The organism is Pseudoalteromonas sp. AS84, assembly GCF_038900255.1.
Taxonomy (GTDB): domain Bacteria; phylum Pseudomonadota; class Gammaproteobacteria; order Enterobacterales; family Alteromonadaceae; genus Pseudoalteromonas.
Genome location: NZ_JBBMQY010000012.1, coordinates 1 through 115,343, shown reverse-complemented (window position 1 = coordinate 115,343; position 115,343 = coordinate 1). Strand labels below are relative to the sequence as shown.

At 39.0% G+C, this 115,343-nt stretch carries 97 protein-coding genes, 2 tRNA genes and 1 other RNA gene (1 of these 100 running past the window's edge); 60 read left to right on the top strand and 40 right to left on the bottom strand.

Annotation, left to right across the window (positions count from 1 at the left end):
- The 8 genes from pspA to WNY79_RS13390 all read left to right on the top strand — a co-directional run.
- Positions 1-69, top strand: partial view of a phage shock protein PspA gene (gene pspA / locus WNY79_RS13425; protein WP_342876096.1) — the end only. Its footprint begins 591 nt before the window's first position; the window shows 69 of its 660 coding nt (coding positions 592-660); its start codon lies beyond the left edge, outside the window; the stop codon is at positions 67-69.
- A 67-nt stretch (positions 70-136) separates the two neighbouring features.
- On the top strand, positions 137-370 hold the full coding sequence (gene pspB, locus WNY79_RS13420) for an envelope stress response membrane protein PspB (protein ID WP_076924465.1): 234 nt from the start codon (positions 137-139) through the stop codon (positions 368-370).
- Positions 367-768, top strand: coding sequence for an envelope stress response membrane protein PspC (pspC, locus tag WNY79_RS13415; protein ID WP_024596503.1), 402 nt, complete (start codon positions 367-369; stop codon positions 766-768). Before pspB ends, pspC begins: the two co-directional genes overlap by 4 nt.
- A gap of 63 nt (positions 769-831) precedes the next feature.
- Positions 832-2,250 (top strand): YcjX family protein, encoded by a 1,419-nt coding sequence (locus tag WNY79_RS13410; protein ID WP_342876095.1) that lies wholly within the window; start codon positions 832-834, stop codon positions 2,248-2,250.
- Positions 2,247-3,272, top strand: coding sequence for a TIGR01620 family protein (locus WNY79_RS13405; RefSeq protein ID WP_342876094.1), 1,026 nt, complete (start codon positions 2,247-2,249; stop codon positions 3,270-3,272). The genes WNY79_RS13410 and WNY79_RS13405 overlap by 4 nt, the downstream gene beginning before the upstream one ends.
- 149 nt (positions 3,273-3,421) lie before the next feature.
- Positions 3,422-4,603 (top strand): methionine gamma-lyase, encoded by a 1,182-nt coding sequence (megL, locus tag WNY79_RS13400; protein WP_342876093.1) that lies wholly within the window; start codon positions 3,422-3,424, stop codon positions 4,601-4,603.
- 237 nt (positions 4,604-4,840) lie between these two features.
- Positions 4,841-5,638, top strand: a complete 798-nt coding sequence (gene phhA, locus WNY79_RS13395; protein WP_342876092.1) for a phenylalanine 4-monooxygenase — start codon at positions 4,841-4,843, stop codon at positions 5,636-5,638.
- A gap of 37 nt (positions 5,639-5,675) precedes the next feature.
- Complete coding sequence (locus WNY79_RS13390; RefSeq protein ID WP_002958326.1) at positions 5,676-6,020, top strand: 4a-hydroxytetrahydrobiopterin dehydratase; 345 nt, start codon at positions 5,676-5,678, stop codon at positions 6,018-6,020.
- A 61-nt stretch (positions 6,021-6,081) separates the two neighbouring features.
- On the opposite strand, the gene WNY79_RS13385 is transcribed toward WNY79_RS13390, so the two are convergent.
- From WNY79_RS13385 to map, 8 genes are all read right to left on the bottom strand, one after another.
- Positions 6,082-6,519: a hypothetical protein gene (locus WNY79_RS13385; RefSeq protein ID WP_342876091.1), complete on the bottom strand. Its 438-nt coding sequence runs from the start codon at positions 6,517-6,519 to the stop codon at positions 6,082-6,084.
- A gap of 8 nt (positions 6,520-6,527) precedes the next feature.
- Positions 6,528-8,888 carry an ABC transporter permease gene (locus WNY79_RS13380; protein WP_342876090.1) on the bottom strand — a complete coding sequence of 787 codons (2,361 nt, stop codon included), beginning with the start codon at positions 8,886-8,888 and terminating at the stop codon, positions 6,528-6,530.
- Positions 8,888-9,568 carry an ABC transporter ATP-binding protein gene (locus WNY79_RS13375; protein WP_342876089.1) on the bottom strand — a complete coding sequence of 227 codons (681 nt, stop codon included), beginning with the start codon at positions 9,566-9,568 and terminating at the stop codon, positions 8,888-8,890. Before WNY79_RS13375 ends, WNY79_RS13380 begins: the two co-directional genes overlap by 1 nt.
- Entirely contained in the window at positions 9,565-10,806 is a 1,242-nt protein-coding gene (locus tag WNY79_RS13370; RefSeq protein ID WP_294120230.1) for an HlyD family efflux transporter periplasmic adaptor subunit, read from the bottom strand. Before WNY79_RS13370 ends, WNY79_RS13375 begins: the two co-directional genes overlap by 4 nt.
- Before the next feature lie 394 nt (positions 10,807-11,200).
- On the bottom strand, positions 11,201-12,052 hold the full coding sequence (locus tag WNY79_RS13365; RefSeq protein ID WP_342876088.1) for a DUF2971 domain-containing protein: 852 nt from the start codon (positions 12,050-12,052) through the stop codon (positions 11,201-11,203).
- Between the two features lie 177 nt (positions 12,053-12,229).
- Positions 12,230-13,057: a 2,3,4,5-tetrahydropyridine-2,6-dicarboxylate N-succinyltransferase gene (gene dapD, locus WNY79_RS13360; protein ID WP_002958324.1), complete on the bottom strand. Its 828-nt coding sequence runs from the start codon at positions 13,055-13,057 to the stop codon at positions 12,230-12,232.
- 9 nt (positions 13,058-13,066) lie between these two features.
- On the bottom strand, positions 13,067-15,685 hold the full coding sequence (gene glnD / locus WNY79_RS13355) for a [protein-PII] uridylyltransferase (RefSeq protein ID WP_342876087.1): 2,619 nt from the start codon (positions 15,683-15,685) through the stop codon (positions 13,067-13,069).
- Positions 15,686-15,715: 30 nt separating this feature from the next.
- Positions 15,716-16,501, bottom strand: a complete 786-nt coding sequence (gene map / locus WNY79_RS13350; protein ID WP_024599056.1) for a type I methionyl aminopeptidase — start codon at positions 16,499-16,501, stop codon at positions 15,716-15,718.
- A gap of 271 nt (positions 16,502-16,772) precedes the next feature.
- Here map and rpsB point away from each other — a divergent pair, with 271 nt between their 5' ends.
- From rpsB to WNY79_RS13280, 14 genes are all read left to right on the top strand, one after another.
- The gene (gene rpsB / locus WNY79_RS13345; protein ID WP_024599057.1) at positions 16,773-17,501 is read left to right on the top strand and encodes a 30S ribosomal protein S2; all 729 of its coding nucleotides are present in this window, start codon (positions 16,773-16,775) and stop codon (positions 17,499-17,501) included.
- A 103-nt stretch (positions 17,502-17,604) separates the two neighbouring features.
- Positions 17,605-18,456: a translation elongation factor Ts gene (tsf, locus tag WNY79_RS13340; RefSeq protein ID WP_008168613.1), complete on the top strand. Its 852-nt coding sequence runs from the start codon at positions 17,605-17,607 to the stop codon at positions 18,454-18,456.
- Positions 18,457-18,613: 157 nt separating this feature from the next.
- Complete coding sequence (gene pyrH / locus WNY79_RS13335; protein WP_024596498.1) at positions 18,614-19,363, top strand: UMP kinase; 750 nt, start codon at positions 18,614-18,616, stop codon at positions 19,361-19,363.
- Positions 19,364-19,376: 13 nt separating this feature from the next.
- Positions 19,377-19,934, top strand: coding sequence for a ribosome recycling factor (frr, locus tag WNY79_RS13330; protein ID WP_024599058.1), 558 nt, complete (start codon positions 19,377-19,379; stop codon positions 19,932-19,934).
- Positions 19,935-19,992: 58 nt separating this feature from the next.
- Complete coding sequence (locus WNY79_RS13325; RefSeq protein WP_342876086.1) at positions 19,993-20,772, top strand: isoprenyl transferase; 780 nt, start codon at positions 19,993-19,995, stop codon at positions 20,770-20,772.
- 19 nt (positions 20,773-20,791) lie between these two features.
- The gene (locus WNY79_RS13320; RefSeq protein WP_076924457.1) at positions 20,792-21,658 is read left to right on the top strand and encodes a phosphatidate cytidylyltransferase; all 867 of its coding nucleotides are present in this window, start codon (positions 20,792-20,794) and stop codon (positions 21,656-21,658) included.
- Positions 21,655-22,860, top strand: coding sequence for a 1-deoxy-D-xylulose-5-phosphate reductoisomerase (gene ispC, locus WNY79_RS13315; protein ID WP_170071879.1), 1,206 nt, complete (start codon positions 21,655-21,657; stop codon positions 22,858-22,860). Before WNY79_RS13320 ends, ispC begins: the two co-directional genes overlap by 4 nt.
- A gap of 1 nt (position 22,861) precedes the next feature.
- Positions 22,862-24,214 (top strand): sigma E protease regulator RseP, encoded by a 1,353-nt coding sequence (gene rseP / locus WNY79_RS13310; RefSeq protein ID WP_342876085.1) that lies wholly within the window; start codon positions 22,862-22,864, stop codon positions 24,212-24,214.
- A gap of 96 nt (positions 24,215-24,310) precedes the next feature.
- Entirely contained in the window at positions 24,311-26,782 is a 2,472-nt protein-coding gene (bamA, locus tag WNY79_RS13305) for an outer membrane protein assembly factor BamA (protein ID WP_024599063.1), read from the top strand.
- A gap of 11 nt (positions 26,783-26,793) precedes the next feature.
- Positions 26,794-27,312, top strand: a complete 519-nt coding sequence (locus tag WNY79_RS13300) for an OmpH family outer membrane protein (RefSeq protein ID WP_007580993.1) — start codon at positions 26,794-26,796, stop codon at positions 27,310-27,312.
- A gap of 7 nt (positions 27,313-27,319) precedes the next feature.
- Positions 27,320-28,342, top strand: a complete 1,023-nt coding sequence (lpxD, locus tag WNY79_RS13295) for a UDP-3-O-(3-hydroxymyristoyl)glucosamine N-acyltransferase (protein WP_076924455.1) — start codon at positions 27,320-27,322, stop codon at positions 28,340-28,342.
- Between the two features lie 26 nt (positions 28,343-28,368).
- Complete coding sequence (fabZ, locus tag WNY79_RS13290) at positions 28,369-28,821, top strand: 3-hydroxyacyl-ACP dehydratase FabZ (protein WP_024599065.1); 453 nt, start codon at positions 28,369-28,371, stop codon at positions 28,819-28,821.
- 2 nt (positions 28,822-28,823) lie between these two features.
- On the top strand, positions 28,824-29,594 hold the full coding sequence (gene lpxA / locus WNY79_RS13285) for an acyl-ACP--UDP-N-acetylglucosamine O-acyltransferase (RefSeq protein ID WP_182674384.1): 771 nt from the start codon (positions 28,824-28,826) through the stop codon (positions 29,592-29,594).
- A 148-nt stretch (positions 29,595-29,742) separates the two neighbouring features.
- Positions 29,743-30,135: a septal ring lytic transglycosylase RlpA family protein gene (locus WNY79_RS13280; RefSeq protein ID WP_342876084.1), complete on the top strand. Its 393-nt coding sequence runs from the start codon at positions 29,743-29,745 to the stop codon at positions 30,133-30,135.
- Here WNY79_RS13280 and cydC read toward each other — a convergent pair.
- The 5 genes from cydC to WNY79_RS13255 are packed head-to-tail and all read right to left on the bottom strand — an operon-like array spanning position 30,118 to position 36,535.
- On the bottom strand, positions 30,118-31,863 hold the full coding sequence (gene cydC, locus WNY79_RS13275) for a thiol reductant ABC exporter subunit CydC (RefSeq protein ID WP_342876083.1): 1,746 nt from the start codon (positions 31,861-31,863) through the stop codon (positions 30,118-30,120). The genes WNY79_RS13280 and cydC overlap by 18 nt on opposite strands.
- Positions 31,856-33,649: a thiol reductant ABC exporter subunit CydD gene (gene cydD, locus WNY79_RS13270; protein WP_342876082.1), complete on the bottom strand. Its 1,794-nt coding sequence runs from the start codon at positions 33,647-33,649 to the stop codon at positions 31,856-31,858. The genes cydC and cydD overlap by 8 nt, the downstream gene beginning before the upstream one ends.
- Positions 33,639-33,803 (bottom strand): cytochrome bd-I oxidase subunit CydX, encoded by a 165-nt coding sequence (cydX, locus tag WNY79_RS13265; protein WP_002958303.1) that lies wholly within the window; start codon positions 33,801-33,803, stop codon positions 33,639-33,641. Before cydX ends, cydD begins: the two co-directional genes overlap by 11 nt.
- A 12-nt stretch (positions 33,804-33,815) precedes the next feature.
- Positions 33,816-34,955, bottom strand: a complete 1,140-nt coding sequence (cydB, locus tag WNY79_RS13260; protein WP_342876081.1) for a cytochrome d ubiquinol oxidase subunit II — start codon at positions 34,953-34,955, stop codon at positions 33,816-33,818.
- Positions 34,952-36,535: a cytochrome ubiquinol oxidase subunit I gene (locus WNY79_RS13255; RefSeq protein ID WP_076924450.1), complete on the bottom strand. Its 1,584-nt coding sequence runs from the start codon at positions 36,533-36,535 to the stop codon at positions 34,952-34,954. Before WNY79_RS13255 ends, cydB begins: the two co-directional genes overlap by 4 nt.
- 301 nt (positions 36,536-36,836) lie before the next feature.
- Here WNY79_RS13255 and lpxB point away from each other — a divergent pair, with 301 nt between their 5' ends.
- The 6 genes from lpxB (at position 36,837) to WNY79_RS13225 (ending at position 44,783) form a co-directional block, all read left to right on the top strand.
- The gene (gene lpxB / locus WNY79_RS13250) at positions 36,837-37,994 is read left to right on the top strand and encodes a lipid-A-disaccharide synthase (RefSeq protein ID WP_342876080.1); all 1,158 of its coding nucleotides are present in this window, start codon (positions 36,837-36,839) and stop codon (positions 37,992-37,994) included.
- Positions 37,984-38,586, top strand: coding sequence for a ribonuclease HII (rnhB, locus tag WNY79_RS13245; RefSeq protein ID WP_294120171.1), 603 nt, complete (start codon positions 37,984-37,986; stop codon positions 38,584-38,586). Before lpxB ends, rnhB begins: the two co-directional genes overlap by 11 nt.
- Before the next feature lie 2 nt (positions 38,587-38,588).
- On the top strand, positions 38,589-42,080 hold the full coding sequence (gene dnaE / locus WNY79_RS13240) for a DNA polymerase III subunit alpha (RefSeq protein ID WP_342876079.1): 3,492 nt from the start codon (positions 38,589-38,591) through the stop codon (positions 42,078-42,080).
- Between the two features lie 16 nt (positions 42,081-42,096).
- Positions 42,097-43,053, top strand: coding sequence for an acetyl-CoA carboxylase carboxyl transferase subunit alpha (accA, locus tag WNY79_RS13235; protein WP_024599973.1), 957 nt, complete (start codon positions 42,097-42,099; stop codon positions 43,051-43,053).
- 83 nt (positions 43,054-43,136) lie between these two features.
- Positions 43,137-44,441: a tRNA lysidine(34) synthetase TilS gene (gene tilS / locus WNY79_RS13230; RefSeq protein ID WP_342876078.1), complete on the top strand. Its 1,305-nt coding sequence runs from the start codon at positions 43,137-43,139 to the stop codon at positions 44,439-44,441.
- Positions 44,442-44,783: a hypothetical protein gene (locus WNY79_RS13225; RefSeq protein WP_294120164.1), complete on the top strand. Its 342-nt coding sequence runs from the start codon at positions 44,442-44,444 to the stop codon at positions 44,781-44,783.
- 73 nt (positions 44,784-44,856) lie between these two features.
- On the opposite strand, the gene WNY79_RS13220 is transcribed toward WNY79_RS13225, so the two are convergent.
- A complete protein-coding gene (locus tag WNY79_RS13220; RefSeq protein WP_024599976.1) occupies positions 44,857-45,753 on the bottom strand; it encodes a GGDEF domain-containing protein in 897 nt (298 codons plus the stop codon).
- Between the two features lie 133 nt (positions 45,754-45,886).
- On the opposite strand from WNY79_RS13220, the gene WNY79_RS13215 reads away from it, so the two are divergent.
- Positions 45,887-47,860, top strand: coding sequence for a monovalent cation:proton antiporter-2 (CPA2) family protein (locus WNY79_RS13215; protein ID WP_076924444.1), 1,974 nt, complete (start codon positions 45,887-45,889; stop codon positions 47,858-47,860).
- A 15-nt stretch (positions 47,861-47,875) separates the two neighbouring features.
- Here the strand turns inward: WNY79_RS13215 and WNY79_RS13210 are convergent, their stop codons facing one another.
- Positions 47,876-49,021, bottom strand: coding sequence for a patatin-like phospholipase family protein (locus WNY79_RS13210; protein WP_024599802.1), 1,146 nt, complete (start codon positions 49,019-49,021; stop codon positions 47,876-47,878).
- A gap of 219 nt (positions 49,022-49,240) precedes the next feature.
- On the opposite strand from WNY79_RS13210, the gene WNY79_RS13205 reads away from it, so the two are divergent.
- The 6 genes from WNY79_RS13205 to WNY79_RS13180 all read left to right on the top strand — a co-directional run bounded on the left by WNY79_RS13205 (position 49,241) and on the right by WNY79_RS13180 (position 57,025).
- Positions 49,241-50,116, top strand: coding sequence for a DUF3014 domain-containing protein (locus WNY79_RS13205; RefSeq protein WP_342876077.1), 876 nt, complete (start codon positions 49,241-49,243; stop codon positions 50,114-50,116).
- Between the two features lie 139 nt (positions 50,117-50,255).
- Positions 50,256-50,352, top strand: an RNA gene (gene ffs / locus WNY79_RS13200) — signal recognition particle sRNA small type.
- A gap of 166 nt (positions 50,353-50,518) precedes the next feature.
- Positions 50,519-51,640 carry a hypothetical protein gene (locus WNY79_RS13195; protein ID WP_342876076.1) on the top strand — a complete coding sequence of 374 codons (1,122 nt, stop codon included), beginning with the start codon at positions 50,519-50,521 and terminating at the stop codon, positions 51,638-51,640.
- Positions 51,641-51,667: 27 nt separating this feature from the next.
- On the top strand, positions 51,668-54,196 hold the full coding sequence (locus WNY79_RS13190; protein WP_342876075.1) for a hypothetical protein: 2,529 nt from the start codon (positions 51,668-51,670) through the stop codon (positions 54,194-54,196).
- Positions 54,186-55,106, top strand: coding sequence for a hypothetical protein (locus tag WNY79_RS13185; protein WP_342876074.1), 921 nt, complete (start codon positions 54,186-54,188; stop codon positions 55,104-55,106). Before WNY79_RS13190 ends, WNY79_RS13185 begins: the two co-directional genes overlap by 11 nt.
- 392 nt (positions 55,107-55,498) lie before the next feature.
- Positions 55,499-57,025 carry an acetyl-CoA hydrolase/transferase family protein gene (locus tag WNY79_RS13180; RefSeq protein ID WP_342876073.1) on the top strand — a complete coding sequence of 509 codons (1,527 nt, stop codon included), beginning with the start codon at positions 55,499-55,501 and terminating at the stop codon, positions 57,023-57,025.
- Positions 57,026-57,168: 143 nt separating this feature from the next.
- Here WNY79_RS13180 and WNY79_RS13175 read toward each other — a convergent pair whose 3' ends face one another.
- Both WNY79_RS13175 and zigA read right to left on the bottom strand, forming a co-directional pair.
- Complete coding sequence (locus WNY79_RS13175; RefSeq protein ID WP_342876072.1) at positions 57,169-57,858, bottom strand: DUF1826 domain-containing protein; 690 nt, start codon at positions 57,856-57,858, stop codon at positions 57,169-57,171.
- Positions 57,858-59,057, bottom strand: coding sequence for a zinc metallochaperone GTPase ZigA (gene zigA / locus WNY79_RS13170; protein WP_342876071.1), 1,200 nt, complete (start codon positions 59,055-59,057; stop codon positions 57,858-57,860). Before zigA ends, WNY79_RS13175 begins: the two co-directional genes overlap by 1 nt.
- 234 nt (positions 59,058-59,291) lie before the next feature.
- Between zigA and WNY79_RS13165 the strand changes: the two genes are divergently transcribed.
- A complete protein-coding gene (locus WNY79_RS13165; RefSeq protein ID WP_342876070.1) occupies positions 59,292-61,427 on the top strand; it encodes a TonB-dependent siderophore receptor in 2,136 nt (711 codons plus the stop codon).
- A 34-nt stretch (positions 61,428-61,461) separates the two neighbouring features.
- On the opposite strand, the gene WNY79_RS13160 is transcribed toward WNY79_RS13165, so the two are convergent.
- The 5 genes from WNY79_RS13160 to WNY79_RS13140 all read right to left on the bottom strand — a co-directional run bounded on the left by WNY79_RS13160 (position 61,462) and on the right by WNY79_RS13140 (position 66,542).
- The gene (locus tag WNY79_RS13160) at positions 61,462-62,556 is read right to left on the bottom strand and encodes a mechanosensitive ion channel family protein (RefSeq protein ID WP_182194069.1); all 1,095 of its coding nucleotides are present in this window, start codon (positions 62,554-62,556) and stop codon (positions 61,462-61,464) included.
- 96 nt (positions 62,557-62,652) lie between these two features.
- Entirely contained in the window at positions 62,653-63,054 is a 402-nt protein-coding gene (locus WNY79_RS13155; RefSeq protein WP_165721623.1) for a DUF6691 family protein, read from the bottom strand.
- A 3-nt stretch (positions 63,055-63,057) separates the two neighbouring features.
- A complete protein-coding gene (locus WNY79_RS13150) occupies positions 63,058-63,471 on the bottom strand; it encodes a YeeE/YedE thiosulfate transporter family protein (protein WP_182194073.1) in 414 nt (137 codons plus the stop codon).
- Between the two features lie 2 nt (positions 63,472-63,473).
- Positions 63,474-64,733 (bottom strand): outer membrane protein transport protein, encoded by a 1,260-nt coding sequence (locus WNY79_RS13145; RefSeq protein WP_294116018.1) that lies wholly within the window; start codon positions 64,731-64,733, stop codon positions 63,474-63,476.
- 384 nt (positions 64,734-65,117) lie between these two features.
- Positions 65,118-66,542 (bottom strand): sugar porter family MFS transporter, encoded by a 1,425-nt coding sequence (locus WNY79_RS13140; RefSeq protein ID WP_342876069.1) that lies wholly within the window; start codon positions 66,540-66,542, stop codon positions 65,118-65,120.
- Between the two features lie 330 nt (positions 66,543-66,872).
- On the opposite strand from WNY79_RS13140, the gene WNY79_RS13135 reads away from it, so the two are divergent.
- Together WNY79_RS13135 and WNY79_RS13130 are read left to right on the top strand one after the other, a co-directional pair.
- Positions 66,873-67,115 (top strand): hypothetical protein, encoded by a 243-nt coding sequence (locus WNY79_RS13135; protein ID WP_024599791.1) that lies wholly within the window; start codon positions 66,873-66,875, stop codon positions 67,113-67,115.
- 497 nt (positions 67,116-67,612) lie between these two features.
- Positions 67,613-68,002: a hypothetical protein gene (locus WNY79_RS13130; RefSeq protein ID WP_024599790.1), complete on the top strand. Its 390-nt coding sequence runs from the start codon at positions 67,613-67,615 to the stop codon at positions 68,000-68,002.
- Positions 68,003-68,060: 58 nt separating this feature from the next.
- On the opposite strand, the gene WNY79_RS13125 is transcribed toward WNY79_RS13130, so the two are convergent.
- Positions 68,061-68,555 (bottom strand): dual specificity protein phosphatase family protein, encoded by a 495-nt coding sequence (locus tag WNY79_RS13125; protein WP_342876068.1) that lies wholly within the window; start codon positions 68,553-68,555, stop codon positions 68,061-68,063.
- A gap of 90 nt (positions 68,556-68,645) precedes the next feature.
- On the opposite strand from WNY79_RS13125, the gene WNY79_RS13120 reads away from it, so the two are divergent.
- Positions 68,646-70,844, top strand: coding sequence for an exonuclease domain-containing protein (locus WNY79_RS13120; RefSeq protein WP_342876067.1), 2,199 nt, complete (start codon positions 68,646-68,648; stop codon positions 70,842-70,844).
- Positions 70,845-70,887: 43 nt separating this feature from the next.
- Here the strand turns inward: WNY79_RS13120 and WNY79_RS13115 are convergent, their stop codons facing one another.
- A complete protein-coding gene (locus WNY79_RS13115; protein ID WP_342876066.1) occupies positions 70,888-71,772 on the bottom strand; it encodes a DMT family transporter in 885 nt (294 codons plus the stop codon).
- Positions 71,773-71,877: 105 nt separating this feature from the next.
- Between WNY79_RS13115 and WNY79_RS13110 the strand changes: the two genes are divergently transcribed.
- Positions 71,878-72,399: a sel1 repeat family protein gene (locus WNY79_RS13110; protein WP_342876065.1), complete on the top strand. Its 522-nt coding sequence runs from the start codon at positions 71,878-71,880 to the stop codon at positions 72,397-72,399.
- A 2-nt stretch (positions 72,400-72,401) separates the two neighbouring features.
- On the opposite strand, the gene WNY79_RS13105 is transcribed toward WNY79_RS13110, so the two are convergent.
- From WNY79_RS13105 to dinG, 6 genes are read right to left on the bottom strand one after another with little or no spacing between them, the layout of a single operon-like run.
- The gene (locus tag WNY79_RS13105) at positions 72,402-72,554 is read right to left on the bottom strand and encodes a DUF2496 domain-containing protein (RefSeq protein ID WP_076915774.1); all 153 of its coding nucleotides are present in this window, start codon (positions 72,552-72,554) and stop codon (positions 72,402-72,404) included.
- Positions 72,538-72,819, bottom strand: a complete 282-nt coding sequence (locus WNY79_RS13100) for a late competence development ComFB family protein (protein WP_024599785.1) — start codon at positions 72,817-72,819, stop codon at positions 72,538-72,540. The genes WNY79_RS13105 and WNY79_RS13100 overlap by 17 nt, the downstream gene beginning before the upstream one ends.
- Positions 72,820-72,870: 51 nt before the next feature.
- Complete coding sequence (locus WNY79_RS13095; protein ID WP_342876064.1) at positions 72,871-73,764, bottom strand: histone deacetylase; 894 nt, start codon at positions 73,762-73,764, stop codon at positions 72,871-72,873.
- Positions 73,765-73,777: 13 nt separating this feature from the next.
- Entirely contained in the window at positions 73,778-74,386 is a 609-nt protein-coding gene (locus WNY79_RS13090) for a primosomal replication protein (protein WP_342876063.1), read from the bottom strand.
- 1 nt (position 74,387) lies between these two features.
- On the bottom strand, positions 74,388-75,164 hold the full coding sequence (locus WNY79_RS13085; RefSeq protein WP_024599782.1) for a TSUP family transporter: 777 nt from the start codon (positions 75,162-75,164) through the stop codon (positions 74,388-74,390).
- The gene (dinG, locus tag WNY79_RS13080) at positions 75,164-77,239 is read right to left on the bottom strand and encodes an ATP-dependent DNA helicase DinG (protein WP_007584036.1); all 2,076 of its coding nucleotides are present in this window, start codon (positions 77,237-77,239) and stop codon (positions 75,164-75,166) included. Before dinG ends, WNY79_RS13085 begins: the two co-directional genes overlap by 1 nt.
- A 193-nt stretch (positions 77,240-77,432) precedes the next feature.
- Here dinG and WNY79_RS13075 point away from each other — a divergent pair, with 193 nt between their 5' ends.
- The 7 genes from WNY79_RS13075 (at position 77,433) to WNY79_RS13045 (ending at position 93,732) form a co-directional block, all read left to right on the top strand.
- Entirely contained in the window at positions 77,433-79,775 is a 2,343-nt protein-coding gene (locus tag WNY79_RS13075; RefSeq protein WP_342876062.1) for a DNA polymerase II, read from the top strand.
- A gap of 241 nt (positions 79,776-80,016) precedes the next feature.
- Positions 80,017-82,905: a TonB-dependent receptor gene (locus WNY79_RS13070; RefSeq protein WP_342876061.1), complete on the top strand. Its 2,889-nt coding sequence runs from the start codon at positions 80,017-80,019 to the stop codon at positions 82,903-82,905.
- Between the two features lie 67 nt (positions 82,906-82,972).
- Positions 82,973-83,215 (top strand): hypothetical protein, encoded by a 243-nt coding sequence (locus WNY79_RS13065; protein ID WP_024593662.1) that lies wholly within the window; start codon positions 82,973-82,975, stop codon positions 83,213-83,215.
- 1,540 nt (positions 83,216-84,755) lie between these two features.
- The gene (locus WNY79_RS13060) at positions 84,756-87,641 is read left to right on the top strand and encodes a TonB-dependent receptor (RefSeq protein ID WP_165721643.1); all 2,886 of its coding nucleotides are present in this window, start codon (positions 84,756-84,758) and stop codon (positions 87,639-87,641) included.
- A gap of 928 nt (positions 87,642-88,569) precedes the next feature.
- Positions 88,570-91,386 (top strand): TonB-dependent receptor, encoded by a 2,817-nt coding sequence (locus WNY79_RS13055; RefSeq protein ID WP_342876060.1) that lies wholly within the window; start codon positions 88,570-88,572, stop codon positions 91,384-91,386.
- Positions 91,387-91,553: 167 nt separating this feature from the next.
- A complete protein-coding gene (locus tag WNY79_RS13050; RefSeq protein WP_007586043.1) occupies positions 91,554-91,856 on the top strand; it encodes an H-NS histone family protein in 303 nt (100 codons plus the stop codon).
- A 124-nt stretch (positions 91,857-91,980) separates the two neighbouring features.
- Positions 91,981-93,732, top strand: coding sequence for a DEAD/DEAH box helicase (locus WNY79_RS13045; protein WP_076924413.1), 1,752 nt, complete (start codon positions 91,981-91,983; stop codon positions 93,730-93,732).
- Between the two features lie 35 nt (positions 93,733-93,767).
- On the opposite strand, the gene WNY79_RS13040 is transcribed toward WNY79_RS13045, so the two are convergent.
- Positions 93,768-94,103, bottom strand: coding sequence for a ribonuclease E inhibitor RraB (locus WNY79_RS13040; RefSeq protein WP_024599771.1), 336 nt, complete (start codon positions 94,101-94,103; stop codon positions 93,768-93,770).
- Positions 94,104-94,320: 217 nt separating this feature from the next.
- Here WNY79_RS13040 and WNY79_RS13035 point away from each other — a divergent pair, with 217 nt between their 5' ends.
- From WNY79_RS13035 to WNY79_RS13025, 3 genes are read left to right on the top strand one after another with little or no spacing between them, the layout of a single operon-like run.
- Positions 94,321-96,048, top strand: coding sequence for an autotransporter assembly complex family protein (locus WNY79_RS13035; RefSeq protein ID WP_342876059.1), 1,728 nt, complete (start codon positions 94,321-94,323; stop codon positions 96,046-96,048).
- On the top strand, positions 96,048-99,737 hold the full coding sequence (locus WNY79_RS13030) for a translocation/assembly module TamB domain-containing protein (RefSeq protein WP_342876058.1): 3,690 nt from the start codon (positions 96,048-96,050) through the stop codon (positions 99,735-99,737). The genes WNY79_RS13035 and WNY79_RS13030 overlap by 1 nt, the downstream gene beginning before the upstream one ends.
- A 32-nt stretch (positions 99,738-99,769) precedes the next feature.
- Positions 99,770-100,675: a peptidylprolyl isomerase gene (locus tag WNY79_RS13025; protein WP_342876057.1), complete on the top strand. Its 906-nt coding sequence runs from the start codon at positions 99,770-99,772 to the stop codon at positions 100,673-100,675.
- Between the two features lie 518 nt (positions 100,676-101,193).
- Here WNY79_RS13025 and queF read toward each other — a convergent pair.
- On the bottom strand, positions 101,194-102,039 hold the full coding sequence (gene queF, locus WNY79_RS13020; protein WP_342876056.1) for an NADPH-dependent 7-cyano-7-deazaguanine reductase QueF: 846 nt from the start codon (positions 102,037-102,039) through the stop codon (positions 101,194-101,196).
- A gap of 59 nt (positions 102,040-102,098) precedes the next feature.
- Between queF and syd the strand changes: the two genes are divergently transcribed.
- Positions 102,099-102,638, top strand: a complete 540-nt coding sequence (syd, locus tag WNY79_RS13015; RefSeq protein ID WP_342876055.1) for a SecY-interacting protein — start codon at positions 102,099-102,101, stop codon at positions 102,636-102,638.
- Positions 102,639-102,703: 65 nt separating this feature from the next.
- Here syd and WNY79_RS13010 read toward each other — a convergent pair whose 3' ends face one another.
- From WNY79_RS13010 to WNY79_RS13000, 3 genes are all read right to left on the bottom strand, one after another.
- Positions 102,704-103,477 (bottom strand): Zn-ribbon-containing protein, encoded by a 774-nt coding sequence (locus tag WNY79_RS13010; RefSeq protein ID WP_197185624.1) that lies wholly within the window; start codon positions 103,475-103,477, stop codon positions 102,704-102,706.
- A 13-nt stretch (positions 103,478-103,490) separates the two neighbouring features.
- Positions 103,491-103,757, bottom strand: coding sequence for a hypothetical protein (locus WNY79_RS13005; protein WP_007378199.1), 267 nt, complete (start codon positions 103,755-103,757; stop codon positions 103,491-103,493).
- Between the two features lie 96 nt (positions 103,758-103,853).
- On the bottom strand, positions 103,854-104,090 hold the full coding sequence (locus tag WNY79_RS13000) for a DUF2789 domain-containing protein (RefSeq protein WP_024599764.1): 237 nt from the start codon (positions 104,088-104,090) through the stop codon (positions 103,854-103,856).
- A gap of 315 nt (positions 104,091-104,405) precedes the next feature.
- On the opposite strand from WNY79_RS13000, the gene WNY79_RS12995 reads away from it, so the two are divergent.
- Positions 104,406-105,059: a GNAT family N-acetyltransferase gene (locus WNY79_RS12995; protein ID WP_170071921.1), complete on the top strand. Its 654-nt coding sequence runs from the start codon at positions 104,406-104,408 to the stop codon at positions 105,057-105,059.
- A gap of 849 nt (positions 105,060-105,908) precedes the next feature.
- On the opposite strand, the gene WNY79_RS12990 is transcribed toward WNY79_RS12995, so the two are convergent.
- Both WNY79_RS12990 and WNY79_RS12985 read right to left on the bottom strand, forming a co-directional pair.
- A complete protein-coding gene (locus tag WNY79_RS12990) occupies positions 105,909-106,208 on the bottom strand; it encodes a DUF3301 domain-containing protein (protein ID WP_002963032.1) in 300 nt (99 codons plus the stop codon).
- Positions 106,209-107,237: a DUF3549 family protein gene (locus WNY79_RS12985; protein ID WP_342876054.1), complete on the bottom strand. Its 1,029-nt coding sequence runs from the start codon at positions 107,235-107,237 to the stop codon at positions 106,209-106,211.
- A 104-nt stretch (positions 107,238-107,341) separates the two neighbouring features.
- On the opposite strand from WNY79_RS12985, the gene WNY79_RS12980 reads away from it, so the two are divergent.
- The 3 genes from WNY79_RS12980 to WNY79_RS12970 are packed head-to-tail and all read left to right on the top strand — an operon-like array spanning position 107,342 to position 108,868.
- Entirely contained in the window at positions 107,342-107,662 is a 321-nt protein-coding gene (locus WNY79_RS12980) for a YqcC family protein (RefSeq protein WP_342876053.1), read from the top strand.
- The gene (truC, locus tag WNY79_RS12975; protein ID WP_342876052.1) at positions 107,655-108,419 is read left to right on the top strand and encodes a tRNA pseudouridine(65) synthase TruC; all 765 of its coding nucleotides are present in this window, start codon (positions 107,655-107,657) and stop codon (positions 108,417-108,419) included. The genes WNY79_RS12980 and truC overlap by 8 nt, the downstream gene beginning before the upstream one ends.
- Positions 108,419-108,868, top strand: a complete 450-nt coding sequence (locus WNY79_RS12970; RefSeq protein WP_170071924.1) for a flavodoxin — start codon at positions 108,419-108,421, stop codon at positions 108,866-108,868. Before truC ends, WNY79_RS12970 begins: the two co-directional genes overlap by 1 nt.
- Before the next feature lie 68 nt (positions 108,869-108,936).
- On the opposite strand, the gene WNY79_RS12965 is transcribed toward WNY79_RS12970, so the two are convergent.
- Both WNY79_RS12965 and gloB read right to left on the bottom strand, forming a co-directional pair.
- Positions 108,937-110,517 carry a LysM peptidoglycan-binding domain-containing protein gene (locus WNY79_RS12965; protein ID WP_342876051.1) on the bottom strand — a complete coding sequence of 527 codons (1,581 nt, stop codon included), beginning with the start codon at positions 110,515-110,517 and terminating at the stop codon, positions 108,937-108,939.
- A gap of 155 nt (positions 110,518-110,672) precedes the next feature.
- Positions 110,673-111,446: a hydroxyacylglutathione hydrolase gene (gene gloB, locus WNY79_RS12960; protein WP_342876050.1), complete on the bottom strand. Its 774-nt coding sequence runs from the start codon at positions 111,444-111,446 to the stop codon at positions 110,673-110,675.
- A 53-nt stretch (positions 111,447-111,499) separates the two neighbouring features.
- Here gloB and WNY79_RS12955 point away from each other — a divergent pair, with 53 nt between their 5' ends.
- Positions 111,500-112,285, top strand: coding sequence for a class I SAM-dependent methyltransferase (locus WNY79_RS12955; protein ID WP_024599756.1), 786 nt, complete (start codon positions 111,500-111,502; stop codon positions 112,283-112,285).
- A gap of 153 nt (positions 112,286-112,438) precedes the next feature.
- Here the strand turns inward: WNY79_RS12955 and rnhA are convergent, their stop codons facing one another.
- On the bottom strand, positions 112,439-112,903 hold the full coding sequence (gene rnhA / locus WNY79_RS12950) for a ribonuclease HI (protein WP_170071927.1): 465 nt from the start codon (positions 112,901-112,903) through the stop codon (positions 112,439-112,441).
- A gap of 68 nt (positions 112,904-112,971) precedes the next feature.
- On the opposite strand from rnhA, the gene dnaQ reads away from it, so the two are divergent.
- The 4 genes from dnaQ (at position 112,972) to WNY79_RS12930 (ending at position 115,343) form a co-directional block, all read left to right on the top strand.
- Positions 112,972-113,685 carry a DNA polymerase III subunit epsilon gene (gene dnaQ / locus WNY79_RS12945; protein WP_076924405.1) on the top strand — a complete coding sequence of 238 codons (714 nt, stop codon included), beginning with the start codon at positions 112,972-112,974 and terminating at the stop codon, positions 113,683-113,685.
- Positions 113,686-113,694: 9 nt separating this feature from the next.
- Positions 113,695-115,065 carry a TIGR03503 family protein gene (locus WNY79_RS12940; protein WP_342876049.1) on the top strand — a complete coding sequence of 457 codons (1,371 nt, stop codon included), beginning with the start codon at positions 113,695-113,697 and terminating at the stop codon, positions 115,063-115,065.
- 97 nt (positions 115,066-115,162) lie between these two features.
- A tRNA-Asp gene (locus WNY79_RS12935) sits at positions 115,163-115,239 on the top strand.
- 27 nt (positions 115,240-115,266) lie between these two features.
- Positions 115,267-115,343 (top strand) — tRNA-Asp (locus WNY79_RS12930).

The following is a 115,343-nucleotide window of genomic DNA, read 5'->3' as shown; positions in this document are numbered from 1 at the left end:
AATCTACAAAAAAATGAAAAGATAGATGATGAGCTAGCCGAACTTAAAAAGAAGCTAGCTGATAAATAACTTATAAAGGGGTACTTAAAGTGCCCCACTGCTTAAAAACATCAAAACGGATTGTCAGGAGAGGATTATGTTTGATTCAGAGGTAATAATTGTTCCATTTGTTATGTTTATGATTTTTGTTGCCCCGCTGTGGTTAATTTTACACTACCGTAGCAAAAAACAAGTAAGCCAAGGTTTAAGTGAACACGAACATCGCCAGTTACTTGAGCTTGCACATAAAGCCGAAAAAATGGCAGACAGAGTTGAAACACTTGAAGCATTACTTGATCAAGAGTCACCACAATGGAGACGCAAAGTATGAGTGCCAAACGCGAATTATTAAGAGACCCACAACGCGGTAAAATAGCTGGAGTATGTGCGGGATTAAGTGACTACTTTAATATGGAGTTATGGTTAGTTCGCATTATATTTGTTAGTGCGGTACTGCTAACGGGTGGCCCATTATTTGTGGTAGCGTATATTGCAGCCTGGTTTATTTTAGATAAAAAAGAGCCCGCAACAGCGCAAACAAAAAGCTCAACTAAAACAGACGATCCGCTAGAAGTAAAATTTAAAGTATGGCAAAAGGGCGAGCCACCGCGCCGCGCATTGCAAGATTTAAAAGAGCGTTTAACGCGTGTAGATACTCGCCTTCAAGATATGGAGCGCCATGTAACTTCAAGCGAGTTTACGGTGAGCCGTGAAATTAACAAACTTTAAAGGATTTAATAGCACCTTATTTGCAACGTGATAAATTACGGCAAATTAGGTGCAAGACACTTTATGAGCCAATCATTTGCAAAAAAGACCTTTAAAAGCATTAAAGGCAAAGCACAAAAAGCCCTTCATCGCAGTTTAGACCAACACGTAAAACTTGCCGTAACTGGCCTAAGTGGTAGTGGTAAAACAGCCTTTATTACCGCGCTTGTTAAACACTTAACAACCCAAGCGGACGATAAAAACTTACCTTTTTTTGATGTAATGCGCGAGCACCGCCATGTGGCCACTAAAGTTGTGCCGCAAGAGGCGTTAAAAGTTCCTACGTTTAATTATACGCGCGCGCTAAATTCATTATTACCCAGCGATGGGATGCCTACATGGCCTGCATCAACTGAGCGGATTAATACGCTGCGCTTGGCAATAAAGTATCAAAGCAACGCAGGGCTGCGCGGCCACTTTTCGCCGCAATCAACGCTTTATTTAGATATTATTGACTACCCGGGTGAATGGCTCCTTGATTTACCTATGCTTGAGCAAAGCTATTCTCAATGGTGCGAGCAGCAATATCCGTTATTAACTCAGCCTTCGCGCGTAAATACATCAAGTGATTTTCTAGCAGCCGTTGAGCAACTTGATTTAAATGCACCTGTAGATGAAAACGCACTGGCTCATATTGCTCAGCTTTATCAAAGCATGTTAGTAGGGCTTAAAAAAGACACCAAACTTGCCATGCTGCAACCTGGGCGTATGCTTATGCCTGGCGACTTACAAGGCGCGCCATTGTTATTGTTTTTTCCGGTATCGGGTGAAATAAATAGTGACGATGTCGTTGCGGGTTCTAATTTAGCGCATTTAATTAAGCGCTTTAACGCCTATATAAAAGAAGTTGTAAAACCATTTTATAATGAGCATTTTAGGCACTTTGATCGCCAAATCGTACTTGTAGATGTACTTAGTGCGCTAAACGAAGGGCACGAAACACTCCAAGAGCAAAGCAGTGTAATAAACCAATTACTCGCACACTTTAACTATGGTGAATCGGGCTTTTTTAAACGTTTATTTAAGCCCAACATAGACAAAATATTATTTGCAGCTAATAAGTCAGATCATATAAGTGCTAAGCACCATAAAGATTTAGCACTGCTACTTGATTCGCTCGTGCATGAGCAAAGCAATCATTTAAAGTTTGATGGTGTAAAAATAGAAACCATGGCTATGTCGTCAATTACAGCAACGCAGCCGCGCCAAATTGCCGACAAAGGCCAAACGCTTGACTGCATTTACGGTAAACCATTACACGAGCCTGATTGGCTTACGTATTTACCGCCGCAACCTCCCTCGCGGATGCTTAATAAAAGTGAGTGGCCAGCACAGGGATTTGAGTTTTTATCGTTTTCTCCAATACCGAGCCCCGATAAACAACTAAAACATATTCGATTAGATCATGTCATGCAGTACCTGCTAGGAGACAAATTAACATGAGTGAGTCAAACCAACCATTTCAAGCAGGGCGTCGCATAGATACGCAAAGCATTGAGCAAAACGAACCCGTTTTAGCACCTGCAAAAATTATTCAGCACGGACAAAGTGATTACGAAGAACTTGAAGATGAAGCACTAGAGCCCGAAATAGATCTAGAACCTGTGTACAAAAAGTCAAAGTGGCAAACGCTTAAAGGTGTTTTTGCTATTAGTTTTATAGTACTGGTGCTTTTAGAGTTTGCATACTCGTTAGTATTTGCTTTCGAGCAATCAATTATTTTAGGCAGCGTTTATTTAACCGCGGTTGTAAGTGGCGTGCTGCTAATAGGGCGCTTATTGTGGCGAGAGTACCGAATGCTGCGCAGTTTAAAGCGAAACCAATTGCACCGAGTTGAAGCCGACAGGCTTTTAAACAGCGAGCAAGTAGGCGGTGCATTACCTTGGCTTGAAAAGCTCAATAAACACCAGGAGCTTGATAACTTTGAAACCTTTAAAAACCAAGTAGCGATGCATCACAGCGACAAAGAAATAATGACGCTGTACGCTAACAGTTTATTAATAACCCAAGACACCAAAGCTAAAAAGCTTATAAATCGTTTTGCGACTGAATCCGCACTGCTAGTTGCCCTAAGCCCACTTGCACTGGTGGATATGATGGCCGTGCTTTGGCGCGGTACTAAGTTAATAGAACAAATTGGTAAAATTTATGGCATTGGTTTTGGCTACGCGAGCCGTATAAAGTTATACCGCATGCTAATAAGGCAAGTAATGTTTGTAGGCAGTGCTGAGCTTGTATCTGACCTTGCTGCAACTGCACTAAGTGCTGAGCTACTAGGTAAACTTTCGGGTCGGGCTGCGCAGGGCGTAAGCGCCGGTATTTTTACAGCGCGTATTGGTTATAAAGCAATGGAGCTTAGCCGCCCATTACCAAGGCTTGAAAACAAGCGCAGCTTGTTAAAAGGCACTGTGCAAAGCATCGCAGGTAAAATTATGAGCCGTAAAAAGGCGGAACCAACACAGTAAAAAGTAGTGGCAATATTTGTGTACAAACATGAGCTGCACGGTTTTTACACAAATAGCCATCTGAGCATCCGGCATGCTTGCTGTTTGTAAGCGCATACGTTTTGATTGTTGAATCGCAAAAAACATAATAATCAAAAAATGAGCCTACAATGAGCAAGCATCATATAAACACCCAGTGTATTCACGGACCACAAAAAGCAAACGACCCGCACGGCGCACTTACTTCTCCTTTGTATCAAACCTCTACCTTTCATTTTGAAAACGCCGCACAAGGTGCTGCGCGTTTTGCAGGCGACGAACCTGGCTATATTTATACGCGCTTAGGAAACCCTACAACCACAGAGCTTGAGCAAAAAGTTGCTCAACTAGAGAGTTGTGAAGCAGCTGCTGCAACCGCAACAGGTATGGGGGCTGTATCTGCCTCAGTACTGAGCTTTTTATCGCAGGGGGATCACCTCGTTGCCTCAAGTGCTTTGTATGGCTGTACCTTTGCGTTTTTCTCGCACATGTTGCCGCGCTGGGGAATTGAAGTCACATTTGTTGATATGACCAACGAGGACGAGCTACGCGATGCCATCAAACCTAATTCAAAAATGATATTTGTAGAAACGCCAATCAACCCCACTATGGCGGTTATTGATTTGGCACTCATTGGCGCAGTTGCTAAAGAGCACAACTTAATTAGTGTGGTCGACAACACCTTTTTAACGCCGCTACTGCAATCACCAAAAAAATACGGTATCGACATTATAATGCACAGTGCGACCAAGTATTTAAATGGTCACGGAGACGTAGTCGCCGGTATTGTATGTGGATCGCTTGAGCACATAACACACATTAAAATGACCGTACTAAAAGACATTGGTGCAACCATAAGCCCGCACGATGCATGGCTAATTAATCGAGGCCTAAAAACACTCGCCATTAGAATAGAACGCCATTGTCAGAGTGCACAAACAATAGCGCAATATCTAGAAGCGCACCCACAAGTAAGTACCGTATATTACCCAGGGCTTAAATCGCACCCAGGTCATAAGTTTATTGGCAACCAAATGAAAGCCGCTGGTGGTGTTATTGCATTTGAAATAAAAGGCACGCTACAAGATGGCGCACAATTTATTGATAGTATGAAACTTTGTACACTTGCAGTAAGCCTCGGCGACGCTGAAACACTGATTCAGCATCCTGCATCTATGACTCACTCGCCTTATACGCCAGAGGAGCGAGCCGCCGCTGGAATAAGTGATGGGCTGATCAGACTCTCGGTTGGGCTTGAAGATGTTAACGACATTATTAGTGATTTAGACCAAGCTTTTACTAAAATTGGTTAGGTGTATTTAATTATGTACACATAAAAATAAGCTGCAGGCCTTTATTTAAAGGTCCGTAATTTTAATGTGCCACAGGTGTAATTTTAACTTTACGATCCAGGTGATCGCGACAAATACTGATGTTAGCCTATCTATTAAACTTTTCTTCACTTTTGCATAGTATGGGGTCATTCGATATTCAATAGGTTTGAGTATCACACTGACACCGATTTAGGGCTCACACCCAAGAAGGTACTTATGGCTAAAGCAAGTAAATACACATCCAAAACACCAGACGAAAATGGTGTTATACACTGGAGTGATGAAGAAAATAAAATTTGGTCTGAGCTTGTAGCGCGTCAACTTGAGTGCATTAAAGGCAAAGCCTGCAACGAGTACATGCAAGGGTTAAAAAAGATTAACCTGCCGCACGATCGTATTCCGCAGTTAAGCGAACTAAACGAAGTGTTACTAGCCACTACCGGTTGGCAAGTAGCGCCAGTACCTGCGCTTATCGACTTTAATGAGTTTTTTAGATTACTAGCAAACAAGCAGTTTCCGGTAGCTACATTTATTCGTAGCCGCGAAGAATTTGACTACCTACAAGAGCCAGATATTTTTCATGAAATATTTGGCCATTGCGCCATGCTAACTAACCCTGACTTTGCTGAGTTTACGCACAAGTACGGGCAATTAGGTTACGCAGCGCAGAAAAAGGACCGTGTATACCTTGCGCGTATATACTGGTTTACAGTTGAATTTGGTTTAATGCAAACCGAAGACGGCCTGCGTATTTACGGCGGCGGTATTTTATCAAGCCCAGGTGAAACTCAGTACGTATACTCAAACACGCCAGAAATCAGCCCAATGAATGTGCTTGATGTACTGCGTACGCCGTACCGTATTGATATTATGCAGCCACAGTACTACACCATAAATTCGATTCATGATCTGTTTGATATATCGCAAATGGATATTATGACTTTGGTTGAGCGAGCTAAAGAGCTTGGCTTGCACGACCCAAAATTTCCACCAAAAGAAAAATTAGCCAGTTAAACATTAATGCTAAAAAAGCTAAAAGTAAGGATTTAGAATGTCTTCATTAAGTGCACAAAAATGCGAAGCCTGTCATGTAGATGCGCCAAAAGTATCTGACGAAGAGCTTGCACAATTAATTACTAAAATCCCAGACTGGGTACCAGAAGTACGCGACGGCATTATGCAGCTTGAGCGTGTTTATAAATTTAAAAACTTTAAGCAAGCTATCGCGTTTACTAACAAAGTAGGCGACATGGCAGAAGACGAAGGCCATCACCCAGGTTTATTAACCGAGTGGGGCAAAGTAACGGTTACATGGTGGAGCCATTCAATTAAAGGCCTACACAAAAACGATTTTATTTGCGCAGCTAAAACAGACGACGTATTTAACGCGCTGTAAACTTTTTAAAGGTTTAACCTTCGCAACAAAAAGCCCGCTAAAGTTATTTAGCGGGCTTTTTTTATATACCGTTGTCACTGGAAATTATAGAAATTGAATGAACCTTTAGCTGCTTATCTGAAAACTTACTTTTAAGCATGTCGATGGTTTTTTCTTGTTGCCTACAAGGCGGACAGGGGCCGATATCTTCATCTATTGAGGTGTAAAACAACGTATGCTTTTGCTGGGTAAAATCGGGCAATGTTGTTAATAGCTGCTCTAGATTACTTTTAATTAAATCAGAATCAGGATGGCTTTGTTTATTTTTAAAAATGGATAAAATATTTGGTAAATATTTATCAGAGTAATGCATCAACTCACCTTTGCTGTTAAACAAAAACATTTGCGGTGCGGTATTATTAATGGGCGATTTAACCATTTGGTAATGAGAGAAACTGTAATTCTCAGCGTATGTATTTCCGCCATATATAAGTAGTGTAGCTAGTAGTAATTTGTACATGCGTATCCTTAAGTTAAGTTATTCCACGAATTGTTAAGTGTTTTTTTAATCTCTATAGCAATAATACATATAACCGTTAACAAAATGACTAAATGCACTGTAAGTATCGTGTTTAGGTCAAAAACGGATTGTTGAAATAAAAAAGTTTGTAGTTTTTCATGTTGGGTGAAAAATAGCGCAATAATAACTATGTGGGTTATCACAAATGCAGTGAAAAAGAGCTTTAAAAATAAATAGCATATTTGGTAGCTGCGAGCGCCCATAGCACGCCTTAACGCAAGCTCTGTGGATGATTTAGCCGTAAGTTGTTTAATACTGCTGTAGTTGTATAAAAACGCAGAGAGTAGAAGAATTGAGGAGCACACAACGGTAATTATAAGTAATGCATTTCTAGGGGCTTGCTCATTTTTTACTAAAGACGAAAGGGGGGTAAGTGATAAATCGTTAAAGTTTACACTTAATGCTTTTATTGCCGTTTGGAGTTCATTTTCAACTTGTGTGATGGGCGCATGAGTTCTAATTATAATTGTTTCAAAACCTGTCAGGGCACTTATTACATTATATACAGTTGGCTGAACCGGTGTGTCGGCTCCTTCATTATAAATATCATTAACAACGCCAACTACTTTATGTTTTACTTTTCCAGTATCGAATTGGGCTAATAAGTAAGCTTGGCTTAGTTCTGTGCCTGCAAAGTATTGATCCCATAAAGCGCTGTTAACGACAATGTTTTGGTACTGTTGCCATTGCACGCTTTGCCCAGAGATAAGCTTAGCGCCAATAGTTTTAAAGTAATGCGGGCTCACTCTATGGCTTGCGGTACTGGCGCTTTTACCCGAACTGATAGCTTGTCCGGTAACGGTATACCATGCACTAAACCCACTGCGATCTGATAGTGGCGGGGCAGAGCTAAGCGATACTTCTTCAATAATAGGCAGTGAATTTAATTGCTGAATTAATTGTTGAGCAGAGTTGTCTGCATTAAAGGCCTCGCTAGGTGATTGTGGAAAACTAAAGCTGGCAATTAGAATATTATCTGCATTAAAACCCATACTTTTATTATTTAAATTAATCTGGCTGTAAATAACCAAACTACTAATGTAAACACTTGTAATAGCAAGGCTAGTAAGTAATGAAAGCAATGAGAACACTTGTACTTTTTCACTTGTTGTTGCACTTTGGCCGCGTCCGATACTGCTGTGTACCCACCTTCGTTGAAAATAACTAAGCGCCGATAAAAACGTAATAATAGCAATGTAGAATACCGCCAGCGTAAATAATGAAAAATAGCTGTTTAGCTGGTTCAGGCTTGGTAATAAAATTGCGCTGATGCGGTCGCTCAGTGGATACAAAGCGCACATTACAATAATAAGTAACAGGCTTGTGAGTACAGTATCAATAACTTGCTGTACAAAAATATGTTTATTATTGGCTCCACATAATTTGCGTATAGTTTCTTCTTGTTGCTTTTTAATTGACTCTGCACAGTAAAATGCACAAAAGGCAATAAAGCTAAATAAGAGCAAAATATAATAAAGTAACTGCAATAAGTTTAGGCGCTTTATTATTTTATTAAAGTGAGTAGGGTTAACGCCAATACCATCACTAAACTTAAGTTTTGTGTTATCAAATATAAACATTTCGTTTTGTAAGTGCTTATTTAGAAAGCTTAAAAAGAGTGTTTTATTTTTAATGCTTCCTAAAATATACGTAAATGTATCTGGGGTCAGGCTACTTTCTTGAGGCAAAATACGTTTGAGTTGCGAGTAAGGAATAACAAGTTTAGGTTCATAAGCACGTTTAAAGCTTTTAAACTCTTTTGGCATTACAGCGACAATGTTTATGCTTTTATGGTTAACAACAAGTTGTTTGCCAATAATATCAGAGGCACCTTTAAAATGAGTATGCCAAAACGAATAGCTAATAGCGGCACTTAGTGCACTACCTTGTTTTGGGAAATCTAATTGATTAAAGCTGCCTAAGGCAGGAATGATACCTAATTGCTTATAACCCCCCGATATAAAGCTTACCTTAACAGGCTCATTACCATGATTAACCGAAAGCTTTAATGATAAATCAATAGAACGCTCAAAAACGCCGACTAAATCTTGGTGCAATACGGTTATTTCATCAAAAATGTATTCATCAACGGGTAAGTCATTTTGAGTATCACTTAAGTAAACTTGTTTAATGTTGTGGATGTTATTTATTGCCGTGTAATCGGCTGACAAAAACTGACTATGAATATTACTTATATTTAAAATTAAACATAAAGGAATACTCAGCAACAAGCAGCTAAGCCATAATTTAGTATTTTGCTTAGCATATTTTAGCCAGTTAAAGGTCAGATCAATAATTAAGTTCAGCATCAAAAACCTTGCGTACTAAGCTGTCCGTCTTGAATATACAAACGCGTTTTTGCTGTTTTAGCATGGTTTTCATCATGTGTTATTAAGCAAATTGTTTTGCCTTCGTCGTTTAGCTTATTGAGTAACTGATATATTTGTTCGCTATTACTCGAATCTAAATTACCAGTTGGCTCATCGGCTAAAATAACAGAGGGCTCATTTATCAATGCTCTAGCAATAGCAACTCTTTGTTGTTGGCCGCCTGACAATTGGCTTGGTTTTCTATCAATAAACTCCAGCATATTTACTTTATTAAGCGCAGCTTCTACTTTTTTTTGATAATCCTTTCTTAATACCGACTTGTTGTAACTGAGTGGCAAAGCCACATTATCAAATACGCTTAAATGATTTAATAAATTAAAGTTTTGAAATATAAAACCAAGTTCTCTGTTTTTAATAGCTGCAATAGAGTCGGGTGTTAAGTCCGCTGTGTTAGTGCCTAAAATAGTGTATTGCCCTTGGCTAGGTAAGTTTAGTAAGCCTAAAATAGAAAGTAAGGTACTTTTACCACTGCCAGAAGTACCGGTTATTGCAATATAGTCACCACTGTTTATTTTAAAACTTACAGCTTTGAGGGTATTAATATTGGTATTAGGGTATTGATAAAAAACATTATTAAACTCTATTAACGGATAACTCATTTAAAAGCACCTATTAAATCAAAGTTATTTTTAGTGGCGTAATCAGCAGGCAGTAATAATACATAATTACTCTGTAGCGTTTCATTAAAGCTCAAGGTGTCTTGCTCAGTCGTTTTATAATTTATATTAGTAAGAATAGCTTTACTCGATGGTGTTATTTCGTAGACCTTCCATTTGCTGTAGTTATCAAAATCATTCGGTTTTTTAATATTTTGTACTACTAAAGATTGCTCCAAATAAATATGAGCTTCTATTGCTTGGCTGCTTCTAAGCCATGATGGTGGAGGAGCGTTTAATACTAAAAATACATTAATAGCGCCATTTCTTATTACTGTATCAATATAATCAACCTTAGCTGCAATTGTGCCACTGGGGGTAACTATATCTGCTTTTTGGTCTATTTTTAATTGAGTAGATGAATACTGAGGGACTTGTATTTTAGCCAGTAAGTTGTCGGTCTCTATTAGCTCAAACAGCGATTGCCCTTGTGTAACCGCTTGACCTAATTTAGCTAAGTTTTGGCTTACGGTACCGTCAAAGTTTGCTGTGAGTGTTAGTTGCTCTTGACGCCTTTGTAAATAGCTAAGTTTGTTTTTTGCGATGTTTACTTTGTTATTAAGCGCAATTAATTGCTGATCAAATGCCTCTTTAAATAGACTGAGTTCATCATTTTTGGCATTAACTTCAAGTTCACTTTGCTTGTAAAGCATTTCGCTTTGTTTAAAGCGAATTGCAGAAATAATACCTTGTTCCATTAAAACTTTATTCGCATTTAATTCAAGCGATTGCTGCTGCAATGCCATTTTAGCTTTTGATAAGTCGACTTTAATTTGCGAGAGCTTAATTGCTAAATTGCTTTTATCAATAGCCACTTGAGATTCTAAATTAAGCTGCTCATAACTCGCATTATGTATATCTTGCTCCAATTCGTAGTTAGTCAGCTTTGCTAATACTTGGCCTTTTTTTATAGCTTGCCCTTCACGAATTGTAAGTGTGTTGATATTGCCTTTTAGCGGCGCAGACAAAAGCTCTCTTTGTGTAGGCTCTATTGTACCAATTCCTTTTAATACATTGGGTAATGATACTTGAGAGACTAATATTGGCTTTAAATAACGTTCAGGAATATCATTTGAGAAAAGTAGTATCTTAATTAAATAACCCAAAGCCAATAACAACAATAAAGCCGCAATAGCGATAGGGTATCTACTTTTTTGTTTAACGATTAAATACTCTTCCATTAGTACAACCTACTTGTGCTTTTGTTATTTTAAAATGAGGTAAACGCTGTTTTAGTTAGGGTTTTTACTTTCCTTAAGTAAAGGGTGTGAGGGTAAGCTAGCTGAGTAATAATTTTTAGCTGGCAGCTAATGGTTTGATTTATCACCAACTCCGTTCCCAAAACACATTCAGTTATATCACCACTAAGTTAACTATGTAAATTTTATTTTAATAGAGTTTAGTGGGAGAAAGGTTTGATTATCTTGTTTGTTGATAAGGTGGGGCAGAGGAATGGTTACGTTGCTACACAAAAGCACTTATTTTTATAAGTGCTTTTAGATTGCTAACAATGAGCAGTAGCACGGGATTAATTTTATCGACGTAGGGAGGGTTGAGTGAAACGAAACCCAACTGTTATCTGAAAGTTGCCTTTGAACTTAAAACTTTAGGCCTATATGGGTTAGTATCAGCTCCTAACTCGTAGAGTTTTTTATTAAAAAATAAATTGTCTAACATATTATTGAAGATAGGGTCTTCAGTTGTAAATTTACAGCATGGTCCGAGTATAACTGTATCAATTATATTTATTGGAAAGCTTACTTCAAGATAACTTTTAATAAAGCCATTGGAATTGATAAATTCTACATTTTGAGGTGGTGGTAGTTTTTCAATTAAAGAAACTAATCTAACTTCATCTTCGTCTTTAAAAGCCTCATTTTTACCTGTTGTTATAAATGCGATAAAGTCATTAAGAAAGTTACGTCTAACCTCAAATTCACGTTTATCACTATCAAAAGTAGAGGCTAATTTTAATAAGTTTTGTGCTTCTGTGTTTAATTGTTCTTGTTTGTAAACGCAATCCCCAGCAATGCGGTAAGTACTGTTTAGGCAGTGTCGTAATGCTGATAAATTGACACTAAAACATATTCCTGTACCGTTATCTGCATATCCCCGCCACTGGCTTAAAGAATCTGGGTTTTTACTAAAGCTCATTATATGTATATAGTGATTTTCAATATGTTTTTTGAAAAACTTAATATTTTCGATGCCTTTATTAAATCCTTCATTTGAAATATTTAATTTTTTCATTAACTCAGGTTTTTGTTTTTCTAAATTTAAAAGAAGATTAATATTATGATCTATCTCTGTATAGTCATTCATTGCTCTTGCGTCGCCAAACCGGAAGGTTCTGCTATTCGCAATAGACATAAAAGCATCCAAAGATGTGTAGTGATAGACTAGCTCGTTACTTTCTTCAGTACCCATATGAACAACTCTCCATTTAAACCGATTCAAACTTTAGAGATATAATAATAGAAAACGTACAGATAACAAAAAAAGCTCCAAACCCAAAGGGCTTAGAGCTTTTTATATACAATTAAAGTTTAGCTAAAACAACTTCAACGTATCGTTGGGTTTCGTTTCACTCAACCCAATCGACTATTACTCATCAATTGAGCGTAGTAGGGCGTTTATACCTACTTTTTCACGTGTTTGCTTATCTACTTTTTTTACGATGATTGCAGCATAAAGGCTGTGAGTGCCATCTTTTGACGGCAGTGCACCTGGTACAACTACTGCGCCTGCAGGTACGCGGCCGTAATGAATTTCGCCAGTTTCGCGGTCATAAATACGGGTACTTTGGCTGATGTAAACACCCATTGAAATAACTGCGCCTTCTTCAACAATTACGCCTTCAACAATTTCAGAACGAGCGCCAATAAAGCAGTTGTCTTCAATGATGGTTGGGTTAGCTTGTAGAGGCTCTAAAACGCCGCCTATGCCTACGCCACCTGATAAATGTACGTTCTTACCAATTTGTGCACACGAGCCTACAGTCGCCCATGTATCAACCATGGTGCCATCGTCAACGTATGCGCCAATATTTACATAAGATGGCATAAGTACAACATTTTTACCTACAAAGCTGCCTTTACGTGCTACAGCGTTTGGTACTACGCGCATACCGCCTTGCTGAAACTGCTCTGGGGTGTAGTCGCTAAATTTAAGCGGTACTTTGTCGTAAAACTGGTTTACGCCGTCGTTCATTGGTTGGTTGTCGCGAATACGAAACGACAGTAACACTGCTTTTTTAAGCCACTGGTGTACAACCCATTCACCTGATATTTTTTCAGCAACGCGTGCTGCGCCGCTATCAAGTAAATCAAGTGCGTCGATAATAGCTTGTTTTACGTCGCTTGATACTGTGCTTGGGCTAATGCTATCGCGGTTGTCCCATGCGTTTTCGATCATCGTTTTTAAATCTGACATGTGTGTCCTCTATTCTGTTTCGGCGTTGAATTTTTTACGTAATGCCTGATGAATTTTTGCTTGCTCTTCATCAGTCAGCGCTTGGTATTCGTTATTAGATACGACAAAGAAATCCTCGGCACGTTCACCTACCGTTGTTATACGGGCAGCGTGAATGTGTAGTAAATGCGCTTGGAAAACTTCGGCTATTTTGGTTAGTAAACCTTGTATATCGACGGCTTGAATTTCTATTAAACTGCGGTCTTTGCGTGCATGTGGGCGCAACACAATTTTAGGTTTAATATTAAAATCTTTAAAACGTTGAGAGCGGCTCTTTTTAAAGCGAATCTTTTTACGTGGATCGTTCAGTGCTTGCTCAAGCCCGCGTTTAATTGATTGTGCTCGACCACTTGCAATAGGGTCACCACTCACTTCAAGTATTACAAAGCTAAACAAAACGTAACCGTCTTTAGTGGTCAGTACTTGCGCATGTTGTATTTGTGCTTTTTTAGAGCCAATTACACTTACTAATCGGGCAAACAGTGGGCCAGAGTAGGGGCTGTATACAAATACTTGTGTGCCACCATGCATAGCTTTGTTAGAGACAATAACACTTGGCTGGCTTAAGTCTGTGCTACTTAATAAATGCTCACTTTGCCATGATATTTGCTGTTCGCTAAAGGCGGTAAAGTAGTTAGCTTTAAAGCGGCTCCAAATTAAATCAATTTTTTCCTCGGCATAACCCAGATTTATTAAGCGTTGTTTAGCTTGGTGCTTTTTATCGCGAATTTGGTCGCGTTGATCCATTGGGTTTTCGAGCCCTAGACGCAAAGCGCGTTGCGTGTGTAAGTATAGCTCACGCAGTAGGGTGTTTTTCCAATCGTTCCACAAGTTGTCGTTGGTTGCACGTATGTCGGCAACGGTTAAACAATATAAGTAGTCGAGTTGGCGCTCTGTTTTAACGCGCGTAGCGAAGTCTTTTATTACAGCAGGGTCGTTAATATCTTTACGCTGTGCGGTAACCGACATAAGTAAATGGTTACTAACAAGCCATGCTATTAGTTTTCCATCTGATGACGCAAAACCATGTAATTTAGCAAATGCTATTGCATCAACAGCGCCAAGTTCCGAGTGGTCACCACCTCGGCCTTTAGCAATGTCGTGAAATATACCGGCTAAATAAAGTAGCTCTGGTTTGTCCATTCGAGTGACTATTTCACTACAAATAGGAAACTCGCTAATGCCTGTTTTATCAAAATATTCGTAAATATTTTTGATTAATTTGTGGGTGTGCTCATCTACGGTGTAAGCGTGAAACAAATCAAACTGCATTTGCCCAAATATATTACGCCACTGCGGTAAGTACGCGGCAAGCATGCCGTGCTTGTGCATTAACGTAAATGCGCGGCCCATGCCGTTAGGGTGTTTTACAAGGCGTAAAAAGGCTTCACGACAGGCTGCATAATCTTGTAAGTCACCCAATAAACGACGGCGCACTTGGCGAATAGTACGAATAGTACTTGGGTAAATATGCGTTATTGCTGGGTTATCGGCTATGTGCTCAAACAATACAAAGAGTTGGTCACGTCTAAAAAATACCGACGGATCTTTTACGCGTATTTGATGACCTACTTGCTCAAAGTTTCTGTCGAGTTCTATTGCTACCACAGCACTACTTTCGGGCATTATACTTTGCTCAAAGTATGAAAGTAGCATTTGGTTAAGTTCGCGCACGCGGCTCATTATTCTAAACAAGCGCTTCATCATACGCTCAACAGAGGCTTTGCCGTCGCTACCAAAACCTAAAATTTCGGCGGCTAGCGGTTGATGATCAAACAATAAGCGGTTTTCCGCTCGACCTGCAGCTAAATGCAGTGCAAAGCGAATGTTCCATAGGTTTTCTAGGCACTCAGAAAGCTCTTGAAATTCTTCGTGAGTTAAGTATCCGTGGCTTATTAATTCTTGCAGGGTTTCGGTTCTAAAGTGCTTTTTTGCCACCCAAATAATGGTTTGTAAGTCGCGCAGACCACCTGGGTTTTCTTTAATGTTTGGCTCAAGATTATACGCGGTGCCGTGGCACTTTCTGTGGCGTAAATTTTGTTCTTGAACTTTGGCAGTAAAAAATTCGCCTGAGCGCCATACTGGCGTTTCAAGAATATGCATTTTGAGTTTTTCAAACTCAATGTGGTTACCAAAAATAAGGCGACTTTCGAGCAAGCTGGTGGCAAAAGTAACGTCTTCACGTTTTTGCTCAATGGCTTGTTCTATCGTGCGCACGCTGTGACCAATCTCTAAGTTGAGATCCCATAGCATGGTAACAAACTGGCCTATTTTTTCGCATATTTCTTCGCTTGGCGGTTTAGTTACAAGCAATAAAAAGTCGATGTCGGAGTAGGGGTGTAGCTCGCCACGTCCGTACCCGCCCACAGCTATTAATGCTAAATCAGGTTCGCGTGCTAAGTCGTAAACATGAAAAAGCTTAATGAGTAGGCGGTCAATAAACTCAGCCCGGGCATTAATTAAATTCCCAACCGGTTGTTTAGAAAATTCGTTATGTAACCATTTATAAAAATAGCTAGAACAATCGCGATAATCACTAAGTTGCTCAGCATCGCTAAGCAACTTTTTTACTTTGTTGGGTAATGCCACGTGGGCTGGCTCCTAATTTCTTATTTATTATTAGTGTTCTATGATCCTGTCGATTGTATCATCTGATCGTAGCGTTAAAATTTCAACACCATTTTCAGTCACTAATAATGTGTGTTCCCACTGTGCAGACAAACTACGGTCGCGTGTAACTACTGTCCACTCATCTTTAAGAAGCTTACATTGGCGTTTACCCGCATTAACCATAGGTTCAATAGTTAAACACATACCTGCTTTTAAGGCTTCGCCAGTACCTGCTTTACCGTAATGCATTATTTGTGGTTCTTCATGAAATCCTGCGCCAATACCGTGGCCGCAATACTCACGTACAATTGAGTAATTAAAGCTCTCTGCATATTTTTGAATTGCTTCACCAATATCACCTAAACGCACACCTGGTTTTACCATTTTAATAGCAAGGTATAGGCTTTCTTGTGTTACTTCTGCAAGACGTTTAGCTTGAATATTTGGCGTACCAACGTGGAACATTTTAGATGTATCGCCGTGGTAACCATCTTTAATGACCGTTACGTCAATATTAACGCTGTCACCTTCTTTTAATGCTTTGTCATTTGGAATTCCGTGACAAATAACATGATTAACTGACGTACAAACTGATTTTGGAAAGCCATGATAATTTAACGGAGCAGGGATTGCTTGTTGCACATTAACAATATAATCATGGCAAAGTGTATTTAGCTCATCGGTGGTAACACCTGGCACTACATGAGGGCCGATCATTTCAAGTACATCGGCCGCTAAGCGCCCAGCTACACGCATTTTCTCTATTTCTTCAGGGGTCTTGATAATAGCGCTCATTGAGGCTCCAAAGTTGAGTTTTTAACATTTATCGCCGAACAAATTTTGCACGCGACGTTGAGTATTTAATTTTAATATGGTATAAAGCGCGCCGTCTTTTTACAAATAAATTCTTAAATGATTTTTTGTATTTAAGGCAAACACAATTTTATTTTAACACACACACGTATCGTCACATACACTTGGGTGCATTTGAAGTTTAATTACTTCGGTGTTGGTGCTATGGGATATGTGGAGGCCTAACCCTAAACAACTATAGAGGATCTATAAAATGGCAAACGTTTCAATGCGCGATATGCTTCAAGCTGGTGTTCACTTTGGTCACCAAGCACGTTACTGGAACCCTAAGATGAAGCCTTTCATCTTCGGCACACGTAACCGTGTACATATCATCAACCTTGAGCAAACTGTACCAATGTTCAACGACGCACTTAAGTTTTTATCAAGTGCTGCAGCAAACAAAGGTAAAGTTCTTTTCGTTGGTACTAAGCGCGCAGCAAGCGACGCAGTTAAATCAGCTGCTTTAGAAAGCGACCAGTTCTTCGTAAATCACCGTTGGTTAGGTGGTATGTTGACTAACTGGAAAACTGTACGTCAATCAATCAAGCGTCTTAAAGACCTTGAAGCACAAAGCCAAGACGGAACTTTCGAGAAGTTAACTAAGAAAGAAACGTTAATGCTTAACCGCGAAATGGAAAAGCTTGAAAAGAGCCTTGGTGGTATCAAAAACATGGGCGGTCTTCCAGACGCGCTTTTCGTTATCGATGCTGACCACGAGCACATTGCTATCCGTGAAGCAAACAACCTAGGTATTCCTGTTGTTGCAATCGTTGATACTAACTCTAACCCAGACGGTGTTGATTACATCGTTCCAGGTAATGATGATGCTATCCGTGCTGTAAGCCTTTACACTAGCGCTGTTGCAGCTGCTATTACTGAAGGTCGCGAGAATAACATCGTTGCTCAAGCTGAGAAAGACGATTTCGTTGAAGCTGAGTAATTAGCTGTCATCAAGTCTTCATCTTTTTAAGGTGAAGACTTGCTATTCTTGTCGAGCGGGTAACCCGCTTATCTAACCTGATTTCAGATTTGAGGATTTACTAATGGCTGTAACTACTGCCCTAGTTAAAGAATTACGCGAGCGCACAGGCGCTGGCATGATGGATTGTAAAAAAGCGTTAACTGAGACTGATGGCGACATCGAGTTAGCGATTGAAAACATGCGTAAAAGTGGCGCTGCTAAAGCTGCTAAAAAAGCAGGTAACATTGCTGCTGAAGGTACTATCATCATCAAGCAAAACGCTGGTGTTGCAGTGCTAGTAGAAGTTAACTGTCAAACAGATTTCGTTGCAAAAGACGTAAGCTTCTTAGCATTTGCTAATAAAGTTGCTGACGCTGCAATTGCTGACACTATCTCTATCGAAGACTTACAAGCTAAGTTTGAAGAAGACCGTGTTGAGCTAGTTACTAAAATTGGCGAAAACATCAATGTACGTCGTTTACAGTACGTAACTGGTGAAAACCTAGTTGAGTACCGTCATGGCGATCGTATCGGTGTTGTTGTTGCAGGTGTTGCTGATGAAGAAACACTTAAGCACGTTGCAATGCACGTTGCTGCATCTAGCCCTGAATACCTAACACCTTCAGATGTACCTGCTGACGTTGTTGAAAAAGAAAAGCAAGTACAAATCGAAATCGCGATGAATGAAGGCAAGCCTGCTGAAATCGCTGAGAAGATGGTTGTTGGCCGTATGAAAAAATTCACTGGTGAGGTTTCTCTTACTGGTCAAGCTTTCATCATGGAGCCTAAAAAATCTGTTGGCGATATTCTTAAAGAGAAAAACGCAACAGTTACTAGCTTCGTACGTGTAGAAGTTGGTGAAGGTATCGAGAAGAAAGAAGAAGATTTTGCTGCTGAAGTTGCTGCTCAAATCGCTGCTGCTAAAGCTAAGTAAGATTACTATTTGTGAAGCAAAAGGAAATTAGATGCAATTAAAGTACTATTTGGTTTTGCTTCGCAGCTAGAAATTCTTTAAAATAACCGCGCTTTTATGTTTAACATAAGCGCGGTTATTTTTTATCCATAATTCAATAAAAGTTGGCCCCAATACTATGACTATCAATCGCAAACCTATTTTTAGACGTGTTCTTCTCAAATTAAGTGGTGAAGCTTTAATGGGAGACGAAGGCTTCGGCATTGACCCTAAAGTTTTAGACCGTATGGCACAAGAAATTAAAGAGCTAGTTGAGCTCGACGTAGAAGTGGGTTTAGTTATTGGTGGAGGTAACTTTTTACGCGGTGGGTCACTTGCAGAAGCAGGTATGAATCGCGTAGTGGGCGATCACATGGGTATGCTTGCAACGGTTATGAACGGCCTTGCAATGCGTGATGCGCTACACCGTGCATTTGTAAATTGTCGTTTGATGTCGGCTATTCCGCTTAATGGTGTATGTGACGCTTATAACTGGGCTGAAGCAATTAGTTTATTGAAAACTGGCCGCGTTGTTATTTTTGCAGCGGGTACTGGTAATCCATTTTTTACTACCGATTCTGCAGCATGTTTACGCGGTATCGAAATTGAAGCAGATACAGTAATTAAAGCGACTAAAGTTGATGGCGTATACAGTGATGATCCTGTTAAAAACCCAGAAGCAACGCTTTACAGCCATTTAAGCTACAATGAAATCATTGAAAAAGAATTAAAAGTTATGGATTTAGCGGCATTTACTTTAGCCCGCGATCACAATATGCCATTGAGCGTATTTAACATGAATAAATCAGGCGCGCTAAAACGCGTAATTATGGGTGAAGAAGAAGGAACACTTATTTCTTCACAAGCCTCAGATGAAATAATCAAATAATTAGGATTACACCGTGATTAACGATATTCAAAAAGACGCGCAAGCGCGCATGCAAAAAAGTGTAACAGCACTAGGTAGCCAATTATCTAAAATTCGTACTGGCCGTGCACATCCTGCAATTTTAGATGGCATTATGGTATCGTACTACGGAGCACCAACGCCTTTAAACCAAGTTGCTAATGTAACAATTGAAGATTCTCGTACACTGGCTATTGGTGTATTTGATAAGTCTTTAGCGCAAGCTGTTGAAAAAGCAATTATGGCGTCTGATTTAGGTTTAAACCCTATGTCGGCAGGAACTGTTATTCGTGTACCACTTCCTCCACTTACAGAAGAACGTCGTAAAGACCTAATCAAAATTGTACGCGCTGAAGTTGAAGGCGGTCGTGTTGCTATTCGTAACATTCGTCGTGATGCTAATGGCGATGTAAAGGGTTTATTAAAAGATAAAGACATATCTGAAGATGAAGCGCGTCAATCAGATGATGCGATTCAAAAGCTTACTGATAAGTTTATTAAAGAAATGGATACTTTATTAGCTGCTAAAGAAACAGAATTGATGGAAATCTAAGCAACTAAAATTATTAGTTTTGAAACGCCGTCTAGGGTATACTAGGCGGCGTTTTTTTATGGAATACTCGATATTTATGGTTCTAGATGCTGACACAATTTCACAGCAATGTTTACCCAAACATGTTGCTATCATCATGGATGGGAACGGACGTTGGGCGCAAGCTAGAAATAGACCTCGTGTGTATGGGCATAAAAAAGGCGTAGACGCAGTTCGTCAATCTGTTCAGTTTTGTACTAAATTAGGGATACAATCGTTAACCTTATTTGCTTTTAGTAGTGAAAACTGGCGCCGCCCTGAAGACGAAGTAAACACTTTAATGGAGCTTTTCTTATTTGTTTTAACAAAGGAAGTTAAAAAGCTTCATAAAAACAATGTAAAACTGACCATTATTGGAGACTTATCACGATTTTCTGAAGGATTATGTAGCAAGGTAGACGCTGCGCATAAGCTGACTGAAAATAACACCGGGCTGTGTTTAAATGTTGCAGCCAATTATGGTGGTCGTTGGGATGTTGCCAATGCGGCTAAACAACTTGCTTTGCAAGTTGCGCAGGGCACACTCAACGCAGAAGATATTACAGAAGAGCGCTTAGCACAGCATATGAGCATGGCAGATCAGGCAGAACCTGATTTGCTTATTCGCACTGGTGGCGATGTTCGTATTAGTAATTTTTTACTATGGCAAGTTGCTTATGCAGAACTTTACTTTACCGAGACACTTTGGCCTGATTTTAATGAAGCAGCATTTGCTGAGGCCATTGCGTGTTACGTTGCCAGAGAGCGACGTTTTGGTTGTACGGGCGAACAAATAAAACAATTACTCGCTCAAACCTAAATAGAATAAGGGTCACATTTTGTTAAAACAACGAATTTTAACCTCACTTGTGCTTGCACCATCAGCATTGGCTTTGGTTTTTTATACACCGCTTACGTTATTTAGTTACTTTGCTGGTGCAATCGTATTATTAGGCGCATGGGAATGGTCAGCATTTATGGGCTTATGTAACAAGCTCAAACGTGGCGCCTTTGTTGTGTTGATTGCAGCCTTACTTGGCCTGCTTAATTTACATTGGCCTATTGAATCATTATGGGAAAATGGCAAGCTAGTAGGTGATGCAAATTATTTATTTACGCTTTCGTTTGCTTGGTGGATTGTTGCTAGTTATCTAATTTGGCGCTACCCAGAAATGGCTAAAGCGTGGAATGAAGGCTTAGTTATGCGCGGCATTGCAGGTTTATTAACGCTTGTACCGTTATGGCTTGCACTAAATACATTACGTAGCGCGCAGTACCTTGAATCAACTCATTTTGGTTCAGTTCTAATTTTAGTCGTACTTGGTATTGTATGGAGCGCCGATGTGGGTGCTTACTTTACAGGTAAGAGTTTTGGTAAACATAAATTAATGCCTAAAGTAAGCCCTAATAAAACAATTGAAGGGTTAGCAGGCGGTGTAGTTGCTTCTATTATTTTTGTATTAGCATTTTGCCACTTTACCGATGTTGATTTAGTTGTATGGCCTGTGTACGCGATAATGACAGCATTTATTGCTTTGTTTTCTGCGGTAGGTGATTTACTGGAAAGTATGTTTAAACGCGAAGCTGGTTTGAAAGATAGCGGTCGATGCTTACCAGGGCACGGCGGTATTTTAGATAGAATTGACAGCCTAACGGCTGCTGCTCCAATGTTTGTTATGTGCTATGCGTGGACTCTTAGTTTATGAGCCAAAAGCAATTGCTGGTTATTTTAGGCGCAACAGGCTCAATTGGTTTAAGTACACTTGATGTTGTATCGCGCAATAAAGAGTTATTTGATGTTTTTGTTTTGGCAGCAGGACAAAATGCAAAAAAAATGGCGGAGTTGTGTATTGAACATGAACCGCTTTATGCAATTATGGCCAACCAGCAGGCCGCAGAGCAGTTATCTGCTTATTTAGCTAATACCCAGTGCCAAACTCTTGTTATGCACGGTGAGCAAGCAATGAGCGATTTATGCGCTCACCCTGATGTTGACATTGTAATGTCGGCAATTGTAGGTGCAGCGGGTTTACTGCCAACATTAAGTGCTGTTGAAGCAGGTAAAAAAGTACTGCTTGCTAATAAAGAATCTTTAGTTATGTCAGGTCAGTTGTTTATTGACAAAGTTAAACAACATAAAGCCACTTTGCTGCCAATAGACAGCGAACATAATGCAATTTTTCAATGCCTACCTTCTTCGTTACAAAATGCCAAAGGCGATCAAAAACTACAGCAACATGGCGTAAGTAAAATTTTGCTTACCGGCTCTGGTGGGCCATTTTTAACGCGCGACATAAACACATTAAAAGATGTAACTATAAGTGAAGCCGTAGCGCACCCTAATTGGTCGATGGGTCAAAAAATATCAGTAGATTCCGCAACTATGATGAATAAAGGCTTAGAGTTTATTGAAGCTAAGTGGTTATTCAATTGTGATGCGAGTGATATTGATGTGGTTATTCATCCGCAAAGTATTATTCATTCAATGGTGCAGTACCATGATGGCTCTATTTTAGCGCAAATGGGCAACCCCGATATGCGTACACCTATTGCACACGCGCTTGCATATCCTGAGCGAATTAATGCGGGTGTTAAACCGTTAAACTTCTCTGATATTTGTGATTTTTCGTTTACTAAACCTGATTTTTCTCGTTACCCAAATTTACAATTAGCGATTGATGCGTGTAGTGCAGGGCAGGGCGCAACAACAACGGTTAACGCAGCAAATGAAATAGCTGTGGGCGCGTTCTTAAACGGTAAAATTGGTTTTACCGATATATACAAAATAAATGCACAGACGCTAGAAGCTGCAACTTACACCAATGTGCAAAGCCTAGATGAAATTTTAGAGTGTGATAAATTAGCGCGTATTAGCGCTTCAGAATTTATAACAAAAGTGGCGCATTAATATGTTTGATTTTTTTTGGAATCTTGGCTCGTTTATTTTAGCGCTTGGTATTTTAGTGGCCATACATGAATATGGCCATTTTTGGGTTGCACGAAAAATGGGCGTTAAAGTGCTGCGTTTTTCAATTGGTTTTGGTAAGCCACTGTTAAAATGGCATGACAAATATAATACCGAATACGTGATTGCCGCTATTCCATTAGGCGGATATGTAAAAATGCTTGATGAGCGAGTTGATGACGTACCAGCAAATCAACGTCACTTGTCGTTTAACGCTAAATCTGTACAAGCCCGTATTGCTATTGTTGCTGCGGGACCAATGGCTAACTTTTTGTTTGCCATTTTTGCTCTTGCGGTGATGTATATGGTAGGTGTGCAGTCGGTAAAGCCAGTTGTTGGCAGCATAACCGAAGGCAGTCGCGCAGAGCAGGCAGGCATTATGCCTTCTCAACATATTATAAAAATTGGTGATGATGACATAACGACATGGCAAGATGCCACGTTTGCGCTTATGTCTAACTTAGGCGAAGAAAGCGTTGAAGTTATTGTTCGTGATAAAAACCTGCAACCACGTGTTAAAACGCTTAATTTAGAGGAGTGGAAGCTTGATCAGCGAGACGTACCACCACTAAGTTCGTTGGGTATTGTGCCATTTAGACCTCAGGCAACTTTAACAATAGCCGCCGTAACTAAAGACTCAGCCGCAGAACACGCTAATTTACAAGTTAACGACACAATTTTAGCTGTAAACGGTGAAACAATAAGCAATTGGCAGCAATTAGTTAATCTTATTACGCAATCAGCTAACAAATCTTTACAATTTAGTGTAAAAAGACAAGATACTATACAAGCCATTACAGTTACCCCTAAAGGGCGCATAGATAATAACGGTATTGAGCAAGGCTTTTTAGGTGTTGCTCCTGTTGTTCAGCAATGGCCTGATGGTTATGTAGAGACTAGACATTACGGCCCGCTCGATAGTATCGTGCGAGGCACAAAAGAAACGTGGCGCTTAATTACTCTCAGTTTTGATATGATTGGTAATTTAATTACAGGCCAGGTTTCGGTTAAAAATTTAAGTGGTCCTGTGGGCATTGCAGTCGGCGCTGGAACTAGCGTAAGCTATGGGTTAGTGGCCTTTTTAAGCTTTCTAGCTTTAATAAGCGTTAACTTGGGTGTATTTAATTTATTACCCTTACCAGTGCTTGATGGCGGACACTTAATGTATTACATAATTGAACTTTTTCGTAAAAAGCCGGTCTCTGAAAAGACACAAGAGTTTGGTTTTAAAGTGGGTGCCTTGTTGCTCATTTTTCTAACATGTTTCGCTTTGTTCAATGATGTATCGCGTTTGTAGTTACAGCGTGGCAAATTACTAATTAGAACACGATTGTAAAGCACCACTAGTAAGGTGTTATGCGGTAATACAGTTGTAAAGGATAAAGATAATAAAATGGCTATAAAAAAACATTTGGCAATAACAAGTTTATTGGGTGCAAGTTTTGCAGCCCTAGGCCAAAACTCCTTTATTGTTGAAGACCTAAAAGTTGAAGGTTTGCAGCGCGTAGCACTTGGTGCAGCGCTAACACATATTCCTATTAACGTAGGCGATAATGTTGATGACTATACGATTTCAAAAACAATAAAGTCACTTTATCGTTCAGGGCACTTTGATAACATAAAAGCACTTCGTGATGGCAACAACGTTATTTTTAAAGTAACGGAACGTCCTACCATCAGCTTTATTGAGTTTGAAGGCAATAAAGACATTAAAGACGAGCAGCTTAATGAGTCTCTTGATCAGCAAGATATTCGCCAAGGTGAACCACTTGATAAAACCGTTATCGATAGTATCGAAAAAGGCTTAGTTGAGTTTTTCCACAGTATTGGTAAATACAACGCTAAAGTAGACATCAGTATTACTAAGCTGCCACGTAACCGCGTTAAACTTAAGTTAGAGTTTGATGAAGGTGATGCTGCTTCTATCCGCCAAATTAACTTAGTGGGTAATGAACTTTTTTCTAATGAAGAGCTTCTTAAACTTGCTGAATCGCAGCAAGATTTACCTTGGTGGCAGTTTATGGGTAGCGACCGCTACCAAAAGCAAACCATTGAAGGCGATTTAGAAAAAATTCGTAGTTATTATTTAGACCGTGGTTACCTACGTTTTAATATCGACTCAACGCAAGTTTCAGTGAGTCCTGAACGTGAATCAGTTTACGTTACAGCTAACTTAACTGAGGGCGTAAAATATAAAGTTAAAGGTTTTGACTTTATTGGTGACTTGCTTGGTCGTGAAGACTTAATTAAAAGTGTTATCCCCCTTAGAGCGGGTGAGCTTTATAACGGCTCTGTAGTTACTTCATCTGAAGAGTTTATTAAAAGCTACTTAGCACGTTTTGGTTATGCTAATGCTGAAGTTCGTACAATTCCAGAAATTGACGACGAAAACCAAGAAGTGCAATTAACACTATCGGTTAATCCAGGTAAGCGTGTATACGTTCGTCGTATTATTGTTGGCGGTAACCAAAATACGGCTGATGAAGTACTTCGTCGTGAAATGACACAACTTGAAGGCGCATGGTTATCTAATCAAAACCTTGAGCGTTCAAAACTGCAAATTCAACGCCTACCTTACATGGAAACTGTTGATTTTAACGTAGTGCCTGTACCGGGTGTGGATGACCAAGTTGACGTAGACTTTACTGTAAAAGAGCAATCAGCAGGTAGCTTTAATGCTGGTCTTGCTTATGGCTCTTACTTAGGTCTGCAGTTTAATATTGGTGTAACAGAATCTAACTTTTTAGGCACAGGTAACCAAATTGGTTTAAACCTTAATACGTCTACAGGTTCTGAAAGCTTAAGCTTATCGTACACAGACCCGTACTTTACGCCAGATGGTGTATCGCAAGGCAGTAGTATCTTTTACAGAAACTACGATGCAAGTAAATTTAGTCTTGTTGAATATAAATCGAAAAGTTATGGTTTAGGCACAAATATTGGTTTTCCAATTGATGCTGTAAATCGTGTTAACTTTGGCGCTCGTTGGATTAAAGAAGAGCTTTCGGATATTGCAGAGTACGAGCAAACGCGTGTACTTCGTGAAACATTCTTAGATCCAGATAACCCAGATGCAGGCTTTGACTTTACTAAGTATGAGCTGAGTGTTGGTTGGTCGCGTATTACCGTTAACCGTGGTTTATTCCCAACAGCGGGTTCGCGTCAAACTCTAAACTTAACAGCAACAACGCCTAACTCAGATCTTCAGTACTTTAAACTGAATTACGATTCGCGTTTTTACTGGCCTATATCAAATGATCACCGTTGGGTATTCTCAACGCGTGCAGCACTTGGTTATGGTAATGGTTATGGTTCTACAAATGGGTATGAGCAAACACTTCCATTCCAAGAGTACTTCCGTATAACTGAAATGGAACTTCGTGGCTTTGACCGTAATACAATATTACCACGTGCTGTATCACGTATACCGCAGTCTATTCCGGGTACGCCAGGTGCAGACGGTACTACAACCGGTAGCATTGGTGGCGCATCAGAATTTGATATTCTAGTGCCACAAGGCCGTATTGGTGGTAATGCTAAAGCAGTGGCAGGTATGGAGCTAATTGTTCCTACGCCATTCTTAGATGAAGAAAATACCAGCTCTGTACGTACTAGCTTCTTTGTTGATGCTGCAAACGTATGGGATACTGAGTTTAACGTAGACCGCTATCAAAACTTAGGCGTTGATGAACGTGCTAAGTTAGATGACTATTCAGACCCAATGCGCTTTAGGGTTTCAACCGGTCTTTCATTACAATGGATCTCTCCAATGGGTCCAATGCTGATCAGTTTTGCGTATCCATTGCAAAAAGAAGAAGATGACGATACGAAAACCATCAGCTTTAACATTAGTAACACTTTCTAAAGGAGTTTTTTGTGAAAAAATTATTTAAATCAACAGCTGTAGCAGTTTTAGCAACTTTAATGATGGGTACTTCTGTGAATGCATTTGCACACAAAGTAGGTATTGTTGATATGCAGGAAATCTACAAGCAAATTCCTCAAATGGCTAAAATTGAACAGTCTTTACAAACTGAGTTTGCTGAACGTCGTCAAGAGCTTGAAAAGTTACAAGGCGATATTCGTTTTGAAGCTGAAAAATTTAAACGTGAAAGTACCACTATGAGCCAAGCTCAAAAAGATACGTTACGTGAAAAAATTCAAGGCATGCAAAAAAATCTTGCTGAACAGGGTCGCCCTTTAGAGCAAGAAATCAAAGCGCGTCAAAACCAAGAGCTTGCAAAAGTTCAAGGTGTAATCATCAAAACAATTGAAGAGATTGCTAAAGACGGCGACTTCGACGAAGTTAAAGTAAAAGACACTACTATTTACTTTAACCCTAAAGAAGTGACTGATCTTTCATCTAAAGTTGTAGCCGCTGTTAGTAAGAAATAATCACTCTATGCAAAATTATACGCTTTCGCAAATTGCGGAACTTCTAGGCGCCGAACTTCAGGGTGATGGCGCTTTAGAAATAAAAAAAATAGCGACACTTGCAAATGCCCATTCTGGGCATATTGCATTTTTAGCGAACTCAAAATATCGCTCGCAACTTGAGACTACTCAAGCCAGCGCTGTAATAGTAAGCCAAGCTGATGCAGAGTACTTTAGTGGTAGCAAAGTTATTGTTGCTAATCCGTATGTAAGTTACGCAAAATTAGCGCAATTTATGGATACTACACCACGCTCAGCCTCGACGGGTATTCATCCAAGTGCAACTGTTCATTCAACAGCGATTGTTAGTGATAGCGCCGCTATTGGTGCTAACGCAGTCATTGAAGCTGATGCAGTGATAGGTGACAACGCGCAAATTGGTCCGAACAGTTTTATCGGGGAACGTGTTAAAATAGGTTCAGGCACTAAGCTTTGGCCTAGTGTGACTATTTATCACGATGTTGAAATTGGTTCAGATTGTTTGTTTCAAGCAAATAGTGTTGTAGGTAGTGATGGATTTGGCTATGCAAATGAGCGCGGGCAGTGGGTTAAAATACCTCAGCTTGGTTCAGTGATCATAGGCAACAAAGTTGAAATTGGTGCTAGTACGACAATTGATCGTGGTGCACTGGACAATACCATCATTCATAGCAATGTTATTATCGATAATCAGTGTCAAATAGCGCACAACGTTGAAGTTAATTCAGGCACCGCAATTGCGGGCTGCACTGTTCTTGCAGGAAGCGTTACCATTGGCAAGAACTGTCAAATTGGTGGCATGGTTGCAATTAATGGTCACATGTCTGTATGTGATGGTGTTATAATTACCGGCATGAGTATGGTGACAAAATCAATCACCGAACCAGGTATTTACTCATCTGGTATGCCCCATACAACAAACAAAGAATGGCGTAAAACTATTGCTCACTTGCGTAACCTTTCAGATATGAAGTCTCGTCTTAAAGCGCTTGAAGCATTGGCTAAGTCATAATATTGAACACTAATAAGGATGCTATTTTGGCAAACGAATTAAATAGCCTTGATATTCAAGAAATTTTAGCTTTATTACCGCATCGTTACCCGATGCTACTAATTGATCGTGTTATCGATTTTACTCCAGGTAAATCTTTACATGCTATTAAAAATGTTTCTATAAACGAACCTATTTTCACTGGGCACTTTCCAAACCAGCCTATCTTTCCGGGTGTGTTAATTTTAGAAGCGATGGCACAAGCAACGGGTTTATTGGGTTTTAAAACGGTTGAAAATCGCAGCGAAAATGAGCTTTATTTGTTTGCAGCTGTTGATAATGCGCGCTTTAAGCAACCCGTAATACCAGGCGATACAATGCATCTTCATGTTGAGTTTTTAAAAGAACGTCGCAACATTTGGAAGTTTTCTGCAGAAGCAAAAGTCGACGGCAAAGTAGTATGTAGTGCCGAAATTATGTGTGCTAGAAGAGAGTTTTAATAGTGATCCATTCTACAGCAATAATCGAACCTGGCGCTAAACTAGGCAACAATGTCTCAGTTGGTCCGTATAGTTATATTGGCAATGATGTTGTTATCGGTGATAACTGTATTATTGAGTCTCACGTTGTTGTTAAAGGGCCGTCAACTATTGGCTCTGGCAATCATATTTTTCAATTTGCGTCTGTAGGCGAAGCCTGCCAAGACAAAAAATACAATAACGAGCCAACTACATTGATCATGGGTGATAACAACGTTATCCGTGAATGTGCCACAATTCACCGTGGAACGATTCAAGACCAAGGCGTTACTAAAATTGGTAGTAATAATTTGTTTATGGCTTATACCCACGTTGCACATGACGCGGTAATTGGCGATAACGTAATTTTTGCTAACAACGCAAGTGTAGCCGGCCATGTACATGTTGGTGACTGGGTTATCCTTGGTGGTAATTCGGGTGTTCATCAGTTTTGTAAAATTGGTGCACATGCCTTTATTGGTATGTATTCTGGTGTTAACAAAGATGTACCACCATTTGTTACTACCATTGGTATGCCTGCAGGTCCTGCAGCTATCAATAAAGAAGGCATGAAGCGTCGTGGTTTCGAAAGTGATGAAATTATGGCTGTACGCCGTGCATACAAAGCATTTTATCGTAAAAGCTTAGGTGCAGAAGAAGCTATTGAGTCGCTTAGTGAGGATGCCGCAAAGTATCCTGCTGTGAAATTGATGGTCGACTTTGTTAAAAGCTCAGAGCGCGGTATCGTAAGATAATTCGCGAGTTTTGCTATAAGCATTTAAAAAACCACCCTAGATGATAAATCGAAGGTGGTTTTTTATTGCCCATGGTTAGACCCAATTCAGTTAATACTCAGCGAACTCAAGTTAGTATGCATCTAATTTGTATAATAAAAGTCATCCTATGCGTTTACCTAAGTTAGTTGTCACTCTTTTTATTACTTCAGCTTTAGCCGCTTGTAGTAGCCAGCCTATTGTTAAATCATCTACTGGGGAAATCACACAAGTTGGGAAAGCATCTTTTTATGCTGATAAATACCACGGGAGAACAACTGCCAACGGAGAGCGCTTTAGCCAACAAGCTGCAACGGCTGCCCATTTAGAATTCGATTTTGGTACTAAAGTAATTGTTACCAACCTAGCTAATAATAAATCAGTCACAGTAAGAATAAATGACAGAGGCCCGTATGTGCGAGGTCGTATTATTGATTTATCAAAAAGTATGTTTAAAAAGATAGCCGACCCTAAAGTCGGCGTTATAGACGTGTCTGTAGAGGCATTAAAACCGGGTAGTTAGTCCTACATAATCTGGATAAGCGCTACTGAGCTCTTTGTGAGAGCCTTGTGCCACTACTTTACCGTCTTCTAGCCATACAACATTATCCATTTGAGTAAGAAGAGCCGGATCGTGCGTAATTGTGAGTACACTCGCGTTATTCATAACATGCATGATTGCTTGCATTACCCCTTGCTTAGATTGATTATCGAGACCTTCTGTTGGTTCATCAAGGACTAAAATAGCAGGGTTTTTAAGTAATGCTTGCGCGATGGCTATACGCCTAGATTGGCCCTGCGATACGTTACGTCCGCCAGTGCCTAATCGTGTTTTTAAGCCTTCTTTTAGTTCATTAAACCATGGGCTTAATTGCGCTAACGTTAGCGCTTCAATCATTTGCTCTTTAGTGGCACTCGGCGCGGCATAACGCAAATTTTCACTCAGTGTGCCATCAAAAATATGATGCTGCTGAGCGAGTATATTTATTACGTTTGCGCGTATATCGCTATTTAATGAATGTAAATTAACAACACTATTTTGATTATTTAGAGTGATGCTCCCTTGTTGCAAAGGCCATAAACCAGTAAGTAAATTTACAAGCGTGGTTTTACCGCTGCCGCTTCTACCGACAATCGCTACTTTTTGCTGAGGCATCAGCTCAAAGCTAACATCAGTTAGTGCTATTTGTTCACCATATTGATAGCTGATATTAATAAGTGCCAATGTGTTATTTTGCGGACTAAATTTTTCATCAACGTCTACATGTGTATCTTTAACTTGTGAGTTAGCTGCTTTATCCTCAAGCGAAAATAATCGCTCTGCTGCTTTTAATACACTAGGAAGCTCTATAAACGCGTTAGGTAGTAGCAATACGCTTTCAAAACTTGCCAGTACAAATAGACTTAACATAGCAAGTTCTACATTTACCATACTGTTGGCGTAAACCAGCGGGACAATGGTAGCTATGCTAGCAAGCATGGCTAATTGAACAACCAACAAGCTCAACCCATCTGAGTTTGCCAGTGCTTTGTGGCGAATAAATAATTGCTGATTATACTGCTCACTTAATTCGTCGCACTTATTAAGCTGCTGCGAACGGGCTTGATAAATACTAAGCTCTCTAAGCCCTGTGAGTGTATCTGAAAGCTCAGAGCGAAGTTGTGCACTAAGTTGTGTTTCTTTATGGCTGTTTTTAGTGAGCTTTGCGCTGAGTAGGGCAGGTATAACCACACCAATAAGTATAATACCAGTAAAGCAAATAAGGGCGACGTTGCCATTATAGGCCGACATAAACAACATGATGATTGGCACACTCAAAAGAGCGACCAGCATAGGCAGTAAAACGTTTAAATAAAACTTGTCGAGTGCGTCTACATCGTTTTGTAATCGGTTAACTAAATCGGCGCTGCGGCTCATTGCTAAATCAACGTTGTTAAGCTTACTTAACGTTGCAAATACATTGGTACGTATTTCACTTAGTAATAAAAACGTGGCGTTATGAGTGACCAAACGTTCTCCATAGCGCGATGCAGTTCGTACGATTGCTAAAAACCGAATCGTACCTGCTGGAGTAAAGTAGTTCATTTGCACGCCCGCAATACCTGCAGCCGCCATTGATGCTAAAAACCAGCCAGATATAGCCAATAAACCCACATTAGCTAATACCGTAATCGTCGCTAAAAATGTGCCTAGTAGCATTGCTTTGTAATGAGGAGCACAAAGCTTTAATAAGCGAATAAAATTATGCATGCGCCACCCCTTCCTTAGCCGTTTTTAATAAGTTAGCAAATACACCATTTTGCGCTGCAAGTTTCTCAAAGTGACCTTGCTCAGCTATCTTTCCATCGTGCATAACAATTATATTACTAGCGTGTTTAACGGTATTTAATCGATGAGCAATGACTAATACTAAGTTGTTTTTAGCGTATTCATTAATAGCATCTTGAATAAGCTGCTCTGTTTGGCTATCAAGGTGGGCTGTAGGCTCATCAAGCACTAAGACTGGTGCTTGCTTTATAAATGCGCGAGCCAGTGCGATGCGTTGCTTTTGTCCGCCAGAAAGCCCCTCTCCTTGCTCACCTATCTGGGTGTTAAAACCATCGGGTAGGGTATTTATAAATTTAAGCACGCCAGCTTGGTTTGCTGCATGTTCAAGCTCTTGTTGAGTGGCATTCGGTTTGGCCAATTTAATGTTGGCAGCAATGGTGTCGTAAAACAGCGTCGCTTTTTGTGGTATCCATGCAATGTTATTTTGCAGGTAAGTAATATCGGTTGTGCTTAAACTCTGCTCATTAATAGATAGGTGGTTTATCACCTCAGGATGAAACCCTAATAGGCAATCAAACAACGTACTTTTACCTGAGCCACTACTGCCCACAACTGCAATTAAGCCTTTATTTGGCAGTGTTAAATTTATATTTTTAATGCCTTCGTTACTATCTGGGTATATAAAATTAAGGTCGGTAATATTTATGGAGTTAATTGCATTTAAAGTTAAATTGTTTTCAGGCGTGCTTGTAGTCACTGACGCATTTTCGTCACTTGGCAGTGGTGCATTTAAAATCGCAACCATATCGGCCGCTGCACTAATGCCTTGTAAGCGTGCATGGTAATGGCTACCCAGTTGGCGCAGTGGTAAATAAAATTCAGGCGCTAAAAGTAGCACCACAAAGCCAGTGGCAAAATCAAGAGTGCCAAAAAACAGTCTAAAACCAATAATTACGGCAACGAGTGCTACGCTAATGGTTGCTAAAAACTCAAGTGCAAATGATGATAAAAACGCGATTTTTAAAACATCGAGTGTAGCGTGTCTAAAATCATCTGAAATTTTAGCTATTTGTTTCAGCTCGGTACGTGTTGCATTAAATAGCTTGAGTTGAGTTAAACCTTGTACGCGGTCAAAAAAGTAATTGCCTAGCACGGCAAGTTGCTTCCAGCGTTTTTGGTTTAAAGCTTCGGCTTTTGAGCCTACCAAAATCATGAAAAAAGGAATGAGCGGGGCGGTTAATAAAAATATCAGCCCAGCTTTATAATCTGTCGGAAAAATAACAACCAATATTGCCAGCGGAATAAGCGCGCTGTAAGCAGCACCGGGTAGATATTTAGCATAATAGTCGTGGAGTGCTTCTACGCCATTATGCAGGGTATTTAATGTAGCGCCTTGGCCGTGTTGTTCTATATAGCTTGGCCCAAGTAAGCTGAGCTTATTTAGAAGTGTTTGGCGCATAGCCGATTTTATTTTAAGTGCAGCATATGCACTCAAGCGTTCGCTTAATGCTAAAAACACCGCGCGCAATAAAATAATGCCTGCTAAGGGCCATAGTAAGTGAGTAACTTGGGCTAAATTATTACCTTCAAACATTACATTGTGAATAGTTTGCGCAAGTAAATAAGCACCCGCAATCATTAGTAATGCGTTAAAAGTACCCAGTGCAATGCTTAACTTTAACCACACTGCAGCGGGTTTACTTTGACGCTTTAAAAAAGCGCGCAGTGATTGCTGCTGCGCGCGATCTGGTCGGGGGTTAGTCGTCATCTTTTGTGTTGTTAGCATCGTTTAATAAATCGTGCATGGCTTGTTCATCATCAGCAATGCTGTTTTTATTTTGATGAAATTCGTACCACATTACATTTATTACACCTAAGGTACAGGCCAAAAGTACACCTAAAATCCAAGCGAAATACCACATAGTTTAGTCTCCTTAGTAGCTACCGTGAGTGTTGTTTTCAATTTCTTCAACCGTTACTCTGCGCCACATTTTAACGTAACACCAAGTGGTATAAGCTAAAATAAGTGGAACAAAAATACACACTGCAACAAACATTACATTGAGCGTTTTATGGCTCGATACCGCATCCCAAATTGTTAAGCTAATATTAGGGTTATTACTTGATGGCATAATAAATGGGAACAGTGAAACACCGGCTGTCATAATCACGCCAATTAACATTAAGCTTGTTGAAATAAGTCCAAGTGCTGGCTTATTTAATTTAGAAAACACAAGTGCACTTAATGCCATTGCAAAGGCTAAAATAGGGAAGATCATTGTCCACGGACGATCGCTGTAATTACTTAACCAAGCACCTTGCGCTGTAGTGACTACTTTAGCTAAAGGGTCTGCATGACTTTGCGTATCAGCCATTGATACAATTTGGTAACCCGTTAAATTAGCAACCCAAAAGCCAGCTGCTGCAAATAACACAATAAATACAATTAGTGAATAACGCCCATATTGACCCGAACGCTCAGCTACTGCATCGGCTGTACGAAGTTGTAACCACATACCTGCATGAGCAACCAACATAGTAATACTAACTAAGCCAGCAAGTAATCCGAATGGGTTTAGTAAGCCAAAGAATGAGCCTTGGTAGCTAACACGCATTAGGTTATCAATATTAAACGGTACGCCTAAAAATAAATTACCAAATGCAACGCCAAAAACGAGAGCTGGAATTGCGCTGCCTGCAAGCAAGCCCCAATCCCAGTTGTTGCGCCAGCGTTTTGAGTCTACTTTACTGCGGTAATCAAACCCAAGTGGTCTAAAAAACAAAGCAAATAGTACTAGCATCATGGCAAAGTAAAAGCCCGAAAACGCGGCAGCATAAACCATAGGCCACGCTGCAAATAACGCGCCGCCTGCAGTTATAAACCATACTTGGTTACCATCCCAGTGCGGGCCAATGGTATTAATTACCGTACGTCGCTCTGAGTCAGTTTTACCAACTAGGCGAAGCAACATAGCAACGCCCATATCCATTCCATCGGTAATAGCAAAACCAATAAGCAGCACACCAATGATCAACCACCAAAGCATTTTTAATGTTTCATAATCAAAAATCATGATTGCTCTCCTTTAGTTTGCTCAGCTTTGTTTGGTAATTCAAAATGGTATTTACCAGTATGTAGAGAGCTTGGTCCTTGCTTAACAAAGCGAATCATCAACCAACCTTCAACTATGGCTAAACCAGTGTAGAAAACAATAAACCCAGTTAAGCTAATTAAAATATCGTTTACTGTCAGTGACGACGTCGCTAAAAAAGTCGGCAGTATTTCAGATATTGCCCAAGGTTGACGGCCATACTCAGCAACTATCCAGCCAAATTCAATAGCTATCCAAGGTAGCGGAATGCTCAATACTGCAGCCCATAACAACCAGCGCTTTTGCTCAATAACGCGATGTGCGTTGTAGTAAAATGCCAATATAAATACACCAAGCATGGCTACACCACAGGCAACCATAATCCTAAATGACCAGAACATAGGGCCTACTTTAGGGAATGAGTCTTTAACGGCTTTTTGAATGTGCTCTTCGGTAGCATCTACAACATCAGGTGTGTAGCGCTTAAGTAACAAGCCATAGCCTAAATCGTCTTTGATAGAATTAAACTTGGCAATATTTTCTGGTGTATCTTCGCCGTTTCTGAGCTTTGTAAGGTATTCATAAGCAATCATACCGTTGCGAATACGTACTTCGTGTTGTTTTTCTAGGTCGTTAATACCCGTTACTTGCTCATCAAGTGAACGCGTAGCAATTAATCCCAGTGCATAAGGTATTTTAACCGCAGCATGTGTTACTTGCTCTTCTGAATCAGGAAAACCAAATGCGGTAAACGCAGCCGGAGCTTCTTCTGTGTGCCACTCAGCTTCAATTGTTGCAAGTTTTACTTTTTGAACTTCACCTACCTCGTAGCCTGATTCGTCACCGAGTAAAATTACACATAAAATTGACGCTAAACCAAAGCCCGATGCGACCGAAAAAGAGCGTTTAGCAAACGCTAAATCACGGCCTTTTAATATGTACCAACTGCTTATGCCCAATACAAACATAGAAGCAGCTACATAGCCTGCCGATACAGTATGAATAAACTTAACTTGTGCTACAGGGTTAAATACAAGCTCTGCAAAGCTTGTCATTTCCATGCGCATGGTTTGATAGTTGAATTCAGCACCTACTGGGTTTTGCATCCAGCCGTTGGCAATTAAAATCCACAGCGCCGACATATTGGTACCAATAGCCATTAAAAAGGTTGCACCTAAATGTTGGCGTTTAGAGAGTCTATCCCAGCCTAAAAAGAACATACCTACAAAAGTCGATTCTAAAAAGAATGCCATTAAACCTTCAATAGCAAGGGGAGCCCCAAAAACATCACCCACGTAATGCGAGTAATAAGACCAGTTAGTACCAAACTCAAACTCCATGGTAAGGCCTGTCGCCACACCAATTGCAAAGTTAATACCAAACAATTTTCCCCAAAACTTAGTCATGTCACGATAAATTTCGCGACCGGTCATAACATAAACCGATTCCATAATAACTAAAATCCAGGTCATACCTATAGTTAGCGGTACGAATAAGAAATGAAAGAGAGCGGTAACAGCAAACTGTAATCGCGATAGATCCACAAAGGTTTCATCTATCATTATTGGCTCCTTGAGAGTGACGGATTAACAGGACAATATTTAATTGGCAAAGTTAATATTTAATGAACTTTCAGTAATTACTGAAAGTTTGTAATATTATTTACGTTTGTGCAATTTTTGTCAATATGTATATTAGTAAAACTTAATATATATTTTATATGCTACATCAGTATTAAAAACAAACAATACAATAAATTAAATTTAATGATAAAAAACCAGTTATTTAAAGCGTTTAACCAAACAGTAAAACACGGTAAACTAATACTCATGAACGCCTGGTTTACTTGTGAAATAAAATCAAATGAATAAAGATAAAAAACAACTACGAATTGGTATTGTGGCAGGTGAACTGTCGGGCGATATTTTAGGCGAAGGCTTAATTAAAGCCCTTAAAAAGCACTTCCCGGATGCTATTTTTGAAGGTATAGCCGGGCCTAAAATGCAAGCGCAAGGCTGTAAAACACTTTACGACATGGATGAGCTTTCGGTAATGGGACTTGTTGAGGTACTTGGTCGTTTGCCGCGTTTGCTTAAAATACGTAAACAACTCGTGCAGCATTTTGTAGATAATCCACCTGATGTATTTATAGGTATAGACGCACCCGACTTTAACTTACGTGTAGAAAAACCACTTAAAGATGCGGGCATTAAAACCGTACAGTATGTAAGTCCGTCTGTTTGGGCGTGGCGCGAAAAGCGTATTCATACAATTAGTGCAGCGACTAACTTAGTGTTGGCGTTATTACCATTCGAAAAAGAATTTTATGATAAACACCAAGTGCCATGTACATTTGTAGGGCATACTTTGGCTGACGATATAGCGCTTGAGCACGACGATAGTAAAGCACGTGCAGAACTCGGCTTAAGCCTTGATGACAAAGTACTGGCGTTGCTACCTGGTAGTAGAGGCTCTGAAGTTGGCTTACTAAGTGAAACTTACATTAAAACAGCCGCGCAGTTGCAAGCTAAAAACCCAAATCTTAAAGTTGTGGTGCCACTGGTTAACGAAAAACGCAAAGCGCAGTTTACTGATATATTAAATGCTACCGCGCCAAACCTTAATGTTAACCTGCTTGATGGACAATCAAAATTAGCTATGCAAGCTGCTGATGCTATTTTATTAGCGTCGGGCACCGCAACACTTGAAGGCATGCTTTATAAAAAGCCAATGGTAGTGGGCTATAAAATAAAGCCTTTAAGCTATTGGATTTTTAAAACCTTATTTACGTTTAATATTAAGTACTTTTCGCTGCCTAATTTATTAGCCGACGAAGAGCTAGTACCTGAGTTTTTACAAAGTGAGTGTAATGTGGCTAATTTAACAAATGCGCTTACTCCTATGCTTAATACAGATAACATTGAACTAAAAGCACGCTTTTTAGCTATTCACGAAAAAATTAGATTAAATGCCAGCGAACAAGCAGCCAATGCTGTGGCGGAGTTAATAAATGCAAATTGATAGACCCAACGTAGCCTTAATTGCCGGTGTAGACGAAGTAGGGCGCGGCCCACTTGTTGGCGACGTAGTCACTGCCGCCGTTATTTTAGATCCCACTAAACCTATTGCAGGCTTAGCAGATTCTAAAAAATTAACAGATAAAAAACGCCAAGCACTCGCGATTGAAATAAAAGAAAATGCATTGTGTTACGCCTATGGTCGCTGCAATCCGACAGAGATTGATGAATTAAATATTCTGCACGCAACGATGCTTGCCATGACCCGCGCAGTAGAGGCGTTAAGCACACAACCTGAATTTGTATTTATAGATGGTAATCGTTTGCCTAAATTAGCAATGCCAGCGCAAGCCGTTGTTAAAGGCGATAGCTTGGTAGCTGAAATATCAGCCGCGTCTATTTTAGCTAAAGTAGCGCGTGATGATGAAATGATTGAACTTGATAAACGCCACCCAGAATATGGCTTTGCAGGGCACAAAGGATATCCGACTAAAGCGCATTTTGCGGCGCTTGAACAGTACGGCGCGATTGACGAGCATCGTAAAAGCTTTAAGCCTGTGCAACGTGTATTGGCGCAAGCCAATGGCGAGGGTTAAGCATGGCTGCTCCTGATTTTGTCCATTTAAGGGTTCATTCTGACTTCTCGATGGTTGACGGCCTCGCTAAAACAAAGCCGATAGTCGCTAAAGCGCAAGAGCTGCAAATGCCTGCGATTGCGATTACCGATCAAATGAACTTTTGTGGCTTAGTGCGCTTTTATGGCGCCACGCATAACGCCGGTATTAAGCCTATTGTGGGGGCAGATTTTTGGGTTCGTAGTCCTGAATTTCCTGACGAGCCAAGCCGCTTAACCATATTAGCCAAAGACAACGACGGCTATAAAAATATTACCTTGTTAATATCTAAAGCGTATCAGCGTGGGCATGTGTTTCATCGGCCAGTGATTGACCGAGAATGGCTGGTGGAACATAAAACGGGCTTAATTATTCTCTCTGGCGCTAAAGACGGTGACTTAGGTAAAGCGTTATTAAAAAATAACCCAAGTGTCATTGAATCGGTAGTTAGTTTTTACAAGCAGCATTTTAGCGATAACTACTACCTTGAGCTTGTTCGCACCAATCGACCGCTTGAAGAAGACTACTTACACATGGCGGTAGAGCTTGCTACCAAAGAGCAGTTACCTGTTGTAGCCACCAACGAAGTAGTGTTTTTAAAGCCAGAAAACTTTGAAGCGCACGAAATTCGCGTTGCTATTTTTGACGGCTACACGCTGGATGATAAACGCCGCCCTAAACGTTTCTCTGAAGAACAATACCTAAAAACATCAGAGCAAATGGCAGAGCTGTTTAGCGACATTCCAGAGGCTTTACAAAACACGGTAGAGATAGCTAAGCGTTGTAATGTAACTGTTCAGCTAGGGACTTACTTTTTACCTGATTACCCAACTGGCTCACTTAAGATTGATGAGTTTTTAGTTAAAGTGTCACAAGATGGTCTTGAAGAGCGATTACAGTTTTTATTCCCCGATGAAGAAGAGCGAAAAGTAAAACGTGTTGAATACGACGAGCGACTTGATATAGAACTTGGCGTAATTAACCAAATGGGATTCCCAGGTTACTTCTTAATCGTAATGGAGTTTATTCAGTGGAGTAAAGATAACAATATTCCTGTTGGACCTGGTCGTGGTTCAGGTGCGGGTTCGTTAGTTGCGTACGCACTTAAAATTACCGATTTGGATCCACTTGAATTCGACTTGCTTTTTGAGCGATTTTTGAATCCAGAACGTGTATCAATGCCCGATTTCGACGTCGATTTCTGTATGGATAGACGTGACGAGGTAATTGATCACGTGTCGGCTTTGTATGGTCGAAACGCCGTATCGCAAATTATTACCTTTGGTACTATGGCTGCAAAAGCGGTAATACGCGATGTAGGGCGAGTGCTTGGGCATCCTTATGGGTTTGTTGATCGTATTTCAAAAATGATTCCAGGCGATCCTGGGATGACGCTTGCTAAAGCGTTTGATATAGAACCACGCTTGCAAGAAGCCTACGATGGCGACAACGAAGTAAAAGATTTAATCGACATGTGTCGCATCCTTGAAGGGTGTACACGTAACGCGGGTAAACATGCGGGTGGCGTAGTAATATCGCCAACCACTATTACCGACTTTGCCGCGCTTTATTGCGATGACGAAGGTAAGTTTCCGGTCACACAGTTTGATAAAAATGACGTAGAAACGGCAGGCTTAGTTAAGTTCGATTTCTTGGGTTTACGTACACTGACTATATTGCAGTGGGCGGTCGATATGACCAATGTGCGCATGGAGCGCCAAGGTAAAGACCCTGTCGATATAAACACTATTCCACTGGATGATAAAAAAAGTATTGAGTTACTACTTCGCGCTGAGACTACCGCTGTATTCCAGCTAGAGTCGCGCGGTATGAAAGACTTAGTACGCCGACTTAAACCCGACTGCTTTGAAGATATGATTGCACTTGTGGCCTTGTTCCGACCAGGTCCGCTGCAATCAGGTATGGTAGATAACTTTATCGACCGAAAATTGGGCCGAGAAGAAATCTCATACCCAGATGCGCAATATCAGCACGAAAGCTTAAAACCAATACTTGATCCAACGTACGGTATTATCTTGTATCAAGAGCAAGTAATGCAAATTGCGCAAGTACTAGCAGGCTACACGCTAGGTGGCGCCGACATGCTGCGTCGTGCAATGGGTAAGAAAAAACCCGAAGAAATGGCAAAGCAGCGTTCAACGTTTGAAGATGGCGCAAGAAATAACGGCATTGACGGCGAGCTCGCGATAAAAATCTTCGACTTGGTAGAAAAATTCGCTGGTTACGGCTTTAATAAATCTCACTCAGCGGCATATGCACTCGTTTCGTATCAAACGCTGTGGATGAAAACGCATCATCCTGCAGAGTTTATGGCTGCGGTAATGTCGGCTGATATGGATAACACCGACAAAATCGTTATTTTGGTGGATGAATGTGAAAACATGAAGCTCACCTTATTGCCGCCAGATGTGAATGCAGGTGAGTTTAAGTTTACAGTAAACTTGCAAGGCGAGATTGTTTACGGCATTGGCGCGATAAAAGGTGTGGGTGAAGCACCGGTTGATGCAATATTAGAAGCACGTGCGAAAGGTGGCCCATTTAAAGATTTATTTGATTTTTGTGCCCGAGTTGATTTAAAACGCTTAAATAAACGTGTCACTGAAAAATTAATTTACTCAGGTGCACTAGATAATTTAGGGCCAGAAAAAACCCAATCTGGACGTGCTACATTACTGGCCAGTTTAAAAGATGCAATGCGTGCAGCTGATCAACACAACAAAGCTGAGCTATTAGGGCAAAGTGATTTGTTTGGTTTATTAGCCACCGAGCCTGACGAAGTTGAGCAAGCCTTTATTAAGGCCACAGGACTCACCGATAACGAATGGTTAGATGGTGAAAAAGAAACGCTAGGTCTTTATTTAACTGGGCATCCAATAAATCAGTACCGACGTGAGCTTAGGCATTATACCAGCGGAAAAATAGTTGATTTACAGCCAACTAACCGTGATGTATTTGCAACGGCCGCAGGTTTAGTGATTGCTTCAAGGGTATTAATTAATAAAAAAGGAAATCGTTGGGCCTTAGTAACTTTAGATGACAAGAGTGCACGGATTGATGTACGCTTGTATTCAGACGAGTTTGAAAAGTACCAAGATATGCTCCAAGTTAACAATATCTTGGTAATATCTGGACAGGTCAGCTTTGATAACTTCTCCGGTGGTATTACAATGACCGCCAGAGAAATAAACACCATTGCTCAAGCGCGTGAAAAACGTATTAAAGCGATTAAAATGACGCTGAACATGGTGCAAGTCGAGGCAGGTTTCTTCGATAAATTACAAAAAGTACTCGAACCCTATAAAATGGGAACGTGTCCGATCAAGGTTTATTACCAACGTCCAGATGCGTTGGCTCAATTAACTCTTGGGATCGAATGGTGTGTTACGCCAAGTGACGACTTAATACATAAGTTATCATTAATGGCAGCGCAAGATGTAGAACTAGAATTTAACTAATTAGGTAGTTTAGAGCATGAGCCTCAATTATCTTGATTTTGAGCTTCCAATTGCAGAATTAGAAGCAAAAATTGAAGAATTACAAAATATAAGCCGCGCTGGCGAATTAGACCTTGAGTTAGAAGAGGAAGTCAGCAAACTAAAAGAAAAAAGTGCCAAACAAAAACAGGAGATTTTTTCTAATTTAGGCGCTTGGCAAGTATCACAGTTAGCACGTCATCCGTTGCGTCCTTACACTCGAGATTATATCGAGCGCATTTTCACGGAATTTGACGAGTTTGCTGGCGATCGTACTTTTGCTAACGATCCGGCTATTTTAGGTGGCGTTGCGCGTTTAGATGGCGAACCAGTAATGGTTATTGGCCAACAAAAAGGCCGTGACACTGCTGAAAAAATTAAACGCAACTTTGGTATGCCAAAGCCAGAAGGTTACCGTAAAGCATTACGCTTAATGGAAATGGCTGAGCGTTTTAAAATGCCAATCATGACTTTTATCGACACACCGGGTGCATACCCAGGCGTTGGCGCTGAAGAGCGTGGTCAATCTGAAGCAATCGCACGTAACTTAAAAGTAATGGCGACACTTAAAGTGCCGACAATATGTACGGTTATAGGCGAAGGGGGTTCAGGTGGTGCATTAGCGATTGGTGTTGGCGACAGAGTTAACATGTTGCAATACAGCACTTATTCTGTAATTTCGCCTGAAGGTTGTGCGTCAATTCTTTGGAAAAGCGCCGACAAAGCACCACTTGCAGCAGAAGCTATGGGTGTAACCGCAGAGCGCGTGAAAGAACTAGATTTAATCAGTAATTTAATTGATGAACCTCTAGGTGGAGCGCACCGCAATTACGATGGTATGGCACGTAACTTAAAAGAACGCCTAAAACGTGACTTAGCTGATCTTCAAGCGCTTACGCTTGAAGAAATGCTTGACCAACGTTACAAACGTTTAATGTCGTTTGGTTATTGCTAAACGCATTAAATGTTAAAAAAAAGCCGCTTATGCGGCTTTTTTGCTTTAAAATGTTCAGAGTTTTTATATTAAAGTGCGCCCATATGCATACATCAGCAATTTATCAGCAATTAAAAAAATCACTAAATAGCTATATTGAGCAAGGCAACACTGCTTTTACAGTGGCGCTCTCTGGTGGCGTTGATTCTGTGGTGTTGTTGCATTTAATGCGCACTTTAAAAGCAGATAACCCTGCAATTAATGTCTCGGCTATTTATGTTCACCATGGCTTGAGCCAGTATGCTGATGACTGGCAACGCTTTTGCAAAAACGTATGTATTGAGCTTAGTGTGCCTTTTGAAGCTGCGAAAGTTGTCATTGATCAGCAGTCGCGCACAAGTCTTGAAGCCCAAGCACGCGACGCCCGTTATAAAGCACTTGATGAACTAAGCCCACAAAGCAGCATTATTTTACTGGGCCAACACTTAAACGACCAAGTAGAAACGTTTTTACTGCGCTTAAAGCGTGGCTCAGGTTTAAAAGGGCTTGGTGCTATGCACCAAGCGCGTTTGCTGCAAAGTGGCCGTGTATGTTTTCGGCCATTGTTGAACGTTAAGCGAAGCGATATAGAAGCGTTTGCAGCGCAGTTCGGTATTAACCACATAACCGATGACTCTAATACAGATGAAAGTTTTGATCGTAACTTTTTACGCTCAAAAATAGTGCCTGTGTTAGCTGAGCGCTTTAATGGGTTTGAGCAATGCACTGCAAGAAGCATTGAGCTACTACAGCAACAACAAACTCTACTTGATGAATACACACAGCTTGATTTAAATAAGTGTGTTAACGAGCATCAAGCACTGTGCATTAGCCAAATAAGCGAATACAGCGCAGCGCGTATTGCAAATATAGTACGTGCGTGGCTTGCATTATTTACTCAAGTGATGCCATCACAAAAGCAACTTGAGCAAATTATTAATCAAGCAATGTGCGCAAAAAACGACGCACAAATGCGTATCGACTTGCTAGATGGGCAAATACGCCGGCATCAAGGTTATTTGTATTTTGTAACACCACGTGAAGTATTAACAGATACAGAGCTGAATCATTCAGAACTAAAACTTGCTGATGGGCGTTTATTAATTAAAAGGGCTGGTAGCGGTGTAAGACCTCCACACGCTAATGAGCAAGTAATAGTGCGCTTTAATTGCAATAGTGCGCGTATAAAACCACTTAAAAAGCCTGGTAGTAATACAGTTAAGCATTGGTTTAAAGATGCAAAAATAGCACCTTGGCTTCGCGCCAGCGTACCGCTTATTTTCTATAATGATGAATTAGTGCAAGTGGTTGGTTATTTTATAAGTGCTAAGCATGTTGATGAAAATGGTATTTTTTGGGAGTGTAAATAAATGAGTAAACAGCCGCATGTTGGTTTGTCGTTAGTGACTAAAGCGCCAATGGGTATGCTGATAACGGCCGTAATAGCTATTATCGCTAATGTTTTACTTGAGTTAAATATAGTTACGTTAGGTTATGCAGTTGCGGGTGGAGTTGTATCTTCAGTGCTTTTATTAGCTTATTGGTTAGGTAAAGGTGGATTGTTTTTTATTTTAGGCGTGAGCCTGCCACTGCTTTTAGTGTTATTTACACCGCTTGCTACAATTACCGCATTACTTAATTTAATTAGCGGATTCTTTTTCGGCTTTTGTGCTGCTTTGTTTATTTATAAATTGGTAAGTGTAAAACCTTAGGGGTGAAATTTTAGCAATAAAAAAGCCTAGCGGGGGAAGCTAGGCTTTTTTATTCAATTAGTTTAAGCAAATATTAGTAGGCTTTTGCGCAGTTTCTGCCAGATGCTTTTGCTTTGTATAAGCCTTTATCTGCTCGAGCAAATATTTCAGTTTCGCTGTCTTGGCTGTTAGCTAAAGTAAAACCAATACTGGTTGTTACTTTGTACTTAGACATTAATGGCGATTTTCTTACTAAGCACATTATGCGTTCAGCAATCACTTTATTAGTGGTAAACTCAGGGTCTTCAATAAGTAAAGCAAACTCATCACCACCAAATCTAAACACTGAGTCAGTGCCACGTATGCTGCTACACAGTACTTTTGAAAATTCTTTAAGTGTATCGTCACCAATTTTATGACCAAAGTTATCGTTAACTTGTTTAAAGTTATCCAGATCAAGTAGCATTAAACTAAATGGACGCTGATAACGACGGCAGTTTTCAAGTTTTTGCAGTAAAAAGTCATTAAATTGACTACGGTTGTTTAAACCGGTTAATGCATCTTTTGTAGCAAGCTTTAATACTCTGCTATACATCATTGCATTGCGAAGTGGATAAACCAGCGCAGTATGTAAAATATTTAATTTTTTCTCAATTGCTTGGCCAAGCGGAAACTTACTAAAGTAAATTAGTTGCCCTAAGTGTTCATTACCGATCGCTAAATCAAAAATATAGGGAGTACTATTTGTGTCACTTTCTGATGTTTGTGTAGTTCCTAATGTTGATTGAAACTGTAAACCAGAAAAATTTAACAATTGTTTTGTAAATTTTGCGTATATAGCTAAAACATCCTCAATCACTAAGCTTGTTTGTAGCTCTGTAACGAGTTTATGTGTTTCTGTTATTTCGTTTGTTGGTGAATGTTCAGCCGAAAACGGCAAAAAATCACCGCGACCTGACACACGTTGCGTCAAAATATGGACGTTTTCCATTAAATTCTCCCCCGAGGGTGTTACTTTGCAATAACTAAGCTATTTTTGTGCCATATTTTAAAATTGCCTGAAAAACATATGGTTGCTATATTTACTTACAAGCTACTAGTTTAATTTAAGCGCGAGGCTGCATTTGCAAAGTATTAATGCTCAAATTTTTGGCTTATTAGTAGCGGCAGTGCTTTTTGTGTGGTTTTTTAAACGCATTGGCTTGCCGCCTATTTTAGCGTACCTAGCAACTGGGGTTTTAGCCGGTAGCCATGGTATTGGTTGGTTAGCACAATCTCATGAAATAGAGTTTGTAGCAGAGCTTGGTATTGTCTTTTTGTTATTTAGTTTGGGGTTAGAGTTTTCTATCTCGCGGTTAATGGCAATGCGAAACCTAGTATTTGGACTGGGATCTCTGCAAGTAGGCATAACCAGCTTACTCTTCATTATTATCTTATATTGTTTAGACTTTTCTCTACTCACCAGCTTTACTATTGGCACAATTATGGCGCTTTCTTCAACTGCGGTGGTTGTTAAGCTATTAAAAGAGACGGGTGAGCTTAATCAGCGACGAGGGCAGTTAGCCGTTGGTGTGCTGCTTTTTCAAGATATTGCTGTTGTTCCTCTATTAATAATACTTCCCTTATTTGCATCAAGCGACTCACAAAGTATTGGCTGGGCTTTAGCCTTTGCCCTAAGTAAAGGTGCATTTGTATGTGTGCTCCTTTGGGCAATTGGTAAATGGGTATTGCCCATAGTATTTAAAGAAATAGCGCAAGTACGAACCGATGAATTGTTTGTACTTACGACTATATTAGTAGCGTTATTTGCGGGCTTTTTAACGTATATGTTTGGCTTGTCTATGGCATTGGGCGCATTTTTAGCGGGAATGATGTTAGGTGAGAGCCATTATAGGCATCAGTTAGAGGCCGACATACGTCCATTTCGCGATATATTAATGGGGCTGTTTTTTGTAACTGTGGGTATGCAGCTAGATATTTTATTTGTACTGGCGCACATAGTAATAATTATTGGCGCATTGCTTGGGTTACTCATATTAAAAATTACAGTAGTAGCACTTAGTGCGCGGCTAATGCATGAACGAAACCAAGATTCACTCGCCTGTGGCATTATGTTGTGGCAAATGGGAGAGTTTGGTTTTGTACTTATCGCACTTGCTGGCCAGCATCAGTTATTAAACTCAGAGCAAGCTTCATTTTTAATTGCATTGGGTGTGCTTTCAATGGCATTTACACCATTTTTGATTGATAAAACGCCATTCATTTTAAATCGTTTAGGCATACTCGATCGCCCAAGTTTAGCGCTGGAGAGTGAGCCACAAAGTAGTACACTTTATAGCGATCATGTTGTTATTTGTGGTTTTTCGCGTGTTGGACAAACTATAGCGCGTTTTTTAAAGCCCGAAGCAATAGACTACGTTGCCATCGAAAGTAACCCAATACTTGTACAAGAAGGCAAAGCGGCTGGCGAGCCTGTAATATTTGGTTATGTTAAGCAAAAAGATATTTTAAAATGCGCAGGAGTAGAGCGAGCTCGGTTGGTGATTATTACTTTTACTGAGTTTGATCACGCGCAAGTTGTTATTGATGCCATAAAGCAAATAGCACCTAACGTTAAAATACTTATTAGGACTCGTGACGACAGCCAGCTCGATTATTTAAAAGCGCTAGGTGTAACCGAAGTGGTGCCCGAGTCGTTAGAGGCGAGCTTAATGCTCGTTTCGCATGTGTTGTCTATGTCGGGCGTACCCATGACACGTATTGTTCGCCGAGTAAGTAAAGAGCGACGTAATCGTTATCCATTAATGCAAAGTTTTTACGCAGGGTATTTTAAAGATAGCGAAGATGCCTCAACCGACCGATTAGAATATTTACACGTTGTAGCATTGCCCAAGCAAGCTTATGCCGTGAGTAAAACAATTGAAGATCTAAATTTAGAAAAGCGGCGAGTACTCGTAAAAGCACTTCGCAGAGAAGGGTCCGAAATAGACACGCCATCAGCGCAAACAACCTTGTTACCTAACGACGTTTTAGTACTACAAGGTAAACCAAGGCGTGTTGAGCGGGTAGAGCACTACCTGCTCGACGGGATAGAATAATGTGCTTGTTTGGACTTAATCTAACTCTAAAAACTCACGCATTTTAGGCAGCTGCGCCATGCCATCTTCATAGCCAATTTGCATTAAATGTTGGGTATAGCGTTTTTCAAACAATAGGTAACTGGTCAAACTCGATTGCGAATGTTTTTTAACACCGATCGTACGCAGTAATACTTTAATCGCCCACGGCATATCGTCGTAATACTGCGCGGCAATGGCGTTAAAGTTTTGCGAAGGGTTAATAACAAAGGTATCAATTTGCTTAAGTTCTTGATGTTTATCACGAGCGGGGAGTAATCCTAAAGTGCGGTTAACGCGTTCCAGTCGCTCTAAATCCGACTGCATAGTGTCGGTAAATACGCTATCGAGTAAATGCCCTGCAACAGCTGATAAGCCAGGGTAATGCGGCGAATAACCCGGTGGGTGAAGCTCTTTAGGCTGGTCGACCCCAATAATAAATATTTTTTCAGCACCTAAATGAATCGATGGACTCAAGGGAGAAAGCTGATGTATAGAGCCATCACCAAAGTAATGGTTATAAATATTTACACTTGGAAATACCATAGGAATGGCACTCGACGCCATTAAATGCTCAACGTTAATACGCGTGGCTTGGCCTTCGCGTTTAGCGCGTTGCCATGGTGTCTGTGTATTTGATTGAAAAAACGCAACAGAGTCGCCCGTCGTATAACTAGAAGCTGTAATAGACAGCGCATCTAAATAATTACGGTGTAAGTTACGCTCTATCCGGTGCAAGTCTAAAATTTCATTGAGCAAACCACGTAGAGGGCGATTATTTAGCAAACTCGCTGGTGGGTGATTAATATGCTCTGACTGAAAGCTAGTTAAAATATTACGCGCAATATGACCAAATACGCTTAAGAAGTCACTTTTATAAACCATCGAGGTCGAAAAGTTTTTCCAAACTGATTCAAGTTTTCGTACAGCTAAATGTGCACAAGAGGCGTAACATGCTAAAGCCGCAGAGTTAATAGCCCCAGCAGAAGTGCCATTTATTACTCTAAACGGCAATGGAGCAGTACGAGGCATACTATGAGCTAGCGCTTTAAGTACACCCACTTGATAAGCAGCTCGTGCGCCACCGCCCGTTAATAATAGGGCTATTTTTGGTTTTTCTGGATCGACTTGCTTGATTTTCATATTGGTGTTTAAACTGTTCAACGTCTTTACTTTATTTATTAACTGTAAGTCTTTAAGCTAGAAGAATCAAAGGATAACTGAGTAATAGTAAGTACAGTAAGCTTATGTTTATATTTGTAAGCTAAAATAGTTATGTATTTATAGTTACTACTCATAATGAATTTTTTCCATTCAGAGTACTCTGAGTGATAACGCACTTTTAATTTTTATGGAGTTTGTATGTCAGATAAACCAGAAGCGTCAGATGTTCAAAAACGTCCGCCTAATAACAATTTTCTTTTCGCCGTTATTATTTTAATAATAGTTGTGTGCGCAGCCGCGTTTGTACTATTAAAGCCAAGTGATGAGCCACAAACACGCACAGAGGTAGAGCAAGCGCCAAAAGAGCAACCAATGATGGAGCTTAAACCTGAAAACGATCCCGTAGTTGACGCACCATCAGTTATGCCAGAAAAGCCAGCAGAGCTTGAAGTGCCAGCACAAAGCCCAAGTGAGCCGGTGCCTGAAGTAAAACCATTACCAACGCTTAACGAAAGTGATGCGGTTGTTGTTGCAAAAATCGACGAATACCTAAGCGACTCAGTAATGAGCTTAATGGTAACCGACGATGTAATTCGCCGTGGTGTTGTATTTGTAGATAACCTAGCTAAAGGTAAAGTAGCTAAAAAGCACACGCCTGTTGTACAGCCAGAAGAGAAATTTAGCGTAAATGAAGGTGACATCCTAACGATTAACCCTAACAGCTACGAGCGTTACACACCGTACGTAAAAATATTTACTAGTATGAGTGCAGCGCAAGCCGTTCGTATGTACGAAGAGTACAAGCCACTTATTAATAATGCATACAGTGAAATTGGCTACGGCGATGATGAGTTTAATCAAACGCTAACCGATGCAATCGATTTATTACTTGATACGCCAGAGCCAGAAGGTGATTTGCCGTTACTACGTGATTCAGTAACGTACCAGTATGCGTTTTCGGAGTGGGAGCAATTACCTGCGGCACAAAAACAGCTTTTACGTATGGGTCCAGAAAACATGAAAAAAGTAAAAGCAGCACTTCGTAATATAAAAGCGCAGTTAGAGAACAATTAATACGCACTAAAACAGCTAAATGCACCGCGATTGTATATGAAGTATGCAATCGCACTTTCTTTTTAGATTATCCCTTGAATAACAGAGCAAAAGTAGAGATAATCCTTCCCGCGCCAACCAAGGCCCTCAATGGTAGTCTTATTGGTCCTCTCGCAACACTAGCAGGCGAACCTGGTCAGGCCCGGAAGGGAGCAGCCACAGTTTGTGACGTGTGTGCCGAGATGTGGCTGGTAAGACTGCCACCCAAATTCCTCATTTGGGTGTTATAGATAAATTTAATCAAACATTCTTCGTAAATATATTCTTTTTTAAATAAAGCTATTAAAGCTTGCTTATCCATATTCTGATCTTTAAATTAGCTATCTTAAGTATGATCATTTAAATGGAATTAAAGCTTAATTTATGTCTACAGTTTCTAAAGTCTTTTTACCTGACGGGGGTAAAAGCTATACCTCCAATGAAGTTCTATCTATAGATGAAGCTGCTCTATTTAAGCTTAGGCGCTTCCTAAGAGAGCCTGAAGGGCTTGGTAGTATATTATGTGCTACATGTTTTCAGCCTTTAATACTTGCTGGAACTCCATCACAAAAACATCATTTCAAACACCCTATTGGTTCAGAAGATTGCCCTGTGAAAAGCACAACAAGCCTCACCGATAGTGAACTAAAGGCAATTAGTTACAATGGAATAAAAGAAAGTAAAAAACATAAAGACTATAAAGCGACTATATCAAATTTGCTTAAAAGCGAAGTTGAGTATGAAAATATTCAAGTAGAACAAACTTATCGAGAGCAATTTCAGACGGGACTAGCTAAAGCATGGCGAAGACCAGATATAAGTTTTTACTCTAACACGCACAACATGGATATAGCTATTGAGTTAGTGTTAGACCAAGTACCACTAGATGTTATTGTTGCGAGAGATCGATTTTTTAAAGAACAAGGCGCTACAGTCCTTTGGCTATTTCTACAAGACAAAAACAACTTCACCCGAAAAGACATATTTTATAACTCTAACGAAAACCTTTACGTATTTGACCTTGAATCAAAAATCACTAGCCGAGATCAAAGCAAGCTGTTTTTTAAGTGTTTTTATACACAATACGGAATCGATGATTTAGGCTTTCAGGTACAAGTTGTCAGTTCAGAGCAATCAAAATTAGTGAGTTTGAACGACTTACACTTTAACGAGAACAACCTTACCTATTTCGATGTTCAGCAGTCAAAAATTGATGCAAAAAACGAGGCCGATCAGATATATAGGCAGCGCCAGCAAGAGAACGATGATTATAGAAAAAGGTTAGATGAAAAAAGGCAAAATAGACTAAGTGGTAACTCTGCTTACGCATCCGTAGCTGATAAATATATACAGCCAAGAGTTATTCAAGAAGGTTTAATTGCTGAGCTAAATGCGAAATGTAAAAAACTGAAATGCCACTGTGGAAATGAAGATATGACACAGTTTAGAAGTAAAGCCTGTTTTGTTTATTGTAATTTATGTGGTTTAGAGGTCGGCTATGATTAAACATCTTCTATTGAGTAGTGTTGGTTCATGATTATTGAATTGAAGCAGAGATTTTCTCAATATAAATTTTTTTGGAAAATTCAAAGACGGTATAGATTAATAAAATTCGAAGTTGCTAAGCGGTATTATCAGTTAAGGGAGTTCGCAGTAAAAGTTTCAAGCATGCGAGCTTTCATTTTTAACATGTTTAAAAATTCATTACCGTACTTTGTATTACCTATGCTAATTGCATTCTTAACGCAAGCTATGGAAGAACCCCTAAGGCCATGGTTTGTCAATAAGGGGTGGGTAGTTTTAAGAGATACGGACTACTCAACATTAGTGGCAACGGTAACAAGTATCAGTGGTCTTTTTATAGGTTTATATTATACCGCTATTACTAGTATTAGTGGCGCTATATACTCAAAATTACCTCAGAGCTTACGTCAGTTATTATTCAATGAAAGCCTTGGTAAAAATTATCTTAAATATTTAGTATTTTTTACATTTTTAGGAATACTTTTTTTAACTCAATATGTTTTAGGGTATAGAGTTAATCCTTTAAATGTGCCGATTATTACAATTTTAGCGGGTTTTGCTGTATTTGCGTTCTATCAGCTTGGGGTGAGGGTTTTATCGCTTTTTGAGCCTACAAAGCTTTCAAATGAAATATTTATAAATATACATAAGTCTGTAAAAAACGTACTTCCAGGAAATAAAAATTGGAAAGTAGGAGAGTTCCAAAAACACGAAAGGAATATCGTTCAATATTGGTTAGAATCAATAGATGCATTAGCGGAATTATCAACTACAGAAAAGCACCTATCAGGTAAAGTTTTTCTAAAGTTTGTGAATGAAATTACGCATTTTTTATGTTGGTATGAGTACAACAAGGACAAAATACCTAGAAGTAGTGAGTGGTTCAAGTCAAAACTGGAACATCCAAATTGGTATAAAAGCACAGACACTGTAACTACATTAGCTTTTCAATTTAGTCATACACTGCAACCAACTATGGTTCGTGATTATAGGTGGTTAGAAAATGAGCTCTCAAAAGTTTTACTTTCTTGTTTAGAGACAAACTTAAATGCTGATAAGTATGAATTCGCGGATGGTACATTAACAAATATAAAAACTTACGTTGAGACCATATCAAAGAAAGGTGATATTACATGGGCGCTAAGTGTCATTGAGCTTACAGCTAATATCGTAGCAAAACATATTAATGTTATTTGTAAAAAAAGCTCTGATCAAAACGAAAACTTAACAGGTATTTGTGATGCCGTAGCAGCGCTACCAACGAACTGCTTTCTAGCCTTTAAGCAAGGTTTAGATCAAAGGCATGGTTCAAGAATAAAAGATTTTGTTAAAAAAAGGGAGTGGAGAAGAAGTAATTTTATTTATGAAATTCCATTATCTGAAAATACCATAAAAAAACTTGAGTGGTTATCAGAGAGATTAATGTTTGAATATCAAATAGAAAAAAAATACATAACACCTGATTGGTATATTTTAGATGAAGTATGCCGAGAGGAAGAACTATCTTTTACTAAAAATTTAGATCTAATCACTAATGAGGTTGGTAAGCTTTATAAAGGCTGGGTAGGGAACTTAATTGCAGCAAAACGATTCTGGCTTGCTTCAACCTGCATAATACGTGAAAAAGAGTTTTGGTCCAAGTTTAGCTATCAACGCCCTGAACTGGATGAATATTTAAACTCCCTATTGGCTCATAAAAATGATGAAAACCAATGGAGCGATTTCGATCTGAATATTATATTCGGTATTGTGGAGGGGAGGTTAACCACTATCCAAGACATAAATGAAGTAGTATTAAAGGGGTTGCTGCCATATAACCGCCCAGTTAATTTTCCTGATTATCATGGTCTTTTACTTCACTCTTTAGGTGAAAGTGTATTTCAAGCATTAATTAATAATGAGACTGAAAAAGCTGAAAAGCAGTATAGAACCTATTTTTGGGTTAGTTTTTATAAATTTTCTGAATTAATTTCAGAAAAATATAAGCATGCATGGCAGTCAGAAAACCAATTAAGGATTGCATCCACAGCATTAATTGATTTGTTTGATTTGACTGGATATGGCTTAGTCCTTAGTAAATTTAATAAAAATAAAAGATTAGAACTTTTCATTGGAAGGGTCTGGGAACACTATTTTAACGAGGACCTTGGTCGTTTTGGGCAAGTACTTGCAACAGTAAATTACTTTGATAGTTTCCACGGACTAGGTAATAGGTGGGATCATAGATTTAATTGGAAAAATACAATAAATCTTAAATTGAGTAGTGAAATTGAAACTAAGGAAATATCAATAAGTACACGTTACTTTCATACAGAACAGATAAAACTTCATGATGATCCAGTTGTTAGATTATTTGCTTGTAAACCTAGAGATTTTAACCGTGAAGGAGTTGATTTTTTTGCTACTGAGGTCATCGTTCCAAAGTTAGGGGCTGAAGGTGAACGATTAGTAAATATTAGGCGTGATTTAACAAACGATATTTTACGAGAAAAAGAAAAATATAGCACGTATATAAAAGGTCTATCTGATGCAGAATAATAAAAAATCACAAAGCCCTAAATTTTTACCCAGAATTATCGCTAATAACAATGAACATGACTTTCGAAGGTCTCCTCAAGTGCATATCTTTAGAGAAGAGTTGCATACTGCTTTGCTTCCTTACGGTGGTAGGTCGAACTCTTACTCTAATTTTCATACCGAGTTATCTGGCAATGACATTGATAAAGCAAAGTGTCTTTTAAATAGCATAACAGGATCTGACGCAACTGAGGTTAATCAAATTATATGTGAGGTTATAAATACCTTAGGTAATGTACTTTCATATTCGGGAGTTGTGAGGTACGAAATAGTTGAATCAGATGGCTACTGTTTAAGTCATATCCCAGAACAATCGTTTTATGACCTCAAATATCTCTTTGTACAAGTTGTGCCAAAGGAGCAGCAAAAAAATAACAATAAAAAATTTATTTTTAATAGGGCTAAATATGTATGGACATTAACTTTACCTGAGAAGGTCTGTCATTGGAAAAGTTATAGAAAGATATTAAAGGGGTTAGCTCAAAATACAAATACTACTCCGCCTTGCGTAGACAATGCTGACTTAATTCAAAATTCTATTGGTTTTAATTTTGAAAGTTATAACAGGGAAACTACAAAATATATTTATAAAATTATTAACTGTATTGGGGGTAACCAAAGGGACTCAAGAACTGGATTTGCCACTGAGTTTTACATTGTAAATAGGGAGTTAAAGTTCAATCTAAGTAAAATCCTCATTAGAGAACATATTATCGATGAGTTGAACTCACTTTTTATAAGATTGAACCTAGATTCACAAATTGTTATTTCCGGTTTACCAACTAGTTTATGTATCAAAGAATTGATAAGCGATATAAGATCCGGCAAAGTTGGTCTTAATAAAGCTCTCTCAACTATCAATATCTATTAGACATAGATTAGGATGGTAACTTTATGCCATTATACGCTTCAATTTTATGCCAAGTTACACTTCACTTACGGCGCTGTAGCCCAGTAAAAACGTATGTTCTTATGTCAACTTATGCTTCAAACAACATTGGGTGTTTAAATTAATAATCTTAATTCTTCAAAAAACATTTCATCTCATAAAATAATGCAATTAATTTATGGATTACAGTACAAGTTATTGTTTTATTTTTGTTGAAAGTATTAATAATAACCACGTATTAATGTTAACAAGTCGTAAGGTTGTTTCTCTTTTTAGCATATTGCTTATCCCCACTTCGTAAATGCGACTTAAGTCTAGATTGTTTAGTACGAAGTTAGGATTAGAATAATGTGAAATTTAGAAAGGGGCTCAAAATGAACTTGGAACGTATTCGCAATAGTAATCTACACAATAAAGTTATGTCTGCTGAGCAGGCTAGTCTGTTTATTAAAGATGGAATGACTGTAGGGATGAGTGGCTTCACTCGTGCCGGAGAAGCTAAAGCAGTACCCAGAGCGTTAATTGAGCAAGTCAAAAAAAATCCAATAAAAATAAATTTAATGACTGGCGCATCTTTAGGTAATGATTTAGATAAACTACTTACCGAAGCGGGCATTTTAGCGCGTCGTATGCCTTTTCAAGTAGATAGCACTTTACGTAAAGCGATTAATAATGGCGAAGTTATGTTTATTGATCAGCATTTATCTGAAACGGTTGAGCATTTACGTAACCATCAATTAACCATGCCTGATGTAGCTGTTATTGAAGCAGTCGCCATTACCGAAGAAGGGCATATTGTGCCAACTACATCGGTAGGTAATTCAGCGAGTTTTGCTATTTTTGCTAAAGAAGTCATCGTTGAAATTAATATGCTGCATAACCCTAATCTTGAAGGTTTGCACGATATATACATTCCTTCGTATCGTCCTACTCGCCAACCAATGCCGTTAGTTAAAGTAGATGACCGTATTGGTAGCACTGCTATTCCTATCGATCCTGCAAAAATTGTTGGTATTGTTTTTACTAACCAAAGCGACTCGTTTTCTACCGTTACCGACCCTGATGAAGATACCGCATCTATTGCGCGCCATTTGGTTAACTTTTTTAAAGACGAAGTGGCTCAAAATAAATTGCCAGCTAATTTAGGTCCGCTGCAAGCAGGCATTGGTAACATTGCTAATGCAGTGATGATGGGGCTACTCGACTCTGACTTTAAAGACCTAACAATGTACTCTGAGGTACTACAAGATTCGACGTTTGACCTAATTGACGCAGGTAAGATGAGCTTTGCATCGGGCAGCTCAATTGTTTTGTCAGAGCGTTGTAACGCACAAGTATTTAATAATTTAGAAAAATACAAAGATAAACTAGTATTACGCCCTCAAGAAATTTCGAACCACCCTGAAATAGTGCGCCGTTTAGGTATTATTGCCATTAATACTGCACTTGAGTTTGATATGTACGGCAATGTAAATTCAACACATGTGTGTGGTACACGAATGATGAATGGTATTGGCGGCTCGGGTGATTTTGCTCGTAATGCTCATTTAGCAATATTTGTGACTAAGTCGATTGCTAAAAATGGTGCTATTTCAAGCGTTGTGCCCATGGCGAGCCATGTTGATCATAATGAGCACGATGTTGATATTTTAGTAACCGAGCAAGGCTTAGCTGATTTACGTGGCTTAGCACCGCGTGAGCGTGCTGTACAAGTTATTAAGCATTGTGTGCACCCAGATTATCGCGAAGCAATGTTAGACTATTACGAGCGCGCTTGTGAGCGTGGCGGGCATACGCCTCATTTACTTGAAGAAGCGTTTAGCTGGCATATTCGCTTAGAGCAAGAAGGCAGCATGAAAAAAGTATCCGCAGCAGATATTTCAATGCCGTTATCTGCTTAAGGTCTATTTTAGCTAACAGATAGATGCTTTGATTAACGCTCCTTTATGGAGCGTTTTTTGTATTAGCCTTGAGTGTTAAAAAGGGTTGGCCAATTATTGAAAAGAGACGCCATTACATTAGGTATATTATTAATTTAAACGCATTAAATAAAATCCAGGGTAAGTAATAAGCGTTGCTCGTTTGCAGCCACTGGTGGCGAGCGATGTACAAGCCCTGCACCCTCGTTGTCATCCCAGTATTCTCCTTTAAGCAGTGCCACATCACCTTGTTGTAGTTGATTAATATGACTTAAGTTTTCAAATAAACCAGACTCTTCATCTGGTTTACCTAAATTACCCGTACCTAGCTTTGAGCGGTTTACATCGCTGTGATTTAACCACTGCGTAGCAACGCCTTGGTAGGTAGTAACTAACCGGCACGGAATTTTGTCTACATGAAAACGCGGACACATGGGTTTATCTAATATTTTCAGCCTTAACCCAGCGCGCTTTAAATCAAACAGGCAGCAAAACATTTCAACAAGTAAGGCAATGTCTTCACAAAGTGTATTAACTTCATCACGATTATTATCTTCTGCCTTAAGCGCAGTTATTAACTGATCAAAAGCGTCATTGGGCGATACAGCAAGTTCTATTGGCTTTAACGCGCTGGTGGCAATGAGTGCATTAACTGCTTTTGTTAATGTTTGCTCAAGGTCTCTTTTCCAAATAACAATGTTAGTGTCTTGGTTATAAATTTGCGGAAGTATATTAGCGTTAGTGCTTTGAGCTGCTTTACGTAATAGCTGCATTGTAGCTGGCGTAGAGTGAGTTAAAGGGGCAAGTGCGTTCATTATTCTTCCTCCCAAATAGGAAACGGGTCGTTATAGGTTCTCCAAAAGTCTTTACCTTTAAGTACGGCATCTTCCGGGAGAAGGCAGTCATCAAGCGCTTTAATCATGGCTTTTTTATCTAACGACTGACCAATAAAAACAAGCTCTTGGCGCATATCACCAAAGGGCTCTACCCATTTACTGTTTATATCAGCAAGTAGTTCGGGCTCTGTGGGCCAGTCTTTTTTAGGTATTGCTTTATAAAACATACCTGCAAACCCGTAATGAGCTATACCGCCAGCTTGGCTCCACTGCGCGCAAAATAAAGGGCGCGTTGCTAACCAAAAATAACCTTTAGAACGAATGAGCTTGCCAAATTGCTCGGTATTGTGCAAAAATTTATAAAACTTTTCTGGGTCAAATGGGCGGCGCGCAGTGTAATTAAAGCTGCTAATACCATACTCTTCGGTTTCGGGAATATGTTCACCACGCATTTCTTTAAGCCAACCCGGTGCTTGTTGGGCACGTTCAAAATTAAACAAACCGGTGTTTAGCACTTCGTTAATATTAATATGGCCGTTTGAAATAGGAATAATGTTAGCTTGAGTATTGAGCGTATTTAAAATGGCAGTGAGTCTATTTAATTCATCGTTTGTAATTAAATCAGTTTTACTTATTAAAATTACGTCGGCAAATTCAACTTGATCAACAAGTAGGTCGGCTACACTGCGATCATCGTCTTCACCAAGTGATTCGCCCGTTTGTTGTAGATCGTTTGCTTGCTCGTAATCGTTTAAGAAGTTGACTGCATCAACCACCGTTACCATTGTATCAAGAGTGGCAACATCACCCAGCGAATTACCGTTTTCATCGGCAAAGGTAAATGTTTCGGCCACTGGGAGGGGCTCAGATATACCCGTTGATTCAATAACGAGATAATCAAAACGACCTTCTTTGGCCAGTTTTCCTACTTCAATCAGCAAGTCTTCACGTAAGGTGCAGCAAATGCAGCCGTTACTCATTTCAACTAGCTTTTCATCGCTGTGACTTAGCGATACACCACTTTTAATTGTTGCAGCATCTATATTTATATCGCTCATATCGTTAACTATAACGGCAACTTTTTTACCTTGTCTATTATTAAGGATATGACTAAGTACGGTTGTTTTACCGGCTCCTAAAAAGCCTGATAACACTGTGACGGGCAGTTTATTTATCATTTAGAGAACTTACTAATTTGCAACTTTCGGTATGTTATATTATATCAATTTAATATTCTAGTTATGCTGTTTATTTTATTAATCACCGCTTGATTAATTCGTAAGTAAACCCCTGTTTTAGGTGCTTTTAATTCTAATATTAAGGAGTGTTAAACTTTTATTTCCGTTGATTATAATAATGATAAGAGTTATCATTTGGCTTCTTAGCTACCTACACTTCTCTCAGGAACTATCATGTTTAACCCTAATTACTTGGCATTAAGTATTTTCGTGTCTTTATCTGCTTTTTCTCAAATGACATTTGCCAAGCAAAACGACGAAATTGAAACAATTGAAGTAACAGGTCGTGCTCAGCAATTTTACCTAGAAACTGAGAGTAAAATTGGTACTAAAACTAATTTAGATCTTATTAAACTTCCGCAATCGGCTCAGGTTTTAACAGAGCAACTTATAATTGACCAAGCGGCTCGTGACATTACCGACTTATACCGCTCAATTGCTGGCGTAAGTGAATATAGCTACTCAGGCGTAACTTTTCGTGGTTTTAGAGATGATGCCAATGTATTTTACGATGGTGTACGCGGCGACCCGTACTCAGGCTTTGGTGTACCGCAGTTATTTAATGTTGAACGTGTTGAAGTATTAAAAGGCCCAGCCTCAGCTTTATATGGCGGTGGCGAACCTGGTGGAATGATTAATTACGTAACCAAAAAACCAAGCTACTTAGAAAAGCGCGAATTAAAGCTCACCTTGGGTAACTACAACACGCGTGGCGCATCACTCGATATGACCGGTGGTTTAAGCGATACAATGGCTTATAGATTGGGTGGTTTTTATGAAGAGCAAGACAGCTTTCGTAACAATGCAGACTCAAAAAACACCGAGCTAACAGGCGGATTGTTATTTGATTTGAGTGATTCAACAACGCTTACAACAAGTATTGATTACATAAAACAAGACTTAGGTGGCAATCGCTTACGTGGAGTACCGGTAGATGATAATGGCAACTTTCTGGTAGACCCTTCGTATAACGCGAACGAATCATTTGACTATCAAGATATGGAAGCTTTGGTGCTTCAAGCTGAGTTAAATCATAGTTTTTCTGATGACTTCTCTGTTAGCTCTACTGTGCGATACCTTGATAATGAGCGCGACCAAGCGTATCACGAGTCGCAAAATTGGGTTGACGTAAATGGTGATGGCGTTGCTAATATAGATGATGAAACTATAAGACGAGAATACCGCAAACAGTTTCGAGCAAACGAAGAAATAAGCTTAACAACTGATTTTGTATATAACATTGAGCAAGGTAATTTAGAGCATCAATTTTTATTTGGTGGCGATTACCATGTGGTAGAAACGCAGTACGATTACTTGCGTGCCCGATATGAGGCTGATGGTGTAGCAAACTTAAATATTTATACACTTAATTACGGTGAAACAGACCCTAGCACCTATAACTTAACCGATTTAGATCGTGATGGTGTAGATACCGATCGCTTTGGTGTATACGCTCAAGATGTTATAAGTATTGGCGAACAATGGACCGTAATTGCAGGCTTACGCTACGATTACTTTAAAGAATTAAATAAGGAAACAGGCTTTAGCTATTCTGACAACGGTGTAACTCCTCGCGTTGCAGTAACGTACCAGCCAATAGAAAACACCTCTGTTTACATAAACTACTCTGAAAGCTTTAATCCTACATCGTCGGGCGATCAGGAAGATGTGGTAGGCGAGGGCAACTTAGACCCAGAAACAGGTAAGCAAACCGAGCTGGGTATGAAAAACCGATGGTTTGACGGCAAAATAATGAGTACATTTGCTGTTTATCAAATTAATAAAGAAAACGTGGTAATGAGCAACCCTGACGATACGGGCGCGGGTGATGGTATTGCCGCACTTTTAAATATAGGTGAAGTTGAAAGCCGTGGATTTGAAACAACTTTAGTAGGCGATTTATCCGAGCATTGGACAATAACGGCTAACTACGCATACAACGATACGCAAGTAGTAGACGGCGTAACGGGTGATACGCTTTCAGATACATTTGGTGATGGCTCGCGCTTTGCTAATGCGCCGCGCCATCAGGCGGGTTTATGGTCACGCTTTGGGCTCGATTCGATTAATTCTTCTATTGCGTTTGGCGCTAATTATGTGAGTGAGCAAGTAAGCTCCGATGGTCAAAAAGTAAAACCGTTTACCGTATTTGATATGAGCTGGACGAGTCGCTTTGATGACGTATTACTAAGTGTAAATATTAACAACCTGTTTGATAAGGAATATGCTGTAAGCGGATTTAGCCAGCGTAACGGTCACTTTCCGGGTAGCCCGCGTGAAATTGTTGGGCAAATAACCTACAAGTTTTAATACTTATTAGCGCGAGTGTCTCTCGCGCTTTGTTTTAAGTATCGCCTTGCACCTTTTTATCACTATTAAATTTAGCGGATTCTTGTGTAGTGTTAATAGCCGTAATAGGGAAGGGAATTACAATGCCTTCTTTTTTATAGCGTTTATGCAGGGCTTTTATAAAAGCAGATTTAACCCAAAAGCGATTAAAGTATTCTTTTGCGCGCAGCATAACCGTAAAGTTAATACTTGATCTGTCAAAGGTATGAAAAACCACAAAGGTATTGTAATCATCAACGCCCCATTCGTGTGAAATAAGTATTTCACGAGCCACTTCAAGTGTTACTTGCTCAACAAATTCTAAATCCGAATCGTAATGCACGCTTATATCTACAGGGACGCTTAGCTCTCTTTCAGGATAAAAGTAATTAATAATACGCGATTTAGATAATTGGCTATTAGGTATAATAATCATATTATTAGGTAGCATTTTAACCCATGTAGAGCGCCAGCCTATGTGATCTACAAAGCCTTGTTCTTTTGATTCCAGCTCAATAAAATCGCCCACTCTTATGGGTTTATCTATCACTAGCTGCACGCCAGAAAAAAAGTTTTCGAGGGTAGGTTGTAAAGCAAGGGCAACAGCCAGTGATGTAATACCTAACGAGGCAATAATGGGTGTAATAGAAATACCTAACGTGCCCATTAATACTAGTATTCCGACGGATGATAATGTAACGCGTATCACGCCTTTAATTATGCTTTTTGAATTAAAAACAACGGCAGATTGTTTACCATAGTAATTAATAGTGCCAATAATAAAGCGGTCTAAAAACATAATAAGTGCCAGTAGAGCTAGTACAATATTAATGCTATTAAAAGGAATTTGTTGAGAAATAGAAGTACTAATAATGAAGGTGTCGTGCTCTAAAATGGTGAGTAGCACAATAATTGTGCACAGTGTTAGCGGTTTAGATATTGACTCTATTAGTAAAGTATCGAATATAAACTTGGTTTTTGAAGTCCATTTTTTTAGCCAGTACATTACAAAAAAGCGAATTAAAAACAGTAGTATAGCTATAAGTAAGAGAGATGAAATCGCGCTTAACCAGGGGGTGCTGTTGGAAAATTCCAGCGCTTTATTTAGCATAACTTAAACCTGTTCAATATAGTTTTATATATATTGCAGCAAGTTATGTACCTTTGTTTGGAAAAGTAGCTGCCGAGTTTTAGTCGGCAGCAAATATTATACTTTTTTAGCTAACCACATACCGCCTAAGACGGCTGCAAAAAATAACAAAAATTCCATTTTAAGAGATACCAATTGAACCAAGCCAGGGCCTGGGCAAATGCCACTTAAACCCCAGCCTAAACCAAAAAATACTGAGCCGATAATTAAGCGCGCATCAATATTTTTTAAATTACTTAAATTAAATGTTCCTGAAATAAGTGGTTTCTCTTTTTTTGCAACCCATAACCATGTAAGCATCATTATTAGCATGGCAACAGCCATCACTATAATTAAGCTTCCATCCCATTGGTTTCCATAGGTAAGAAAGTTAATCACTTTAGCAGGGTTTGTCATCCCGCTAATAATAAGCCCTAAGCCAAATATAAAGCCTATAACAACCATCATAATTGCTTTCATTATTTATCCTACAAGGTTTGCTGTAATGAAGGCAACAAGCATAAATGTACATGTTGCAACCCAAGAGCGAGCAGAAAAGCGCGACATGCCGCACACGCCATGGCCACTTGTGCACCCGTTAGCTAAAGTTGTACCAGCGCCAACTAAAAGCCCTGCAACAACAATAAGCCAAGGCGGTAATTGCAATTCGCCTTCTAATAAAGAAGGGGCAAATACTCTTACCGCTATACCTGCCAACAACAACCCTAAAATAAAGTATAATTGCCAACGAGAGTCTGAATTTGCTTTAGCAAATACAGACTTAACAATGCCTGATATGCCCGCAATTTTTCCGTATAAAACCAGTAATAACGTACACGCTATACCTATTAATGCACCGCCTATTGCAGCCGATACTGGGGTGAATTCTGTTATCATTTTTAAATTTCCCAAACAATAGAAACGCCTAAACCGGTTTGTTTCATTTCGATTGATAATTGTTGATTAGGCGCTAAATAGTTAGCACCCGTTACTTTTTTTGCTGGCGAATAAAAAGCCATAGCGTTTAATTGTACCTTGTTGGTAAAAGAATGGCTAAAGCCAGTTGTAAAATGCCACTCTTGAACGCCCGGCGCTAAAATATTTAATATAACTTGAGAAGAAGGAATCGGTTGCTCGGTGTAAGACACCCCAAAACGAATTTTTTGTTGCGATGTACGCTGCCATTGATAGCCAAGCTTATAAATAGTCATATCGTTCCAGCCGAACCCAGCTCCTGCATCAGCCCCTAAAGGCGCTGACATCAAGTTATTAACTGGATTTGCAATACTTTTTACTTCGCTGTAATTTATTTTTTGCCAATCAAATACAACCTGATTACTTGGGGTAAGCTTATAGGCAGCACCAAGTTGAAACGAACTTGGCAGATCAAATCCTCCTTGCTCTGCAAACAAACCTTTATAGCTATCAAACTCTTGCATAGACACGGATGAGCGGTAACTTGCCCCCCAGCTTAATGACGAATTTATATCTTGGCTAATACCCAGTTGTATACCTAGGCCTGTACTTGTATCGGTGCCATTATTTGTAAGCGCTTCTGGTGATTGCGAAAAAGGAGCAAAGCTTCCAAGCCCTTGTGCTTCAAACTGTTGCACCACGTAAATAGGGGATACACCAAGGCGTGTTTGTTCATTCAACTTATAGCTTACTGTTGGGCTAATAAAGAGTTGTTTTAAATCAACGCCTGCCGTACCAGCGTAAAAAGTCCCCTCAGTAGAGGATTCTGCGCCGTACTCGGTATTCATACCGCCGTTGCCATACACTAATAAACCAATATTTACTTTTCCATTTAATTGATGGCCAATAGCAAACTCTGGAATTGCAAATACGGTGTTGTCGCTTTTTTGTGTTTTTGCTTCAAGATAAAATGCGCCAGGGTAAAAAGTATCTACTTTTGATGCAGTATATTTTCGTTCAGGTGAAAAAAGCTCTAAGCCCAGAGATAGCTCTGTTCCGTTAGGTAAAAAGGTTGCTGGATTATTAGCGCCAGACATTAACTCTTCTGACAGCGCTACACCTGCGCCAGCCATGCCTTTGTGGGTCATGCCATAGCCGTGAGTAAAATAACCATTAGTAGCAAATGCACTGAACGAACCTAACGCGCACGTTAAAGCTAAGCCTGAAATTAACTGTTTTTTCATTTTAGTAAATACATAAAGTTGGAATGGGCGGACAATAGCTAATTTTTGATATTCTAAAAAGGAATTTAAATAGATTAGTTATAATAAAAGGTAATACGGCAATGGTTATAAAGTTTAAATAAATGAGCGTAGATTGCTATTCAGCCTTAGCTTAAGTTAAAAGATTCACTAACGTATTGAGCTATAATGATATTTAAGTATGCAATCGGTAGCTATACACTTTGGTATTAAAAGTTTGCTGGTAAAGCAGCGTTTGCGTATCAATAGCAGTTTAAAATATATTTATTAATTAACGTTTAGCTCATCTAAACAATCATTCTTAAATAGCACTACTGTAGGTAAAGGCAAAGCGGCGATTACGATTAATATCACCGCTTTTAAAAATCACATAGATTCAAGCGTTTTACCGCGTGTTTCTTTAATGTATTTAACAACAAAAAATATACTTATAAGTGCCGATAACGCATAAAAGCCATAAGCGCCGGCAAGGCCAATGTTAGCCAGCATAATAGGGAAGGTCATGGTAATTGCAAAGTTAGCAATCCATTGTGCGCTTGCTGCAACAGCAAGGGCTGCACCACGAATGCGGTTATTAAACATTTCGCCTAATAATACCCATACAATTGGGCCCCAACTTAAGCCAAAAAATACCACAAATAAGTTAGCCATAATAAGTGCAAAAGTACCCATGTTATCGCTAAGGGCTAGCTTGCCTGCTTCATCAAGGCCTGCGCTACCAAATATATAGGTAAGTGCGCTTAAGCTAATAAACATACCAATACTACCTACAAGCAGCAGTGGTTTACGGCCAACTTTATCAACGAGGGCAATGGCAATAAAGGTCGATACAATATTAGTGGTGCCCGCTAATACATTTATAAATAACGATTGCGACTCATCAAACCCAGCGGCTTGCCAAAGCTCAGAGCCGTAATAAAACACCACATTAATACCCACAAATTGCTGAAATACACTCAGGGCAACACCCACCCAAACAATTGGGTGTACTTTTTTACTGCCATCAATAAATAAATCACGAATACTTGGCTTTGTATCGCTATGCAATGAGCGTTTAACATCGCTTATTTGCGCATCAACATTGTCGTTCGAAATTTTACTAAATACCGTTTTGGCATCGGCTACTTTACCTTGCGCCACTAAATAACGAGGCGACTCAGGAATAAACAACACACCCACTAAAAACAATATTGCAGGCACAAGCTCAGCCCAAAACATCCAGCGCCAAGCGGCTGTATCAAGCATTAAAATATTTTGCGCGCTGCCTGCTGCATCAGCTATTAAATAGTTACTTAAAAACGCAGCAAATAAACCCAGTACAATAGCGAGTTGTTGTAGTGTAGCTAAACGACCACGAAGTGCTGGTGGTGCAACTTCTGCAATGTAAGCTGGCGCTAATACCGATGCAGCACCAATACCTAAGCCACCAAATAAACGATAAAAAATAAACTCAGCAGAGCTTTCGCTAATGCCTGAGCCAAACGCACTAATGGCAAAAATAATCGCGGTGATGATCATAATTGCACGGCGGCCAAATTTATCAGCCAGCGGCCCCGCAGCAAGTGCACCTAGGGCACAGCCAAGTAACACAGACGCTACGTTAAAGCCCGTAGCCACACTGCTAGAATTAAACGCATTACCGAGTGCCGACACCGTGCCGTTAATAACGCCCGAGTCAAAACCAAATAAAAAGCCACCAATAGCAGCCACGGCAGAGATAAAAATTACGTAAAAAAGAGAGGTGTTTTCAGCTGTGTTGGCTGAGTGGGAAGGCGGTGTGTGCGTTGTCATTATATGCCCTGAAAGTTAAATTAAATATAAAAGAGCATAATATCGTAAAGCGCTATGGCTGAATACATTTGTGCAGGTATAACGAGTTTGGCGAGTATAAAGTGAGCCATTTTTAAAGGTTTTAGTTTAAGTAACCGCCTTTTAAATAACACAGGCTGAATTTCTGCAATTACATAATCTGTTCGAAATTAAGTAATTGTTTACAGTTGGCTATTTGGTGGATAAGGTAAATGCATTGAATATAGGAACATTTGTCGGTTTATAAAACGACGAAGGTCGTCGATTAAGTTGTTGTGTTTACTTCAAGCTCAGAGTGTTAATGGAATATTTATGCCAATAAAAAAATGGATTGTTCAATACGCTATAGCTCTACCAATTATTTTTTCTCTGCTGACTGGCGTTCAATACTTAAAAGGCAGAAGTCTAGAATACTCTATTGAATTCGGTATTTTGTGGGCCTTAGTATCGGTAACCATTTTTGCTATTAGGCGTTTCTACAATTATCGCAAAAATATTAATTGTGCTGTATGTAATGATATACCTAATAACAATCAAGATTCTGGTGGTAGGTAAACATAACAAGTAATAGTTGGCTACGTTTCGCTTCGCTACACAGTTTAGCCAACCATTACTTAGCCTGTTGTCTAAGCGTTAGTTTTCAAATAATCTTACGGAGTCAATTTTGAGGTTCTTTTGTCTTATTTTAATCATGTTCGCATCTGGATATGCAAGTATTTATGGGATTACTGGTGCTGAAGAAGGAATAAGAGTCGGCAACTCCTTTGATTGCAATATTATCCATCCGGGCTTGTATATAACAATCATTGAACCAATATAGTGAAAAATCAATTCCTATAGAAACTATTGGTAAAATTTCTCCCTCTCGCTTAAACCAAACGATAAAGTTTGGGACTTCCGAAAATATGCATATGCTAAAGAACGCTGGGAAGTATGAGAAGGGCTTGTAAAAAATTGAAAACTAACAAGTCAAGTCATCGGAAAAACACTCGCTGGCTGAGCCAAAGCGCTCGCGTTTCCAGCTGATTGAGACGTTATAAACACGGATGGATATGAGAGCGCTTTATCTACTTTTAATTTTAGTTTCTATAAATGTAAGTGCTGATGCTTACTTTCCCAGCTGCTTTGAGTCCTCTACTTTTGAGAAATATGGGAAAAAGTTATTTATTACACCAGATGATTTGTTAAACCATCCTAATTGGGACTTAGGTGATGGCGAACCACCAATATCAATTGGTAATGCAACAGAAAAAGTTATGTCATTTCTTCGTGATAAATACAGTGTTGAAGACGTGATATTTGCATTTGTTCACCTAAAGAGCCAAGTTTGTTTAATAGATCAGAAAATGCAAATAGTTTGGTTTTACGTTTTCGCTGCTGACTCACCAATTAGTCTTGTTGGTATCTCAATGACTGGACGATTGATTGAGGCCGTAGAGTAACATTTAAAAGAATATCCTTAGGACTATTTATAGTGCTAAATCCTCCGCAATTTCTGCCTTATACTTCAAAGTTATCAAAGTACTCTTTTTGCAGTTCAATAGTCAGTGCTTTACGGCGAATGCCTTGTACTAGGTTATATACTTCATCTTTTGTGTAACCTGCCGAATTTAAAATAAGCGCTGCGACCAAGCCTGTGCGGCCAGTACCGCCTTTGCAATGTATTGCAATGGTTTGCTTTTGTAATATGGCTTGTAATATGTCGGTTTTGTGGGTGTTCCAGCTTGATGTAAAAGGCTGTTTTGGTGCTTCGTCGTCATTTATAGGTAAATGAAACCACGTTATATCGTGCTTATTGCACTCACTATAAATGGTTTCTACGTTGTTTTTTTCAAGCTCCTTTTGAGGCATAAGTGAAAGCAGTATGTTAGTGCCAGCGGCTTTTAATGTGGCGATTGAATCCGCTAGGTTTTGTGTTTTTGTACTAGGGCAGGGTGTAAAAATAATATTTGCGCCGTTATTGAGTGATAAAACATCGTACGGGTGCGCGCTCATGGTAAGTCCTTTATTTTTTTATGAATTTGCTTTAATAAGCTAACTATAGCGTGTTTTAGTTACAAGTTTAAGATTGAATAATAAGCACAAATGCTAGATACTGTTTTTATATACAGTCATGGCGATATTATGAAAAAAGAATTACCAGCAAAATACTATTTAGCGCATTTTAGAGAGCTTATTGAGTTTGTAACTAGTAAATGTATGCATTTACTTGAGCCTAAACATAGTGAATTTATTAGTAAAATTAACCAGCTAGATGAGCAAAGCCAGTGCATGTTGGCGCGTGTGTACTCGCGAAAGCCTTATTTGGTGCAGGCGCAATCGCTCAATTATGAAGAAATAACATCGCCGCATCAGGCTATTTATACGCTAAAAAAAGCGGGCATTTTATTTGAGCCAAACGAGCAGCATTACCAGAAGCTTTTAGCGCACTTAACCAAACCTTCTTTGGTTGAGTTGCTAAGTAATTACCCAGAGCAAATAAGCTTTAAAAAGAGTGCAGCTAAAGGCGCGCTGGTGGATATTGCGCGTGAGTTTTTTAAAGCATGCCCACAAGAGCTTGCGCCACTTAATAGCCAGTATGTAATTAATAACCGCAGTGATTACTACGAGTATTTTGAGTTTTTATTTGCAGGTAAACTAAGCAGTGGTGATGTGAATCATCAAAACCGTTTTGTAATGCGAGACTTAGGCTTAACCGCTACGCGCGAAGGGCACAGTGAGAGCTTGTCACGCTTTGAAACACTAGACGAAGCGCAATCAAACTATTTATTAAACCGTTACCGGTTAGCGTTTAAAAATATAACCGATAAGAGCGACTATGTTGCCTTAGCGTCGCAGGTTTTAGTGCAAGCTGCACATGGTGCAATTGCCGTTGCATTAAAAAATAAATTATTAGTTAGGCTTTATAGGCAATTAAAAGGTGTTGATAGCGAACTTGCTTTTAGCTTACTTGAAGGGTGCGTGGATGATAGCGAAGCACAAGAAATTCAAATAAGAGAGCAATACAGGCTTGGCAATAAAGAGTGGGTAAAAGCACGATTAGAAGCCATTATCGAAAATCCACTTACAGATGATTTGCTGTATTTTGCTGACGATTTTTTAATGCGTAAGTTTAATAAAAAAACACGTTCGCGTTTAAGTGCCATGCTTGCCGACACTCAGTGCGTGCTAGAAATAGATGAACTGTACCGAGGTGAAGTAGAGCAGGGCGTAAACGATTATTATACTCGCCAAGGTATGGCTGTATTTAATACCGAAAACACGCTTTGGCAAAGTTTGTTTGGTTTAGTATTTTGGCATGAGTTATTTATAGAGTCGCCTTACCCGCCATGCAATGAGTTTGATATTTATCCGCAAGTATTAAGGCTTGGTAATTTTTATGAAGCGCAGCAAACACAAATAAATGAGCGCTTAGCGCAGTGCCAAACGTCGCAAGCATTACTTAATTTGGTATGCAAAAATGCAGCGCAATACTTTGAGCAACCTAACGGCTTGTTTAGATGGCGTAGCAATTTATTAGAGCCACTAGAAGCGCTCATTTTAAACAGCCCTATTAAGGCGTTAATTGCGCACTTAACAGCCATGAGTAAACATTATTTACAGCTAAAAGATGGCTACCCCGACTTAATGGTTATCAATAATGGCCAAGTACATTTTGAAGAAGTAAAAGCCCCAGGCGATAAGCTTAGGCGCAACCAATTAACCACTATTGATAACTTAAAAAACGTAGGCTTTACAGTACACATTGCTGCGGTTAAATGGTTTGTAGATCCTAACCGTATTTACAGTGTGGTCGATATAGAAACCACAGGCGGCTTAAAAGGCGGTAACCGTATTACCGAAATTGGCGTAGTTAAAGTACAGCACGGTAAAGTAATTGATACTTGGACAAGCTTAGTTAACCCCGAGCGCCATATACCTGGATTTATAACGTCACTAACTGGTATTAGCGACAGTATGGTTTACAACGCACCTGTATTTGCCGAAATAGCACAGCCATTGCTAGATAAACTCGCAGGCAGTATTTTTGTAGCCCATAACGTTAACTTCGACTACGGCTTTATTAAAAAAGAATGCGAGATGGCAGGGCACTTTTTTAAAATGCCAAAAATGTGCACCGTGGTTGAGTCGCGCAAAGCGTTTAAAGGCTTAAAGTCGTATTCGCTGGGCAATCTCTCATCGCACTTTAATTTAAATTTGACCAGCCATCACCGGGCACTTGCCGATGCAACCGCGACTGCAGAGTTGTTGTTACGTATTCAGCAATCCCAAAGTAGTGAATAAGCAGTAAATCTTAACGCAAGAAGTAGTATGCACTTTTAATCACTTAGCTTGTTTTAGCTAAGTGCTTCTTTCGTGGTAAAAAACCAGTAACCAGCATTGTGCCTACAATTACAAATAGTGCGCCTAGTAGTGTATTTGGCCCTATTTGCTCATCTAAAAATAAATGCCCCCAAAATATGCCAAATAATGGAATTAAAAAGGTGACAGTGAGTGCTGAAGTTGGGCCTATATCGTCAATAAGTTTAAAAAATAATATATACGCAAGCGCGGTACATACTACGCCCAGTACTAATACACCTAGCATAACGTTGGTGGTTGGAACTTCACGTATTGGCATAAATAAAATAAGTGGCAATACCATAAAACTCGACGCCCACATTGAGCCATGAGCGTTATCGAATGGAGCCAATTTGGGCGCATTTTTAGTGTAATGCGATGCAATGGCATAGCAAAGTGAAGCGCTTAATGCTGCTACTATAGCTATGATTGATTGGCTATTTAATACAAAGTGATTTTGGCCAACGAGTATTGCAACACCTATTAAGCCAAGCAATAAACCAAGCACCATACTTTTGGTGGGCTTTGTTTTTGTCCATAAAATACCAACTACTGCGCCCCAAATAGGGGTTGTTGAATTTAAAATTGATAAAGTAGAAGCGCTTATAGTTTGAGCTGCGTAAGCAAAAAATAAAAATGGCAGAGCAGAATTAAACGCGCCTATAATAAAAAAGTGTTTTTTGTGTTCAGTAAAGGCTAAGCGGCGTTTTAAATACAAAGCAACAATAAATAAAGTAACTGCAGCAAAGCCTACTCTAAGCTCAATTAATACCGCAGGCCCCAAGCTGTTAGCGGCCATTCGCATAAATAAAAAAGAAGCGCCCCAAATAGCGGCCAGAAGAAATAATCGCAGTAAGCTTGCTAAGGTCATGATAGTATTTTAATTATGCTGATTGGTTTTTAGAATAACAGGGTTTATAAAAAGTGTAAGCCATATTCGGAACTGGCATATAAAAATAATAAATTAAGGATAAGAATGAAAAAGTTCTCAGTAGCTTCTATGGTATTTATTACTTTGTTGGGGGGATGTAATTCAAGCCCAATCAACCTTTACAGTGATACCACCATGAAAAAGAATGAATACAATGGTATTAAAGCGTATCGAAAAGGACAGTTTGAGGCTGCTTTCAATTATTTAAAAGAGCCTGCTGGGCTAGGCTATAAAAGCGCACAATACACGTTGGCGTTTATGTTTTTGAAAGGCCAATACTTGGAGCAATCTACTAAACTAGGGATGGGCTGGCTAGGCGTTGCAAAAGAAGCGGGGGTTGAAAATTGGTCTGCGCAATACGATGCATTTTATAGTGCAGCGAGTTCACAGCAAAAACAACTAATAGATGAAACAGTTGCGTTGTATATAACGCAATTTGGCGTTAAAGCACAAAATATGACCTGTCGTCGTTCAACTTCGCCTAGGCGCACATTTGGTGAAGTTAAAATTGATTGCACTAAGCACGAAGGTATCGTTACCGAGTACGACATACAAATAATAGAATAGAGTTATGGCTTTTCTAGCTTTTTTTCAAAGTCGCTTTTAACAATATCGAGTGCTTTTAAGACCTCTTCTGGAGCAACATCGTGTTGCTCTAGTATCATAATTAAATCTACTGCAAGTTTAATATGTGTAGGGGCTTGATCAAGTGGGTTGGTCATTTAACTCTTTCTTTTTTGATATTTGACTAATGGCGACATTTATTGCTGTTTGCACACGCTGTTCCATATGTATACGTTCTGATTGCGGTAAATAAAATGCCATATCTACATCGTAGCGAATATATCGTGGTGGGAGCTGATTTAGTACCGTACAACAAAAGTCAGCCATTACATCTTCACCATATTTTTCATCAAGTTTAAGTTTGATGATTTCTTCAACTACAATCTTTTCGTAATAGTTGTGTATATCTTCGTGTAATCGCATATTCCCACCGCTTTAAAATAATCCGTTTAACTGAGTCTATACTAAGGCTTACTATAAATCGATAGCGGCTTTAAATAGTTGTTTATGAACATTAATTAGTGAACTCAAATTACGCTGATAACCGCCACCTAAAGCGCACATTAGTGAGATTTGATGTTGCTTACAGAAGTTGAGAACAAACAAGTCGCGCTCATATACGCCATTGAGCGATATATTAAACAAGCCTAACTCGTCTTTAGTGTAAATATCAGCGCCTGCATTATACAAAATAATATCGGGGTTATGAATGCGCACGCAAAAATCGAGAGCTTGCCTTAATGTAGCAAGGTACTCAGCGTCGGTTGTTTTAGCGGGCAATGCAAAATCGTAAGTAGACTCTTGCTTATTACGAGGAAAATTTTGTTCACAATGAATTGAGCAGGTAATAATTTGATTATAGTTTTGAGTGATTTGTGCTGTGCCATCGCCTTGGTGTACGTCGCAATCAAAAATTAAAACAGTGTCGGCTTGCTCTGTATTTATTAAATGTGCTGCTGCAATAGCTAAATCATTAAAAATGCAAAAGCCACTGCCAAAATCGCTATAGGCATGATGATAACCACCGCTTAAATTGAAGGTTAGATCGTGACTAAAAGCCGCTTCAGCAGCTTGAATACTCCCGCCAATTGATAAAAGAGTGCGCTCTACAAGTTGTTGCGAATAGGGAAATCCCATTTTTTTAATCGCTTTATCGCTTAACCCGCCATTTAAAAAATCATCTATATAACGTTGGCTATGACATAGCGCAAGTTGAGATGCGGTTGCTTTTTTAGGATCTTTAAAGTGAATAGCCGAAACACCTAGATTTTCTATTTCGGTTTTAAGTAACTGATACTTTTGAATAGGGAATCGATGACGTTCTGGGAGTATAAGGTCTGAATACAATGGATGATAATAAAGCTGCATAGTAAAGTGCGCCTTAACGCAGCTGCTGTTTTTCTACTTGTTGTATTTTGTCCTCGGTGGCAGAAATTGCTTTTCTGCAGCGACCTAATCGAGCGTGTGTGCTTAATATTTCAAGGTTAAGTTTTTGTGCTTTAGCTGGCGAGGCTTTATCCATTTGCATCTTACGTTCTTCAATCATGAGTACTAAACGGCGTTCAAACTCATGGTTTTGTTTTAATTCATCGTAAAGCTCATGCGATGATTGCATTATTTTTTGTACAGCGTGCTTATAAACAGTTTGCTTAGGGCGAGGTTTATAATGGCTTTTGTTTTCTTTAATCCAAATAGGCGTTGATTTAATAACATTGAATACAGCTTGTACCTGAGCTCCTATACGTTCAAGCGCGTAGGTATAAGCATGGCGATGCTCGCTTGGCGGTAATCGTGACACTTCAACTTCTATTTCTATTACGTAATCGACTAGGTTCATGCTTTTGGTACTAAAAACGGCGCGGTCAAACAAGCTAGGTTGTGCTTGCATGTAACGATTTTTAGAAAAAAGTTTAGCTTTATCAAATTGCTCAGCTTGTTGTTTTAGCGTTGCAACTTGTTGGCGTAGTTTATCTAAAGCTGTAGGGTGCATATTAAAAGTAAGCCTCATAAATTAGCTTTAATGCTAAAAGTATAACCATAGTATTAAATACAGGGCGAATAAATTTGCTACCAAACCGTATTGCTGAATGCGCTCCAATCCATGCACCAAGCATAATAAAAAAGCCCATTGTTATGCCAAGTAAAAAGTTTACATGTCCGAGTGCTACAAAGGTAATGAGCGATATAAAATTAGAAACAAAGTTCATTGAACGCGCTAAACCACAATTGAGTAGCAGGTTCATTTTATAAAGCATGCCATTAGAAGCAGTCCAAAAAGTACCCGTACCTGGGCCTGCTAAACCATCAAAAAAGCCTAATGCTAAACCCTGTAGCCATTGTTTTATTTTCATCGCTTTGTTGAGTTTAGGCAGTTCATCGCCTTCTGTGGTACTTAAATTACCAAATAAGCTATAAGCGGCAACTAAAATAATAATAATGGGTAGTAGTTTGTTTAAAAAATCGATACTTAAATGATCAACAATAACAGTACCTATCAATGCACCTATTGCAGTAGCTATGATGGAGGCCGCCCAAAATTTCGGGCTAAATAAATTCTTTTTATAGTACGTATAACTAGCTGTTAAGGAGCCAAAACTAGCCGCGAGTTTATTGGTGCCTAATGTTAAATGTGGAGGTAAGCCTGCAGTTAATAAAGCGGGCACAGTTAACATACCACCGCCACCGGCGATAGCGTCTATAAAACCTGCGGCAAGTGCAACAGCACATAAAACAGCCCAGGTTGTTGGATCGAGTGCGAGTTCAAACATTAATAATCTATTTGTCTTTTAAAAGGTGGTAGGGTGTCGAGCATGGCTTTACCGTATCGCTTAGTAACTAAGCGTCTATCGAGAATAGTAATACAGCCTTCATCACTCTCTTTTCGCAGCAGTCTACCACAGCTTTGCACCAATTTCTTTGCGGCGTCTGGTACGGTAATCGTTAAAAACGGGTTGCCACCTTTGCTTTGTACAAACTCTGCTTGCGCTTCTTCTATTGGCGAAGTAGGTACCGCAAACGGAATTTTAGTAATTATTAAGTTCTCTAAATATTTTCCAGGCAAATCAAGACCTTCCGAAAGGCTTTGTGTTCCAAATAAAATACTGCCTTTACCTTCGTCTACATTTTTAGTGTGTAATTTAAGCAATGCTTCTCGCGACATCTCACCTTGTACTAATAAGTTAAAACCTTTTGTTCTAAGAAACTTTGTTACGTGGTCCATTTGCCAGTAAGAAGCGAATAGTACAAGGTTCGCTTTTTTATCATTTAGGTACTCTGGTAAAGTTTTAGCTAGGTGATCACTAAAGTCTTTATCGGTAGGTTCTACTTTTGATACCGGAATACGTAAAGTGGCTTGTTTGGGGTAATCAAATGGAGAAGGTACTTTAATAAATTTAACGCCTTCTTCTTTAGCAAGTCCTGTTTCGTAAGCAAAGTGATCGAACGAGCCCAGTGCACTTAATGTAGCAGAGCATAAAACAGCGCCCGCGCATTCTCGCCACAATTTATCTTTTAAGTAATAACCGACTTCGATAGGGCAGTCGCTTAATAAGTGGTCGTGATGGCTTTTGTATTCAAGGCGTTTTATCCACCGTGCATGAGGAGCACCTTCGCCTTTTTTAGCGTAACTAAACCATAGTTTGTTTAGTTGCTCTAACCTGTTTATGTATTGACCGCTTTCGCCTAGTATTGGGTCGGCAACGTAAGGTTTTATGTCGCCATCGCTAACATCTTGGGTAAGGGTGTCGTGCATTTTGTTTAAACAGCGCAGCGCATCTTGCGTGGCTTCGCTTATGTCTTTTGCTTTACTGTGCAGCGATTGTGGAATTTCACCGTGCTCAAAGCGATAAGTATCATCTTTTGAGTATTCAAAGTCGGCATTATCAAGAATATCGCGAACTACTTTTAAATCTTTATTTGCATCGTTAATACTGTCGCAAAGTTTAAAGTTTTGCCCAATGGCTCTTTGTCCCACTAAAACCTTCGCCATTTTCCCGCTAAACTTGGTGAGCTTATCAAGCCATTCTATCGTGCCTTTAATTGTGGCAGCAGCTGATGAAAAATCGCGTGTTATATGTGCTAAATGGTGGGCTTCATCAATAACGTAAATGGTGTTGTCGGGCTCTGGTAAAATTTTACCGCCGCCTAAGTCTAAATCGGCAAGTAATAAAGAGTGATTAATTACCAGCACATCCATTTGCATTAATTGATTACGAGCAAGCTGAAACGGACACGTTTGATGGGCCTTCATTTGGCGCTGGCATGAATGTTTGTCGCACGCTATTAAGTTCCACACTCTATCGGGTACAGTATCGGCCCAGCTGTCTCTATCGCCTTGCCATTTTTTATTCACATAGGCGTTATATAGCTCATTCAAACACTTGGTTTCCATTGCGCTCAATGGTGAAGTAAGCGTTGGCATAAAGTCCATTTGTGTTTGGCTATCGCCGTTTACAGCATTATGTAATTTGTGGGCACAAATATAACGATGGCGACCTTTTACCAAATCAAATTTAAAGTCGAGGCCTGAATGCTTTTTAAAAAATGGCAGTTCTTTTGCTATTAATTGTTCTTGCAGTGCAACAGTTGCGGTAGAAATAACTAGCTTCTTTTTTTGCGCTAAGGCAAGCGGTAATGCGCCTAAACAATAGGCAAGAGACTTTCCTGTACCGGTGCCAGCTTCAATTACGCATATGCGCTGCTTTTTATGGTATTCGCCTGCAAGGGTTTTTGCTATTTCAGCTACAAGGTAGTTTTGGCTGCTGCGAGGGCGATAATCGTTTAGGTTACTAGCCACATGCTGGTGTACTTGCCTAATTGTTTTTTTTAGTGAGTCAGAAAGCATGGGATGATTTACCTAAAGTATGTATATAATTACAGTGCTATGGATTTTAGAGTTATAAGAGTGTAACTACAAGAAGTGATGAGATTAATTTAGCAAATAAAGTATCTGAGTGTTTATTTAGGTTGAATGTATGGCTTTAAAGCATTTTGAATTAAGTAAAAACTTACATATATATGTATAAGGTTTAGTAATAATGTACTTAACAGCCGGTTTTATTGTTTCTTCTCATGCTTATGATACAGCTAACGGCATCTGCTACGAAGCGTGGTTTTGTAGTGATAAAGGGCCTATAAAAACGGTGTCGACTAACGAAAATGCGCTGTTTTTTATCAAAAGTAAAGATGCTGAAATAGCGAATGAAATATTAGCCGCTGAATCACTTACCTTTAATGTTAAAAGTCTTGAGTTAAAAAACTTTCAGCAAGAAGAAATGTCGGCTTGTTACTTCAAGTCACTTAAACACTTTTATTGTGCTACTAAAGCTTTAAAGCAGCGTGGAGTTGTATTATTTGAAGAAGACATTCGACCGATAGAGCGTTACCTAATGGAGCGCTTTATAAAAGGAGGTGCTTGGATAACGGGTAATGTATTTAAGCAAGATAGCTATACATTAATAACCAACGCTAAATTAAAAGCGAATGATGAGTATTCCCCAGCTCTTAATAAACTCTCGTTAGACATTGAATGTAACGAAAGTGGCGTTTTGTTTTCTGTTGGACTTGTGGGCTGTAATTTAGACTGTGTTTTAATGATTGGCGAGCCAGATAGAGAAGCCGCAAACCTAGAGTTTGATATTATTTGGTGTGTAGATGAGGCTGAACTGTTAAGGGGGGTAGAGCATTTTATTAAGCTTAGCGATCCTGATGTCATAATTGGCTGGAATGTAATTGAGTTCGATTTTTCGGTTATTCATGAAAGAGCTGAAGCACTTGGGGTTAAGTTATTACTGGGTAGGGGAGATCAACCTTTATATGTTCGAAAAGGACACTTTACTCGAGTATCGATTCCCGGGCGATGTGTGGTTGATGGAATAGACACATTAAAAAACGGTACATATAGTTTTGAGAGTTTTTCTCTAGCTAATGTTTCAAATCAAGTGTTGGGTGAGTCTAAATTAATTGACACGGCTAATAGTTTGCAGGAAATTATTAGGCAATTTAACGAAGATAAACTTTCTTTAGCAAAATATAATCGACAAGATTGTATTTTGGTAAATAAAATTTTTGATAAATTAAAGCTACTCGATTTTTCTATTATAAGAACAAAGCTTACGGGGTTAGAGCTTGAAAAAAAGGGCGGCTCTGTTGCTGCTTTTATCAATATGTATTTACCATTACTGCATCGCAGTGGTTATGTTGCCCCAAATATGGGCGATCATGGACTTACATTTGAAAGCCCTGGTGGTTATGTCATGGAGTCTATTCCTGGGCTTTATAAAAATGTCATTGTTTTAGACTTTAAAAGTCTATACCCCAGTATTATGCAAACTTTTTACATTGATCCACTTGGACTAATAGAAGGTCTGCAAAATCCTGAACATAGTGTGCAGGGGTTTAATGAAGCCGTATTCTCGCGAGACAAACACCACCTCCCTCTACTCGTTAAAAGCTTAGCGTCTCAAAGGCAGCTTGCCAAAGACAATCAAGATCAAATGCTCTCTCAAGCAATCAAAATAATAATGAATAGTTTATATGGCGTTTTAGGCTCAAAAGGGTGCAGGTTTTACGATCCCAGATTATCTAGCTCTATTACGTTAAGAGGGCACGAAATAATGCTACAAACTAAAAAATGGATAGAAGATCTTGGTTATAGCGTCATTTATGGCGATACCGATTCTACGTTTATTAAGTTGGATGATGAGCTAACACCAGATGAGTGTAATGAAGTTGGTGTGTTTTTAGCTCAAAAGATAACTACAGATTGGGTTAACGAGACTAAACAAACGCACAATTTAACAAGTCATTTAGAAATAGAGTTTGAATCTCTTTATAGCCCTTTCTTTTTACCAACAATAAGAGGGAAGTTAGTTGGCTCTAAAAAGCGCTACGTAGGTAAATTAATTAAACCAAACGAATCAAAACTAGTATTTAAAGGATTAGAAACGGTAAGAAGTGATTGGACTAAACTTGCTCAACAATTTCAGTTCGATTTATTTACTAGTCTTTTTGATGGAAATTTAAACATAAATGACCTTGTAAAAGACTATACAACAAAGTTATTTAAAGGTGAGTTTGATGATTTACTCATATTTAAAAAGAGATTAGGTCAAAACTTAATCGATTATAAGAAAAATATTCCCCCTCATGTACAAGCAGTTAAAAAACACCAGAAAAAAAATAGCGAATTTACAGTTAATAGAGGCGAATTTGTTACATTTGTTTACACAACCGCTGGGGTTGAGCTTTATCAAGGCTTTCATAGCTATGACTATGCAATTTATGTGGAAAAACAGATTGTACCGCTAATTGAAATGGTCGATCTTATTTTGAACTGCAATGTTTGTTTTGGGTTAAATTATCAGGATGAGCTTTTTTAATAATACCACAAATAGCAACATATCTGTGTTTTCATACTGTCCACATCTTATTTATTCTGGTTTGTTGCAATTTTAATTATTATATTCGCAAACATTTCTTTTTTCGCAAAGAGTTGTTAACTTTTTGTTGGCTTTTTGGTGCTTTTTGTTTATTATTTGCTTTAGTTGCTGTTAATCTTATGTAACTAAAATAATTAAATAATGATTACTACTATCAAGTAGTGACACCAGGGAGAATCAAATGTTAAACAATCAAGTAGCTAAAGCAGTGCGTGTCGCACTTGCATTTGGCGCAGCTTCAACAGCTGCATTTTCAGGTAATATAATGGCAGCCGAAGGCGCCGATAAAGTGGAAAGAATTGAAGTAACTGGTTCACGTATTAAAAGAACTGATATGGAAGGTGCGAATCCAGTACAAATATTAACACGCGATGACCTAATTGCTTCAGGTATTGGTAACGTAGGTGACATTCTTCAAGAAATTCCTTCAGTTGCTGGTGCTGGTACTAATGCTTCTGTTAATAATGGTGGCTCAGGCGCGGTGCGTGTATCTTTACGTGGTTTGGGTTCTTCAAGAACGCTAGTATTATTAAACGGCCGTAGAATGGTTGCGTCGGGTAGTGGTGCAAACTCTTCTGTAGATTTAAGTACAATCCCTACAGCAATTATCAAGCGAGTTGAAATTCTAAAAGACGGTGCTTCTGCAATCTACGGTTCAGATGCTATTGGCGGTGTAGTTAACGTTATTACACGTGATGATTTTGAAGGTTTTGAAGCTACAGCAAGTTACGATGCTTCGACACACGGCGGTGATGGCGAAACTAAGAGCTACGATTTTACTGTTGGTTTAACAAGCGATAAAGGCAGCGTGGTAGCTAGTGCATATTACGTTCAGCAGGGTTCTCAGTCTTCTGGTGATAGAGACTGGTCTAAATTTTCTTTAGACATGGATCATACAGGTGAGCTTTCTAAAGGTGGTTCTTCAGCTCCACCATGGGGTCGTTACAACGGTATTGATGGTTCAGTAGCTGGTGAAGATTGTTCTTCTTTTACTCACGGTGCAGCTAATGGTCCAGGCCAATCAGATCCAAGCGATTTTTCTAATCCAACTGGTTATGATTGTTGGGATTGGGATAAAGATACTTACAACTTTGCTCCTGTAAACTTTCACTTAACTCCGGCTGAGCGATATGGTGTATTTGTTCAGAGTAACTATGAGTTTTCTGATCATGTTCGTTTCTTTTCAGAAGTTAGTTTAAACCGCCGTATTTCAGATACTAAGCTTGCTCCATTACCTTTAGCACCACTTGCGTTCTTTGGTGTGACAAATGCAAATTATTCTGCAGATAACTACTATAACCAACAATTTGGTCCTAAAGACAGAAATGGTGACTCAGTTGAAATTTCTGATTGGCGCCGTCGTATGGTTGAAACTGGCGGTCGAGATACTCAATTTCGCGTAGATACAGTTCGCGCAGTAGTTGGTTTTGAAGGCGATATCAATGACGATTGGGGTTATGAAGTTTCATACATCTTTGGTTCAAGTGATTCTACAACTAAACGAGCTGGCGGCGTAAACTTTGAAAAAGTTTCACAAGCCGTAGGTCCTTCATTCCAAGACGTTGACGGTAGCATTGTATGTGGAACTGTAGATGATCCTATCGCTGGTTGTACATCATTAAATGTATTTGGTATCCCAGGAACTGATACTCAAGTTACTCAAGAAATGTTAGATTTTATTTCGTTTGAAGCTCACGATTTTGGTTCAAACGAACAGCAAATTATTAGTGGTAGTGTATTTGGTAGTGCATTTGAATTACCAGCAGGTAGTTTAGGTATGGCATTTGGTCTAGAACATCGTGAAGAGAAAGGTGGTGATTTCCCTGATGCACTAATAGCATTAGGAATTACATCTGGATCTAGCCGTCAAGAAACATCAGGCAGCTACACTGTAGATGAGGCTTATGCTGAGTTTAATGTACCGCTATTATATGACGCACCTTTTGCAAAAGTGTTAGAGCTAGATTTAGCAATTCGTTATTCTGATTATGATACTTTTGGCGATACTACAAACCATAAAGTAGGAATTAAATGGTCTCCTATGGACGGCCTTATGTTCCGAGGAACATCATCTACTGCATTTAGAGCACCTTCAACTTCTGATTTATTCTCTGGCGCATCAGATAATAGCCCTGAAGTTTCGGACCCGTGTGCTACTAACCCTACATCATTCTGTATAGCTGACGGCGTACCAGCAGCTGGTTTTGAACCTATTGGTGACCAATTATCTTCTACTCTTGGTGGTAACCCAGAGTTGCAACCAGAAGAAGCTGATATATTTACAGTTGGTGTAGTTTATAGCCCTGAGTTTGTTGATGGTTTATCTTTCACAATCGATTACTGGGATATCGAGCTGGAAAATGCAATTAGCTCTGTAGGCGAGCAGTTAATTTTAAACAAGTGTGCTGAAAGCGGTACATACTGTGATCAAATAACTCGTTATACATCAGGTATTTTAGCTGGTAACTCAAGTGACATTGATAACAGAAACATAAATGTTGGTGGTGTAGAGTCATCTGGTTACGATTTTAATGTTGCTTATACAACTGATACGTCAATTGGTTCATTATCAGCAAGCTTAGATGCAACTTACTATGACGACTACACAATAACTCAAGCCGACGGTTCAACACTTCAAAATGCTGGCTACTACCGCCGAAATAGTGGTGATGGTAACTTCCCTGAGTGGAAAACTAACTTCAATGTATCGTTAGCTCAAGAGAATTGGTCTGCAACTTATGCATTGCGTTACATTGGTGAGGTTGAAGAAAACTTTACAAATATTGACCCTGATGATTTAGCTGATGTTAACTCTTCATTTAGAACTGAAGCCGTTAATATCGGTGGTACTCTTGATTCTTATGATGTTATCAGAACCGTTGACTCACAAGTAATACACAATGTTCGCTTTAGTTACTTCCTTGATAACTACACAGCTACTGTTGGTATTAATAACGTATTTGATGAAGATCCTCCGTATGCAGCAACAGGGTTTAACGATAATACTGACCCTCGTACTTACAATACAACTGGTCGTCACATATTCTTGACTCTTAACGCTAAGTTCTAGAGTTCAGAAAAACAGCAATAAAGCGCTAATATTTATAATATTAGCGCTTTTACTTTAAGGGAATAAAATGAAAAAGCTAATCGTAATAATCATTTCAAGTTTACTATTTCTATCTGGTTGTAGTTCACTGAGTGAAGACTCTCTAAGCAGTAATGAAAATATGGTATGCGAAAAAATAGCGGTGACAGGTAGTAATATTAAAAAGCGTACATGCATGTCAAAAGAATTGGCAGAAGAAAGACGCAAAAAAAACCAAGAGGCAATGAGAGAAATTAACAAAAGAGGGAATATTTACCAAGATAGGAACTAATTTTACTACTAAGTTTAATTGCAATACTTTAACTTATGTTTGAAATCTTGATGTGTTAGTACTAATAATAATGCGGACAGATTATCTATATTAAGTAAACTATTTGCTATTAAACTTACCCCTCCTCCAGGCTACATTATTTAATCGAATGTCGACTATCTGCCAAGCCTTGTTGACGTGGTAACTTTGTATTTAGTTGGTGTTTCCTCGTTTTTCAATAACGTATATTTTACAAAATTATTATATATGGCTTTCTTGGTTTGTGTTTAAGTGATTGATTTTAATGATAAGTGTATCAAGTTATTTATAAGGTATAGCTTTTTTATTCTGAGTAATTATAAATTTTAGTTTAGGCCGTATCAAATACATGTAGCTTATCTGATAATTTTGCATATTTTAACTTTGATTTACCGGTTGATGTGATACTCAAGTGAATGTTATAAAATTAGTAATTAAAGAGATGGTTTCAATATTGTGAGAAAAAGTATTAATGAATAATATTGGCCAGTTAGTAACCGAATGTTTAAGTCTTACCTTCACAATTGAGCTCATAATTTACCCTCATTAAACAAACATTCATTAGTCGATGTTCTTTTCGAGTATAAAAATGATAATGAACATTTTTACGAGATATCAAAGAAAGTTTATTTATGATTTGCAGCTGGCTAGCTCAATAAATCAGGTTAAACACGATGTAGGTCAAATTACAAAATAATATAACCAAATTTATAATCTGACATGTGTATCCGATAGTTCTAAACTGAATCTTTCAAACAAATTAAATGCAGGCAGTAGTAGGTATTTACATAAAAGCCACACAGGTAGCCTAGTTATAATCTGCCTATCCTAAAAAGATCAGGATAAAATTTAAGTGATTACTTCAAAAGGTTTTTTCCACATATCTAAGTTCAAAAACATAAAATTTACAACTCAGATTGCAAAATAAGGAAGGAGTAAGTGATTATGTATGTTTACACATTAATTGGGTCAATTCCTATAATAAATTTTACAAGCATACTATAAGTCATATACTCGAAAAGACTAAAGTAATCACATATACATCTTATTGTTAAGGTATAAAAGTGAGGCTATCTAATTGATAGTAAGGTTTTTTATTTTACCTTAAATAAAAAAGACGCTTTTTTAAAGCTGCAGCTTTAGATAAGTCTACTAAATATGAATATTTTTATATATTTTAGCGATGCTTTGTTACAAATCTTTACAAAAACTCAAGTTGTTGTTATTTAAGTGTTTAATTTTAAGGTGATATAAGCTTTAAATATAAATATATTACTTTTTCAATAAAATCATCTACTTACTGTTGATTTTATTGTAATGGTGAAAGGCACATTTGTTATTTTTGCTGGTTTAAAGTTAATAATGTGTTGACCTTTTTGTTTCTCTAGTACTATCATCCGTCACACAATACAGTCCTACTGTACCTTCATATAGGCATTTTTAGTCTTGTTAAGTGGCTTTATTGCGCATTAATTTTAAAAATTAAGCATAAATAATAAAATAGTATTCTAGGGAGAATCAAATGTTAAACAATAAAATTTCAAAGGCAGTTCGCTTAGCGATTGCTTTTGGTACAGCATCAACGGCTGTTTTCGCTGCAAATACAATTGCGGCAGAAGAAGGCGTTGAAAAAGTAGAGCGTATAGAGGTTACAGGCTCACGTATTAAGCGTTTTTCAGAGGTTTCACCTACTCCTGTAACTACGATCACTGGCGAAGAGTTATCTAATGCCGGCATTACAAATATCTCAGATTTGTTACAAAAGCTTCCTTCATCTGGCGTAGGCTCTGCACCTACAACAACTACTAACACTATTTTTGGTGCGGGTATAAATACTACAGATCTTCGTCAGCTTGGAGAAGGTCGTACTTTAGTACTTGTAAACGGTCGTCGATACGTAGGTGCTTCTGTAGATAATCCTGCGGTAGATTTAAACGGCATTCCGACAGAAATGATTGAACGTATGGATATTGTTCATGGCGGCGCGTCAGCAGTATATGGTTCAGATGCAATTGCGGGTGTAGTTAATATTATTTTGAAAAAGTCTCAAGATACTATGGACTTCAACTACAAAAAATCTATTACAGAACAAAGTGGTGGTGAAGAAGAGTCTTTTTCATTCACGTTTGGTGGGGAAAGCGATAAAATAAGTTTTATTACGAGCTTATCTTACTCAGAAACAGAACAGCTTGAAGCTCAAGACCGTGACTTTCTTCGTAACCCAGTTTCTGGGATGTTAAACCCTGATAACGTTTCTGACACGGATGGAATTCCACAGAATATTTTAGCTACAGGTGAATTTGCCGGTTTGCAAACACTAGGTTATTACGATCGCGCAGGTGATGCATTCTTACCTGATGGCCATGTTGTATTTGGTGATAATGGTGAGTTTAGTCCCGTTATAGTTGGTGGTGTAACAAGACCTGCGCCGAATAATCAACTTAGATATTTTGGTGACGGCTTCTCTAATGGTTACAAATTTATTGAGCATCAAGATCTTGCAACACCACTTAATCGTTTCAATGTTTTTACAAACATAGTAAATAATTATGCTGATGATCATTCAATGAATTTTGAAGTTTCTTTCTCAAAAGCAAGTGCTTATGCAGAAAGTAGCCCAATTTTCCTTGCTGAATCGATTCGTTCAGATAATGCATTTTTGGACCCAGCTGCTAAAGCCCAATTAGATGAAGCTGGTAGAGATTCAGTTACAATTTATAAGCTCGCTTCGGGTTTTGGTAATCGTACCTATGAAGATGATCGCACAACACTTAATACAACTCTTTCTTTCCAAGGTTTATTACTAGAAGAGTTCGATTACGAAGTATATTTTAGTTACGGCCGTAATAAAAACGACACAACATGGAACGGTGAATTCCTTACTGAGAACTTTAATAAGGCTATTGACGCGGTAGAAATTGACGGAGCAATTCGTTGTGCTGACCGTGATTCAGATGGTTCTTTAGTTGGTGCGTTAGATGGTTGTCAGGCATTAAGCCTATTTGGTCTTAATGGTGCGTCTCAAGAAGCTTTAGATTACGTAACTACCTCAGCATCAATTTCTAAAGTTAAACAGCAGCAAGTTATTGGTGGTGTTATTTCAGGTTATGCTTTTGATATGCCTGCTGGTGGTGTTTCTTTTGCTTTAAGTGCTGAGCATCGTAAAGAAACTGGTTCTAATGAACCTGGTGCAGCAATGCAGAATAATCTAGTGTTTGGTAACTTTGTAAAAGCATGGGATGGTGAATTTACAGTTGATGAAATTGGTGTTGAAATGTCAGTTCCACTATTAGTGGATGCACCTTTCGTTGATTCATTAAGCCTTGAGTTAGCCGCTCGTTACATGGATTACTCTTCAGTTGGCGATAATGTAGCTTGGAAGGTAGGTTTTAACTACGCAATGAACGATGAACTTCGTTTCCGTGGTACAAAGTCTAAGTCGGTTCGTGCTCCATCATTATCTCAACTTTATTCTGCTGGTACTCAGTCATTTGCGTCTTACGGCGATCCATGTGACCAAACTAATATATCTACAGCGAGTGATAGCAAAAAAGCAAACTTAATTGCTAACTGTCAAGCAGCAGGTATTCCAAACCCAGGTACTACAGTTGGAGATTGGAGACCATCTGATGATTGGCGTAGTGTTACTCCGCCAAGTGTAAATTCTGGTAATGCAAATCTTCAAGAAGAAACGTCTGACGATACATTATTTGGTGTAATTTATACCCCAACTGAAAATATCACGTTAATTGCAGATTATTGGAGTTTTGACGTTGAAGATGCAATTAACTCTTTAGGTGCACAGCGTGTTATTGATGATTGTTACGAAGCGTCTAGTTTAGATAATAGTGCTTGTGACTTAGTTGACCGTGATCCTACGACTCTTGATATTTCTGAGGTTCGTAATGGACCATATAACTTAGCATCTTACTCTCTTAAAGGTGTTGATTTAGAAGGTACATACAAGTATGAAACGAGCTACGGTTCATTTAACTTCCGTTTACTAGCAAGTTACCTTGAGCATAGAGAGTTTAATACAGATGTTTCTAGCGAAGGCTATGAACCAACACCTACAGTTGGTGAAGTAAGATACCCTCGTTGGCAGGGTAACCTAACGGTAGGCTATACTTACGATGATTTATACGTAGGTATGATTGGTAAATACCGTCATTCAACAGTATTAGACAGAGAGTGGACTGCTGAAAATAACAACTATAATGATGTTCCTTCTTATACAGAATGGTCAATAAACGGTCGTTATACTGTTAGCGAAATGCTTGAAGTAAGATTAGGTGTTTCAAACTTATTTGATATTACACCTCCTAGAAATCCTGGCACATACGATGATGGTGAGTTTTTCGACGTATACGGCAGACGTTTCAACTTAGGACTAAACTTACGTTTCTAATATCTTTAGTAAATAAGTTTATAAACGAAAGCGTTTAATATTAAAGCCTACTGAAATTTCAGTAGGCTTTTTTTATGTTTTCCTTTTCTCGTCCTGAAATGTGTTTATACCAACCGGCTCATATATGGGGTCTATTTAGCGATAAGTAAATTGCGCTATAACTAGGCAAAAATTTTTACATCTAGTTGATATTACGTTTCTTTACACAGGAAATTGTTGGATTTACTTAGAGGTTCTTCAGAAGTTTAAAAAACATAATGGATACCAACGAAAGATTATTTTTCATTACTTAAGCTGAAAATGTGGTGATTGGATATATTCTTGGGTAGTACAGCCCTCAACCTTGATCATATCTGATACGCCTATTACTGTATTAATGGAGTGGTGCCTTAGTATCTTTGAGTTTTAAAGCTATCAGTATCCCCACATTACATCACACGTAATAACAGCGTTCACCTTACTTTGCCGTTCAAATATTAAGCAGTCGTTGCTACAACAATACCTTAGCTATTTTGGTTAGTTTGCAATCTATGCAGGGTTTTAGAAATCAATAAACGTACAGATTAATGGACTTTTCTTTTTAAAAAAGTGAAGTAATTCTTTATTCCTTTGCATGCTTTTACATCTACATGGTCTGGCGTTCTAGGAAAGTTAGTAACTTGTCTAATGTGATATTTAGGTATGATTTCTTCTAAGTGTTGCACATATTTAAAATCTGTTTTTTGCAAGCAATGCAATAATGCAAGAATGGCATCATGTAAGTTTTTTGTTTCTTTAAATTATTGTAAATAAAGGGGTTTATTTGATTTCGTAAGTGTTGACCTTTTGTATAAGTTAGGACTACTATTCGAATCAAAATAGGTACTGCAATTAAATGCAGACTGTTTTGAAGGCAAAATAATTAAAATAGTATTCTAGGGAGAATCCAATGTTAAATAATCAAGTTTCGAAAGCTGTTCGCTTAGCGATTGCTTTTGGTGCAGCATCTACAGCTGTTTTTTCTATGAACACAATCGCTGCAAACGAAGGTGTTGAAAAAGTAGAGCGTATTCAAGTAACGGGTTCACGCATAAAGCGCACTGATATTGAAACAACCGTGCCAATCACATCAATTGGCCGAAGTGATATTATTCAAATGGGTGCATTGAATGTAGCCGATGTTTTGAATCAATCTCCGGTCACTATTGCTGGTTCAAATCAATCAAATAGTGCATTTGGTACTACAGGCGTTGGTCTTAACACTACGTCTTTACGCAACTTAGGTTCCTCAAGAACTTTAGTGTTAGTGAATGGTCGTCGCTTTGTGTCAGGTGTTTCTCCTTCAAGCGGTTATGCGGTTGACTTAAATGCAATACCAGCATCAATGATTGAACGTATTGATATTCTTAAAAGTGCTTCTTCAGCGATTTATGGTTCAGATGCTGTTGCTGGTGTTGTGAACATTATTACGCGAAGCGATTTTGAAGGTGTTGAAGTTAACGCTCAAACAGGTGTTTCAGATGAGTCTGATCGCGAAAAATATTCTTTAAACCTTACTGCTGGTAATAGCTGGGATTCAGGTAGTGTAACAATTGCTGCTGGATATGATGACGATAAAGGTCTGAAGTCATCCGATCGAGACTTCTCAAGATATGATGAAGCTATATTTTTGAATGATGAGGGTGGTGAATATGTTGGTATTCAGAATTCTTCATATCCGCCTCAAGGCCGTGTTGGCGGATATAATGCAGATGGTACACCATATGTAGGTGATGAGAATTCATTCAATCGTGCTTCTTACAGACAGTTAGTGACTCCGCTTGAACGTAAATACGCAGCAGTTAACTTTAAACAAGATATTTCAGATAGTGTTCACTCTTTCACGGAAGTAAACTGGAATTCATCTAAAACATACAACTCGACTATTGAACCAACTCCTTTTACTACGGATGATGTATATCTACCTTCACGTGGTGGCGTTGGTGGTATTAAGCTGGGAAGCCCTTTAGTTCCAGATCTTTTACGCCAAAATTTAATGTCTGATAATCCTGATTTAACAATGGATGATAATATCCCAACGTTAGTTCGCCGTATGGTTGAGTTTGGTGCTCGCTCAACAGATTTAGAGCGTGATACTATTCGTATTGCGACAGGTATAGATTGGGAAATTAATGACAACTGGCTTTTAAACTCTTATATCTCATGGGGTAAAACTGACCAGCGCCAAGAAAATGGTGGTCAAATAAATGTAGAACGTGCTGCAAATGCATTAGATGTATATACTAATGCAGAAGGTAACGTCCAATGTTCTAATGATTTAGCAGTACTTCAAGGGTGTGTGCCTTTAGATTTGTTCGGTGCAGGAACTTTGTCTGATGAAGCCGTTGCATATGTAAGATCACCTGCAAAATCTCAAGGTCAAGTTGAGCAATTTATCTTTTCAACAACCCTTTCAGGTGAATTACCAATTGAGCTAGAAGGTGGTATGGTTGGACTTGCTGTTGGTGCAGAACATCGTCTTGAAAAAGGTTCATACTCTCCAGGTGATTTAGCGCAAACTGGTGCTTCAAGTACAAATAAATCTGAGCCTACGAATGGTAGCTTCTACACTAACGATGTTTTTGTTGAAACTGTATTACCAGTTCTCGAAAATGTTGAACTAGATTTAGCCGCTCGTTATTCAGATCATGAAATTGTTGGTGGACAAACAACATGGAATGCAGGTGTACAATACTCTCCTACAGATACAGTAAAATTAAGAGCATCAGCAGCGCGAGCTATTAGAACTCCAAATATTGCTGATTTATTCGGTGGTAGAGGTGAAACATTTTCAGGTGTTGCGGATCCTTGTGATGCAATTACTGCATCATCAACAGGTAATGTAGCGGCTAACTGTCTTTCTATCGCTGAAGTGGCTAATCGAGTTGCCACTGAAGGCGCATTCAATTTAACAACTATTGAACGTCAAAGCACTGGCGGTTATGTTGGTGGTAATGAAGATGTAAAAGAAGAAACATCTGATTCATTTAGTGTTGGCGCTATTTGGCAAGTGACTGATGAATTTTCATTAACGCTTGACTACTACGATATTGCTGTAGATAACGCTATTGCTACCACTGCTAGAACAACTGTATTAAACCGATGCTACGGTGTTGATCCATCTGACTTTGATGCTACATGTGGTGGGGCAATACGTGATACAAGAGGTGCTTTGACAGAAGTTAGCTCTGGTACTAGCAATGAAAATGATTTAAGCACAAAAGGCTTGGATATTGAATTAAGCTACAAACAAGAATTTGTTTACGGGCAATTATCAGCTGACTTGATTTGGAATCACTTGTATGAGTATGCTGAAACATCAATTGAATCTGGTGAAGAGATAGATTACAGAGGTGAAGTATTAACGCCTACTAATCGTGCAAATTTGAATTTAGGCTATGCAGTTGATGACTTTGCAGTATCATGGCGCATGAAGTACTGGGCAAGTTCAAATGATAGTAATATTGAAGGAAACCAAAATTTCTCAACTGGTGCTCCTTTAGACAAGTTTAATCGCTTTCCGACTGTTATTTATCATGATCTATCAGGTACTTATAACATCACTGATGGAACAGACGTTACTTTGTCAGTTCGAAATGTTTTTGATAAGCAACCTCCTGTAGCAAACCAAAGTTCAGTAAGTGGGGCATCAGGTATAAACACAGTTGGTGAAGCTTATGATGTTACTGGTCGTTATTTCCAGTTAAGCTTTACTACTAAGTTCTAATTGTTATTTATATAAAATGATAAAAGCCGCGATTTTAATCGCGGTTTTTTTATAAATAAATTTTATATACATTAATAAATTATGTGTCGTAGTTATTTTTGAAAAATACCCTTATACTAAAAAAGAATATTTAAATAAATCTAATCACACAATTTAGCGAGATATAAATGAAAGAAGTCCGATCTTTTATTAAAACAGCATCATTAACGGATCTTGAAAAAGCTCAACAGCTTATCAATGATGCAATTTCAAAATATACCCAGCAGCAAAAAGCGAAACAGGAAGTTTTGGATCTTTTAAAAGAAAAAGGACTTACGCTAGAAGATTTACAAGATGGAGCATCTGACAAACGTACCAAAGTTAAGCCTAAGTACCGTATGGAACTTAATGGTGAGACTATTGAATGGACAGGCCGTGGCCGTCGTCCTAAAGCGTTTGAAGGTGTTGAGCTTGAGAAATTTTTAGCCTAAAGCTAAATATAAGAGAAGCTTCGGCTTCTCTTTTTTGTTTACCCCTCAATAAAATATAATTAAAGTTTAAAACTCCCAGCTATTATTTGCTAAAATCTCCTTACTCAAACCTATTTGTTTTCCCATGAGCTATAAACTAAGACCTTACCAGCAAGAAGCCGTAGAACGCACCGTTTTACACTTTAGAAAGAGTAATGATCCTGCCGTTATTGTGCTACCAACTGGTGCAGGTAAAAGCCTTGTTATTGCTGAACTTGCCCGTATTGCTAAGCAAAAAATATTAGTACTTGCTCATGTAAAAGAGTTGGTAGAGCAAAATTCGCAAAAATATAAAAGTTTTGGTTTAGAGGCGAGTATATTTTCAGCAGGTTTAAAAGAAAAGTCATTAAACCATCAAGTTACGTTTGCTAGTGTGCAATCACTTTCTCGTAATTTAAATAAATTAAATGAGCATTATTCGTTACTTATTATTGATGAATGCCACAGGGTAAATGGGGATAAAAAAAGTCAGTATGGTAAAGTAATAAACAGTTTAAAAGAATATAACCCTCAGTTAAAAGTATTGGGTTTAACAGCAACACCTTATCGGCTAGGAACGGGGTGGATATACCATCATCATTATCATGGCTTTGTTAAAGGTACTCAAGAAAGTCCGTTTAAAAGTTGTATTTTTGAATTGCCGCTCAGGTATATGATCAAACATAATTATTTAACGCCGCCAAACGAAGTTGATGCAGCGATAAGTCATTATGATTTTTCGTCTTTAGATAGTAATGCATTTGGGCAATACACGACTAATGATATGAATGCGCTTTTAAAAAACAGTGAGCGCGCTACGAAAGCTATATTACAGCAAGTTATTCAATACAGTGAAGAGCGTGAAGGTGTTATGGTTTTTGCAGCCACGGTAATGCATGCTCAGGAAATATTAAGCTACTTGCCAGCTCATCAAAGCGCACTTATAACAGGTGATACGCCAAACAATGAGCGCGATAAAATCATTACGCAATTTAAAGCTAAGCAATTAAAGTATCTAGTTAATATATCGGTACTAACGACCGGCTTTGATGCGCCACACGTCGATTTTATAGCTATTTTAAGACCTACAGAATCAGTTAGTTTATATCAACAAATTGTGGGGCGAGGTCTCAGGTTATCTGAATCAAAAACAGATTGCTTAGTAATCGATTATGCCGGCAATGGTTTTAATTTATTTCACCCAGAAGTAGGCGATAAAAAAGGCGATAGTGATAATGAACCTGTGCAGGTACTTTGTCCTGGCTGTGGTTTTGCAAATATATTTTGGGGTAAAACTGATTCCGCAGGAAAAGTAATAGAGCACTTTGGCAGGCGCTGTAAAGGGCTGTTAGAAGATGATGATGGGCATAAAGAGCAGTGCGATTATCGTTTTAGGTTTAAAGAGTGTGAGCAGTGCGGTGCCCAAAATGATATTGCTGCACGTAAATGCCACGATTGCGGCGCGGTAATGGCCGATCCTGATGATAAATTACGTAATGCCTTAAACCTAAAAGACGCACTTGTACTTCGTTGTAGTGGTTTATCAGTAACTCAAATTAAAGATGAGCTCTTTAAAATAACGTATTTTGATGAAGATGGCACAAGTTGCGATGAGGTATATAACCTGGCAAATAAAGGCGGGCAATTTATATTTAATAAGCAATTTGGTCAACGCGTGGGGCTTGGGCAAACACCGATAGACTTTAAAACTGCAGAGCAAGTAGTAAAAGCACAATTTGAATTAGTACCACCGGATTTTGTTATTGCACGAAAAAGTAAAAAGTATGGTTGGAAAGTGGCAGACAAGCTATTTGACTATAAAGGGAATTTTAGAAAAGCAAATCAGTTAAGCCGATAAGCTTAACTGATCGAGTACATTAGATTAAAAGGCAATTAAGCCTCGTCATCATCCATCAATCCCCAACCGTCACCGTATCCATTAAAGCTGTTAGCAATGCTTTCAATGTATTGCTCGGCTTGTCCAAGAAGGGTGTGCTCTGGCACCATTTGTACTTGAGTGATTACTTCCCAAACGCCAGTGTCTTTACATTTTCCAAGCTCAGTGTTTTGAACTAATGCATCAGAGACTATTTCTTTAGCAAATTTTTCAGCATCGGCTTCTTGTTCAAATAAGATAAAAAAATCGACTTGGTGCATTTTATTTAAATCAATGCCAGCAGCAGCTATTTCGGCTAAAAGTTGGCCGTTATCATCATCAGGGAATTGCATTAAAAACTCATTTAAAATTAATTTTGTATTCGTAGGCACTATTGTAACTAAAATATTGTCCTAACGCGTACTAATTTTCATTATATCAACCTTTATACAATACATAATTTATCACCTTAGATTGTCATTAAGTTAATGTGTTGCTCATTATGGCTATGCTAATATGCCCTTAATTCGTTAACTGTGTATTTAAGATATTAAAAGTAAGGATATTTACTTGTTTATTAAGTTTTTACGTTGCATGTGTGTTGTGATCGCTTTAATTGCGACAAATAGCTATGCGGCAGAAAAAGTCATAGAAGATTACGAAATTAAAGGGTTAAATGGTGATTTAGAAAGTAACGTAGCCCTTTACCTCAAGCAATTAATTGGTGAGAAGCCAACCCGTACACTTCGCCGCTATGCTCAAAAGCAAGTACAAAATAGTATCAAAGCACTTGGTTACTACAGCCCAACCGTTGAAGTTGAGTTTGATAAAGACGACAGTGAATTAATCGTTAAAGTTGAGCGAGGGCCTGCAACTCGTATAGAAGCAATTAACATTACTTTAAATGGGGATGGCCAAAGCGATACCCAATTACAGGCATTAATTAACAACATCAGCTTAAAACAAGGCGATGTTCTAAATCATGGTAAATACGACTCAACCCATAAAAAAATAGAATCAATGCTATTAGAACTTGGTTATTTTGATGCTAAGTGGCCAGCACGTAAATTAGAAGTGTCGGTTAAAAAAAATAGTGCTGTTATTACTTTTGTTATTGATACCGGAGTCAGGTATCAGTTTGGCAATATACAAATTGCCACTAATACACCCGCTGAAAAATACATACGCTCTATAGCGCCTTTCTCGCAGGGCCAACCTTATAAATCAACACATATTGCTGATTATAATTTAGATCTATCAAGCACCCCTTATTTCGCAAGTGTGCGTGTTTATGCTGACATTGCAGCACGTCAAAATAGCCAAGTTCCTATTAAAGTAGATGTACTCCCTAAGCCCGCTAATAGCTATGAAGTTGGTGGCGGCTATAGCACTGACTTAGGACCCAAAGTGCGTTTTAAATGGAGTAAACCGTGGATCACAGAAGACGGCCATTACCTCGAAACTAATCTAAACGTGGCACAAAAACAGCAAGATATTTCCATGGCCTATACAATTCCAGTTGATGATCCTAATGATGATTTATGGCGTTTCTCTGTTGGCTACAAGTTAGAAGATGAACTAACAAACGACACTTACAGTGAAATACTCACGGGGCAAGTTCAGCGACAATGGTTGACCGAAAATAAGTGGGTGCGTACTGCATTTTTACGCCGCGACCAAGAAACTTATCGCATTGGTGATGAGCCTGAAGAAAGCACCGAAATGTTAATGCCCGGCATTAGCTACGCGCGCAAAAAATCAAAAGGCGGCACGACTCCTTATTGGGGAGAGCAGTGGCTTATATCTGCTGAGTTTGGTTTAGATGATGTACTTTCGAGTACTAATTTGATTAGGGTGCAAATGCAACATGCATGGTTACGTACTTATTTAGATAAGCATTTAGTGTTTTTAAAAGCAAATGTAGGTGCAATGCTAGTTGATGATATTGAAAACGTACCTTACTCACTGCGTTTTTACGCAGGTGGCGATCAAAGTGTTCGTGGTTTTGCGTACCAATCAATATCGCCAGAAAATGATGATGGCGACCTCATCGGTGGTAAATACTTACTAACCAGTACAATAGAGTACAACTATCAGTTTGCTCAAAACTGGCGCGTGGCTTTATTTGTTGACGGTGGTACTGCGACGAATGATTTTTCTGATGACTTTGAAGTAGGCGCTGGTTTTGGTTTTCGTTATTTAACACCCGTTGGCCCTGTGCGTATAGATCACGCTTGGGGATTAACAAAAGAAAGTAAAAGCACACGTTTAAGTATTACCATAGGGCCAGAAATTTAATGTCAGTATTAAAAAAGATAACAGCCGCCGTAAGTGCTATTTTTGTCACGTTAGTTGTTGCACTATTTTGTTTGTTATTTACCGCACCCGGTAATCAATTTATTGCCTATAGTGCAAACAAAGCCGTAGATGGCCTACATATTGAAATTAAAGATGGCCGTTTTATTTATAATGATGCCTTTAATGTACGCTTTACTAGCAATGGCTTGGATTTTAATGCTCAACAATTGAAAGTTGATTTGTTTTGGTGGCAATGCGATGGGATTTGTATAGATAACTTAAGTGCTAAATCTATAGATTTAACGTTACCAAAAACTGCAGAATCACAAGAAGAAGCCCCGACAGAGCCGCTTGAAAAAATCAGCTTACCTTTTAATATTGCTGTAAAAAATATTGCGATAAACAAATTTACTCTAGAGCACCCAAGCGCAAGCGCAAGTGTGGATAACTTTAAACTCTCAGCAAAAGCAGAGGGCTCTAAGCTCACGGTTAAAAGCCTAAATATCCCTACCATACTGATTGCTTTAAAAGAGCAAGAACAAGACGCGAAAACACACACTGCGCAAAATGCTCAAGCGCCTTTAACGCATCTACCTGCTTTGCCTAATATAGAATTTACTTCACCACTTGATTTAGTCGTTGAGGACTTTGAAATAGCTGAAGTTACGATAGAACAAGGCGAAGCCCAGCATATTATTGAAAATATAGCGCTGCGGTTAAATGTAGAAGATGCGGCTGTTAATTTAGAGTCATTCTCAGCAAAGTATGAACAGTGGCAGCTCAATACACATCTTAACGCTGAGCTTGCAGGAAACTTACCTTTAAAAGGGAGTGTTGTTTTACAAAGTGATGAACACCAAGCTAACTTGGAGCTAGGTGGCGACTTATCAAACCTAAACTTAAATTTAGAAACACAGGGGCAATATCCACTTAATTTAACGGCAACAGCAAATTTAAAGCAAAAAAACTACCCGTTTGAGTTAAATGGCAAAATTAAGCAGTGGCTTATTGATGCACAAAGTAATGAGCTTAAAGTACGAAATGTTAACCTTAACGCACAAGGTAATGCTGACGACTATCAGCTTAGCCTGCAGGCGAATAGCCAACTAGGCGCTTACCCAGCTGTTGACTTAAAGACCCAATTAAAAGGCAGTCTCACCAAAGCAACATTACAAGCGCTAAGCATAAAAGCGAACGAAAGCAGTGCAACTATAAAAGCCAATGTTGATTGGCAAAAAGGAATACAGGCTAGCTTTAATGGCACGCTTGCTAACTTAAAAGCGCAGTACTTAACTGACGCTGTCACTAGTGACATTTCAGGGCAGTTTAAAGGCTCGTTTAATGCCGCAGCTGATGCGTGGCAGTTACAAATGAATAATACAAAGTTAAGCGGATTACTTAACGATGTACCACTAGAATTTGCTTCAAACTTTAAGCTCGACAATACGTTAAAAGCGAACATTGATAGCTTTTATTTAAGTAGCGGCACCAATAAGTTAGTACTAAGCGGACAAGTTGATGATACTTGGCAGGTTGATGGCAAAGTAACGCTAAAAAGTGATGAAAAAGCTAATATTCCATTTACTGCTGATGGCAACGCAAATTTAAAAGTGAGAGGTGAGCGATTAACGCCCTCTGTTGATTTAGCGTTAATACTAGATCGCTTTATTTTTGATGAAATAAACATTAATAAATTATCAGTAAAAGGGCAGTTAGATACCGCTGCCGATTGGCAAACGGATATATCGGTAAGTGTTGGTTCGGCGCTTGTGGCCGACCAAAAAATTAATAGCGTTAAAATTGATGCCAGCGGCGATAAAACTGATCACCAACTTACGGCATCAGTAGATGCCGAGCAAGGCAGTGTAGAGCTGGAAGTTAATGGCAAAATTAATAATACCACTTGGAATGGCGAGCTTAGCAATATAACACTTAGTGATAAAAAGCTAAGCTTTAGTAACACTAAAAATATTGCCATTATGGTTAATACTCAAACCAGCGACTTTAATGTAAGCGCGCATTGTTGGGCATCTGAGCAAAGTGAATTATGTATAGACACGCTAGCTCAAACAAAAGAACTTGGTCAGTTAAATGCAAAATTAAGTAACTTAGCACTTGAAGAGCTTAAGCACTTTTTGCCTGAGAATATTCGGACTCGCGGTAATATTGCTGGCGATGTTGCACTTAATTGGCATGGCGGTGCACTTAAAACATTACGTGCAAATATCGATTCTAGCGATTTAACTGCGGTTTTAATCTCTGATGAAGATCGTTTCAAATTACCTATCGAAACGTTAAGTATTAGTGCATTTTCGGATTCTCAAATTGGCAAGCTTGAAGCTAACTTAGAATCAAGTGTACTTGGTAAAATAAATACACAAATTAATATCGACGATATACAAAATACTCAAGCGCTTAATGGCACCATTAATATAGATAAAATACTCCTTTCAGACTTACAACCATTTCTTGAAACTCTCGAGCAGTTAAAAGGTGATATTAGTGGGAAAGTCGCGTTAGCAGGTACGTTAAAAGATCCTTTATTAAATGGCGAGCTTAACGTTAGCGATATTAGTTTAGAGGGCGAGCAACTACCTATAGCGCTGCAAAAATCAAACATAAACGTATTGTTTGATAAAACAACAGCCACAATAAAAGGCAACTTAAACGACAATCAGGGCGGTAAAATAAACCTAACAGGTGATGTTGATTGGCAAGGTGCGCAGCCTGCTGTAAATGTTGCTGTAGTTGGCGAGCAGTTTTATGTTCGCGCGCAGCAGGGAGTTACTTTTAAAGTATCGCCAGACTTAAAAATAGGTTTGGCTAATAATGCACTCAAGCTTGTTGGTGAGGTAGTTGTGCCTTACGGTCGCATAATGATTGAAGAGCTCCCTGAGGGGGCGGTGCAAGTTAGCGATGATGAAATTATTGTTGATCAAAAAACTGAAGCTACCGAAAAAGTCCCGTTTGATTACGACATAGATTTAAAAGTGATTGTTAAAAACGATGTAAAAGTAGAATCGTTTGGCTTGGAATCAAAAGTTGCGGGTGATTTAGCGATAAAAATGAGTCAGGGGGCGCCAATTATAGCCACAGGTGAGCTTAACTTAATTGAAGGTACTTACTTAGCCTTTGGGCAAGACTTAATAATCAGCACCGGGCAAGTCGGTTTTAGCGGCTCAATTGAACAACCATTTTTGAATATAAAAGCTATACGTAACCCAGATACCACTGCAAATGGAGTCATTGCAGGGGTCACGCTCACGGGAAATGTTGAACAACCAACGCTCAAAATATTTTCTGAGCCTGCGATGGATCAAGCTCAAGCACTTGCATATTTACTTAATGGCCAACCTTTGGGTGACGGGGAAAGTTCGTCAAGCGATGCTATGCTCACACAGTTATTACTTTCTCAAGGGGTTAGCCGCAGCGAAGGGGTTGTTTCTAAGGTGGGTGAAACCTTTGGGTTATCAGATGTAAGTTTAAGCTCATCTGGTAGTGGCGATAGCACCAAAGTAGAAATATCAGGTTACGTAGCACCCAGCTTACAAGTTAAATATAGCGTGGGTGTATTTGATTCGCTCAGTGAGGTGGCTGTGCGATATCAGTTACTTTCACAGTTATACATAGAAATAACGAGCGGCCTATACCAAAATGTTGATGTGCTATATAAGTTTGACTGGGAATAACCAAAACTATAATAATTATAAGGATATGAGTGATGAAAAAAATTATATTACCAGCTCTGCTTAGTGTTTTATTAAGCGGTTGTGCTCAACAATTTGGCAATGATGTTGTTAATCAAGAGCTACCTTTATTGAGCGCGAGTGAAGTAATTGCTAGTGCAACAGACAATGACTGGCGAGTGGTGGACGCTCAAAATATTTTAAAGATAACGCTGCCAACAGGCGATGCGTACATTGAGCTTAATGAACTGCTTGCCCCAAAGCACGTTCAAAACATTAAAAAGTTAGCACGAGAAGGGTTTTATAAAAATACCAGCGTTTATCGGTTTGTTGAAGGTTTTGTAGCGCAAGGTGGCGACAGCTCGGGTAAAAAATTAATTAAAACAGCGGATAGAACAGTCCCTGCTGAGTTTTATTCAACAACAAACAAGCCACTTTTAATTACTGAGCTAAATGGCGACGGATATGCACCAGTTACTGGCTTTTTAAACGGCTTTGCAGTAGCTCAAAACTCAGCACATACGCAAACATGGCAAGTGCATTGTAGTGGCGTGTTTGCCATGGCGCGCGATAACGATATAAATAGTGCGAGCACGGAGTTTTTTGTAACGATAGGTCAAGGCCCGCGCTACCTTGATAAAAATATTACGGTGTTTGGTCGAGTGCTCGAAGGTATAGAGCATTTTAACCGGTTAGCGCGTACACCAACTGAGGGAAAAGCATTTAACCCAATTACCAATATACAAGTCCTTGGCGATGTCCAAAGCGATAAAAGTATATTTAAAGTGATGAAAACAAACTCAGCTGTGTTTAAAAACTTAATCAGTGCTCGTAAAAACCGTGTTGAACCTTGGTTTGTTAAAGCACATAACTACGTTGATGTGTGTGGTATGCCCATACCTACTAAGCGCGAAGTTATACCAATTCCAATAAATAGCTGATCTATTTTACTTGCTAAAACAACCCATTTCTTTGTTGTAAATTTCGCAAAGGGAACAACCATTTACATCAATTTACGCCTAGAACTGAATTGTTTTTTCTGCGTAAAATTTAGATCACATACTTAATGGAATTGGTATTAATTAAAGAATGTAAAAAGGAGCTTAGGCTCCTTTTTTAATACTAGGGTCTGTTGATCTTTGTGGATTAAAATTTGTTCAATCTAGGGGCTACTTAATCGCGGCGCGAGGTTTGTAACCTAGTGGGCTCGATAACTGCTCCTGCGTTATTCTACTGGCTTACATCCATGTAAGAATAAGTAAAAACCGAGCAACAAAGAGTGAATAGCCCCTAGGCAGAACTCTTTGGGCAACTCCTGTTTGGCATTAATGCTACGTTATCGCCTATTTATGGGGAACAACCACTTTATTTAGGCTATGCCTTGCCTAAATACCAAACAGACTGCTGCAAATTTAACCTTGAAAGGTCAACAGACCCTAATATTCCAGTGTAAAATAACCTACTGACGATTAATTTTAACGGCAAATGGCGTATCGTTATAGTGCGTAGAGCGATACGGGTTTATATCAAGCCCGCCGCGACGAGTATAACGCGCGTAAACCTCTAACTCTTTAATATTAAGTTGCGTGGTTAAATCGCTATAAATACGCTCAACACACTGCTCATGGAATTCGTTATGCGTTCTAAACGAAATTAAATAACGCAGTAACGACTCGCGGCATATTTGCTCGCCTGTGTATCGTATAATCACACTTGCCCAGTCAGGCTGGGAGGTAATTAAACAGTTTGACTTGAGTAAATGACTGTAGAGCGTTTCAGTAACTACTTCATCATTTTTTGCTTTAAGTGAATTAGCATCAATATCGTAATTATTAATTTCAATATCTAAATCATCAATACATTCACCTGGCAGCGCTGTACAGGGTAAGCAATTGTAATCATCAGGATTATATAAAGTCACTTTGACAGAGCTGTTAACCGCGTTTGATAAATCATCAATTAAATGCTGTTTTACTACATCAATGCTTTCAAATCGGGTTTGGTTAAAGCTATTTAAATAAAGTTTAAACGACTTTGACTCAATAATATGGCTGCTTTGGCACTCAAAGGTAAATAAGGCCACGGCAACTTGGGGTTTACCTTTAATGTTTAACCATGAAAGCTCGTAACCTGTCCAAATGTCTTGGCCTTTAAATGGCAGCTCTGCTTCGTCAATATTTAAAGCATCACGATTTAATTTGCGCGCAATAGGGAAAAGCAAGCTTGGCGTGTACACATCGACATACTCAGTAGATTGGCCTAATACGCTACCTTTAAGGTCTGGAGAATTGCTGTAATCTGTCATGTTTGCTCTTAAATAGTTACAATGGGAACATTATATCTAATTTAAATGAGTTTCACAGTATGTCTGTTGCATTGCTTATAGAACAACTTCATCAAAAATTTAGCGAAAATACCCTTAAAAACACTGCAAAGTACCCACTTATTACACACGACGATCAATGGCCAAGCCCATGTGAAGTTGGTGAGGTTGACGAGCAAGGTAACATTCAATGGCAGGGCGCGCGTCAGCAACCTTCAGGTTCGCTTAATGATTTAGCCAGTGCACTTGAGCTTGAGTTTCCAAAAGAGCTTAGCGAGCTATATGGGAATATGTACGGTGGAAGCATTTCAGCAAGTATTGATGGGCATCAGGTTGAATTACTACAAGCATGGAACGAAGAAGACTTTAATTTGTTACAGCAAAATATAACGGGTCACGTTTTAATGAAACGCAAGCTCAAGCAGCCAGAAACAGTATTTATTGGTTTAACAGATCAAGATGATTTACTAGTGAGTGTTTTGGTGCACACTGGTGAAGTATGTTTAGAGCATGTTGGCAAAAACACACACCATGTACTTGCTCCCAACATTAATGCTTTTTTAAAGGCATTAGAGGTTTAAAGTCTATTCAACAATAGCTTGGTGCAGTTAGCACCAAGCTATTGTTGCTCATTAATTTAGTGTAACTACTGAAAATCCCACGATATATTAGACACTAAGCCACAGGGCTCACACCTAAAGTCGAATAACCCAAACCACGATTCAGGTAATTTCCAGTCGCCATTACAACTAGGGCATTTTCGTTCAAGTTCAGACGCTTTATCTACGCCACCTACACGGTATAAATAATAATAGGTTGGCTTTTTAGTTAAAAAACTAATTCGCTTTGTTATGTCTTTTCCGCGTCTATATAAGTCGCTTTTAATACTCGATATTTCTTCAAGTGCCGGGAATTCACAACGGGTTGCGCCGTTAATTTGAATTTGATCGCAGGCTTGCCAGTCTTCTTGCCATTTTATAAGCGTTTTATAGTCACCATTAGCAATTGCCGGAATACGAAATAGCGGCACAGGCAAAAAGTCATCACCACAATAAAGCGGGCTACACGTATGCACATAGGTTGTGTATAAAATATAACTAGATGGTTCTTTACAGCAATCAGCGCCGTTGGAATGAATATCTTGTCCAATCACTTTCACTTTTGGCGCAAGTAGCCCTGCACTATGTAACTTTTCGATACTGTGCTTAACAAACGGGCTGTTATGTAATGGGTGCATTGCATCTTCGGTCGGGCACATAACGCGGGTAATAAAAAAGCCGTCTTTTAAAACGGTTGGAAACTCTTCACCCATTATTTGACCATTAAAACGCAGTGCATTTACTAAGCGATTTATTGCCTGTTCGGCTTTTTCTAAGGTGGTGTCTTGGTAGCAATCAAAAGTTAAATCAACAACGAACATTTATGGTCTCAAATTATTTTTGTTCTAGCAGCGCAAGAAGTTTATCGAGTTTTTGCTCAATTCTATCTAATTGACTTGTTTTAAGCTCAGTATTATCTGACTGCTGTGGGTTTCTCATGAAGTTATTAATTGAATCAGGATTGTTTTTATATTGGCTTACTGCTGCAATAATCATCGGCATAGGAACCGGTTGCGCCAAACGGCTTTTAGTTAGTGCTACAGTAGGGGTTTTGCCTTCATCAAGAAGGGCTTTAATTGCATCAAATACAACTGAATTCATTAGATATATAACTCTTTAATAAAATAAATACGCAGCATATAAATGCTGCGCAGATGCTATGTTAGCAATAAATAAGGGAGGGTACATTAAATAAAGTTACTTACTTTGACGAATGCGTACATCTAACTCGTCAATTACTTCACACCAATCACCGTCTTGTGCAAGCGATTCAGCTAAAAAGTGCTGTTGTGCTTCATCCCAAAAAGAAGCTTCTTGGAGTAGCGTTGTGTCTTCCAATTCATGTGAGGCGATAAATGCATCTATTTGTTCATCAGAATTAGGTAATCCAAGTTGTGCAAATAGTGTATTGATGTCGTGTTTAGTCGTATCCATGATATTGCTCCTTATACCAGTTTTATTAAAAACATGACCATTCTAGCGTATTAAATAGCTCACTTACTGCGTTAAAAATTATTCATATAGAACAACTATATGTCATAATTTTCGCCTTGTTATTGTGCTATTTTCCTAGCGCTATAATAGAACACTCATTTAATGCAATTGGTATTAACTAAATGAAAACTTATTCTAAGGATTAACTCTACTCCTAGCTAGTTAAACTCTCGCTGAATTTACGGTTAATAATTTTAGGTATATAGTTAGGTATAAAGTTAAACAGTCTATAGCTAAAATAATAAAGGAAATACAATGAGTGTAACCACACCAGCTGATACGTTCAGCGTACAGTATTTAGCCGCAGAAGATATTAGCACTGCAGCGAGCTTAATTTATCAGGCTTACCATGACGATCCTGTATTACTAAACATGCTTAGCTACAATGACGAAAATAAATCAGTTTACGAAAAAAAATTACGCTCATTAATTCGCGAAGAGCTCAGTAGTTTTTGGCAAGAAAAGCAGCCATTAATTGGTTTATACCGCAACGATAAATTAAAAGCAGTAGCGTGTGTATTTGAATCTAATAGCCAATTACAAGCGCAGCGTTATTGGCACTGGCGTTTAAAATTAATGCTGAGTGCGGGCTACTTACAAACAAATCAATTAATAGATAAAGAACAAACAATTAGAGATGCCCTTAAAGAGAAAGGCAATTACTACTTTTTAGCTTTTATTGCCGTAGATCCGCATTTTCATGGGCAAGGGTTTGGTCGTTACTTACTACGAGGGCTTGATGATTTAGTTAAATGTAACACTGAGTCAACGGGGATGGCTGTATTTGTAACGCGCAAAGAACACATTGAATTTTTTAAAACCGAAAAATTTGAAGCATTTAAACACCTTACTTTTAACCAAGTAGAGGGCGAGTTACTGTTTAAATCAATAATTGAGCCAACTATTTAAAATTATAATGTAAGCCAATGCGCCCAAACGGACATAAGACCGTGAGATATATCTTACATTGTCGTGAGCATTCTCAGTTAAAGGCTATTAATAAGTAGCCTTTTTTCATTCAAGCTATTGTTATTTAAAGTCTATTTTTATTTTTCATTTTTGTGACGTTTATTTATTTAATGTTAAGTCCTATTTCTCCCCCCTGATTGCTTTAAACTTCTCTTTGTCAAGACGACATAGCTCAATGATTGAGTAACTGCCAAGGATACGGAATAGGCAACATAGCAGACGCTAGCAGGAAGCATAAAGGATAAGCTAAAACGGATACAAGGAAGAATAAGGAAGTGCATGAAGCACTTAGTAGCTAGGAGTTACTTTAGGATAATCACGGATGGCGCTACAGGAAGTAGCAGGAGCGTTAGTTTACGCAGGACGGCCAAGATGGCAAGTGGACATTGCAGGATGCAAAAAGTGGCAGGAGCTACTTAAAAGGATTACCAGGGATGATGCTACGGGATGTAGCTAAACGATAGGTTTCGTGGGTTTGCCAAGATGGCTATGGATATTGCTGGATGCAATAAGTGGCAGGAGCTACTTAAAAGGATTACCAAGGATGATGCTACGGTATGTAGCCAAACGATAGATTTCGTGGGTTTGCCAAGGTGGCTATGGATATTGCAGGATGCAATGTGAGGGTAAACAAGGTTGTTTACTCGTTCAGGGGATGATAATACGGATTTAAGATAATGGATATCTAGCAGGATGCAGTCCAATTGGGGCGTAACTTTAGTTACGCCTTAGTTTTTTGTGCTGAATTAAGTTTATTAAATCAAAACAAATTCCTTCAAAGTATAAGCTTTATATTTTATGCGGCGGAACAACCACACTTTTCAAAAACTCATTTTCCATAATTAACACACCTTGATAAGCATTTTCACCATCGCTTGAAAACTCAAATATAAATTCGCTTTTGATGCCTGGCTTGCCGTTCTTTAAAAAACCAAAGCGGCGTTTTGTGCATGCAACACTCATCAACTGCACCTGCAGTTGCTCACTTTGACGTTTAGCATGAACGTTCGCCGCTTCAGCAACCTTTCGGTTAAGCCAAAATAAGTAAATTACACTACCAATAAGTATGAACGTCCATAAACTTGCCATTTAAGAGAATAACCTTCCAATTGCACGCGCGAGGGTTTCGCTACGATTTTCTTTACGTAATAAGCCTAATAAATGCGGGCGAATAGTCGGTATTGCAACTAAGTCAGCAAAAACACTTGGAAACAATTCTTCAATTTTTTGATGATGTGCGCAATTATCCATAAATACATGTAAGCGTTCAGGGTTCTCTAATTGCTTAAAACACCGTCCAGCTATTGTTAATAATACATCAGAGTCTTGTCCCACCGGTGAGCTTAATACATTATCAACTAATTGAGCGCATAGCCCTTGAGCTTGACCTTTTGATGCAGATCTTAGTGCTGCGGTTATAGCCACTGTGTCGTTGTTACTAATTGCGGCCTGTGTGTAATTAACAAGTAACTCACTCATTGATGTTGGTATTTCAACGTGTTCAAGCATGGCACTGAGTGGTTGCAGTACTTCAATGGGTAAATGCGCCCATGCTTTTTGAAGATTACTTAAGTTTGTATCGCTGTCTAAGCGTAGTGCAAAATCGGCAATACCCTGCAGTGCAACACTTTGCCAATTATCAAAACCAATTTTACCGCTAAAGTATAATTGTGCATGCTCGTAATACTGCGATGCAGGCTGTTTTAATAGTACTTTTACTTGGGCATTAAATGCCGCTAATTTATTTGCGTTTGGCGTAAAAACATAAGGGTTATTATCAAGCTTTCCATCGGCTTGCTCACCTGTAATTTCAGTGCCTAGGGCTTGAATAATCATATCAGCAAAATGATCGCGACTAGCACTTACAAGTATACTTTGCTCGTCTAGTGGAAACTTTAAAAACCATACATAAGGTTCTTTACTGGCTTTAGTATCCCAAAATTGAATAGCTAGCCAAGCATGACCAGCAAGAGGATAAGGGTAAGGCACTTGAGCTTGTTCAATAGCTAAAAATTGTTTTTTATCAAGTTTAGTAATATGCCTGCCAATATCAAAAGCACGCCACTGAGTACCCGCACCATCTAAAAGCTGACCTAATGTAGCTATTTGATCACTCATTGTTTTCTCAACTGTTTTTACTGCAAAATTACATCAATTATACGCCATAGCCGCCTATGAGGGAACAGGGTATAATTGCATTACATATATAAAAGAGGGTGGTTATGTACCAGCAAACCCAAACTTATTTAGTGCAGTTAACGGCACTTTTAAAAAAGCATCAGCTTTGGCAAAGTGAGCCAATAGACGCTGATGCACTGCTTTCAAATACTCCTTTTTGTCACGATACAATGACATTTGAGCAGTGGTTACAATTTGTATTTATTGATAAAGTACAAAAATTAATAACGCACAAGCAACCACTGCCACGTAACTTTGCTATTGCGCCTATGGCGCAAATGACACTTGTGAATAAAGCAGGGAGTGATGAAATAATTGAATTACTAACAGCCCTTGATACCTTTTTAGGAGAACCAAATGAGTGAGCGTCCAGCGCCTATTGAATATGGCGAGCTGACTATTTTGTATCAAGATGAAAATTATGTGGCTATAAATAAGCCTTCAGGTTTATTAGTGCATCGCTCGTTTTTAGATAAACACGAAACCCAGTTTGCTATGCAAATGTTGCGTGACCAGCTAGGGCAACATGTATTTCCAGTACATAGGCTCGATAGACCTACGTCGGGCGTATTGCTGTTTGCACTGAGCTCTGAAGCAGCTCGCGATATGAACCAGCTATTTATTGAAGGTACCATTGCTAAGCGCTATTTGGCCTTAGTGCGTGGTTTTGCGCCAGAATCGGTATTTTTAGATAAACCACTTAAAGAAGAACTTGATAAAATAGCCGATAAGTTTGCAGATCAAGATAAAGCACCGCAAGAAGCGCAAACCCAGTTTAATTGTCTGCACCAAGCTGCACTGCCTATTCCTATTGGTAAGTACCCAACAGTACGTTACTCGTTAGTTGAGTGTTTTCCAAAAACAGGGCGCAAGCATCAAATTCGCAGACACTTAAAGCACTTATCACTGCCTATTATTGGTGATGTAAATCACGGTGATAATCAGCATAATCAATTTTTTAGAGATCATTTTGAACTAAGACGCTTAATGTTATTTGCAACAGAGCTTAGTTTTGTGCACCCTTATAGTAATGAATCAGTAACAATTAAAGCGCCACTAGGTGAAGACATGCTTGAAATATGTAAGCAGCTAGGTTGGCCAAAGCAAGAAAAGGATTATTAATGGCACATATTAGTATTTTTGTAGGCAGCGTTAATGGCGGTGCAGAGCGTTTAAGCGATGAAGTTGCAGCCACAATTGAGCAAGCGGGTCATACTGCAACGCTAATTACTGAAGCATCACTTGATGATATAAAAAATGCATCGCATATTTTAATTGTTACCTCCACAACAGGCCAAGGTGATGTACCGAGTAATTTGGCAGGATTGTACTTTGCAATGAATAGCACTTTCCCAATGCTTACCGATAAACCGTTTGGTGTAATTGCAATGGGTGACAGATGTTACGGCGATACATTTTGTGGCGCAGGACGTAGCTTTGACGAGTTACTACGCGATTTACAAGCAAAGCCTGTGGGCAACCGCCTAGAAATAGATGCATGTGAAGATTTTGAACCATGGCCGGTAGCCGAGCCTTGGTTAAAGGTATGGCTAGAAAAACTACCTGCTTAATCTTTAATATTAAAGTATTGAAAAAGGAGCGCATGCGCTCCTTTTTACTTTTAATATAGTTTTATAAATTAACTACTTCTGACATCTACTTTAAGTTTTAGCTTTTGGCCAGGTTGTAAGTATTTTTGACCTGCTAAATTATTCCACTTAATAATTTCGTTAACGCTTAGATTAAACTTAGACGCAATACGTGCCAGTGAATCACCTCGGCGTACTTTGTATGTAATAGTACGGTTGGTGCTTGCTGTTGCTTGTGGTTTATTAGCTGACTTATACACAGTTAGTTTTTGATTTAGGCGCAACACAGAGTTTTTCTTTAGCTTATTCCATTTAGTTAACTCATCCATAGTTACGTCATATTCACGGCTAATGTCCCATAACGTGTCGCCACTTGTAACTGTGTGCGAAAGCTTTGTGCGAGTTGCTTTATTAGCAGCTAAACGCATCTGCTTTGGTAAATGTTCGCTATTTATAGCGCCATCAGTAAGGGGGACTAATAACTCTTGGCCTACTTTAATCGTATTTGATTTGAGTTTATTAAGCGATCGGATTGCACTTGAGCTTGTTGTAAACTTTTTGGCAATTACCGATAAGCTGTCGCCTCGAGCCACAATATAACGCTGCCAGCGTAATCTGTTTTTAACATCAGTGTTTGCTAGTTTTTGACTAAATTCCTCTGCTTTATCAACAGGCAATAATAAAGAATGAGGGCCATTAGGATCAGTTGCCCAGCGATTAAAACCAGGGTTTAATCTGTATAGCTCAGTAAGCGTCATATCAGCCATATCAGCAGCAAGCGCTAAATCTATTTGCGAGCCAACATCAACTACTTCAACCACTTGTGCATTAATTACTGGTTGCCATGTAACGTTAAAATCATCTGAGCGTTTTAATAAATCGGCAAGTGCTAATAACTTTGGTACGTAGGCTGTTGTTTCACTTGGTAAATCAAGAGACCAAAAATCGGTAGGTAAATGCTTTTTACGATTCTTTTTAATAGCGCGCATCAAGCGCCCTTCACCCGAGTTGTAAGCAGCAATCGCATTTAGCCAATCGCCTTCAAGGGTTTTGTGTAAATACGATAAGTAGTCAAGTGCTGCGCGAGTCGATTGCACGATGTCGCGACGACCGTCGTACCACCAGTTTTGTTTTAAATCGAATCGCTCACCAGTTGCAGGCATAAACTGCCAAATGCCCGACGCACTGCGATTAGAGTATCCAAATGGGTCAAATGCGCTTTCTACAATAGGAAGTAGTGCAATTTCGATTGGCATTTCGCGCTTTTCTACTTCCTCAACAATAAAGTGTAAGTAAGGTTCTGCACGTTTAGAAATACGATCTAAATAGGCTTGGTGGCGAGCGTAATAATTACGTTCAGTAACAACAGGGCGGTTTTGCGGTATTTCGATAGAAAGTTGGTAGCGAATTCGCTCCCATACATCATCAAATACGGGAGCTGCTTGCTCATCAGGGTCAACTTGCTGATATTGTGCGTTTACCATCAATGCATTGTTAATGTCGTTAGGACTTGCGCCTTCGAGTTGTTGGTTTGCTTGCGTGGCGACTTGAGAGTCTGAGTCTAGAGTTGCCACAGTTTGACAACCACTTAGCGCTAACGCCAAGGCTACTAATAGGGGAGATTTATTCATAAATACCAATACATCGGGTAAAAAACTCGGCGAATACTACCTGTTATGAGTTAACATTGCCACTTTATGACTTTTTAAAACGCAGAAATAGAATCATCACTATATCTTAAGTTAATGATTCTAATAAAATAAATATTAAAGTATTAGTTTTTGCATTAAAAATTGTCTTTGAACTCTCTCAGACTAGCAAAGTTTCCCCAAGGTTCATTGTTTTTTGTAACCGAGATGAATTTTTCTGGCACTAACTCTGTAATGGTTGGCAAATCGCTACGCATAAATGGATTTATTTTTAGCTCCTGTCCAATAGAAGTTGGTAGGGAAATTTGGTTATTACTGCGTAACTCATTTACTTTTTTACTGTACGCAAGGAGTTCTGGGTTGCGTGGTTCAACCGCTTTGGCAAAGGCAAGATTAGCTTGCGTGTATTCGTGCGTGCAATACACACTACAGCTTGCAGGCAACTCTCTTAGTTTATTAAACGATTCCCACATTTCCTTTGGCGTGCCTTCAAATAGGCGCCCACATCCACCGCTAAACAATGTATCGCCTGTAAAAGCAAGTTCATCATTTGTATAGCAAATATGATCAAGTGTATGCCCAGGCGTCGCTAAAATAGTAAAGTTAATATTAAGTACGCTAATGCTTTGACCATCAGTAAGTGAGTGAGTAATGCCTTTAAATGGACTATTCGCGGGGCCATAAACCGATATATTTGGATAGGCGCCAACTAATGCAGCTACGCCATCAGTGTGGTCGTAGTGATGATGCGTAATTAAAATCCCACCAAGCGTAAGTTCGTGCTCAGCTAGATACGCTAATACGGGCTGTGCTTGGCCAGGATCGACTACCCATGCTTGGTTACTGTTATCGGTAGTTAAACACCAAATGTAATTATCAGAAAAGGCTTTAATTGCTTTGACTTGCACCATGGTAAATTGCTCTATAAAGTGACACTTATCGCATAGTATAACGAGCTCAAAAAATGAAACCAGCCCTGAGTTTTCAAGAAGGACCCAAACCACTGTCGTGGCAGCAGTTTCCTCATGGGGATTATTTGCGTGCAGATATTGAACGTAAGATGGAGCAGTGGCTGCCGCGTATGTTTGGCTATCATATGCTTAAGCTAGGTAATTTAAGTGGCGAATTAAACACAAGTATAAGTACGATTAAACACCAAGTGTGTGTTGCAGAGCCTGGGCCTTACACCGGGGTAGTCGCTGACATAGACGAATTACCATTTTACGAGCACAGTATTGATGCCTGCATACTAAGCCATTGCTTAGAGTATCATTCAGACCCACATCACATTTTACGAGAAGCACATCGCACGCTTATTCCGGGTGGTTATATAGTAGTGACTGGCTTTAATCCATTTAGTTTGTGCGGACTTGCACAAATGCTGCCTTTTAGTGGTCAGAAATTACCATGGACGGGGCGCTTTTTTACACCCGCACGGGTTAAAGATTGGCTAAACTTACTTGGTTTTGAAATTGTAAGTGATGAACGTTTTATTTATTCATCACTGGCAAGAGGTAATAGGCTATCAAGGTTTGAGTTTTGGCGTACTTTTGCAAAACAGTATTTAAAACCAATGGGCAGTGTTTATATGCTGGTGGCACGAAAAAGAGTTGCGCCACTTACGCCAATAAAACCTAAGTGGCATGCTAGGCCGCAGTTTGCACCAGTAAAAGGGGCTGGGCTTAGACAAACCTCTAAGCAGCATTACAAAACGTGCGACCAAGAAAATAATACCAATTGCATTAAATAAGTGATCTATTATAGCGCTAAGAAAATAGCACATTAACAAGGCGAAAATTGTGACATATAGTTGTTCTATATGAATCATTTTTAACGCAGTTAGTGAGTTATTTAATGCGATAGAATGAACATGTTTTAATAAAATTGGTATAACAACAGCTAATTAAGGCTGGTAGCCTACATCTTCTAGTAAATCTTTGCTGCCAGCTGCATCGCGCGCCAAATCGTCAACTATTTCGTTGTACTTATGGCCGCTATGCCCTTTAACCCATTTCCAGGTTACATTGTGCTCGCTACAGGTTTTATCTAGGCGTTTCCATAAATCGACGTTTTTAACCGGCTTTTTAGCTGATGTTAACCAGCCACGTTTTTTCCAGTTAGTGATCCACGATTCAATACCTTGCTTAACATATTGGCTATCGGTTGTTAGATTTACTTCGCATTCTCGAGTGAGTGATTCTAGGGCTACAATAGCCGCGAGCATTTCCATTCGGTTATTTGTTGTGAGTTTATAACCTTGGCTCATTTCTTTTTCGTGGCCGTTATAAATCATAAAAATACCATAACCGCCGGGGCCTGGATTACCTAAACATGAGCCATCGGTGTAAATCTCTACGGTTTTTTGCACTGTTTTACCTTGATCTTATGTACAATAAAGTGATTATAGAAAGATACCAGAATCAGGCTAAATTCGATATGGCACGTAGACAAATAGTTTTAGATACAGAAACCACCGGCATAGACCCTAAACAAGGGCACCGTATTATAGAAATTGGGTGTGTGGAGTTAGTAAATCGCCGTTTAACAGGCAATAACTTTCACGTTTATATAAACCCACAACGGCCAAGTGAAGAAGAAGCGATAGACGTTCACGGTATCACTAATGAATTTTTACGTGATAAACCGTTGTTTCATCAAATTGCCCAAGAGTTTTTCGACTATATTGAAGGGGCTGAGTTAGTTATTCATAACGCGCCGTTCGATATTGGCCACATGGATAACGAATTTGCGTTGCTTAATCAGGGTTATCCTAAAACAGATACTTTTTGTCAAGTTCTCGACACGCTTAAAATGGCGCGTGACTTGCATCCAGGTCAAAAGAACAACCTTGATGCATTATGTCGTCGTTACGATGTAGATAACGGTAAACGAACGCTTCACGGCGCGCTACTGGATTCTGAAATTTTAGCCGATGTTTACCTTGCCATGACGGGCGGTCAAACAAAGTTGAATTTGAATCAAAACAAAGATGACGGCAGCGAGCAACAGAAGGGCGGTATAAAGCGTTTAAATAGTGATAGAGCCCCATTAGTTGTTCTGCGGGCAAGCGACGCTGAGCAAAGCGCACACGAAGCACGATTAGATCTTGTAAATAAAGAAGGCGGCCAATGTATCTGGCGCGCTGAATAAGGCGATTTAATGAAAACGATGTATTTTGTAACAGCGTTATGTGCAGCTAGTTTATTTACTGGCAATGCATATGGCGTAAAACAAGTAGAAGTGCTCAAGCGCGATGGGCATCAAAATGAGATCCCTTTACTTGATAATCGTTTTCGCATAGATAGCAAAATAGATGAAATAACACTGCTTTTTTTTAGAAAATCAGGTGCACCTGCTGTTATTTTAGTGAGGCCCGATGGCAGTAAGTACTTTGCTGCTGACTCTGTTAAAAACCCTAACTTAGAATGGTTTGACGAACTCAGCTACGATTTAGTAACCATAAAAAAACCTATGGCAGGTCCTTGGCAAGTCATAGGCAGTATTTTGCCCGACAGCCGAATAGTCGTATTAGGCGAAATATCTCTTGAGGCAGAGCCTCTTCCTTCAATGTTGTTTAGAGGGGAGACAATAAAAATCACTGGCAAAATACTAAATGACGGTGAGCCAATTAATACAAACCTATTTAGAGATGTTGTGAGCCTTAATGTTGATTTTGTAAGTACTAACAATGAAAACTTTGCTAACTTTGGCGCAGGCATTCAAGAAGTCGCTGAATTTAAAGACGATGGACGTGGATTTGATGAGCGCCCTAAAGATGGTGTATTTACTGGCGAGTTTACTTTAGATTTCCCAGCGGGTGAATGGACACCAGAGCTTTACGTTGCAACACCTCTGCTGCAGCGTCGCATTGTGCAAAATACAATAGAAGTGCACGAGCCGCCTTTTGTAACCGAAGTCGCGTTAGCAGAGCAAGATACAGACGAGCATCTGTTAACTATAAATATAGACCCAAGTATTGTTAAGCCAGAAACAGTCATCATCCAGGGAAAAATCTACTATCCCAATAACGAAGAGCAAATGTTTACCATAGATGCTGCTGCTAAAGATTCACGACAACTTAGTGTTAAAAATTATGATTGGGGTAGATATAGCGTTGAGCTGTCAGTTTTTGGGACTAATATTAATGGCCGCGAATTTATGGCAACGCTACCAACGTACAAATTTGAGATAGAACGACCTATAGAAGCGGTGCCCGAAATTGATCCTGCAACGATTATTACCCCAGATGAAATGATTGAGAATGAACCCGTTGAAGAAAAAATGGCCACATCTACAATTATTAGTTTAATTGTAGGCTGCAATACGCTTATTTTATTACTCGGTTGGTTGTTAATTCGTATATTTGTTCAGAAAAAACCGATTAAATTTAAAGTGAAGCTGCCTTTTTTAAAGAAAAAGAAAACAAGTGAAGGTGATGTTGCCGACACAGAAAAAAATCAAGTCGGTAAAAATGGCTCAAAAAATGACAGATCAGGTGAAATTTTAAACCTTTCGATGACAGATGACTAAAAAACCTATAAAAAAACAAAAAAGCCCTTGACGAAATAGGGGTTGGTTCGTATTATTCACGCCGCTGTCAGGGAGACCTAAACAGCAACGAAAATATGGAGTGGTAGTTCAGTTGGTTAGAATACCGGCCTGTCACGCCGGGGGTCGCGGGTTCGAGTCCCGTCCACTCCGCCATTTTCGTAAAACTTGTAAGTAAAAGCTGGAGTGGTAGTTCAGTTGGTTAGAATACCGGCCTGTCACGCCGGGGGTCGCGGGTTCGAGTCCCGTCCACTCCGCCA

What these genes read in the sequence shown, in the direction of transcription:
- pspB (WP_076924465.1), top strand. Translation starts at nt 137, where the DNA reads ATGTTTGATTCAGAGGTAATAATTGTTCCATTTGTTATGTTTATGATT.
- pspC (WP_024596503.1), top strand. Translation starts at nt 367, where the DNA reads ATGAGTGCCAAACGCGAATTATTAAGAGACCCACAACGCGGTAAAATA.
- WNY79_RS13410 (WP_342876095.1), top strand. Translation starts at nt 832, where the DNA reads ATGAGCCAATCATTTGCAAAAAAGACCTTTAAAAGCATTAAAGGCAAA.
- WNY79_RS13405 (WP_342876094.1), top strand. Translation starts at nt 2,247, where the DNA reads ATGAGTGAGTCAAACCAACCATTTCAAGCAGGGCGTCGCATAGATACG.
- megL (WP_342876093.1), top strand. Translation starts at nt 3,422, where the DNA reads ATGAGCAAGCATCATATAAACACCCAGTGTATTCACGGACCACAAAAA.
- phhA (WP_342876092.1), top strand. Translation starts at nt 4,841, where the DNA reads ATGGCTAAAGCAAGTAAATACACATCCAAAACACCAGACGAAAATGGT.
- WNY79_RS13390 (WP_002958326.1), top strand. Translation starts at nt 5,676, where the DNA reads ATGTCTTCATTAAGTGCACAAAAATGCGAAGCCTGTCATGTAGATGCG.
- WNY79_RS13385 (WP_342876091.1), bottom strand. Translation starts at nt 6,519, where the DNA reads ATGTACAAATTACTACTAGCTACACTACTTATATATGGCGGAAATACA.
- WNY79_RS13380 (WP_342876090.1), bottom strand. Translation starts at nt 8,888, where the DNA reads ATGCTGAACTTAATTATTGATCTGACCTTTAACTGGCTAAAATATGCT.
- WNY79_RS13375 (WP_342876089.1), bottom strand. Translation starts at nt 9,568, where the DNA reads ATGAGTTATCCGTTAATAGAGTTTAATAATGTTTTTTATCAATACCCT.
- WNY79_RS13370 (WP_294120230.1), bottom strand. Translation starts at nt 10,806, where the DNA reads ATGGAAGAGTATTTAATCGTTAAACAAAAAAGTAGATACCCTATCGCT.
- WNY79_RS13365 (WP_342876088.1), bottom strand. Translation starts at nt 12,052, where the DNA reads ATGGGTACTGAAGAAAGTAACGAGCTAGTCTATCACTACACATCTTTG.
- dapD (WP_002958324.1), bottom strand. Translation starts at nt 13,057, where the DNA reads ATGTCAGATTTAAAAACGATGATCGAAAACGCATGGGACAACCGCGAT.
- map (WP_024599056.1), bottom strand. Translation starts at nt 16,501, where the DNA reads ATGAGCGCTATTATCAAGACCCCTGAAGAAATAGAGAAAATGCGTGTA.
- rpsB (WP_024599057.1), top strand. Translation starts at nt 16,773, where the DNA reads ATGGCAAACGTTTCAATGCGCGATATGCTTCAAGCTGGTGTTCACTTT.
- tsf (WP_008168613.1), top strand. Translation starts at nt 17,605, where the DNA reads ATGGCTGTAACTACTGCCCTAGTTAAAGAATTACGCGAGCGCACAGGC.
- pyrH (WP_024596498.1), top strand. Translation starts at nt 18,614, where the DNA reads ATGACTATCAATCGCAAACCTATTTTTAGACGTGTTCTTCTCAAATTA.
- WNY79_RS13325 (WP_342876086.1), top strand. Translation starts at nt 19,993, where the DNA reads ATGGAATACTCGATATTTATGGTTCTAGATGCTGACACAATTTCACAG.
- ispC (WP_170071879.1), top strand. Translation starts at nt 21,655, where the DNA reads ATGAGCCAAAAGCAATTGCTGGTTATTTTAGGCGCAACAGGCTCAATT.
- rseP (WP_342876085.1), top strand. Translation starts at nt 22,862, where the DNA reads ATGTTTGATTTTTTTTGGAATCTTGGCTCGTTTATTTTAGCGCTTGGT.
- bamA (WP_024599063.1), top strand. Translation starts at nt 24,311, where the DNA reads ATGGCTATAAAAAAACATTTGGCAATAACAAGTTTATTGGGTGCAAGT.
- lpxD (WP_076924455.1), top strand. Translation starts at nt 27,320, where the DNA reads ATGCAAAATTATACGCTTTCGCAAATTGCGGAACTTCTAGGCGCCGAA.
- WNY79_RS13280 (WP_342876084.1), top strand. Translation starts at nt 29,743, where the DNA reads ATGCGTTTACCTAAGTTAGTTGTCACTCTTTTTATTACTTCAGCTTTA.
- cydC (WP_342876083.1), bottom strand. Translation starts at nt 31,863, where the DNA reads ATGCATAATTTTATTCGCTTATTAAAGCTTTGTGCTCCTCATTACAAA.
- cydD (WP_342876082.1), bottom strand. Translation starts at nt 33,649, where the DNA reads ATGACGACTAACCCCCGACCAGATCGCGCGCAGCAGCAATCACTGCGC.
- cydX (WP_002958303.1), bottom strand. Translation starts at nt 33,803, where the DNA reads ATGTGGTATTTCGCTTGGATTTTAGGTGTACTTTTGGCCTGTACCTTA.
- cydB (WP_342876081.1), bottom strand. Translation starts at nt 34,955, where the DNA reads ATGATTTTTGATTATGAAACATTAAAAATGCTTTGGTGGTTGATCATT.
- WNY79_RS13255 (WP_076924450.1), bottom strand. Translation starts at nt 36,535, where the DNA reads ATGATAGATGAAACCTTTGTGGATCTATCGCGATTACAGTTTGCTGTT.
- lpxB (WP_342876080.1), top strand. Translation starts at nt 36,837, where the DNA reads ATGAATAAAGATAAAAAACAACTACGAATTGGTATTGTGGCAGGTGAA.
- rnhB (WP_294120171.1), top strand. Translation starts at nt 37,984, where the DNA reads ATGCAAATTGATAGACCCAACGTAGCCTTAATTGCCGGTGTAGACGAA.
- dnaE (WP_342876079.1), top strand. Translation starts at nt 38,589, where the DNA reads ATGGCTGCTCCTGATTTTGTCCATTTAAGGGTTCATTCTGACTTCTCG.
- accA (WP_024599973.1), top strand. Translation starts at nt 42,097, where the DNA reads ATGAGCCTCAATTATCTTGATTTTGAGCTTCCAATTGCAGAATTAGAA.
- tilS (WP_342876078.1), top strand. Translation starts at nt 43,137, where the DNA reads ATGCATACATCAGCAATTTATCAGCAATTAAAAAAATCACTAAATAGC.
- WNY79_RS13225 (WP_294120164.1), top strand. Translation starts at nt 44,442, where the DNA reads ATGAGTAAACAGCCGCATGTTGGTTTGTCGTTAGTGACTAAAGCGCCA.
- WNY79_RS13220 (WP_024599976.1), bottom strand. Translation starts at nt 45,753, where the DNA reads ATGGAAAACGTCCATATTTTGACGCAACGTGTGTCAGGTCGCGGTGAT.
- WNY79_RS13210 (WP_024599802.1), bottom strand. Translation starts at nt 49,021, where the DNA reads ATGAAAATCAAGCAAGTCGATCCAGAAAAACCAAAAATAGCCCTATTA.
- WNY79_RS13205 (WP_342876077.1), top strand. Translation starts at nt 49,241, where the DNA reads ATGTCAGATAAACCAGAAGCGTCAGATGTTCAAAAACGTCCGCCTAAT.
- WNY79_RS13195 (WP_342876076.1), top strand. Translation starts at nt 50,519, where the DNA reads ATGTCTACAGTTTCTAAAGTCTTTTTACCTGACGGGGGTAAAAGCTAT.
- WNY79_RS13190 (WP_342876075.1), top strand. Translation starts at nt 51,668, where the DNA reads ATGATTATTGAATTGAAGCAGAGATTTTCTCAATATAAATTTTTTTGG.
- WNY79_RS13185 (WP_342876074.1), top strand. Translation starts at nt 54,186, where the DNA reads ATGCAGAATAATAAAAAATCACAAAGCCCTAAATTTTTACCCAGAATT.
- WNY79_RS13180 (WP_342876073.1), top strand. Translation starts at nt 55,499, where the DNA reads ATGAACTTGGAACGTATTCGCAATAGTAATCTACACAATAAAGTTATG.
- WNY79_RS13175 (WP_342876072.1), bottom strand. Translation starts at nt 57,858, where the DNA reads ATGAACGCACTTGCCCCTTTAACTCACTCTACGCCAGCTACAATGCAG.
- zigA (WP_342876071.1), bottom strand. Translation starts at nt 59,057, where the DNA reads ATGATAAATAAACTGCCCGTCACAGTGTTATCAGGCTTTTTAGGAGCC.
- WNY79_RS13165 (WP_342876070.1), top strand. Translation starts at nt 59,292, where the DNA reads ATGTTTAACCCTAATTACTTGGCATTAAGTATTTTCGTGTCTTTATCT.
- WNY79_RS13160 (WP_182194069.1), bottom strand. Translation starts at nt 62,556, where the DNA reads ATGCTAAATAAAGCGCTGGAATTTTCCAACAGCACCCCCTGGTTAAGC.
- WNY79_RS13155 (WP_165721623.1), bottom strand. Translation starts at nt 63,054, where the DNA reads ATGAAAGCAATTATGATGGTTGTTATAGGCTTTATATTTGGCTTAGGG.
- WNY79_RS13150 (WP_182194073.1), bottom strand. Translation starts at nt 63,471, where the DNA reads ATGATAACAGAATTCACCCCAGTATCGGCTGCAATAGGCGGTGCATTA.
- WNY79_RS13145 (WP_294116018.1), bottom strand. Translation starts at nt 64,733, where the DNA reads ATGAAAAAACAGTTAATTTCAGGCTTAGCTTTAACGTGCGCGTTAGGT.
- WNY79_RS13140 (WP_342876069.1), bottom strand. Translation starts at nt 66,542, where the DNA reads ATGACAACGCACACACCGCCTTCCCACTCAGCCAACACAGCTGAAAAC.
- WNY79_RS13135 (WP_024599791.1), top strand. Translation starts at nt 66,873, where the DNA reads ATGCCAATAAAAAAATGGATTGTTCAATACGCTATAGCTCTACCAATT.
- WNY79_RS13130 (WP_024599790.1), top strand. Translation starts at nt 67,613, where the DNA reads ATGAGAGCGCTTTATCTACTTTTAATTTTAGTTTCTATAAATGTAAGT.
- WNY79_RS13125 (WP_342876068.1), bottom strand. Translation starts at nt 68,555, where the DNA reads ATGAGCGCGCACCCGTACGATGTTTTATCACTCAATAACGGCGCAAAT.
- WNY79_RS13120 (WP_342876067.1), top strand. Translation starts at nt 68,646, where the DNA reads ATGCTAGATACTGTTTTTATATACAGTCATGGCGATATTATGAAAAAA.
- WNY79_RS13115 (WP_342876066.1), bottom strand. Translation starts at nt 71,772, where the DNA reads ATGACCTTAGCAAGCTTACTGCGATTATTTCTTCTGGCCGCTATTTGG.
- WNY79_RS13110 (WP_342876065.1), top strand. Translation starts at nt 71,878, where the DNA reads ATGAAAAAGTTCTCAGTAGCTTCTATGGTATTTATTACTTTGTTGGGG.
- WNY79_RS13105 (WP_076915774.1), bottom strand. Translation starts at nt 72,554, where the DNA reads ATGACCAACCCACTTGATCAAGCCCCTACACATATTAAACTTGCAGTA.
- WNY79_RS13100 (WP_024599785.1), bottom strand. Translation starts at nt 72,819, where the DNA reads ATGCGATTACACGAAGATATACACAACTATTACGAAAAGATTGTAGTT.
- WNY79_RS13095 (WP_342876064.1), bottom strand. Translation starts at nt 73,764, where the DNA reads ATGCAGCTTTATTATCATCCATTGTATTCAGACCTTATACTCCCAGAA.
- WNY79_RS13090 (WP_342876063.1), bottom strand. Translation starts at nt 74,386, where the DNA reads ATGCACCCTACAGCTTTAGATAAACTACGCCAACAAGTTGCAACGCTA.
- WNY79_RS13085 (WP_024599782.1), bottom strand. Translation starts at nt 75,164, where the DNA reads ATGTTTGAACTCGCACTCGATCCAACAACCTGGGCTGTTTTATGTGCT.
- dinG (WP_007584036.1), bottom strand. Translation starts at nt 77,239, where the DNA reads ATGCTTTCTGACTCACTAAAAAAAACAATTAGGCAAGTACACCAGCAT.
- WNY79_RS13075 (WP_342876062.1), top strand. Translation starts at nt 77,433, where the DNA reads ATGTACTTAACAGCCGGTTTTATTGTTTCTTCTCATGCTTATGATACA.
- WNY79_RS13070 (WP_342876061.1), top strand. Translation starts at nt 80,017, where the DNA reads ATGTTAAACAATCAAGTAGCTAAAGCAGTGCGTGTCGCACTTGCATTT.
- WNY79_RS13065 (WP_024593662.1), top strand. Translation starts at nt 82,973, where the DNA reads ATGAAAAAGCTAATCGTAATAATCATTTCAAGTTTACTATTTCTATCT.
- WNY79_RS13060 (WP_165721643.1), top strand. Translation starts at nt 84,756, where the DNA reads ATGTTAAACAATAAAATTTCAAAGGCAGTTCGCTTAGCGATTGCTTTT.
- WNY79_RS13055 (WP_342876060.1), top strand. Translation starts at nt 88,570, where the DNA reads ATGTTAAATAATCAAGTTTCGAAAGCTGTTCGCTTAGCGATTGCTTTT.
- WNY79_RS13050 (WP_007586043.1), top strand. Translation starts at nt 91,554, where the DNA reads ATGAAAGAAGTCCGATCTTTTATTAAAACAGCATCATTAACGGATCTT.
- WNY79_RS13045 (WP_076924413.1), top strand. Translation starts at nt 91,981, where the DNA reads ATGAGCTATAAACTAAGACCTTACCAGCAAGAAGCCGTAGAACGCACC.
- WNY79_RS13040 (WP_024599771.1), bottom strand. Translation starts at nt 94,103, where the DNA reads ATGCAATTCCCTGATGATGATAACGGCCAACTTTTAGCCGAAATAGCT.
- WNY79_RS13030 (WP_342876058.1), top strand. Translation starts at nt 96,048, where the DNA reads ATGTCAGTATTAAAAAAGATAACAGCCGCCGTAAGTGCTATTTTTGTC.
- WNY79_RS13025 (WP_342876057.1), top strand. Translation starts at nt 99,770, where the DNA reads ATGAAAAAAATTATATTACCAGCTCTGCTTAGTGTTTTATTAAGCGGT.
- queF (WP_342876056.1), bottom strand. Translation starts at nt 102,039, where the DNA reads ATGACAGATTACAGCAATTCTCCAGACCTTAAAGGTAGCGTATTAGGC.
- syd (WP_342876055.1), top strand. Translation starts at nt 102,099, where the DNA reads ATGTCTGTTGCATTGCTTATAGAACAACTTCATCAAAAATTTAGCGAA.
- WNY79_RS13010 (WP_197185624.1), bottom strand. Translation starts at nt 103,477, where the DNA reads ATGTTCGTTGTTGATTTAACTTTTGATTGCTACCAAGACACCACCTTA.
- WNY79_RS13005 (WP_007378199.1), bottom strand. Translation starts at nt 103,757, where the DNA reads ATGAATTCAGTTGTATTTGATGCAATTAAAGCCCTTCTTGATGAAGGC.
- WNY79_RS13000 (WP_024599764.1), bottom strand. Translation starts at nt 104,090, where the DNA reads ATGGATACGACTAAACACGACATCAATACACTATTTGCACAACTTGGA.
- WNY79_RS12995 (WP_170071921.1), top strand. Translation starts at nt 104,406, where the DNA reads ATGAGTGTAACCACACCAGCTGATACGTTCAGCGTACAGTATTTAGCC.
- WNY79_RS12990 (WP_002963032.1), bottom strand. Translation starts at nt 106,208, where the DNA reads ATGGCAAGTTTATGGACGTTCATACTTATTGGTAGTGTAATTTACTTA.
- WNY79_RS12985 (WP_342876054.1), bottom strand. Translation starts at nt 107,237, where the DNA reads ATGAGTGATCAAATAGCTACATTAGGTCAGCTTTTAGATGGTGCGGGT.
- WNY79_RS12980 (WP_342876053.1), top strand. Translation starts at nt 107,342, where the DNA reads ATGTACCAGCAAACCCAAACTTATTTAGTGCAGTTAACGGCACTTTTA.
- truC (WP_342876052.1), top strand. Translation starts at nt 107,655, where the DNA reads ATGAGTGAGCGTCCAGCGCCTATTGAATATGGCGAGCTGACTATTTTG.
- WNY79_RS12970 (WP_170071924.1), top strand. Translation starts at nt 108,419, where the DNA reads ATGGCACATATTAGTATTTTTGTAGGCAGCGTTAATGGCGGTGCAGAG.
- WNY79_RS12965 (WP_342876051.1), bottom strand. Translation starts at nt 110,517, where the DNA reads ATGAATAAATCTCCCCTATTAGTAGCCTTGGCGTTAGCGCTAAGTGGT.
- gloB (WP_342876050.1), bottom strand. Translation starts at nt 111,446, where the DNA reads ATGGTGCAAGTCAAAGCAATTAAAGCCTTTTCTGATAATTACATTTGG.
- WNY79_RS12955 (WP_024599756.1), top strand. Translation starts at nt 111,500, where the DNA reads ATGAAACCAGCCCTGAGTTTTCAAGAAGGACCCAAACCACTGTCGTGG.
- dnaQ (WP_076924405.1), top strand. Translation starts at nt 112,972, where the DNA reads ATGGCACGTAGACAAATAGTTTTAGATACAGAAACCACCGGCATAGAC.
- WNY79_RS12940 (WP_342876049.1), top strand. Translation starts at nt 113,695, where the DNA reads ATGAAAACGATGTATTTTGTAACAGCGTTATGTGCAGCTAGTTTATTT.